Source organism: Bdellovibrio bacteriovorus (assembly GCF_041888015.1).
Taxonomy (GTDB): Bacteria; Bdellovibrionota; Bdellovibrionia; order Bdellovibrionales; family Bdellovibrionaceae; genus Bdellovibrio.
Map to the genome: position 1 here is coordinate 1,079,040 of NZ_CP168968.1, position 115,343 is coordinate 1,194,382.

The following is a 115,343-nucleotide window of genomic DNA, read 5'->3' on the forward strand; positions in this document are numbered from 1 at the left end:
CAAGCAGCGCCGTGAAATTGCGGCGGAAATGCTGAAAAAAGTCGGTATGAACCCATCAATGATGAATCGTTATCCGCATGAGTTTTCCGGTGGGCAACGGCAACGTATCAGCATTGCCCGAGCTTTGATGGTTCGTCCGGACTTTATCGTGTGTGATGAGTCCGTATCTGCGCTGGATGTGTCTATTCAGGCTCAGATTCTGAATTTGCTGTTGGATTTGCAGGATGAAATGAATCTGACATACATTTTTATTTCGCATGATTTGTCAGTGGTGAAGTTTATCTCTGACGAAGTGGCGGTGATGTTCGGAGGCAAGATTGTTGAGCACAACACGGCTCAAAGTATCTATGAAAATCCGCAACACGATTACACTAAAAAGCTGCTGGGAGCGATTCCGAAAGGCATCCCGAAAGAGTTGGTTCTTTAAACTAAAAAGCCGGTTGAAAAACCGGCTTTTTTATTAACGTCGTTTATACCAGCTCCACAGATCTTGGCTGAATTGAACGGGGCTGGGAGATCCTTCATACAGAGATCTGATCTGACGGACGGCAGAGGCCTGCTGGGCTCCTGAAATCTTCAAAATCTTAAGAAGCTCATTCAAGTGCTTTCCTTGACCGACTTTTAAGTCTTTTCCCAAGTTGGTGAAGTTGATTGTGGCAAACTGCTGGGCTTCCAAAGCCTGCTCGCTGACCTCTTCGCTGTTGGTGACGACAGGAGCTGCTTCGGAAGCGGGACCTTTACCAGACATCACTTCGGCGTCACGGGCATGGGTTTCCCAGTTCGGGGCGAAGGTTTCTTCGGCTTGCGGTGAAGGCTCTGTCGGTGTTGAAGCACAACCGGCAAGGGCCATGACGGTGATGGAAAGCAAAACATATTTCAACAAGCAGGTCTCCTTCGCCTTAAGAGCCCGCGGGCTCTGGAGGAAGTGGTATAATGTCAGTTTCCCCGGGAACCTGCGGGAACGTCAACTCTCGCCATTCCTTTTTGGCCTTTTCGATCTTTTCGCGCGAGGATGAAACATAGTTCCAATAGATATAACGCGGCTCTGGGAATGGCTGGCCTCCCAAAACAATGAATTGGGTGTCTTCACTGGCGGTGACCTTCAATGAAGACGCCTGTTCCAGCACCACAAAGTCATCGGGTGGGATTTCTTTGCCGTCAATATCCAGACGGCCTTTGATGATATAAAAAGCCAGCTCCTGATCGCCGGGATCAAACATGAATGTTTCTGATTTGGGAAGTTTTACGTCCATAAAGAACAACGGAGAATAAACATCCACCGGTGATTTTTTGCCGAAAGCCTCGCCCGCAATCAGAGTGACGTTGGCCGTGCCGACGGTGAAGTTCGGAATGCTGGACATCTCGTGATGGGTGAAGCTGGGTTGGCGGTCTTCTTCTGTCAGTGGCAATGCCACCCAGAACTGCAGCAGATGCAGACGATGAGCTTGGCCGTGGATGGCCTCGGGCAGGCGTTCTGAATGAGAAATTCCGATTCCCGCCGTCATCCAGTTGACATCCCCAGGCAGCAGAATCTGCTTGTTGCCCAAGCTGTCATGATGAAGAACCTGACCTTCCAAAAGGTAACTCAATGTGGAGAGTCCAATGTGGGGGTGAGGGCGGACATTGAGTCCATCTCCTGCCACAAAGTCGGTAGCGGGAAAATAATCGAAAAAGATGAAGGGTCCTACCATTCTTTTCTTGGAATAGGGAATCAGGCGATGGACCTGGGGTCCCCCCACTGACACTAGGCGGGGAGGAATCTCCATCAGAATGTGATTTTGCGTAGAACTCATAGTCGGACCCCTTTTCTTCTGTGGATTATCATGTTAGCTTAAACCAATTTACCAATTGAAGAAAAATAATGGGAGTAGCATGAAAACAAAAAAAGAAATCGTCGATAACTGGTTGCCTCGCTACACAGGCGTGCCATTGAATGAATTCGGTCACTATATTTTGCTTACGAACTTCGCTAACTACGTGAAAATGTTTGCCGAGCAGTTTAATGTCCCTGTGCGTGGCATGGATAAACCAATGCAGAGTGCTACGGCTGAAAACATCACGATTCTGAATTTCGGTATGGGAAGCGCCTTGGCGGCAACGTGCATGGACTTGTTGTCAGCTATCAATCCAAAGGCTGTTTTATTCCTGGGCAAGTGCGGCGGTATCAAGAAAAAGAACCAGTTGGGTGATTTTGTTCTGCCGATCGCGGCGATCCGCGGCGAAGGCACCAGTAATGAATATCTTCCGGCGGAAATCCCGGCCCTGCCATCCTTCCGTTTGCAAAAAGCGGTTTCCACAATGATCGCAAAGCACAGCTGTGATTATTGGACGGGCACGGTCTATACGACCAACCGCCGCGTTTGGGAACATGATGAAGCCTTTAAGGACTATCTGACCAAGACTCGTGCGATGGCTGTGGATATGGAAACGGCGACGATCTTCGTGACTGGCTTTGTGAACGAAATCCCTCGTGGAGCTTTGCTGCTTGTGTCTGACAACCCGATGATTCCGGATGGTGTTAAGACAGAAGAAAGTGATAAAAAGGTCACTGCCAACTTTGTAGAGAAGCATTTAGCCATCGGCATTGATTCTCTGCGCGAGCTGCGTGATTCTGGCGAGTCCGTAAAACACATGCGCTGGGATTGATTTCAGACAGTTTTACCCATCTTCCATTCCAAACCCCATTGCGCTCGACTAGGTTCAAAGACTTAAGGAGGCTGCCATGGGGAAGTGGATTCTGATTTTTCTGACCATCACAAGTCTTTTTGCCACGACCAGTGTGCAGGCACAGCAGGATCTGCCGTTGCCATTGCCAGATGAACCTTATCCTGGGGAGCCGAATCCCAATCCGACACCACCTCCCAAGCCTCCACCTCGGCAAGAGATTCCTTATTCGTTGGGCGGCGGAGACACCGGACGGTTTCGCACTCGTACGTTTGATTTTTTCCCACGCAGTGATTTGAACCGGATTGTGCGGGTGCGCTTGGTGGGAACTCGCAACAATATTGAAATCAAAGAAGTGACTATTCAGTACGCGGACTATTCCGGAGAACGCCCAGAGTTTCGCCTGCCGGGAGAGCTGAAGTCCGGCGGGATTCGGGAAACGGCGTTGGATGGGCGGCCGATCTATCGTATTCAGGTTAAGGCTGCCAACTCACATTTCTGGAAAAAGCCGGGAGGCTTTCGGGTGGACGTGATTGCGGTGAGGTAAAAAAAAGATGCCCAAATTTTCAGCATGAAAAATGGACATGAAAATGCAAAAACCTCTCGATTTAGCGGGTGGATTCTTGCGAAATTCACCTTTTTTCACGCAATTAACATATTGTGTCATCTTGAAAGTTGCGATATAACTGGGCCCACTTTAAATCACCTAGACGTTTTAATGCACTATTGGGGAGGCTCGTTTTGATCAATCCAGGCACTAACATGCACGCCGACGAAATCGACACAGATTTGGATTCTGACCTAGACAACGAAAAAGAGGTGAAGAAATCGGCCTTCGACGTAGATGTCGATGAAGAACAGGAAACCGCTCTATTGGCGAGCCTGTCTGACAACCTTCTGATGGAAGGTGAAGAAGATGACCTGAATTTGGATGAAGTAGAAAACATCCTTGAACTTCCAGACGTAGGTTTCCCGAAGTTCACACTAGCTAAGAATAAAGCTCGTTTCTTGAGAATGGTGAGCTGGTACCGCGGTAAAGAAGAGTGGATCGAAGTAGCTCCTCTTTCTGGCGTAACAAAGCTTTTCAAAACTCAAACGAAAGAACTGGAAGGCATCCGTTCTTCCAAGTTGGATTATGAAATGGAACTTGAGACAGGAACTTTGACTCCTTCTCAAAGATCTTACCGCCGCGATGAACTTAAAATGTGTAAAGTTCAGGAAAAAATGGCAGTTCACTTGATCTCCAAGCTTCAAGTGAAGATCAAATCCGGCCGCAGATAGTATTCATAATAAAATTTGAACCACTAAAAACCCGTCTCTTCAAAAAGACGGGTTTTTTTATTTTACAGAGGCAGACTGATGCCGACGAAGCCGTCGAATTCGGTGGCCTTGCTATTGGAGGGACCTGAAAGGCCCAAGGCCCGCACTTCTGCCTTTAAGCTCAGATCCGGGCGCCATTGATATTCGCCGCCCACAGCCAGGCCAAATCCTCCATACGAGGACTGGGTGGACTGGAATTGCCGCTGGTGAAAAGACAAAGAAAAATAGGGACGCCACAGAGGACTGATTCTGACGGAAGTGTCGGCATTACGAAACTCCGTGGTCTGAGTGGTGGTCACCGGGAAATAAGAAAGTCCCAGATCCGGCCCGTACCCTAAATCGCCACCGAAAGTTTCAGTGGCATTCAGTGAATACCCCAGCCCCAGCTCCAGAGACGAAGACAGAGGATAGCGATAGGCCACCAGATAGCTGCCGATACCAGACATGCTGCCCGAGCCATTGTCGGTACTGGCGTTGATGGTAAAGCCACCAAACATCAGATCCAGCTTCCCATCGGCCAGGCATGGGGATGTGCCCAGAAGCAGGCTGAAAGTTATAAGGGTGATTTGGATTGTTCTCATGCAGCCTGTTCCTGGTCGTTTGCTGTTATGACTTCAACGGCCGCTGGCAAAGTCTTCATCGAATGAGCCACGCGTTCTCTGGCGTCGCCGATGCGTTGAGCTGATGGCATCTGGGTGTCAAAGTGCTTAAGCAGTTCAAAATAGCGAATGCGCTGGCGATCTGAAAAACGGCTTTCCACTTTTTTGCGCTCAATGCGGGAAACATTGAACATCGCCAAGGCCCATTCCTCCACTTTGATTCTTGGAACCAGAATGTCCATCTGCGAGTCCGTCAACTCAAACACAGGGTAGAAAGCCGGACGCATTTCTGTCAGGTTCAGATTGCCCGATGCTTGATAGATCTCTTTTTCAATCTGGGGATCGACGATCTTCAGATAACTTAAAAGATCCTTCTGGTTTTTGTAGCATTCCAGCATCTGCACATTTTGCAGGGGAGCCAGTTCCAAAGCGCGCTGGCAAAGAGCCTGAATGCGTTCAGACTTCAGTGGCGCTGGGGTGTGGGACGGGTCTAAAAGAACGCCCCAAGCCCCTGGATAAACCTCACGAGCCACCTGCAAAGATAAAGAGCGTGGCAGGTGAGCCAGGATCGAGAACGCCTCAGTGCGTGGAAGACCTTTAAAGAATTCGGTGCGACGAGTATCCAGGCGCCAGATCATGATCAGCAGGTTCTGCCATTCCTTCTGCAGCTCGTTGCGGGTAATGCGCAGGCATTTGTTCAGAATTTCAATGCAATGACTGTCGACTTCGCCCGGTTCGCTCAAGGCACGCAGCCAAGTATCACCGAAAGAAAGACTGAAAACCTGCTGACGGCAATCAAATGGGAACTCAACCAGGAAAGCTCCGAAAGAGGCCGGGTACTCTTCGGCAAAGTTTTGCAGCAGCATCATATCTTCCAGATTTGGGAAGGACGGATTGTCCTTCAGAATCTGAATGCCCGCGTGCAGTGTTTCTCGGGTTTTGATCGGATCGTTGAAACGAATATCTCCATTTCTATAAGTGCTCGAAGATTTTTCAGGCATATCGATAGCCGGCATCGGCATATTTTGTCCAGCAGGGGCGGCAGAGGCATTCTTGCCCGCTTCCCGGAAGCCTTCTTGCAATGATCCTGAAAGACGCTTGGCTCCGAACCACGTCGCGCCCCAGATGCCTGCCATAATCAAGAGCAAGGCGACCAGGCCCATCGGCAGCCAGATATTGAACAGAGTCTGGTTGTCTTCAAGACGGCTCCATTGACGGCGTTGAATTTCGACCGTGTCGCGGGCTTCCACCAGACTCAGGTTTTTTGCCAGGGCGGATTTCAGTTCACCCACTTCATCTTCAGAAAGAGTGTTGGGAACCGAGACGTTGACGATCGTCTTTTTTACGCGGGTTAATAAAGCCGCGTTGGAAAGATTCGGATCATCCCATTCATCAAGAATTTCTTCGTCGCGCAGGTCATAGTAGGGCAGTTTGTCCGAAGTCTTTTTCTGCACATCCCGCAACAAGGGGTCAATGGCCACGGTCACGATAAATGGGTGCTGAGGGAAGCGTCCTTTAAGAAGATTCAAAGCCTCCTGCGACAGGGACTTTTCCAACTCCACAACCCGCGGATGCTTGTAATTCTGCGCCAGAGCCAGGGAACAACCCAGCACCAAGGAAACAAGGATCAGCATCTTGCTGAGAATAGAACGATTCATAAAACCTCCGGTTGGATAACTAAAACAATTTTGCGGGCCAGATCCAGCGTTGAAGCGGGGGCTCTGATATCCGAGCTGATTTTTGCCAGTTCTTCTGCGGTGACGGTCAGCTCGCCGTAGCCACCCACTTGAATGCGCTCAAGTGGAATTCCTGAACCCTGAAGAATACGCATCGTCGAGATAGAGCGCAGAGCGCTGAGTTCAAGATTGTCTTTGAAACGATGATTTTTTCGAGGATCGATTTTTTTATGATCCGTGAAGGCTCGAATACCGACCTTGTACTGACCTGCATAGGGCAGATAGGTCTTGATGAAATCCTGCAGGACCGTGCGACCGGCCGCCGTCATTTCGATCTTTCCTGAATCAAAAAACGAGATTCCCGGAAATTCCACCAAAATATGATTGCCCTGATCATAGGCCACACTGTGGTCCTCCTGACCTTGCAGGTGTTTCAATAAAGCCATCCGCACGCCGTTACGATATTCGGTCTCTTGTTCATTGGGGTTGATAGAGAAAAACACGATAAAAAAGGTCAAGAGCAGAGTGACCATGTCTCCATAGCTGATGGCCCAGGTGCCTTCGCTATCCACTTCCACTTCGTCAGTGCGTCTCATTACGTCTCCAATCCTGCAGAGTTCAAGTGCAGCTGTTGCTCTTCCGGAGCATAGGAGTTCAATGTTTCCTGAGCTTCCAGCAGCGAGGTGTTCTGAGCCATCAGCATCAGTGTCTGAACCGCCATGTGCCCAAGGTCTTCTTCATCCGAAGCTTTCTTTTGAATCAGTTCACCGGCAGGATTCAGAACCAGGTTGGCCAGAACCAGGCCATACATGGTGGCAACCAGAGCCAACGCCATTTCAAAGGCAGTTTGTTTTCCGGAAAGTCCTTTTGAAACGCCATTCATGACATTCACCAGTCCCAGAACTGTTCCCATCAGACCGAATGCCGGAGGATATTTCGCCAAACTGCGCAGAGAGTTTGCGACCTTCTTTTGGCGGCGACCATACTGATGCACGCGTTCCTCAAGAATTTTTTGCAGTCGTTCTGTCGGAACTCCCAAGGAAAGTAGTTCCACGCCATCCAGAAGAATACGGCGGTGCAGTTGTCCTTCTGTCGCGGTAGGCACCTGGCCTTTCATGGTGGCCAGGCAATCTTCCAGAGCTGACTGATAGCTGGGGCCTGTTTTTTTCCACAGCTTTTGCAGAGCCAGTTTCAAATCTTTGCGAAGGTCCCAGGGCAGGGTCATCATGCCCACGGACAAAGTGCCGCCCAGAACCATCAGCAGGGCTACGATGTCCAGATACGAATTGACGTTCTGTTTAAGATACATGATGGCCGTGGTGAAAAAGCCGACCGCCACCAGGATGGAAAGGGGGAAGATACTCATAAGTCACCTCCGGATTGGTACTGACTCAGGCGTTGGATCATATTGCGTGTTTCGATATTTTTAGGATTGAGATTCGCGGCCCTTTTGTAAGAGTCCAGCGCCTGTGTCAGATCCTTCTTTAGGTAGAACACATTTCCCAATAGTTCGTGGAACGTCGCCACGTCAGGGTACTGGACGACCATCAGCTGCAGTGTTTGCTCTGCGCGGTCCAGATCTCTGTTGCGGATTTGCTGTTGGATCGAAGCCACGTTGCTGGCGACGTGATCCAGACGGTCTTCCGTCTTTTTACTGTTTTCGCGTAAAGAGACCGAGATCTGAGTGTCCTGCGGAAGTTTGGCCGCCGGGATCACAAAATTTTCGGACAGATAGCCGTCTTTGGAAAGTGTGATCTGAAAAGCATTGCGCGAAGGTGGCAGTTTGTTGGCATCCACATTAAGCGGTGTCGTACCAATCTTGGTCAGAGTGCCTTCCGAGGACTTGAAGTACACATCCGCGCCTCCCGGCTCGGATTGGACGTGCAGGCCCGGGGATGCGCATCCGCTCAAACAAAGGAGCAGGGGGATGGCTGCGATGATTGTTCCCAAATTTTCGAGTCTCATTGTAAACACTCCTTGATTACCACCATTTTTTTACTTTTCTGATCACTTTGCCGTCGCGCTCACCGATGTACAGATTTCCTTCACTGTCGAAGGTCAGGCCGTAAGGGGTGAACAACGAAGCTTTGATTTTTTTAATGCCGGAACTGGAGTCGATGCCCAAGCCTTCGTGCTCGGTCATCAACTGGCTGCCGGCGCGCACAGCAGAGCTGTCCGCGCCGATGACGATTTCTTTGGCGCCGTCGGATCTTTTTACGCAAGTGACGCGATGGAACCCGACTTGTCCATCCGGATTTTCGGCCACGGTCAATGCCAGCGGGTTCGTGGTAGTGGTGTTTGTAGCATAAAGGGTGTTCATCCCTGATCCGCTGGTGTAGCAGATCATATCTTTGCTGGGATCAACGGGATCTGCATAGACCGTCAAGCCGATGGCGTATCCGTCATTGATGGTGATGATTCTTTTGACTTCGTTAGAGAGGGCGCTGACCCCGGCCACTTCAACATCGCTGCCAGACAGATTGATATACTTGATCTCGCTGGTTGTTTTGTTGGACTGGTCGATCACCAGCATATTGGTGGGGTGTCTTGGATCTTTGACGATGGAAAGCGGGTATTCGAAGCGGGCCGCTGCCAGGGCGCCTTCTGCATTCCCCGCAGTGCCGCACAGGCCGGCAACCGCATTCAAAGTTCCAGTCGAGTCCACCTTCATGATGCAGTGGCGGCGGAACTGAGTGAAGTAAATCGTGTCATCCTGGGTTGTGGTCATCGAGAACGGTTCCATGCGGGCAGCGCTGGCGGCGGTGCCATTGGCGGACTCGGTGCCACAACCTAAGGCGTAGTTCCCGGCGATCAAACCCACTTTGCCGTTGTCCACCGGGCTGCCATAGAAAGTGCCCGAGGGACTGTTTTGATTATATAGATAGAAGCCACAGGATCTGTTGCCGGCGGGGACCCAGTGGCGATCCAGGACCAGAAGATTGTCGGCAATAAGTGCCAGACCGCGCAGTCCGTGCAGCAGAACCTCATGGGCATTTTGCATGTTAGTGTATGTGCCATATCCCATGCCCAGAACTGTGTCGAGCAGGCCCGTGCTCAGATCCAGCTTGCGCACACGGTTGTTCTCGGTCGTTTTTCCATCGGGTTGGAAATGCGTCGGCATATTAAGGCCGGCCTCGGTCGTGTCGGCGATCAACAGGCTGTTGTCACTGGTTCTGAACAGAAGATCCGAAATGAAATTCAGACGGGCTTTCGGGGCATCCACGGCGGGTGAATCGGGAGAAGAGTTGGATTTGGGATCCGTGATCGTAAAAAGGGTGCCGATATTTCCGTCGTCGTTGCCAATATCCAGTGTGCGCAGGCGATTGTTTGAAAAGTCGACCATGATCAGTGAATTATTATCAATGGTGATGCCGTAGGGATTAAAGACGGTGTTGGTGTTGGCTGGTTTGGTGTTTCCGTTATAATTACCGATACCGGTTCCCCAGATTGTCAGCGACAGGTAGGCTGCCACGGCCACGCCGCCGAAAGTTTTTGTAGTACTGCGCACGTTGGAATAGATTACCCGATGGGCATCGGTGGAGGTGACGAAGAACCCTTCCAGAACGCCACCGACCTCGTGAATCGCAAGGCCTCGGGGATAGAAGTAGCGGACAAAGTTTGGGACTTGCGCGCCTGTGGCGGGGCCGGAGCAAGTGCTTTGGCCAAAGACACTGAGAACCTGATTCTGTGCCAGGACCTGGGTGCCGGAGCCCGCTGCGTTCGGCAGAGTGATGCCACCGGCACTGTTCAGGTTGATGGCGCGAACAAAGCAATGACTTCCATTGGATTGAGTGAAGTAAAGATTGCGCAGACTGTCCATGGCCAACGCCCACGGTGTATGAACTTGACCTGTCCCGGCCGCCAGCGTGGTTCCGTTTGTGGTAGCAGCTGTGGACTGGTTGGATCCGTTCAGGCGTCCCACCAGAATGCGCGCTGTCCAGGTCGCAGGATTGGAGTTGGTGATATTGACTTCTTTGATGGCATGAGTGCTTGAACAGGTCACATACATACGTTTGGCGGTAGTGTCGAAGACCATTTCGACGGGGCCGCCACAGACATGGTTTGTGGCCAGTTCGTTGTCGGTATTGCAGTTGGTGAATCCGGCAGCGCACTGCAAGTTGGTTTCGTTGCCAAAGACACGCAGGCCCTGACCAGTGCTGTCGATGCGAACGATGCGGTGATTTCCCCGGTCGGCAATGTACAGAGCATTGCCGGTGTTATCGTAGTACATACCTTGGGGGGAACTGAGCTTATAAAGATTGTATGTGTAAGAAGGGTTGCTGTCCACAGAGCGTCCACTGGCTCCGTTACCGATCAGCATTTTGATTTCCCCAGGCTGCAGGGTTTTGCCCAAAACTGACTGGGTTTTGTTGGACCTGTTATAGTACCAGACAGCGTGATTGGAAGAGTCCGAGAAGAAGAAGTTGTTCACAACCGTCAGTCCGTCACTGTTCAGAACTTTGTGAATCAGACTGTAGTTGATGCGCAGTTTGTAAGGTTCAGTCAGAGCATTGATAATACCGTCGTTGTTTGTGTCGGTCATGATACCTGGAGCACCGACCAGCGTGCAAATTTGCCCGGCCTGTAACTGATTGCAGGCGTCACTAAAGTGATTGAACTGAACATTCCAGGTGTTGGTATTGGAAAACTCAAAGTCAGTGGCACGATCTTCACGCGCCCGTACCGAGATGGTATGGCTTCCCACCAAAGACGGATTCGGATTGAAGATCAACTGATGTGGACTTGCATTGTTGATACTCAGATAGCTGGGAAGGCCACTGAAAGGTGGTTCATAGGTGGCGCCATCAACGATCCAGATATAGCGAAGCGCATCCGAGTTTTCATCAGTGCTGTTCACAGAGAACGTCATGTTGGGTGTGTCATAGTTGCGTGCTAGTGAAGTGGAAGAAGGGGCTGGGCCGAAAAGAACCGGCGCTTTATTCAGCAGCACTTGCACGCTGAAGCTGGACTCAGCTCCGGTGCCATCTGAAACTTTGGCGGTCAGAGTGTAAGGCCCCAGGCCCGGCAAGGGGTCCAGAGTTGAAGCATACAAAGTCAAAGATGTGCTGACTTCACCAGGGAGAGGTGTGCCCTCCAGTTCCCAACTGTAAGAGATCGGCGGAACGCCGGTGACGTCGAGCATGTTGAAAATCTTGGAGCCTGAGGACGGAATGATCACATAAGGGCTGGTGTTCGGAGAGACGCCGCCGATATTGGCCACGCCGGAATTGATGATGGAAACGGTCCAGGCCGGGGAGATACTTGTTGAGTCATGTCCATCACTGACTTCAACACTGATGGTGGCGGTGCCGGAAAGTGTGCAGTTTGGAACGAAGTCCACGGTGGCCCCAACGCCTGTGGAGTTTTGATTTATGAAGAAGGTCGTGCCTGCGATGCCGTTGACCTTCCAAGTGTAGGTTCGTGCATCGTTGTCAGTATCCGCTGTGGAAACCGACAGGGCCAGGCTTCCAGAGCCGCAGGTGACAGAGGCACCAGTGGCAGCGGGACTTCGGGCTGTGATTACTGGAGGCGTATTCTTATGAATAATAAAGCTGTGACTGTCCGTGGTTTTTCCATTGGTGACAGAAACGGAAAGGGTATGGTCTCCGGGCAGCAGACTTGCTCCTGATAATATATGGAATGAATTGGTAGAACTCAGTGCTGTGCCGTTTAAAGTCCACGTGTATGTCAAATTGCTTCCGGCTTTGGGATCTACTGTGACCGCAAAGGTGGTTTCGCTTGTTGAGTTCATGATAACTGGAGAGTCGGTGGGAGTCAGAGCTGTGATCTCCACCGCCCCGGTCTGTTGAGGGCCTACGTCCAAGAGATCGCTGAACTTGCTGCCTCCGCCACCGGTGCAGGCGGTGAGAAATCCGATAGCAAGAAGGATCAGGATTCGAGCTGTTTTCAAATATGTGTAAAGAAAATTTGATCTCATATTAAGAAGATCGGCCCTAAGATGTGTCATCTTGAGAGAGTAACACGAGATTATTCACATATTTAGGTACTTTGGTCTTGAGATTTGCAAACGTTTAATCAAAATTGAAATGTCTTAGTATATATGGGTGATCAGTTTTGTGAGGAACCTGTCAGGAAATGTCGAGGAAGCATCGCCCAAGGTCCACATGTCACTACAGTCTCAGTGAAAAATAGTTTACCCTTGGACTGCTCAACCTATGAAGTCAACGTATGAAAGGAACAGCCCATGGCAAAAAAGAATGGCAGCACTGTAGGAATTAATATTGGCATCAACGAAAAGGACAGAAAGAAAATCGCTGATGGTTTGTCTCGTTTGTTGGCGGACTCTTACACTCTTTACCTTAAAACTCACAACTTCCACTGGAATGTCACAGGGCCTCAATTCCAAACTTTGCATGTGATGTTCGAAGGTCAATACACAGAGCTCGCAACAGCGGTGGATCTGATCGCAGAACGTATTCGTTCTTTGGGTGTGGCTGCACCGGGTACGTACAAAGAATTCGCAAAGCTGACCAGCATTGCAGAACCAGTGGGTGTTCCATCAGCAAATGAAATGATCGAACAACTTGTGGAAGGGCAGGAGGCCGTGGTTCGCACCGCTCGCTCGATCTTCCCGCTGGTTGAAAAAGCCGGTGATGAAGTCAGCGCGGATCTGCTGACCCAAAGAATGCAACTTCACGAAAAAACAGCGTGGATGCTGCGCAGTTTGCTGGAATAGTCAGAAGAAGACAGTCTATGTCGTCAAAAGCCTCCGAATACGGGGGCTTTTTTATTTGTGCAGTTGTTGTTCCAGCAGCTTGCGATAGGCATCGTGATTTTTCTTCAGCGCCTTTTCTATCCTTTGAAAAGTCTTTTCCTCAATGTTCTTGCTAAAGGCGATATGCAGATTCAGGTTTGAGTTCGGGACGATAAAGAGCTGGAACTCCTTTTCGGCCTTGATTTTGTGTAGGATGTATTCCCCGTTGGAAGCCGTGGGGATGAAGATTCCATCCAGTCGTTTATAGCGCAGCTTTTGAATATTGCGCTCGATCACATCTTCTCCGCTTAGCGCTTCAATCTTGATTCCCTGCCGAATCAGTTCATGAGGAGTGAAGGAGTCCTTAGAGTGGCCCAAAGTCAGACCTTTGAAGTCTTTTAAAGACTTGGCTTTTACCAGCGGGGAGTCACTGCGAACGATGATCGCCGAGGATGTTGTGAAAAGGGCCGTGTCAGAAAAACGCAGGAACTTTTCCCGCTCAGGAGAGCGTGCCAGAAACAGGGCCACATCTGTTTTGCCATGCTGCAGGTCCTGCAGTACTCGGGCAAATGGAGTGGCTATCCATTGCAGCTTCACGCCGGGAGTGTGATTCAGATAAGTTTGATAAAAGGTGATGCCTGGCCCCTGAGGCTTGCCGTTTTGTACAAAGATGTGCGGTGGAAAGTCATAGACGCTTATGCGCAGAGTTTCAGCGGAAGCGCCCAGTCCTTTTAAAACAGTTATCAGAAGAATAAGAAGTGCTTTGTTCAAGATATATCCCGGTTTGGTGGCGGTCACTATACCAAACACAATGAAGTAGAGGTATCGAAAACCCAAAGGAATTGGGGACAAGTGTGGTTTAAGCAGGACTCTAAAAAGGCACTTTAAATCAAAAAGGCGGTCAAGAGGCATTTTGGGGACCTTCAAAAGTCCAGTGTTTTTGCCTGTTTAAAGTGTCTCAAAAAATATTTGCAACTGGCCCTAAATTCTCAGCGTGATACGCCGATAGGTACAAAGTGAGTCAAATAAGCTTTGATAATGTTTCAAAAGGGGAGGACTAAATGTCACGCACAGTTATGATCGTGGTGAGCGATAACCAGGAAACCATCGAGAACACAAAGAAGTACTGGGAGAATCACGATGTGACAGTTCAAGCGTATTCATCTGCACAGTTCAGAGAAGGCCTTGATAATGCATTTTTCAGACAACAACTGGTAGCGGGTGTTCCGGCTTTGGCTTCTGGCACAAGCCCGATCAATTCTGACGTGGGTGGCGGTAACGTTATTCAGTTCCCAACGCCAACGGCAACAGCAACAAGCGTGCAAAAAATGGAAGAGCTTGAAGCTCAAGCTATCGAAAACGCGATTGTTCAATACAAAGGCAACCTGACTGAAGCTGCAAAAGCTTTGGGCATCGGTCGTGCGACTTTGTATCGTAAAGTAAAGCAATACCACATTGATCCTTCTGCAGCTCGCAAGAAGAAAGTGGCTGCTTAGTCTCCTTTTGAATTGAAAAACGAAGACCGAGTGATAAAACACTCGGTCTTTGCTTTTACAGGACTAAGATGACCCGTATTTTTTTCGCTATCCTACTTGCACTTGGTTGTGCTTACGCTGCTTATCATTTCACTCTGCAAAAGGGTTTTGTAAACCCATATCCGGCATTCTGCGATCTGGTGTCGCAAAAAATATTTCTGGATGATGCCAAAATCAAAAATTGGAAGAAGACCTGCCAGCGTCGCAGTCGTCTGGTGACTCCATATTCACAAAAAAAACTTATCATCAAGGATATGAACAACGTGCTGGCACTTCTGAAGGTGTCGCATCTGGAAGTTTATGATTCCAAAGAGGTTGCCAGCATCTGGCGCGGGGAAAGTCTGGAAACCGGCATTGAAAGCCAGTTTGTGGACGGCGAGCTGGTGATTTTCAAAGTCCATCCGAACTCGCCGGCGGAAGATTTGGGATTGCGTCGCGGGGATATCATTCAAACTATTAATGCGGAACAACCCAACCCTTGGGAAGCTCAAGCCCAGCAGGGCTCTTATCTGATTCTTCGCAAAGATCAGGAGTTTTCCGTGAAAATCAAACCGCGGGCGATTATTCGTTCGGAGGAAATGACTTTGCAGACAAGGTCTGCTGGGCACGGAGTTCTGAAGGTGCCGTCTTTCCGGGCCGCTTTCTTTGCAGATGAAAAACTGCAGAAAATTGAGGCTGATTTGCTGCCACTGAAAAGAGTTGTGGTGGATTTGCGAGGCAATGCCGGTGGAAACTTTGTTGCGGGATTGCGATTCCTTTCTCTGTTCCTGTGCAAATCCGAACTGGTGGGCAGCCTTGAACGTCCCCGAGCCGCGGTCAAAAGCTCAGCGGAATTTCCAAATGACCTGAACGATCAGGCTCAACTGGCGATTCTGGACACGCACAGCGAGGTGCTTTTAAAAACCTATGCGCAGAAAAGCTGCTACAACGGCGAAGTACGGGTGTTGGTGGACGGGAAAAGCTCGTCCGTGGCCGAAATGGTTGCGCAGGCTTTGAAAGAATTTAAAAAAGCTCCGCTGTTGGGAAGCCCCAGCCGGGGACAACTTCTGGTCGGGGTGTGGTATCCGTTGGATGACGTTGCGCCCGGGGTTCAGATTTCCATCCCCGAGGCGGTGTACCTGAGTCAGAAGAAATATCGCATCGAGGGACAAGGGGTTGAATTGGACCGGGTTCTTTATTACCACCTGCCGGAAATGCAGGCGGGGATTGATTCCTGGGAGAAAAAGGCCCTCGACTAGACCCTCGGGATTTGGATTTTTATGTGTCAGGATGAGATGATCAGAACGATACGTCTAACATCTTTTGTACGTCTGTTCAGGCCTTGTTCAGCTAGAATGAATAAGTGCGGTTTTTAAACGGCATGCCCTTCGCATTGAAAGTCATTGAGACTCGAACTGTCGTGACTTCTGAGGGGTGAAATAATGAGGAACGCAAACGTGATCGAATTTCCAAAAGCACAATCTGTAAGAAAAAGATTGCAGGATAAAGCTCAAGAACAAAAAGCAGTTCTTGTTCTTTCCATTGCCTCCGTTTTGATTATGACAGTTTTCCTGAATCAGTGGCTGGTGCGCGGCCCGGATCAGGGTGTGGCGGCTGCGGGTAATCGCGGTGTCGCAAGTTTTGAACCTTCTACTTTTGCCAAAGACGTTAAATGGGAACATGACCTTGCCAAGCGTATGGCGCGTGAGAAGTCCACAGCAGCGGCGAGTCTTGCGGAAGCTCCGACATTGCGTGATGAGCTGGTGTTTGGTTTCCTGGAAGGCAAATACGGCATGAAAACTGTGGAAGGCCGTATTGAAAGTCTGGAATTCATCGACGCTCAAGCCGGTGAACACCCGATGCAGATCGCAGATAAAGCCGAGTTTCTGAAAAAGTATTCCGATGCCTTTGGCGTGCAGTTCGCAGAAGTCAGTCTGGCGCAGAACTCCTCTGGCGAGCAGGTCTATAGTCTGATTGATTCCTCGAAGGAAATCGTCGGCAAAGCCCAGTTCGTGACAGACGATCAGGGCCGGGTCCAGGCGATCAATTTCGCGCACTAATCTCTTTAGTGTTTCCTGTTTCAAGCCGATACGATCCTTATGGTATTTCCAGATTTATCGGCTCCTGAAGTGAAGCCTCATTATCCAAAATCCAGTTCGGTGCCTGTCGCTTTCGTGGCGGACAGATTTGTTGCGCTGATACTGGATTTTTTAATTTTCTCGCCCATCATCAGTTTGTTGATAGCCGGCTTGGTTCGTCAGACCAAAACCTTCTTTATGCTGGATATGCAATCCGCAGAAGGGGTTATTGCCGCAACACTGGTGGTCGGTTGCATTGTGTTTCTGGTCACTTTCCTGCAATCCATCTTTCTGTATTTCTGGCAGGCAACACCGGGGCAGTTGTTCCTGCAATTGCGGGTGATTTCCTATCCGATTTATCAGCCGCGTTTGACTTATGCTCAGTGTTTGATTCGCTCGGTTTGCTGGAGCTTTGGTTTCCTGCTGTTGGCGATTCCGTTTTTGGAGATTCTGAGCCATCCGTTCCGCCGGGCCTTCCCGGACCGCGCTGCGGATACCTTGGTGATCACATTGAAGAAAGAGCATGACGACGGACCGATGCCGATTGAATCCCGGTTTATTTCTTCCTGGATGCGTATGAGCTTCTTGTTCCTGGCTCTGTTTGGTGTGCTGGGCTTCATGAAGGCCTATCACGGTCTGTATACCGGAGCTTACAAGGCCACTGCTGGCAAAAGTGTGGTGACGGTCTGCAAGGAAGTCAAAGGCAGTGAAGGCTTGGATGGAACGGCTCGTTTGGATATGGCTCTGTCCTTGTTCCTTTTAAATGAAATTTCCGGCGAGTGTTTGGAGAAAGAAGCGGAAGTGGCCCTGTGGGGTGATCCGGTGAATTCTCAGCCCTTGGCTTATCTGGCAAAATATTTGTTGGCAGACGGCAAGGCTCAGGAAGATTATTTTGCCAAGATCTGCGAAGATTCGTCTTCGGCAACATGTGCGCTGGCTCGCTATATGGCGGAAGATGGTGATAAAGAAGATCTGGAGATGGCAGATTCCGGTTTGCTAGTGACTCAGTTCCTGAAGTCCGAAGATATGTTTGCCGCTCAGGATTACGTGGGAAGTCTGAAGGCCATTTCGCAAATGCAAAAGCATCCCGTATTAAAGACGGCTTTGGAAAAACGTTATGTGCGCTCTGTGTGGGCTCTGCGTGATACCGAATTCACTCCACAAAAGGGTCGTGCGCCGGCCAGTGTTGATCCTGACGCCTGGATTGATGATTTCAAAGAGCGGTACGAGGTTCCATGATCATCCCATGTCCTGAAGACTTTAAAGATTACTCCCGCTATCCGTTGACGATCACGTTGGCGGTGTTGAATGTCTTTATCTTTATTTTGATCTTCAGCGGGGCAAGCTCCAGTCTGACATCGTCGCCCGTGCTGCAAAAAGACGGTTTGATTCTGACCGGTCGCCTGTATTATCAGTATTTGCAAACTCTGCCAGCGGACGAACTCTATAACAAGCCCCAGTGGGTCTTACAGATGGGTTCCCTGAATGCCGAACACATGGGCCTTCTGGGGGCTTATGCTCTCAGGGATTCCCGTTTTTTAGAAAAAGGCGAGTCCTTGGCCTATCGGGGAGACCAGGTTCAAGTCGCCTCGTGGCGCAAGGATATCTCTGAGTTTCGCAAGAAATATCAGGAGCAGTTGTTGTATCGTTTCGGTTTGAGTGCCGGAGCGAAGGGACCGCTGTCCTGGTTTACTTATCAGTTTTCTCATTCCAACTGGATACACTTGCTTTCCAACTTAAGTTTTTTGGTGTTGATCGGTGCCGCTGTTGAAGTGATGGCGGGAAGTCAGATGTTGTTAATTGTCTATCTGCTGGGGGGCTGTGCTGGAGGTTTGGGCTTTTTGCTTTCAGATCTGCATGGGACTGTTCCGATGGTGGGGGCAAGTGCCTCGATCAGTGCGTTGCTGGCGTTTTATTGTTTAGCTGAAATGCGAGCGCGAGTTCGTTTTCTTTACTTTGCCTCACCCATGCCCGGGCACTACGGCGCGATTTTTTTGCCGACGTTGCTAATTATTCCTCTGTTCCTGGTGGTCGATATAGCGAATCTTTGGTCGACCCCGGAGGGGATTGGCGGGGGCGTGGCTTACGCTGCCCATATTGGCGGCAGCGTGCTTGGAGCCGTCTTCGGCATGGCCTATCGCGGGCGATCGATTCAGACCGCTTCTCAAAATTGATATTGTAAATTCTATATACCCGTTGACAGGATCCTTACCGTTGGGACATGTTACTGCTCAGAGGCTGTAGATCACCCCCAAACCGAATGGTGGACCTGAATGAAGCAAGTGTTGCTCATTAAGTCAGTGATTGTTTTCACATTGTTATCTTTTGTTGGTGTTGCGAATGCAGCGCCGTATTCTCAACTGGTTCCCTATTACGGGGAAGAGTTCTATCGCGATCTGAAAGCGGGAACTTCCGGTGAAACACTTCAAAACCGAATTAAAACTGTGATGCGCAATTACCATGTGATGGTGAAGGGCTCTTACGATCAGATCGTGAAGGCTTGCCAGCAAGGACAAGGTCGTTGCTATACGCACACGGCGATTGGTTATAATGCGGCAAGAGTTTTCCTGATGGGGAACTACTACCTTGTCAAAGAGGGCAATCAGTACGCAGTTCGCGATGTTTACTGCAATATGGAACGCGGGCCTGAGGATTTCAAAAGCTCTCAGCCTTCTCCGGGCAAGATTCCTAATAATACGGTGATCAATGTTGAGCACACCTGGCCACAAAGCAAGTTCACACGCCGTTTCCCGGATGATGTTCAGAAGTCTGACTTGCACCATTTGTTCCCGACGGACTCCCAACTTAATGCGATTCGTGGAAATCATCCGTTCGGTGAAGTTTCCAAAGATCTGATGGATTTGAAATGTCCGGATTCACGTTTTGGTATCGGGACATCCGGATCTGACGAAGTCTTTGAACCACCACAAAATCACCGAGGTAATGTGGCTCGTGCCTTGTTCTACTTCTCTTTGCGCTATGATCTTCCTATTGATCCGCAACAAGAACAGGTTCTGCGTAAATGGAATCAAGAAGACCCTGTGGATGAAGACGAGATGAAACGTAATGTCGAGATCTTCAAAGTTCAGGGGAATAGAAATCCGTTCGTAGACTTCCCAGAACTAGCAGATAGATTGAGTGACTTCTAAGAACTAAATAAGAGTTGATAAGACCTAAAAGCCAGCGCAACGCTGGCTTTTTTCGTTTTCAGAGCAGCCTCAGGGGGCTTTTGCTTAAGATCTTTGCATAACGGGGTGGATTTTTTGGGGCCGGGGCATAATTCTTAAAAAATCTGTAATAAGTCTCTTGCAATCGTGTTTTTGTTATGCTGCAATCAATTTTACGGGAGGGGTGATACCAAGGAAGGTCTCGGGGAGCATGATGTTCTCACCTCTATTTTAATTTAATTAAGAAAGGCCACTGGAAACAGTGGCCTTTTTCTTTTTCTAGAACCGGGCTTCTTTCACCTGGTGAAGATGCATATTGTAACTAAACTCAAGGTCCCGGCAGTAAAGACGGTCGTCCGTTGAGAGTGCGCAATACAGCTGATTGTCTGCGGAGGACTTGATTGATTTGAATGAAACACCGGCCGGTGAGATGACTCGTGGAGCATCCTTAAACAGCCCGTCGTCCCAGATGTGCACCTGTCCGCCGGTGGTCACGGCAACGACCGTGTACGCAGTCACCGTAAAGTCTTTGTAAGAGGCACCGCCGTTCACAGCAAAGGGGACAAGGCTGTTGTGTGTGGCTGTTCCTCCCCAGCAGTCCAAGGTGGTTCCGCGCAGAGCACAGGTGATATTGTCGTTCATATCAAGCTTCGAATAGCTGTGGCCTCCGGTAACGGCAGTTCCAGACGACAGAGTCGTGCTGTTGTTGCCGAGTCTTCCATTGGAGTTGTTGCCCCAGCAGCGCAGTTGACCTGAGGTTTCGAGGATGCCGCATACGCGGGTTCCTGCAACTTTGAAGTCTGTATAACGGTAGGCAGAATCCACTGAGATCGGAGTCGCGCTGTTCGGCGAGCCTCTCATGATGGCACTGGAGCCCCAGCAGTAGATCTCATTACTGAGACTTAGAGCGCAGGTCGCATCCAGATTCTGACTGTCCAGGACCGGGCGGAATTTAACTGCAGGCAGAATATTCTTCGGTTGTCTGGTGATGGTGTTCGGACAGACGAGTGATCCGGCGGCATAGCCCCAGCCCTTCAAATTACCGTCGGCATCGACGCCCGTTGCGCAGTAGGTATTTTCAGTCAGACCCTTCAGAACCGTGCCAGTCAGAAGTGTGAAATCCTGATTGTAGTCTGTTGAAGTTCCGTCGCCAAGGTGACCAAAGAAGTTATTCCGCGCACAGTAGGTGGAGGTTGGAGACGAAATGCACGACATGGCGCCTTTTTTGGCGATGATATTTCCGCCAGTGAAGCTGACAAACGGCTGAATCACACGCGGATTTCTTCTTGGGGTCGCACTGTTGTAGTAAGTGCTGCAGACGGCAGCCCCGTCATTGCGGATAGTACAGTAAGAGTTCTGGTTGACGCTATAGTCGGTGTATTGACCGGAGTCCATCAAAGCCAGCTTATCCAGGGTCCCTTTCACTGCCGTTCGGTAGTTGATATCGTCACCGAAGCAGTAAGGCAAATCGTCGTCGGCCAGGCCGCAGATGGATCCTTCGTTAGCTTCAACGGTTTTCCAGTTCAGATTCGTAGGAAGCAGGGTAGGAGTGGCGTAAAGCTTTCTGGTTTGGGTGGCTGCCCAGCCACCGGTGATTTCTTTGCCCCAGCATTTCAATTTGTAGTCATCCGTTATGGCACAAGCTTTGGTGTTAGAACCGCTGATTCGAATATACTTGGTGGTGCCATCAATAATCGCTGGTGTTACAGTGGCCGTATTTGTGCCATTGCCGACCTGATAGTAGTCATTACGTCCCCAGCAGCGCAGTTGCTGGCTGATCAGTGTGATGCCACAGACATAGGTGTATGCCGCTACGTCGCTGTATTTTGTGCCACTGTCTACCAAGGTCAGTACGCTGAAGCTTGGTGTCGCATTGTTGGCGATGGTTTTGTATGTATTTTCCCCATAGCAGTAAAGATCATCTGTCAAAGAAATGGCGCAAGTGGTGCCGTGAGAAGGGGCTACTTTTTTGAATTTAATGACGCCATCATCAATATACTTGGTGGTAAATGAACTGTCCATGGACCAGCATCTGACACGGTCATCAGAGGTGATGCCACAGCCGATGTATTGCCTCATCGCAATGGATTTGTATTTGATGCCGGGATCATGGTTGCTTGTGTTTATGACGCCGCTGACTCCGCAATACATGTCATTTTGGTCACTTAAAGCACAGAAATGATTCCGGTTGCCGACAACTTGAGTGAAATTGACGGCAGGAAGATAAGTGATGATACCGGCAGGGGTGGGGGTCTGCTGTCCCCAACAGCGCAGCCGTCCGTCTTCGGTGACAGCGCAGGTAACTGAAGGATTCGTATCGCTGCCATTCGTAAAGCTGATGACTTTTTGAGCGCTGCGCACTGGATCGCGCAACATATAGTGTTTGGTGTGATTTTCACCGACAAAGTAATCAGCTTTATTGGTGTGAGTGAGATATACGCCCAGTGTGCTGTCTTTAGTCACTGGATTCGTAAGACTGTCGAAAGTGATCTGCACAGTTGTCTGGCCGGCCGGAACCTCAATATACCCGGGATATAGATTGTGGTCGATCATGTAAATGGCATCACCGGATGTCTGGAAATACACCCGGACACTGGAAGGTGAAGACTCTGAAAGTGTGACATTCAAAACCACTCCGGTTTGCCCGTCGGACACCACCTGGCTTGGGGTGCTTAAAGAGACATATTTCAGACTGGCTTTCTGCCAGGAGTGGGTGGTTGCCACAGACAGATCCTGCCAAAGTCCATTCAGTCCGCTTTTGCCGATGACACAGAGAGTGACTGAAGTGCCGGCCGCATATGCGGATTGATCGACAGTGACGCCCAGATCGATGCTTTGTTCTGCAGAGTAACCCGAGGCCGATGAACAGGAAATTCCCGGACCGAATTTATATCTGTATGAACTGATTCCAATGCCTGAAATGCTCATAGGCAGATTTAGCTCTGAACTGATGGCCGCAGGAAATCCTTTGACGACGGCTACTGGGGGGGCGGTGCTCAAAATCACCTGGAATGAGAAGCTATCCTGATTGATGCTTTGATAAACCAGGTTTCCGGCGACAGTAATCAGATCACCATCATTGCCGCTGACGGTTTGTACAGAAGACCATTCGCCGTTGGTGCACGTGAGGGCGGCGGCATTTGGAGATGTGATGTTGACTGTACTGCCATTAGGGGCGCAAGTTCCGGACAGCGTGAAGGTCAGACCAACATATCCGTTGGCGGCGTGAGAAGTCGGGGTCACATGTCTGCTGAGTGTGTAGTTTCTGGTCGTGGAGGCTTCAGTGTTGCCGGCGACAATCAGCTCTGCGGTGACATTGATCGTGGTATTGTTGGGAGTGCCGCCTAGGTTGAACGACCGGGTCCATTGATTTTGTGCTGTGCAGGTTGTTTCGCCGGTGAAAGTTCCCGTGATGCGAACTGTTGCTCCGGCCTCGGAGCAGGTTCCGGCCAGGTCCAGAGACGAGGTTAATTCATTGGAATTCGCCGGGGCAGTGATGGCCAGTGTCGGCGCAGAATAAGAGATGGTTTTGTTGGTACATTCGGATTCGTTTCCGAAAATATCACGGAAACGGCCATAGAGTCTGATTGTGCCCGGGCCGGTGGTCGCTGAGACAAATTGGTTTTGGGCGGCCATTGTTTTCCAGGTCCCGCCAGCAGTGCATGACGAGTCCTCGGTCAGATAGTATTCTTTAAGGTAAGAAGGAAGGTCAAAAGTCACACGCAGGTATTTGGAGCTTGTTTGAAGGGCTCCTTCATTGATGATAATTTCCTGATGGATAGATTTTTTTGGCATCCAGTAGAAAACGAATCCGGTGCCGGTATTCTGTCCATCTGAACTGAAGTTGAAGGTGAAAGGGCCGGGTTGGGTGGTCGCCAGCGTAACCAGTCCCGTGGGGACATCTGAACCAGATGCGGAATAGAGGACTTGGGAGTTCTGGCGAACAGAGAAGATGTCCTTGTCCGCCTCCGTCGACAGTGGAGATGCCAGTATGATGTCCATTGGCAGAGTGGTGTTTACAGCAAAGTTACAGTTCTCATTGTTGGCATAACCCGGATTTTGACCTTGCAAAGAGCTGCCTATCATTCCGAACGGTGCGCTGGATGAACCAGAAGTACAGATATTAAATATGGTGGTAAGATCAATCAGCGGAATGCTGTCTGTGAAACACTGGCTGACAAGCCCCGTAGCTGTGCGGAACTTGGCAGAAACTGTGTAGAGGTTTGGTGTGGTCGAAGGCAGATTCCAGTTGTGGGTACCCGTGGTGCGGGGCTGCCAGTTGTCGGCTCCAGTACAGGTGTCATTGTTGTAGAGAGAATACTCTGCAAATAGCTGTGGAATATAGAATCGCAATGTCACAGCCTGAGCCATCGCCAGCTTCAATTGCATAGGGTTTATCAGAATGCCCATAGCGCCGGAATAGACTTCCACTTTTTTAACAGCAGACAGATTCCCTGCAGTGTCTTTAGCCTGCAAGAACAGATATGACTTCCCATCCGGGAAGGTCATATTGCTTTTCAGATTTGTGTAAGGCTCTGCTGCAAACGTGAATAGATCCGTCGCGGAAACGAAGGATCGGAATGTACATTTATCATTCAGATTCTGACAGTCCCAGCTGATGAATCCCTTATCGTTCAAAATGACATCCGGCATACTCAGTAGCTGTGGCGGGGAGGTGTCCTTGTTTAAAGTGACGGTTTCAGACTTAACTTTTTTGGAAGCGTCGGCCAGCTCGACTTGCTCAACGACCAAAGAGACTTCACCGTCCCCCAGGTCGTGAACATCCAAAACATATTGCCAGATTCCAGAAGAAGGGCAATCCATTTGGTCGCGCTCGACCGAGTTCAGCTTGAAAGTAATCGGTCCTTCTTCTTTGTCGCACTGGCCTTCCAGATTCAGAGTTGCTGAATTCAGATCTACATAATTGTCTTCGATGTTTGTGATGAGTTTGAAGTTCTCTTTGGTCAGAGCTTCGATCATCGTGTCCAAAGTACATCCGCTCAGTAAGACTGAGAATAGTACTGGGGTGTAGGAAGAAAAGATTCTTCTCAGATATGTTATTAACGTACCGAGGTGGCCCATATGATAATTTATCGGAGTAAAAACGTTATTTTATGAATTTTCTACTAAAGATCTGTTCGGCTTTTTTACGCGAAATCTCATTTTTGAGAAACAGACCCAAAGAGTGAATCATCGTGAGACACTTCAAAGATCCTGTAAATTAAAATTGATTTAAGGGAGGCTGGGCTCCGGCCGAACTGGTATACATGAAAAAGTTTATGATGCGCGAAAACTGGATCGTACCATTGCATCCATAAAACTGACACCTGTGGCAGAGTCGGTTGTAACAAAATTCAACACAGATAGTTTTTGTGGTTTTTCAGACTGGGCGGCTGGGGTCGCAAAGGAAATCGCAGGTCAGACTTGTGATTCTCAGGTCATGCCCAGTGTGAATACGAAGTACTATGACATCTATATCATCTGGCCGTTCAGTATAAATGATCCCTATTTCCCGATCACTCAAGGAGACTTGAATTTCGGCAGCAGAGATTCCGGAAAAGATGGTTCCACCGAGGTGTTGAGGCCGAAGGCGGTGACCAATCCAAACTTCAAGCGGCTCTCCTACTAAAAACCTACAAATAAAAAAGCCCTTGGCGGAAACCAAGGGCTTTGTGATTTATCAGATTGAAGTCTGCTAAAAACTATTCTTCTGCTGGAGCAAAGCCGCGACGAAGAGTGTTCTCAGTCACGCACGCAGGCTCCATGTATTGTTTCAAGTAATCAGGACCACCAGTTTTAGAACCAATACCAGACATTTTGAAGCCGCCGAATGGATGACGATCCACCATCGCGCCCGTGATACCACGATTCACGTAAAGGTTTCCGACTTCGAGTTCCTCTTTCACGCGAGCGATGTTCGCCGGGCTTCTAGAGAACATACCACCAGTCAAAGCGTACTCGGTGCTGTTGGCAATATCCAACGCCTGATCCAGATTTTTCGCACGGATCACCGCCACAACGGGGCCGAAGATTTCAGCTTGAGCCAGCTTCGCATCACCTGGAACATCACCAAAGATTGTCGGCGGCGCAAAGAATCCACCGCCTGGAGCAGAGCCCTTGAACAGCAGTTTATGATTCTTTTCAGCGTCAGCAATTGTGCCCAGAATACGGTCGTAAGCTTCTTTGTCGACAACCGGCCCCATGTAGGCTTTTGGATTGTCAGCAGGGTGGATCTCGATGGATTTCGCTGTTTCAACCAGACGGTCCACGAAACGGTCGTAAACTTCATCAAGCACGATCACACGGCTGGCAGCAGAACATTTCTGACCGCTGAAACCAAATGCAGAATAGATCACACCGTCAACTGCTTCATCCAGATCCGCATCGTTGTCGATGATCACGGCGTTTTTGCCGCCCATTTCAATGATACAACGTTTTACGTGTTGCTGGCCTGGTTGAACCACAGCTGCACGGTTCATGATGTGCAGACCCACAGCTTTGGAACCTGTGAAGGCGATCGTTGTCGTGTACTTGTGGTTCACGATGTATTCGCCGACTTCTTCACCGTAACCCGGCAGGAAGTTGATCACGCCTTGTGGGAATCCGGCTTCCTGGATCATTTTCATCAAGCCCCAGGCAACCACTGTGGACTGCTCTGCAGGTTTCATCACGACGGTGTTGCCTGCAACAGCCGCCGCAGTCACCATGCCGGCCAGAATCGCCAGAGGGAAGTTCCAAGGAGCAATCACCACCGTCACACCGCGGGATTTGTAGATATAGTGAGACAGCTCACCCGGCAATCCACCCACGCGCAGTGGTTTTTGCAGCTCGCGCATGTGACGGGCATAGTAACGGCAGAAGTCGATCGCTTCACCGATATCGCCGTCAGCTTCCGCCCATGGTTTACCGACTTCAAGCACTTGCGTGGCAATCAGTTTGAAGCGGTCACGGGTCATGATGTCAGCAAGCTTGTCCACCAAAGCAGCACGTTGTTCGCAGGGAACATTCTTCCAGGTTTTGTAAGCAGTTTGCGCTGCTTGCATGGCCTGTTCCGCTTGCTCGGTGCTAGCCATCTGGATCTTACCCACGATCTGATCGGACTGGGATGGATTCACACGGTCAAAGACTTTGCCGGATTGAAGTTCTTTGTTGTTGATCACGATGTTCACGTTCACTGGCAAAGAGGCTTTCGCATCAGCCAGTGCTTTTTGCATTTTTTCGCGATCGGCCTTCACTGCGAAATCCAACAGCGGTTCGTTATAGAACTTGCCAGGTTTTTTCGGAATAACCGGAGACGTCGGAGTCAATCCTTGCGCCGGATCTTTCAAAAGTTCCGCCATGGATTTGTTGTCGGCGAACTTGCCACGCAGCCAGGATTCGTTGGATGTGTTTTCCAGAAGACGGCGCACCAGGTACGCCATACCCGGGATCAGTTCACCCACCGGAGCGTATTCACGCATGCGATAGCCCATGTCCACGATGGTTTTCTTGATGGGTTCTGCCATTCCGTAAAGCATTTGGAATTCCAAAGCCTCTTTCGGGATGTTCAGCTTTTCTGCGTAAAGCATGCACGCTGCCAAAGTTCTGACGTTGTGAGAAGCAAAAGCAGGGCGGATGTATTTGATATTTTCAAGCAAGTACTTCGCGCACACTTCGTAGTTCGCGTCAGACTCTGCTTTGTTGGTGTAAACTGGAACTGGCCAGCCACGTTGTTCCGCTTCGATTGTTTCGTAATCCCAGTAAGCACCCTTAACCAGGCGAACCCAGAACGGAGTGCCACGTTTTTGTGCGAACTCTGTCAGGGATTTGACGTCTTCGAAGGAATCGCGCAGGTAAGCCTGGATCACGATACCGAAGAATTTATAATTTTTGAATTCCGGTTCGTTGATCAGTTCTGTGAACACTTCCAGTGTCAGGTGTTTGACAGAGTATTGCTCCATATCCAGATTCACGAACACGCCTTTTTCCATACCCAGACGGAACACAGGGCGCAGACGGTCCTTCAGGATTTTCTTGGATTCATCCCAGGCGGCATCTTTGATCTGGGAATAAAGGGCTGTCATTTTCACAGACACGTTCACTTTCGGCAAAGCGCCTTCGTGATCGCGATCGATCTGGGGAACTTCGTCCCACTTCTCAGCGTCTTTCGCCAACCAAGTGATCAGCTCCATGTACTTGCTGCTGTAGTCTTGCGCTTCTTTTTCAGACAAAGTCGCTTCACCCAAAATATCGACGGTGAAGGTCATTTTGTTTTTGCGTGCTTTTTTCAGAACAGGCAGAGCTTCATCCGGGCTTTCGCCAGTGATGAACATTTTTGCCATACCCATGACGTTCTTTTTGATCGCTCCGGCCATCAAGCCCGGTGCCAAAGAACCCAAGCCCAGTCCCACGTTGAACACCGGAGGAAGTGATCCGCCGTCTTCAGAGAAGTATTCTTTCAAGTGGCGCGCAACTTCGTCCCCAGAGTTGATGGAAGGAAGCACGTCCACGAAGCGGAACATATTGGTTTTGAATTTTTCATTTTTCATACTCCATTCCATGATGGAGCCATACCAGAAATCTTTGGAGAAAATGGAAGCCTTTGATTGGCTTTCCATGCGTTTAAGGATCTCTTCGCCACGGGAGACAATTTGCGACTGAATGTCGTTCATATGCTTTTACCTCTATAGAAGGGCCGCATATTCTCCCTGAGAAATCAAAAATTCAAGCGATTAGTGTTCCGTGAAGGCGCCCGGGAACGCCTGCTTGACGCGAATGGCTAGCGAACGTTCCAGGTGTGTTTTATTTTACCTACAATTTCGGCTTCCAAAACGTCGCCACGGCGAATAGGACCGACTCCGGCAGGGGTTCCGGTCAGCAGCAGGTCGCCGGGGGTCACCGGGAAGTGCAGACGGACGAAATCAATCAGCTTTTCATAGCCAAAAATCATCTGGGCCGTGTTGCCTTTTTGGCGGACTTCGCCGTTGATTCTTAGAATTATTTCAAGATTCTTCAAGTCTTCCAGATCGCTGACGGCAAAGAACCCGGAAAGAGGGCAGGATTCCTTGAAGCTTTTCGCCAAAGTCCAAGGGTGACCTTTGGATTTAAGCTGATTTTGTTTGTTTCTTTCGGTCAGATCTAAAGCGATGCAGGCTTCATCAATTTGCAAATTTTCATCAAATTGCAATGCCAGCTCCACCTCGTGATGGATTTCCGTTGCCCACTCGGGAAGATGAATTTCTTTTGCAGCCAGGGTTGCCGAGCTTCCAGCTTTCAAAAACAGCATGGGTTCTGTGGGAACCTCGTTGCCCAGTTCTTTAGCGTGATCGGCATAGTTGCGGCCTACGGCCCAGATATTCTGAATCATAGTTGGATCCTTTTTAGCTCGATAAACTCGAAAACTCCGTCGGTATTGACATGGAAGCCCACGTGCTGGGCCGGGCTCCAGTGGGAAAACTCGGAATCCGAAAGATCTTTGTCAGCCGGTGCCACCGCCATGGCTTCAACCACCCAGTCATAGTGAGAGCACATGAAAATCACGGCCTCTTTTTGAGTCGCGGCATTTTCCAGGGTTTTGCTGATGCGATGGCGGAACTCGGTCACCGTTTCGTCGGATTTTTGTTCCAGCAGGGCATCTTGAATCACGAGGGGAAGTCCGAAATGCTGCGACAGGGGGCGAAAGGTGCTATGCGTGCGCTTTTTAGGGGAAACCCAAAGCTCGGTAGGGCGAGGCAGTTCCTCTTTAAGCACCTTGTCGAGTAATTTGGAAGCTTGAGCATGTCCCTCGGCGGTCAGATCCGGATCTCCGGAAAAATCCATGGCTTTCTGGGCGTGTCTAAAGACGTAGATCTTCATGGGCAAGGGCTCTCTTCACTTGAAAAAATGGGACTGCTTTGTTAGGTTTCATTTTCCACAAAGTCCGGGAGTTTGTCATGAGTAAAGAACGGGTTCATCGCTTCGTATCCAAAGATCTGACTTTGCGTATTGCCGCAGTCAATGCCACTGAGGTCGTTCAACATATGCAAAGCCTGCAAAACACGTATCCTTTGCCAACAGTGGCTGTGGGACGCGGCATGGTTGGTGCTCTTTTAATGGCGGCGCAGTTAAAAGATGATCAGGTGGTGGGTTTGCTTTTCCGTGGTAACGGTCCTTTGGGAAGTATTTATGCAGAAGCATCTTACAACGGTCATGTGCGTGGTTACACGGCCAACCCACAATATCAGCCAGAAAATTATGACAATGGCTTGAGTTTGAAAGAAGCCATGGGGATCGGACTTCTGAGTGTTGCCCGACATCAGCCATTCCAAAAGCAGCCATTCCAGGGAACTGTTGAGCTTGTTAGTGGTGAAATCGGGGACGATATTGCTCATTATCTGCATCAGTCCCACCAGATTCGTTCATTGGTTTCGTTGGGTGTTTATTTGGATGCTGATGGTAAAGTGCAAGCGGCCGGTGGTGTGCTGATCGAAGTCATGCCGGGTGTTGATGAAGCGATGGTTGAAAAAATCCAGCAGAACTACGACGACAAGAAACCAAATATTTCAAAAATGCTGATGGGTGGCGCGTCTGCCGAAGACCTGATCAAGCCCTTCCTTGATGGCATTGCCTATGAAGAGCTGGAACACGAGCATCCGGTGGAATACTTCTGCCCATGCACCAAAGATCGTGTGATGCGTGCGTTGGAACTTCTTACCAATGAGGATCTGGAAGACATGATCCAGAAACAGGAACCGGTGCACGTGACTTGTCAGGTGTGCGGTCGTCCTTATGACGTTTCAATTCCTGAAGTGAAGGCTTTGCAAGAGAAGTTGTACAAAAGCTCTCTTCACTAGAAGTAAGAGTCACCCCAATCGATCAAAGTGGAGTTGATCCAACCCACTTTTTCCGAAGCGGTGACGCGACGGCCCTTGCTGATATAGTCGAGGGCTTCTTTGCGCATCTCCATCGCTGTTTTACCGTGCAGAATCAAAACACCACTTTCCGTATCATGGATAAAGCTGCGTCGATTCATATTCACACTGCTGATGAAGCTCAACTTTTTATCAATCACCAGAATCTTGGCATGCATGATAGAGTTATTCTGAGTCCATTCATAGATTTCGACATCTTTTAAATGTCGATTGATACCCTGTTTGTTCACGTCTTCCGCGATTTTTGGAGTTCCATCACCAGCCAGATGAATACGGGTGATGATTTTAACCTTCACACCTCTTTGTACGGCACGATCCAGAGCCGCACTGATGGCGACGGAAGGGCGGAAGTAAGGTGTCGTCAGCAGAAGCTCGCTTTGCGCGGAATCAAACATGTCGATATAGAATTTCTCCAGCTGATAGCCGTCAAAGTAAGGCATGGACGTGATATGGCGAACCACCGGTGTTGAGTCAGGCAGGGCACGCAGTCGGGACACCTGATCGAACGACGCTTCTTTGGGCACGTTCAGGTTGGTGGATCGATAGCGCTGGGATTCGGGGTCACGCATCCAGAAAGCCAGCATCTGAGCCATCACGGACTTGACGAAGGAATATCCACGAATCTCGATTTCAAAGTCATCGTAATAGATGTAGTCCTCTTCGCCATCGCCGTAATTTTTCAGGAATTTATATGCTTTATAGAAAGGTGTATCGCTGAAAATATACGAATCGCGAATATTGCGGCCCCCAGTGATCAGGAAATTTGCTTTCGGGTCCGAGGACGAGTGGCCAATGATCAATTTGGTGTGGTTCACACGGTGGAATTTATCCAGCCAGCCACCATTGTTCTGATTAGACAAAGTGTACTTGTAGTATTGCACTTTGATATTGGGAAGTCCTTGTTGCAGGCGTTCCAAAATTGCCTTGTCCTTGCGGGTCATGGTCACTTCAGGAACCAGAATGCGAATCTGGGTTCCTTGTTGGCCATGATAACGAAGGGCACTGGACATGACCATGCCATAGAAGTCCGCAGAAAAATTCAAGGACGAAACCCAGATAACATCAAACTTCGGAGCTTTCGAGAAATCCAGTTCGGCCATCGGATTTTTATTATTAAAGTCTTTGCGTTTTAGTGGGGACCCCGTCAATGCCAGAATCTTTTGATTCATGGACGTATAGGGATCACGCAGGTTCACCAGTTTGTCGAAAGTCTGCGGGCAAGTGGTGTAGTTAAAGTCCTGAGTCCAGAAAAAAGCAGAGGGATCTTTGCCGAAATTTCCCTCGGGACGAGCACAGATATCGATATGATTGGTCAGCTTGATCCACTCATTGGTGGCGCGACCAATGTCGACCAATTGCAAGCCATTGGACCACGTTTTGGATTTGTCAGGATCGCGGAAGTAGAACTTGCAGTAATTCACAACTGGGGAGAACTTCACACGCACGCGCTGGCCGTTCTCCTGATTGTAGTACCAATTGAACTCATAGACCCGACTGCGGGTTTCGCCTGAAAAGATCCATTTCCCCGGGTGAATGATGTCTGCATCACACTCCAGGCGGGCTTTAAGAAATTTTTTCTGACTGTCCTGCCGGTCATGAGGAAAGAGCGTGGTCACAGGCAGATCATTTTCAAAACGCAGGGTGTAGCTTTGATAGAAATTGTGCTCAATCGGGAAAGAGCCTTGCGGCATACCCAGTTTGAAGTCATCCATGGATTTGATGGTGATGACTTCCTCTTTGTCGAAGAGGCGAGGGCGGAAGGAGGCTGCAAACCAAGGGCCGATACCAGACCATTCACGCAGGAAAAGTTTTGAGGATAGCTGGTTTATCTCCTGACTTCTTTCGGTCAGCAAAGACTCAACGTGACCCCAGTCTTTGTCGTTGGGGCTCAGCTTACGATCAAACTTGGCATTGGGTTGGCCTTTTTGGAAAAGTTCCTGATTGTATTCCCAGTCCTTGTTCCAATAGTGGGAAAGCTCGATATCAATTTCCTGAATTCGATTGGCCCGTTCGTCATCGTACATGACAGAGCTTGGGGCCCGCTGCGGCCCCGTACATGCGGAGAATAGACTGACGGCGGCAACAAGGCCTCCCACCCATAGCAATTTCATACATACTAAAACGGTTCAGGACGTTGAAAAGTTAACGATTTTACCTGATAAAAATCAAAAAAGTAATGAGGACCACAGACGTCTCTTGTCAACTTCCTAGACACCTTGGGGCGGCTCAGGGGCCCCGGCAGACTGGTTCATGGTTTGCTTGATCTTCAGGTATGGAACATACAAAAGTGTCGTCTCAAAATGGGATATCGGGAAAGCTGCTTACGGTCTTTGTGCTGGTAAGTCTAGCCGTGGCTGTTTTGAGTTTTACTTTTGAAGTGCAAAGAGCACGCAGCTCGGTCGAACAATATGTTGGTATCTGGGAAGATGATATTGCCCGCGCAAAGTTGTTTCAAGGTGATCCCAGCCTGCAAAATAAAATTCTGAATCAATTGAAGGAAGTCCACACCGCTGTTGTGAAAAGTGAAGTGCAGAAACCGGAATCCCTGCAGTGTCTGTTCTCGACCCAGGTGCCGATTACTTTGAATTCTCTGCCTGCGGGAAATATAGCTGTTTGTTTCGGAACTTCAGAGTTGGCGCTCAAGGCGGTGACTTCGCCCTTGTTTATGCTGGGCTTGGTGTTGGGCTTGATGTTCCTTGGCTGGTCCTATCGTCGGGAATTCATGGCGCGCTTGCATGAACAAAAGCTCGAGGCGGAACTGGCGCTTTCCAAAGAAATCTCTGAGATCTCCCGTCAGGTGGCTCACGATATCCGTGGCCCGTTAATGGCTTTGACGACTTTAAGTCAGTTGTCTCACGAAATGAGCACCGAAAAAAAAGAACTGTTTGATCATGCGGTTTCCCGAATCAAGGGGATTGCTGAGGATCTGCTTAGTCGCAGTCGTAAGTCGCAGTCCAATATAGTGAGTTCGGTGACTGCTCAGCAGGATCTTACGACGCTTCTTGAGGCCTTGTTAAAAGAGTACCGTTTCTCAAATCCTCAGGTCAGTTTCACCTGGCATAAGCATGTTCATTCTCCGATGGTCAACGTGACTCTGGATTCCGTTAAATTGCAACGGGTGGTAAGTAATCTGTTGAATAATTCTTTGGAAGCTTTGCCAGAACAAGAGGCGTCTATCAATATGACCCTGATGGAGCGTCAGGATCACTGGTTGTTGCAAATCATGGATAATGGCTGTGGTATTCCTGAAGAAGTCCTGCCTCAATTGACTCAGGAAGGTGTCAGTTACGGCAAGGAAAAAGGCAATGGCCTGGGTTTGTATGATGCCAAGAAAGCTTTGGCGGCCGTGGGTGGTGACTTGCAGATCCGTTCCCGCGTGGGTGTCGGCACTCAGGTTGTTCTTAGTATTCCGAAACCTTCTCAATCTGAACTTGACCCTGATCTGGGGGCTGCTCATTCTTAATCCATGTACAAAACGTGGAAATATCTGGCTGTAAAAAATGAACAGGAACTTAAAGATTCAATGCGCCTGCAGAAGTTGGCGCTCCATCGAGGCACCCCGGGTTGGCTTTTGATCGGGGTGTTTTCATTATGTGCGCTGGCCAGTATTTTGATTTGTGGCTTTTTTATTTTTCTAGTGCAAAGAGATGAAATGCATTGGTGGGCCGGCTACGGATCGGCTTTGATGATGTTACTTATGGCGGCGGCCTTTGTCTTTGCCGCCCGGGTTTTTCATCGGGTGCGCGAGACAGACATCTTGCGAAACTTCCTGCTGCATCCGCAGGAGTATGTTTTTACCAAAGGAATACTGAAAGAGTTTTCTTATGTGGCAGGTGACAATCGCAAGATGTCCCGCTATCACGTTCAAGGAGAAGCGCAAGGGCCGGGGGGAGAGTCTTTGTTCGTCAGTGAGTTCTTTGATTCTTATATCTGGCCATTTACCACCCAGGAACAGGATCGCCAGATTCGCAAAGGGGATGATTGGTATGACCTGAAGGGCAAACGAGCGACGTTGCCGATTTCGGCGTACTTCTTGTATCCCCGCAAAAACCCTCAGGTGGCGATTCTTGTGGGGATTGATCATGATCTTATTTCTGAGGCTCTTAAGCGCAGCAAAATGAAAATGTAGATTATTTATTGATCCAGTTCAATGCCCAGGACATTTTCGATGGTTTTTTCGTAGATGTCTTTTTTGTGAACTTTGCCGGGGACGACTTCTTTGCGACGAACAGTTCCGGCAGATTCAGGAAAGGCAACGAACAGATCTTTTTCTTTACCTTCGGTGACGAGATCAAATTTGAACTCCAGCCCTTTGCAGGAGGCCAGCAAAGACACGGGGCCAGTGAAGGTTTTAGTTGGTGTGATTTGCAGTTCACTGATGTTCAGGGTTGTGATTTTGATTTTCAGGTCAGACTCTCGCGGGTTTTCGATATTTTCGATCGCACAGGGGAAAGTCAGCAGCGTCGGACTTTGCGAGCCGACACGCACAAGAGCCGTAAATTCAGGCGCGGTGGGAGCCGAGGATAACTGCATACTGCTGACCACCAGGCCCCACGGGTTTTCCAGTGTGCGTTCGGTGTTGCTCAGGCGGATCTGTGTTTTTATGTACAGGTCGTTCTTTTGCGCATTTTCGGTGATACGCAAATGAAGTTCTGCCTGATAAGAGCCATCAGGGACCTGTTTTAAGCTAAGCAGACGGCCTGCCTGAGACAGATTTTTTTGCTGGATCTTTTCCCGCAAGCGGCTGACTTCACGGATGCGTTCTTCACTGAGCTTGGGGGACATCAAGAAAGCCAGTGAAGTTTGGGACTGCCAGAAATTATTGGAATCGTAGTTGAAATAGCGTTCCAGATACTGGCGCAGGAAAGTCATCCTTTCCATTTCACCCAACTGGACATTTTGCAGGGATTCTTTTCCGGCATCCATGGTGATCGCGACAACACGGGGATTGTTTTTAAGCTGCCAGTACAAGTACGTGACGCTTCCAGCCCAGACAAGACTTGCCGCCAGCAGGATAACCAGAACGCGCGTTTTCATTATTCAGCCTTGTCCAAAGGAAGAATTTCGATCATCTGATCGCGGTGGTATTTCTTATTCGGGCCTTCATCCACCCACTGATCAATTTTGTAAAGTTTGATTTTGGCTTTGCCGCTTTGGAAATATTTTTTGTCGGCTTTGCCAGTGGTTTCTTTCAGCAAGGTCGCCGGACCATTCTGGAAGAAGTCCAGTTGGGCTTTCATTTTTTCCGTTTCCAGGCGCATGACTTCCATATCTTTTTCATCGCTGAAATAGAAATTGGCGGCCACAGCAGAAATCACACCGATAATACCACCCCAATACATGGCATGAAGTTCGGCACGTTCATCTTCCGGAGCTGTTGCTGCACCAATGGCCGCCCCGACACCGATACCGATGCCCGTCGTTGCAAGACGACTTTTTTGGTTGGTGGCACACGCCGAAAGCAAGAAGCAGATTCCAAGAAGTAAAGACATTGATTTCATATAATCAATGCTAAGTTTAAAATCGGCCTCAGGCAAATGCTACTTCATGAGATGTTGGTAAAGGGGCAGGTACATGTCCTCAGCCGGAGGAATTTCCAGATCCGCCCGTTGAGGTCGGGCATTGAAACTGACCGGAGCATTGTGGATTATAGCTAAAGGGCATCTTTCGGCCGCTTCACCCATCATCAAGACCGCTGCGGTGGCCAGACTGTCTGCCAGATTGATCTTGGTCATCTTCAGTTCACGTCCAAAGATATCTTTTTCACCGATCATATTGCGAACCGGATCAAATCCAGCAAAAGACAGGGCCGCTCCGACAACACCATGGCGCAGAGGACTGGTGTGAGAGTCCGTAACAATAACACCCAGATTCTTTAATCCCAGCTTCGCGCAAAGATCCTGGCGCAATTTTTCAGCGGAGGCATAGGGGTCCTGGGGGTACAGGATGTAGTCGCCGTTTTCAGAGTTAGACTCGTCAATACCGGCGGCGGGCAGCAGCAGGCCATGTTTGATGGTGAGGCTGACGCCATGGCCGATCTCGCCCAGATAGTGATCCGCCTCGCGACGGATCAGCGTTTTTTTATCAATACTGTCGAGAGCCACCAGGCGGTTTTCGGCAAGGCTGACGATTTTGGAAGTAATGGCAAGAAGAGCGCCTTCCTGCCATTGGGACTTGGGCACGTGAGCCACAACGAAGTCTGCCAGATTGCCACCTTGATGGAAGACCGCAGTTTGAATCGGAGAGATCATCAGGGCTGGCGTCATACTACTGAGCACCCAGACGTTGAATGATAGCATCGGTGAAGGACACCGTTGTACCGCGACCACCCAGATCACCTGTGCGGGCATTTACATCGGACAAGGCTGCGATCAGGGCCTTCATGATGGCGTCGGCTTTGCCATTTTCACCAACGTGCTGAAGCATCATCACTGCTGACTGCAACAACGCGGTTGGATTGGCTTTGTTTTGACCTGCGATATCCGGAGCAGAGCCGTGAACCGCTTCGAAGATGGCGTGGTTCGCACCAATGTTGGCGCCTGGAACAATGCCTAAGCCACCGACAAGTCCTGCGCAGATGTCAGAAAGAATATCGCCATACAGGTTTTCAGTGACGATCACATCGAATTGCTGAGGCTTCATAACCAGTTGCATGCAGGCATTGTCCACGATCACATCTTTGGTGGTGATCTCTGGGTACTGCCAGCCGACTTCCTGTGCGACTTTCAAGAACAAGCCATCGGACAATTTCATAATATTGGCTTTGTGAACGATAGCCATGCGAGACTTACCAGTTTTTTGAGCCAGATCATAAGCATAACGAGCAATACGTTCAGAACCTTTGCGAGTGATACGTTTGATGCTTTCAGCAGTGTCTGCATCGACCATGCGCTCGATACCCGCATAAAGATCTTCGGTGTTTTCACGCACGATAGTCAGATCCACATCGGGGCATACACATTGAACGCCCGGCAGGGAACGAACCGGACGGACGTTGGCATATAAATCAAACTTCTGTCTCATCGTCACGTTGATGGATTTGTGACCGCCGCCAATCGGAGTTGTGGTGGGGCCTTTGATGGCCAGTTTATTTTTATTGATGGAATCGATAGTGGTCTGTGGCAAAAGTTCGCCCACAGAATTCAGGGCGATTTCACCGGCTTGATGCTCTTCATATTCAAACGGAGCATGCACATGTTTCAGAACGCGAACGACCTGAGTCATAATCTCAGGACCGATGCCATCACCGGGGATTACTGTCAGCTTCATCATTATTTCGGCCTTTCGTTGAAGGGCCTTGTCTTATCAAAAATGCGGACTGTTTCCAAGTGTCACAGCATCGCGCGCGAACTGGCAGGAGGAGCTTTTTTAGGCTCCCTACCAGGGAAGGCAGGATGTGGGGTAGGTTGTGTGGGCCGCGAAGGATTCCCCGAGTGGGGTGGGGCCCGATTGTCTCATTTCGAGACTTGCCTAAGTACTAAAGCAAGGCGCGGGCCAGACCTTTTGGGGTCCTTTTGCACCACACTTTGCGGCGAAGGGGTGTGCAAAGGTTGGACAGGTAAAAGGGCATATAAAATCAGGTAGTTATAGAGTTTTTTGGGGGATGTCTGTAAAACTGACGGGTTTTTCTGGCCAATGCTCATTTTACGAGTGCTGGGTACAGGGGTATAAAAAAACCTGTGAAAACAAGAGCTTGAAGTGTGGCGCCGGGATAAATCCGGGTGGCCTCTTCCTTGTATTAGTAACAAGGCAAAGGAGGTCGCTCCATGGTGAAGTGGCTTGGGATCAGTTTGGTCCTTACTGTAGCTCTATTTATTCAAGCCTGTGCGCCGAAGTCGCAAGAAGACTGCGGATTCGTGCAAAATGTCTATGGCGAGCGTATCTCTTGGAAAAGTGATGTCCCCGTCACCATGTACCTTCATGAATCAGTGCCTGACTCTATGATTCCGGCAATCCGCAGTGCTGCTGCCACGTGGGCTCGTACCGCGGGACGCGACATCATTAAAATCGTTGAACACCCTCGTGAAATCGGTCCCCTGACTCCGCATAAAGATGGTCGAAATGTGATCTATTTCATGAATACCTGGGAAACGAACCGGGCTTCAGAGCAGGGGCGAACCAGTGTTTATTGGATTGGTGATCTGATTAAGGAAGCTGATATTCGCCTGAATGGTGCTGACTTTAGTTTCTATTGGCAGAGTGCTGGCCGTTTGACGACGGCGACAAAGCCAGATCGTACCTCTGCCCGCGAAGTGAATATAGAGGCCTTGGTGCTTCATGAAATGGGACATGTTCTGGGGCTGAAACACAAAGACAATGATGGATCTGTGATGGCGACGTATCTCTCCAGCGGGGATGATCGCGTGAATTTAGCTGGAACGGACTCCACGTCCTTGCAATGCGAATACTAGCAAGCCGTGTAAAATGTCCATGTAAGTTTATTTAAGTTGTTGGAAGTGAAAAAAGCTAACTAGACTTTGATTTCGCGCCTGAAAAAACGGGTGAAGGAGAATGCAATGAGAGTGATCAATTTGGAAAATGCACAAGTAGAAACAACTGCTGCAGAGTCTTTTGAGCCCTCTTTTTCTCCAGTGACTCACAAGTCCTACCATGAACTGGCAGACACTCCCGTTGTTGAGAGCGATGCCTTGGCGCAATTGCACACTAATCTCGAGATGCTTCAAGATTTGCAGTCACGTCTTGCTTTTGTGATGCGTGAAGTTCGCTATTTGATGAAGGCCTAAGGCCGCATTCTTCAGTTTTTACTCAATTTCTTCCATCCTAGGTGGAAAAGATACTTTTGGCATACTTATGTATGATGACAGTTTATTCTTATTCCGATCTAATCTCGCATATGAAGCGGCAATTTGGGGAATATCAGAAGTACTTCCAGAGTCATTTCGACCAATGGGGTCTTACTAAAACTGAGTGTGAAGTTGGAAGTTTGATTCTCTCCGGCATAAGTCTTCGTGAAATCGCGGATCTCCGCGGCACTTCCGAAACCACCACAAGACAGCAGGCTTTGAGCTTATATAAGAAAGCCAGTGTGGAAGGGCGTCATGAATTGGCGGCTTACTTCCTGGAAAACCTGCTGATCGCAGCTCAAGGGAGCTCTAAGCCTTCCGCTCAAAGCGGCTCGTAAGCCCTTTAGGGATATGATAGACGACCCAATCGCCATCGCGTTCGCGGGTCATGCCTTCGGTGATCACCGGCTTATCAAAAGTAAACTCTTCGCGGAATGTCTGGAAGTTGGAGCTGCTGACAGTTTTGCTGTCCTCTTCCACCTTATCTTTGAATGAGCGTTGTCCGGAAATGGTGGCGCGATCTTTCTGGATCGTGACTTTCACGGCGTCTTTTTCGTGTTCAGGAACAAAGGCTTTTAAAATATAAAAATCGGGGTTCTCGCGCAGATAGCTGCCGCGGTCTTCGACCTTATAAAATGGATCAGCTTCCTTGTCAGAATACTTGGTGGCTGCTTTGACAAAGTCTTTGCGTGTCTCTGCCAACTCGCGGACATAGCGTTTCTTTTGAATGCTGGCCGCCTCACGATTGGCTTCTTCGGTCTTTTGATAGTTGCTTTGGAAGCGGTCGTGCTGATTGCCGAGTTCGTTTTCGTAAGCCTGCTTCTGATGCGTCAGGCGGTCAGAGTACTGAGTGTTCAGTCGTTCTTCACGGGATTCCCATTGCTTTTGCTGCTGATCATAGCGCTTGGCAAAGTCGTTATTCTGGCGCTCCAGCTTTTTATCCTGCTGTTCGTGTTCGTGAACAATTTCGCCTTCACCGCGGGCCCGCAGCTCCGTGTATTCTTTTTCGTTGCGTGTGCGCAGGCGTTCTTGATTGACCTTGCCACGTTCGACTTCCCCTTGAAGGCGGGTGTCGTTCAACTGACGTTGGTGTTCCAGGCGTTTGCCACTGAACTCATTGATCTGGGCGATGTCTTTGTTGTACTTGGCTTTGGCTCCGCGAAGGTCTTCTTCGCTTTTTGCCCGAACATAGTCGATGCGATCGGTGGCATCTTGTTCAATGCGGGCCACTTGATCTTTGGAGTCCTGCTTGGCTTGGGCTAGTTGAGACGTTCTTTTTTCTCGGGTGGTGGAAAGCTTCTGATTGTAGTCGTCCTGCAACGCACGTGTTTTGGAATTGTATTTATCAGTTAACTGCTGACGATCCTGGTGGGCATCTTCGGCAGCGACTTGTTGACGTTTGCGGATGTGATTGATGGCGGCTTCATTTTGTTCCTGCAGGCCGGCTTTTTTGTCATGATAGTAATCTTTAAGCTCGGCCAGCTCGGCTTCGTTTTCTTTAACGAGCTGCTTTTTTTTACGTGCGTGGTCGGTTTGAACCTCGTTCAAATCCGCTTGCAGGGCTTTTCTCGTGGAATTGTCAATTGACGACATATTCCTTAAGTGTATCAAAAAGGGACGGGACTATTAAGATGCCGGGGAGTCCTCGCTCGGAATCTGGCCTTTGGGGTTGGGGCAGTGAGGTTTGAAATCATCGGTGCGCCCGTAGCAGCGCCAGGTATCAATGTAAGTGACGTCTTCATCGGGGGCCACCGTGTGATAATAGCGATATTGGACGTGATCCAAGGTGCTTTCCACCAGACGATAGTCCTGAGTTGTCGGCGGTGTCCCGGGAGTTGGGGCTTCCGCCGCAGCAGGAGCTCTTTTGCTGATCTTCAAAAGAAAGACACGGTACTCAGCCTTTCCCAAGCTGGGCAGCAGAACAAAAAAGAAAGCCGATAAGAAAACCCGATATTTCACAAGTTCTCCTATCGGCTTTGCGGTGGGAACCCAAAAGGTGCCTGGTTGTTTTTTCTGGCTATAGCGCATTAATTCCATTTGACGCGGGCTCGCCAGAAAAAACAACCAGGCACCTCTCTTCCTTTTCAGGATAGCATTGTCGGGGATGGGCGCAGCAAAATTGTCGATTGATGTCGAATTAGGACTCTAAGCTTTAGACAGAATTTTGAAATTACAAGGTGGATGCGCTAAAGCTCGCTTGAACTGCTCAAGCTTTAGACGAAAAAAAGAACTTCGAAAGGTACGGACTTACTTATGGTAGCGCAGAAGCGTTAAACGCACGGCTGCTACCATAAGTAAGTCCGTACCTTTTAGTGGCTGTGTTCGTGGTTTGCGCGAACCGTGTTTTCCACGATGTGGAAGTAGGCGCGCACTAGCATCTGATAAGACTCTGTATCGAGAGCTTGAAGATAGGCCATTTTCTCGAAGTATGTCTTCTTCGCAATCAGCGCTGTCATGACGTCTTGGACCATCTTCATCTTCTCAAAGCTGTAGAAGTCTTTGTCGTCGCTCACTTCCTTGAGCACCTTTGCGATGGATTGATTGTCAAAAAGAACATGAACACCCATGGCTGAATGAGACAGCAACGCTTCCATTCTTTCCAAACTTGTTTCTTCTAGATTGACCAAGAGAGCCTCCTGCTGACCTCTTAAGTCCGATGTTGAGGAATAAAACCCCGTGTTGCAAGACCAAAAAACGAACTATGACAGGGTTGGTCGAAAGTGTCCTTTTTCTAGTTGTTGGAAAAAGGGATTCTCTCGATAATAACAAATGAAGGATACGAATACACATGGCGAAGACAAAGACCCGGGCAAAGAAGAAAACAACAACCACCTCCTCCTCCGAAAAAGAGTACATCATCGTGGACGAGGCGGCAGGGCTCATTTTTGAAACTGAAGAGGACCTGTTCGGATATTTCCGGGAAGCCATCGATAAGCTTGAAGAAGAGTATTCCTCGCTTCGTTCAGCGGATGATTTCACTGACGAAGATCAAATTACCCGTGAAAATTACCTGGAGCCCACTTTGGATGAGCCAGATGAAGTCTGGATGGATGACAAAACCTTCGAGGATTTTGTGATCTATCACTTTATCCGTGGTTATGAGCAGGGTGATGAGGCCTTCAAATACGTGGCTGTTGCCTATGTTTCCACCGAAGATGAGTATCCGACATTTGTGTTCATTCACTTCCCATCACGTGACAGCCGGGTTTGGCAGAACTATCAGCGCGGTGAAATGGTGTATGACAAAAACTTCGAACAGGTTTCCGGGGCGTCGGTTGAGGGCGATGCGATGGGCGAAGGAGATCCTTTGGCCGTGGGGCTTTATCAGGCCATGCTGAAAGTGCGTGGGGACAAAGATATTCCTCAGGAAAAATTCCAGGACTATGCCGACTTGCGCGAAGAAACCATCGAAAATGCTGACGAGATCTGGAGAAAGAACGATCTGGACGGAAACATCCTGGTCAGCTTTATCCGTGAATTCCCGGATCATGAAACCACGAAAGATTTAACCTACATTGCCGTGACTCAGGAAGATGAAGAGTCCAACGTGCATTCACTGTTGTTCTCATTCCCGACCACGGACAAGACGTTGGCGGATCGGTACAGGCAGGGGGAAAACCTGCAGGCCGAAGAAGTCAGTCAGGAATCTGCACACTGATCGGCAAAACAAAAAAACCACTCTGGGGGCAGAGTGGTTTTTTTGTTTTTAGGGGGTTCTTTTTTTTTAGAAGCAGAAGTTGTTGGCCATGGACTGGTATTGGGAGGTTGAGAATTGGCCGGCGCTGCTTTTGAATGGGTGCAGAGCTTGTAGGACACCTGCGCGAGTTGCGCCGTTGTCGTTAGCGTAATCTGCTGGGTTAGCTGCGAACAGTGGCAACAGAGCGTCCATGGAGTTGATGGCTTTGTTTGTGGAAGCGTCGTAGTTCGCCACTTTCAACACATCGTATTCACCGTTTTGATCTTTAAGATCTACCAGGATGTTCACGTTGTTGAAGAAGTTTTGTGGATCTGTGTAGCCCATGCTGGAAGCCACGTTCACTACTTCACTCCATTTCAAAGTTGTCTTCCAACCTGTCAGGTATTGACCTGTGGATGGATTCATCAAAGCAAAGTTCAATGCGGAAGAATCCAGATTTGTGTAACCAGATGGATTTGCCAACCATTTCCACAAAGAGATGTAGGAACCGCCGGATTTGAAAGATTCAGGCAAAGCAGTCAGGCGAAGGTAAACATATTCCATACGAACATATTTGGAAGAATCCACAAAGACTTTCAATTTGCCAGTAAGGCCATTGGCAGAACCTTGGTTGCAATAAGCCAGAGCTTTAGAATTAGCGCTTCCGATATCTTGAACCGGTGTACGGCTGGAAGAGTCTGTGGAACCAGCAACTTGGTTGCTAGAACCGCAAGCTGTCAAAAGAGACAGTGCACCGAGTGTTAGAAGAGTTGTGAAGATTTGTTTCGCATTTTTCATAAAGCCCCCTGTTACCAACCTATAAAGCAAGCCCGGTGCCATAGATCAGACTGAGACAAATTAAAAAACTCTGTGAATTCAGTGGTTTGGAAAAATTGCGCTTCTCAGCGTGATACGTTCCCAAGGTGAAACGTCAAACTTCTACAGAGGTGCCGTGCAACGCGTGTCACTTTGCGCACTGGTTTTTCAGAATGAGACACCGCAGGCTCGTTTCATCCAAAATTGGAAACGCTTCCAGAGTCCGATCTCCACAGAAAATGCGAGGTTGTTCCGATAAAAACACTATGGAACGTTTGGATCGATCTCTTATTTTACCGGCGCTGTTGGTATGTTTGTCCTATCTCTCGGTATCCTGTTCAATGGATGCGGAAGTTTTTAAGGGCTTGAATAAGGAAGCTACAGAGGCTCTTCCCAGTTTATCTCAAAATGTAATTTTGGAGGCAGCAAGTCCGCTGCAAACAAATGCGAGCCCCCTTGTCGTGCGAGCACGCTTTGGCGCCGACGTTACGGGCTTGGATCTTTCTATGTTCATTTTAGAGAATGCAAGTCTGCAGATTGTCGATAGCGAACTTGTCGGAAAAGAACGCCGTTATAGACTGGAGTTGATTCCGGATCATGATGGAGTGGTTTCGCTTCATTTCGCAAAAAATGAACTGGGTCTGAATGGAGAAGGTGGCACAAAGCTATTTGAAGACTCGAACACTTTGATCTTCAATGTGGATTCAGAGGGGCCGCAACTGCAAATTTCCAACCCGTCTCCGATGTCCGCGATCACCGGTTCCAGCTTTACCTGGACCCTGACATACAGTGATTTTTCTGAGGTGTCCTTGCAGGCCTCTGATATCAGCTTGCAGCGAACGGGCACGGTGGCTAATTGTTCAGTGTCTATATCCACAGTCAGTGCCAGTGTTCGCACAGTGACGGTAAGCAGTTGTACTGGTTCAGGGACTGTGCGCCTGCAAGTGGCTGATGGAACGGCACGGGATGCTGTTGGGAATTTGGCGGCAGGGAGCCTTTCCAATGGCGCAACTTTGACACCGACTCTGTCCACGACGCCGAACCTGATGAAATCGGTTCTTTCTGGAGGCAGTGCCAGTGTTGCTGAAATCGGTGTGTCAAGTGGTGGCGGTGGCGTCTACAATGGGTCACTCAATGCGCCTTGTACTTACTCCTGGTCGGCCAGCGGGACACTTTGTGATGATGATACGTACAGTGATTTTGTGTCAGACGTGATCTGGGGAAATAGCTACGACAGAACGGGATCGACGTGGAGCACTTACGGAGACCCCACAACCGTGGGTTATCTTATTGTGGATTTGGGCGCTGCTCGAACCATCGGGTCCTTCTCCGTGTTTCAGATGTTCTCTGACGGTAAAGTGACACATGTTCAAATCTTCGCGCACTCAAGCACGGCAGATCCATATCCAGCTCAGGCAGACGGAGCTTGGACCGAACTGACAGCCGGGATGACTCAGGTCGGAGCGCAAACCCTCGTTGATGATCGGGTCACTGATCCGCTCAGAGTCAATCTTGTGACGCCTGTTTCAACTCGCTATCTGAAAATTCATGCAAAGAATGATGGCTCGCTCGGTAATCCCAGCTATATAGAAATTCGTTCCGTCAAAGCCTTTGCACCTTAGTCTGCATCCCGGGTAAAGGTGGGGCCGTAAGAACCCAAGTGTTCGCGGTGCCACCAGTGACCGGAGGTTCTGAATTCTTTTAGACTGGTGAAACGGTATTCATATCTTTCAAATCTCAAATAGTGTGGGGCTGATCCTTTGAAGGGATCTTTCCTTAGCAATCCCAGCACGTCCGGTGACTGTTCGAAGATGCGTGTTGCCACATTTTGCAGCCAAAGATTTTCGTTGAAACCTTCCAAGGCGGCAAACCACATCTGCCAATCCAGTCGTGGCTGATGGGGGGCTACGATGGTGGGGAACTTTTTAAGGTCGCCCGGTTTGTGGGGGAATTCATAGTCCTGCCAGTGATGTCCGTCGTTGCTTCCTTGTAAAATAATTTCGGGCCGGGTTTTTGTCATCACCGCAAAAAGGCCATAGGGATTGTTAATACGGAATGGATAGAGCAATCGCATATAGGGTAGCATAAAATTTAGCTTCGTACTTTTTTCCCATAATGTTTTCGCAATCCAGAACAATGAAGGTGGTATCAGAATCAGCGCGGGAATGACTGCGATGTAGGTAGGGATCGTTGTGTGTTCAACCCAGTTGATGGTAAAACCCCATGACGAATCCGGTAGGACCGCCAGGCACAACCCCAATGTCAGTAAATTAAAGAAACCATAGTTACCAGTCAGAATAATTAACACCTGAAGGAAGACTAAAAAGCCCACGGCAAAAATCTGAGTTTTCCCGGGGATCAACATTAAAAAAGGCATCCCCAGTTCGATAGCGAACATGATGGCGGCGCTCAGCTTTTGGAAAAAGATCGGAAGCTTGTGAACAAAGTACGCCAGCGGAGTTGGCAGAGGCTGAGTCCAATAGTGATAGGTCAACGCCGTCAGATTCTTCCAACTGGCATCTTTGTGGGTTAGTTTCACAACGCCGGACAGGAACATCAGTTTAAAGAGAAGAAAGATCACAAGCCCCAGAAGAATCGGGTGCAGGCTGTGGGTCCCCAGCGGAAGCCATTCCCATTTCCAAGGGGCGAAGAATAATCCCAGGAAACCGAACTCTAGCAGCAGGCTGTCCCATTGATAGCTTAGAAAAATCTGGCCACAACTGACAAAGGAAAGATAACAGATAAAGCAGATCATAAACATGATGCTTTGGCTAAACCCTAAGAAGGCCAAAGACGAGGCCGTCATGCCCACGAAACAAAAAAGTTTCAATGTCAGATCACCCGAAGAAAACCAGAAAAGACTGGGCACGTGATAAAAGCGATCCGCCTTAAGTTCTTTATCCAGAATGTTCAGCAGGTGATCAATGGAAAGAATGCCTTGAGTTCCGAAAAGTCCGAGGACTTGAGGCAGCAAAGACAGAAAAGCAATGAAGTACGAGAGCGCCAGCGTCTTGGATACAATCCAACTTGAAATGTTGTAGTCCTCAATTAACATAAACGGCCCTTCCGCTGTTGATTTCCGGCAGGTCGTCTGAAAAAGAATACCAAACCGAACATCCTCTCTTTTAGCCTTAGCTGGGTGCGATTTCTTTAACTATAACCCAGGAGAATCTATGAAAGCATTTGTTCTATCTCTCTTTGCAGCCCTGACGTTGTCAAGTGCCAGCGTATTTGCAGCAGAAGAAGTTTTTGATCTTCAATCGGTACCAGGCCCCTTTGTGGTGGAACCGATTTTCGAAGCAGAACGTCTGAGCTGCCCGGCAGAGACCACACCTATTGCCAAATACTGCTGGAACACAGGCAAGGGTTGCTTTGTGAAGTGCGGGGTGGTTTGCCATCCGAAACGGGAGGTCCCGCCAACAGTTCCAGAGCCTCACTTTGAGCATTAAAAAAGAAAAAAGCCCCCGGTGTTATCGGGGGCTTTTGTTTTTAGGATTCGCCAATTTCGACCCAAGTGATTCCGTCACCCCCCCCCCTCAGGGGAGCCCGCTTTCCACTTCTTCACATAAATAGAACGAGACAAATAGGTGCGCACAGCACGCTTTAAGGCCTCAGTTCCGTGACCATGAATGACTTTAATACGATCTTCCCGTGCTTGAGCGGCCTTATCCAGTGCCAGCTCTAATTCCTGCAAAGCATCCTCGACCGTTCTGCCACGCAGATCCAGCGTGCGATCATCGTCAGCCAAAGCCACCGTGATGTTGGAACTTTGACGAACCAACTGCGATGTCGGATTGGCAGGTTTGCCCGGAGCTTTCAGCACCGTCCAAGGAATTTGCAAACGAACAGAGCCAGAAAGGATCAGCACTTCACCTTTGGAGTTCGGTGTGCTTTGCACGATGCCATCCTGATTCAGGCTAGGCACATAGATTTTCGATCCTGGTGGGAACTTCTTGCCAAACTCTTCCGCTGTTTCCGGAGCGCCAGGCTGGGTGATCGGTTTTGCTTTTACGATTTCTGGAAGCTTGTATTTGATTTCCTGCAATGCAGAGTGACGTTTGAAGGTCTCATCAGCCTTGGCGTGCGCAATGGCTTCTTCCACTTTACGCTCGGCTTTTTTCAAAGTGCGTTGCAGCCATTCATCTTTGTCTTTGTTGAATTGCTCTAGCATGCCTTCATACTTGCGTTTCATCTCGGTCGCTTTTTTGGTTTCCTTGCGCAAATGATCCTGCAAAAGCGAGATATCAGCTTTCAACTGTTCAATTTGTTCAAGACCTTCCAAGCGGGCGCGAGTGGCTGGTGCCAATACATCCATAGCACGTTGTACGATAGTTTGTGCCACCCCCACACGTTTGGCCGTCTGAATGGCCATAGAATCCCCGGGAATACCCGCGAGGAACTGATAAGTTGGGCGACCTGTTTTTGGATCGTATTCCATACTGCCGTTTAGAACGCGGCTTTCATCGTCCCAGCCAGCTTTTAATGGCCCCAAGTGGGAAGTGATCACACCAAAGACATCATTTGTTGAATAAGCTTCGATGAAGGCGCGGCCTAGCGCACTTCCTTCTTCTGGATCCGTAGATCCGCAGATTTCATCAATCAAAATCAGATTGTCACGGCCTTTGACGGAAGCGGCTTTGCCTAAAATTTTTAAGTGAGCGGCAAAGGTGCTGAGTTCTTCATCCACGCTCTGCGCATCCCCGATGCCGATCAAAACATTTTTGAAGAACGGAATCTTGGACGTTTCGCTGGCACAGATCGGCAGACCACAGCGAGCCATTTGGGCGGCAAGACCGATGGATTTCAAAAGCACCGTTTTACCGCCAGCATTGGGGCCGCTTAGAAGCAAAATACTTTTTTGCCCTTCCAGCAGAACCGTATTGGCAATGACGGTCTTGCCGGTCAGTTGCAGCAACGGATGGCGCACTTCGATCAATTCCATGCTGTCAGTGGAAAACTCGATCGGGTGGGCGTTGACCATGTTGGCAAACTGGGCCTGCGCAAAGCGAAGGTCTGCATCCTTCATCAGAACCTGAGAGCTTTCAATATCCAGACATTTCGAGGACAGATAATGAGACAGCTCGGTCAGAAGTCTTTCGATCTCGTCTTCAATCTCCACCTCGATCTGGCGCAAGCGGTTGTTGGACGGGATGACTTTTTCTGGCTCAATGAAAACGGTTTGCTTTGTTTGCGAAGATCCGTGAATCACCCCCGGCAGGTGGTGCTGCATTCCACTGCGCACCGGAAGAACCCAGCGGCCCTCACGGGTGGTAACGTATTTGTCCTGCAAAACATTTTCCATCTGGTGATCACGCACCAGACGATCCAGCGTGCTTTGCACTTCACGCGCTAGACGTTCTTTTTCGCGGAAAAGACGGAACAGGGTTTCACTGGCGTCAGAGCGAATGTCACCGCTGGGGGTGAGGATCTGATCGATCGCTGAAATCGGTTCTTCGGCTTTCATCAGACTGCCGTGAATGCGCTGAGCCCAGTCGTTTTGCACCGGGTGCAGAGCTTCCTTCAGCGCCAGGGCTTCCAAGCAGAAGCTGCGGACGTCTTTCATCTCCAGTGTTTTTAGAACCGCACGTTTTTTCAGGCGGGAAATCCACGTCGAGTACAAATCCAAACTTGTCATGAACGGGCGAACACCCTGATTCAAAACTTCAGTGGCATGGCTGATTTCCTGAAAGCTTTCATAAGCTTCTTCCCGGGATTTCAGCGGGCCGGTTTGCATGACGGCTTCACGCCCCATATCGCTGGTAGCGTGAGTTTTAATTTTTTCTAGAATCTCTATCCAATCAAGAACGACGAGATCTTGCATTGATGGCTCCTCGGACAATAATGGCTCCCAAGATCAGGATAAGTACGATCCAGTCCCAATGACCCCATTGGACATAGAACGTGACGGGAGCATTTTTTAAATACTTTATCACAAACTGACCGCTCCATTCCTGATGAAGCGGGGATTTCTGTAGAACGTCACCATTGGCAAGAATGGCGGTGCTGATTCCAGTGTTGGTGGAACGAACCAGAGGACGGCGCACTTCAATGGCCCGGGCCAGTGTCATATATAAGTGCTGTTGAGGCTCAAAGGTTTTTCCGAACCAAGAATCGTTGGTCACATTCACCAAGATGTCAGCACCTTTTGCAGACAGTCCACGGGTGAAGTTCGGGTAAAGACCTTCATAGCAAATCTGCCCACCCCATTTGATCGTTCCTTCCGGTCGGTCCCAGGTCATGACTTCGGGGCCCTGGCCGCGGCCAAAGTTGGAAACAAACGGCAGCAGTTTCAGCAGAAATGGGAACTGCTCGCTCAGGGGCAGATATTCCCCGAAGGCCAAAAGCTCGGTTTTGCGATACGGCTTATCCAGATTGTTTCCAAGGTGATCGACCAGGAAAAGGGCGTTGTAAGTGGACGTGTCCTTTTTCTCATCCGTTTTGGGATCTTTAGAGTAAGCCCCGGTGATGAGTGGGACTTTCAGTGGAGTCAGCCCGGAAATCAGAATCTGGGTGTTCTTGCGATCCAGGAGGTGTTGATCCAGATAGTCCGGAAAGGCGGTTTCGGGCCAAATCAGGATGTCGGTCTGCGGGAATGTTTGCAAAGCATTGAAAGACAAATCCAGGAACTTGCGGGTGATGACTTCCTGATATCCTCGCCCTTGTTCAGCATAGATCTTTTCCAGATTGCCGATGTTGGCTTGGACAACGGTAGCCCGGACTTCACCGTCAAACTTGTTCCATTGCTGGCCATGCCAGTAGCCCAAAGCAATCAGCGCGGCAAAGGTCATTGCCAGTACGGAAAGTTGAGTCAGGGCTTTCTTGATGTAGTTTTGCTTCAGCCAGATGTAACCCATCCAAGCATTGAACAGCAGTGCGATTGCAGACAGACCGTGGAATCCAATCAGATCGGCAAGATGATACCCCGGCATCTTGGACCAAATGAAAGTGTATCCTAAATGCCACTCAAAGATGACGGGCCACACGCGCTCCAAAAGCGCATGCAGCAAGGCAATCACGAACAGGCTTTGTCCGCCGCTGAGGGAAAAGCGCAGTCGCAGCCATGTTCCCGCCGCAACAGCGACCGGAATATACAGGTGCATAAACGCACAAAAAAGCAGCAATGCCAGATAGGACACCGCCCACGGCATTTGTCCGAACTCGTGCGCGGTGTAAGCGATCCAGTGAAAACCGATCAAGGTCAGAACGAACTGTGTAACCCATCCGGCCCAAAAAGATTTCTTAACAGAACTGCTTTCTTCAGTCGCAGAAAGCCAAAGGGGAGTGTAGCAAAAGATCAGTGCCCACGGAGGAAAGGGGATGTAACTTGTGCCGACGAGAATTCCAGAGAGAATCGCCCAACGAAAATCGTAGGCTTTATGCTTGAAAAATTGAAACCATCTCTTCATCATGGTATTAGTAACATAAAGAATGAGTGAGTCCACGTGAAATTGAAAATCAGATGCCCATCATGCGCGAAATTGTACGAAGTTGAGAGTGACGATATCCAGTCGGAAACCCCTCTATTTCAGTGCATTTCCTGCGAAAGCCGATTCAGTTTCGAGTATCCTCCTCAGGACCCTTTGAATGTGATGTGCTTTAAGGTTTCTTTGGAACCGGAGGCGACCACCGAAGAGATTTCGAGCGAGTCCGTGCCTCCAATGATGGAAAAGAGCGAGCAGATTCTTGCTGCTGAGCGACACGTCGGGATGGCGGCCGAGCCAGGGACTCACGAAATGAAGTCCTGTCCTAAGTGTGGGGCTTTGAATGGCCGTCGCGCGAAGGAATGTTACTCTTGCCACGTGATTTTCGAAAAGTTGGAGGGCCTGCCGAAGGACCCATCTTTGAAAGCTCAACCCAGTTTGGTTCGTAAATGGAAAAATCTGGTTGAGAACTTCGAAAACGAAGATTTGCACGACGAGTTTATTCGTTCCTGCCATCAGTTGGATGCATTGCGTTTTGCGGTGTTGAAGTACGAGGATTTGAAGACAGCACAAGGGGGCGACCCTAAGTGTGACGAAATGATCGCGCGAATCAATTCCTTGATGATGGTGGGCTTGTCGCAAAAGCCAGCGGGTGAAGCGGTAAAGCCAAAGTGGAACAAGTATCTTTACTGGGGACCTTTTGGTCTCAGTGCTTTCCTGATTCTGTTGGGAATGATCAATCTGGGGCACCGCAATTTGATCGGCGTCGGTGTGGCGCTGGCATGTATGACGGCGGGCTTGATTGTGATGATCAAAGGCAAGATCTCTGCCTCCGACTTCCTAGATTAAAACCGTTGAAAAAGGCCCATCTGACTTCGTTGGCGGGCCTTTCTCGTCACTTCGACGTGCTATGAGCACGCCTCCGTTACGAGAAAAACCCTCCGCCTTGCATCTGAACCTTTTTGAACGGTTTTTTCTAAAGGCTAATTAAAGGCAATAGTTGTTTTCGTTGAAGTAGCGGCTGCACATTGATGAGCCGTTTTGGCAATCAGAAGAGATATTAGACCAGTAAGAGCCAGTTCTGGAGCAGGTTTTGGTGCCGCCATCTTTGACCTCAGAGATGAACTCGCCTGAAGCGGTCACTTTGTCATTCAGTGTGATTTTGTATCTGACAACGTTTTTGCCCGGATCTAGCAAAGGTTTTTGCAGCAATGTCGCGATCCACAGATTGATGGATTTCTTGCTTTGTCCTTTGGTGCTGTCATAGGCAACAGTTTTGGTTCTTTGTGAGCCATCCTGGTGTAGGGCCGTCAGTGTGACAGAATCACCTTTTGCTCCCGCTGGGCCGACGAAGTAGTCGTATTCACCAGAGGTCAAAATTTCCTCACGGCAAATGAAAGAGCCAGAAGTTGGGCCCCCTGGAGAATTGGATTGGCAGTGAACGATGATACGTCCTTGTGCCAGAACTGCGGTTTTTTGATTTCCGTTTTTGAATCCGACTTCGGCCTGAGCATTCAGAGCCAGCAAACATATGAAAATAGAGAGTACCGATTTCATAAAAGATCCCCTTCCTTGTAAACAAAGTCTTGCACTACTGGACTTGGATTACAAGGTGGGAGAGGCTTTTAAGGGATAGGACAGAGTTTTTCTTTCTGACAGTGAATGATCTGGTCACGAAGCTGGGTCATCTCATCCAGATTGTGTTCAAGCTCATAGTCAAATCCGACAGCTTTGCCGCCGCGCTGGGAAACTGAGATGAACTGCGTCACATACTGGAACTGTTCATAGGCATATTTTTCACCTGTGGAGGTGTTGATAAACTCCAGCGGCTGGCCAGATCCCAGATGAGTCAGGAATCTTTTGCGCTGTTGTTTGGCTTTTGTCAGACCGTTTTTGAGGTTGGAATAGCACTTAACCTCTCCAACCATAGCCACCTTCTGTGTGTTCTTATCCAGAAGAACCATGTCTAGTTCACCAACAGTGCGGCCTTTTAAGTTGTAAGCAACGCCAACGATAACTTCATACTGAGGTGCGGGATACTGATCAGAGAATTCAGCGCGGGCGACCTCTTCACAGACAGCGCCCGGATCGCGATAGTGGCGAGCTTGATTGCGGATTTTGTCAAAGCTGGTTGCCAGGTCTGCCAAAGCAGAAGTTGAAAACAATAATACCAAGAATGAAGACAGAATTTTTGTCATGAGCAAAGTCCCCCGAGCGGATGGGAGCCAATGTGCCACAGGCAGGCTGGGTTTTCTAGGCAAGGAAATCTGTCGGGGAAAAAGGAAAGGGCTGTCGAGATTCTAGACAGCCCTTAAAGGTCGTTTGCAATGTGGGAATCTATCAGAAGCCTTCGTTTTCCTGTTTTGTACCGAGTTTGCTTGGGCGAGCTTTTGCGCCCATGGCATCAATCAAAGACTTACCGAACTGGCTCATCTCGGTGGCGGTGGCATCCAGGCCTTCTTCGGCAGCCCGGGCGCGTCTGTCGTTCGGGTCACCACTGAAGCTTTTCATGTTTTGTGTATTTACGGCGATCACACCGGAAGCGCCCACGCCCTGATCCAGAATCGTCAAAGCCTTATAAAGGTTCAACTGGCGGGATGTTCTGGTTTTTGAAGCCAACTGAGTTTGTGCATCCCCAGTTGCCAGAATGTACTTTTTCACATCCTCGGCCTGGAAGGACTGCTTATGAGCCATCACCAATGCGGCGGCCCCAGTCACAAAGGCCGTGGCTTGGGAAGTTCCGGTCATATAACCATAGGAATTCCCTGGAAGGCAGGACAGGATGTTTTGACCCGGGGCTGCGATATCCACAGTTTCAACGCCATAGTTGGAAGAAGCCAACACTTGGGTTGCAGGGTCAATCGCAGTCACAGAGATAATATTTTTAAGTTTGTAGTCAGCCGGGTAGTAGTGATGTTGGTCTGAGTTGGATCTTTCATTCCCTGCGGCGGCGACAAACAAAATACCTTTCTTTTCAGCTTCGGCAATGGCGTCGTGCTCTTCCTGAGAGAACTCTGTGCCTCCACCGGAATAGTTGATGATGTTAGCACCCATTTTCACAGCATAGCGAATGGAAGCCACCGTGTTTTTGAGATTGTCTGTGCCGGGGACTTTTGGATCATAGTACTTCAAAATCATCAGACTGACTTCTGGAGCGATCCCGGTGATGCCCTTGCCGTTTCCAGCTTCAGCACCAATGATACCGGCGATATGGGTTCCGTGTCCGTGATTGTCATCCAGCTTTGGATTGTTGGCAACAAAGTTCCAGCCATAGACGTCATCGACAAAACCATTGCCGTCGTCATCAATACCATTGGTGGCCTTGTCGCGGCCCTTGGAATCAAGGCCCGTTTCGCCCGGATTACGCCACAGATTTCCAGCCAAGTCTTCGTGTTTGATATCAATGCCTGTATCGATAACGGCGATCACAATATCACGACTGCCTTTGGTCACTGACCAGGCACGGGCAGCGTCGGACTTCTTTAAACCCCAAGCCTGGCTGATTGCCGGATCATTGAACAGGGCACTAGGCTCATCCACGACTTTGTCTGTTTGAGATGTGATGAAGGATTTTTCCAGCGCACGCAGACTGCTGTCTTTTTTGCTGGAGCTTTGTGTGCGGGAAGGGGAGCTTTCTTGTGTGGAGTAAAGGTAAATCCCCAACCCACCAAAGAAAGCCAAACCGACACAACTAGCTGCGATAACCACTTTGCGAGAAAACATGAAGTATTCCCCTTTCTCCACAAGAACTTATCGGCAAATAGTCGAGCAGCATGAGACGAAAAGGGGGAATGTTCGGGGGGGAGTGTCTCACCATGAGACAGTAGGTGCACGGTAGGGGTGGAACAGTAAGAGTCAGTTTCATTCTAAAGTCCAGAGGCCCTTGGCCGAAGAGAAGAACATGAAAACGTTTAGAACAGCTCTTATTTTAAGTGTCATGTTTCTGGCAGCCTGTAACAGATGCTTTCTGCGATCGTTAGAGTTTTTGAATAGGACGATGAATGTTTAATAAGGATATTGGAAGCGGCTTTTCTATCAGAGAGGTTAATGCTTCAGAGATGCATGCTTGCTTAGCGGAAAACTTTGCTTCTGTTTTTTCAAACAGATTGGAAACCGAAGTTGTAGCGTCTGGCCGTGATAAGGAAATGGAAAAGTTGGCAGCCCGTCGAAAGGGTGAGCAAAGATTTACTTTGCGTCTGGGGATTTTCTATCAGAATCGAATGATCGGTTGGCACTATGGACATGCAACAGATGCTGAGACTTACTATATGCAGAACTCAGCGGTTTTGCCGGAGTTCCGAGGAAAAGGGCTTTACAACGAGTTGCTTCGTTGTGTGTTGGAGAAAGTAAAAAACGAGCAGTTTCAGGTTGTGACCAGTATGCACCATCCTAACAATCCTGGGGTTTTGATCCCCAAGTTGAAAGAAGGATTTGTAATTACGGGGATGCATTTTCACGAACGCTTTCGTTCCCTGGTGGAACTTAGGTATATTATTGATCTGGAACGTAGGAAGAAATTCCACCGTACTCTGGGGTTGGATCTCTAAAATAAAAAAGCCTAAATCGGATTATGATTCCCCACAACTTTCAAAGAGGTTGTGGGCTTTTTATTGAACTTTCTTATGTCTGAATGCCATACAGCTAACGTAGCGGCGAAGCTTTGCGGCATTTTTAAATGTAATAATTTTTTTCTTGCTGGGTGTTTGCGTGTTGCAGACTTTGGCTGTGTTTGATGACTTTCCTATGTTCGCTTCCGTGCGTAATTTGGATACCAACATCTTACAATGGCCTTCTAATCCAGAATATGGGCCTGCTATGAACCTATTCTGATTGCGCTTTGCCTTCTGAAAAACCGCAAAAATCCCCTTTCAAAAGCCGTGATAGTATACCTTCAAGTTAAGGAGAAGGCCTATGTCACTGCAAAATATTTCCAATGATGAACTTATCAAGCGAATGGAAAAACTGGTTCGTGGTGAAAGAAAAATCACACACTTGGTACTTTTGCATATCCTTGAAATCGAAGAACGAAAGATTTTTGCAGAGCTGGGTTTTGATAGCATGTACTCTTATTTGACTCAAAAGCTGGGATATTCTGAATCTGCAGCATACCGTCGTTTGCAATCGGCAAGACTTCTGAAGAAAGTCCCCACCTTGGCAGAAAAGATAGAGGATGGCCGCCTGAATTTATCGCAACTGACCCAGGTGCAAAAATGTCTTAAACAGCAGTCCCAGAAGACCGGAACAGAGTTTTCTACCCATCAGACATTGCAGGTTCTGGAGCAGATTGAAAATAAAAACAACTTTGCGACCGAGCAGGTTTTAGCCGTGGCGTTTGATTTATCGATTCAAATTCGGGAATCTTTGAAACCTCAAAAGGACGAGTCTGTCAGGATAGAGTTAACTTTATCCAAAGAACAATTTACAGAACTTGAACAAGCTCAAAGCCTGTTGTCACATATTTGTCCTGAAGGAACTTGGGCCGACGTGATCGGGTATCTGGCGCAAAACTTCAACAAGAGAAAACTTCAGGGTAAAATGCCAACGACCAAAGCACCTCGGATTGCTACCAGCTCCAAATGTTTTGAATCTCAGCGCGATAAGCCCCCAGCATTTAATTCGACAATAACGCAAAGCTTCGCCGCTACGGAACTAAAATACTTCCCAAAGCGTCCACGGAAGTACATTTCTGTAAATACCCGCAGAGAATTATTAAAGAAAGCTAGTAATTGCTGTGAATATCAAAACCCCACGACGGGGCAAAGATGTCAGTCCAGATATCAGCTTCAAGTGGAGCATATTCAGCCATGGGCCTTGGGTGGTAGCAATCATATCAGCAACTTAAAAACACTTTGTCGCACGCATAATAATCTCAGTGCTCGAAGAAGTGACCTTCAAAAGTGAAGGTAATATGCTTACTTAATAAAAAACCCACAACCTCTTTGAAAGTTGTGGGTAATAGTAAGTCTAGGTGGCTCTCTGTTTTGGGCTATCTTTGCAGTTTTAGCAATTCTTCCGGGAAGCGAGAGCCTTGCCCTTGATGAAGCAGTCTCTGGTAAAAGACGTAGTTTCGCATCGTCAGCTTGATATAGGCGCGGGTTTCCTCATACGGAACTTCCTCGATAAATTCCACAGAGTCATCACGGAAGCGGGTCTTTAGCCAGCCGCGGATGGCACTGTCATTGGCGTTGTATCCGGACACAGCAAGGATGTACTGGTTGTTATACTTGCGCATCAGGTTTTTCAGCTCAAAGGCTCCGAGAGGCACATTGATTTCCGGCTTAAACAAATCCCCAGCTTCGCTGTAAGGCAGGTTGTTCTGCTTGGCCAGTTGCTTTGCCACACTTGGCAGAAGCTGCATCAAACCGAAGGCGTCAGCAGGGCTGCGTGCTTCCGGGTTGAAGGCGGATTCTTGACGGATGATCGAGAAAATAAACTCCTGAGGAACACCGCTTTTTTGTGAGGCGCCGGCAATGATGTCGCCATAAGCCTGTGGGAATAGTAAGTCCGGATGATCGTTCAGCAGGCGGTCTTTGACTTCCGGTTGCAGAGCGCCAATGGCCGAGAAGAGAGGCAGATACAAACCGGAGCGAGCGTAGCCAGAAGAAACGGCCAGCCAGGTTTTTTCCTCTGTGACATTGCGCTTTTTCAGGTCATCCACGGCGATATTCAGGATTTTTTCCGCAAAAGACTTTTCATTCACGGCAATCAGCCATTCAGCAGTCAGACGAGTTGAAACATCCAGTTCGCTGATCGAGAATAAACTCAAACCCTGCAGTTCATTCAGATCTACGCTCAAGGGAGGGAACTCCCACCCCAAATCGCGATAGGCCATCACGCCATAGTATCCCAGCGGATCTTCTTTGCTCAAGCTCTGCAGTTCTGCTTGAGCTTCAGATTCAAGGTTCAGTTTTTTCAATGTTCTTGCCAGCCAGAAACGAGCACGGGCTTTGTCAGAAGGGTCTTTGACAAGGTCCTTCATCTGCTCAAGGCTGGTGCGGGCTTCCGCCCATTTGCCAAGTTTGAAATAGTTCCAGGACTTCAACCACGAGATCTTATCGCGCAGACCGGTGAAGCTGACAGGTTGTTGATAGCTGGCTTCAAAGTATTCCAGAGCTTTGCTGAAGTTGCCTTTCTCCTCGTCGATGCGTCCGAGGATAAAGAAAACTTCATCCATTGGATAGACACCGCGTAGGCGGCGATGAGTTTCGTTCAGCACCTGCACCGCACGGGAAGTTTGATCTTCGGTCCAAAGAGTCTTGGCAAACAGAACCTGAGAATCATGGAAGCGGGCCACGGTACGGCGGTCTTTTTTATTTTTTTGCAGTTGATCCTTGGCCCAGTTCACAACATCGGCGGTCGCATTGATGTATTCATTGCGGCGTTGGGCGACTTTGTAAGTCTGTCGGATATTTTTAAGTGCTTGGAACTGTTCGTCCGCGGTCGCTTCCTTGGTGCTCAGAATTTTTTTGTAGGTTTTTAGAGCGCTATCGAAATCGCGGTGAAAGCGATAATCAGATGCCACGGAGCTGAGTTCTTTATATGTCGGCAGTGGGTTTAAACGAGGAGAGTTTTTGTAAAGCTGGGATTGAATACTCTGAGCTTCCTCTTTCAGATTCAACTTCTGGGCAACAGTAAGAGCTTTAAGGTAGTAGTCCTCTTTGTTCTTTTTATTGCTTTCACTGCGGGCCTTTTCAACATAGGCCGTCAGGTCATCCTGAAGATCGGGAGTTTGTAAGGCCTCCTTCAGGTTGATGTCGATGGAAAGATCGCGATACCAAGGCGCTACGCTTGCAGGAAGATCCGCGAGTTTCTTGTCGGCCGGGCAGGACTCGTAAGCTCTGAGCAGTGCCAAATCATGAAGCGGGAACTCCATAGTGGCAGAAAGCTGACTGAAACCTTCACAAGCTAAAGCGGGATTTTTTTCTTTGTGGGCCATGGAAACCATATAGGTCTTCCACCAAAGGATGTTGTTTTCCTTGGAGCCCACTTCAAGCTTTTCAAGATCTGAAATAGGAGCAGATCTCCACTTCGCCATAAAGACCGGTAGCGGAGGCGTCAGGCGCTTGTCGATACGTGTGTCAAAACGCGAGGTGGTCGCGCAACCTAGAATGACTGTGAAAAAAGAAAGGGCGAGAACTATACGAGGCATAACACAAAGGTTATGCCCATTTTTAAGAAGAAACAACCCCGAGGGCGGAAAGCCGTTCTAAAGTTGGCCTTCCGCTGCGAGTTGTCTTAAACGCGTCCGCGTTGCAAAGCTTCGATACGAACTTCCAAAGGTGGGTGAGTCATGAACAATTTGGCGATTCCACCTTTGTCGCGGTTGGAGATCATCAAAGTTGCAGTTGCACCTTCTTCTGGCGGAATTGGCAATTCATACACAGAACGCAGTTTTTGCAAAGCTGCGACCATGTTTTCGCGAGAAGAATACTTCGCGCCACCAGCGTCCGCACGGAACTCACGTTTGCGGGAGTAGTAATTCACCACAATAGAGCCCAGCATTGTGAAGGCAATATCACCCAAGATTGTGACGGCGAAGCGTACGATCTCGCGGAATTTTTCATCCACGTTGGATGCCACAAGGTTTGCCAGGATACGAGAGAAGAACATGGCAAAAGCATTCACGATACCTTGGATCAAGGTCATGGTTACCATGTCACCGTTAGCGATGTGCGCTACTTCGTGGGCCAGAACGCCTTCAACTTCTTTTTCATTCATTCTTTGCAGAAGACCTGTGGAAACCGCCACCAAGGAATTGGATTTTGACGGACCTGTTGCGAAAGCATTGATGTCCACGGATTCGTAGATACCAACCTCAGGCATTTTAGGAAGTTGAGCACGGCGAGCCAGCTCGTGAACTTTTGTTGCTAAAGCGCGAAGCTCTGGGTTGGCGTTGTTAGGATCAATGACTTTTACGCCATGGAACATCTTCGCCATCCATTTGGACATGAACAGGGAAATGAAGGCCCCACCCATACCCCAAACAGCACAGAACGCCATCAAGAACGGAATGTAAGAGTTAAGTCCTGCCAGGCCCAGGAAGCGGCTGACGATAGACCAAACGATTCCGATCGTTACGATCACCAGAACGTTTGTAAGAATAAAAAGACCAATACGTTTCAAAAATGCCATTTATGCACTCCTTCTAGAGTCACCATTAATAATGATAACTCTAAAAGGAATGTCAATGCCATCACGTTGTGACAGGCTGCTTTTGATTTTTTTGACCCGCCCCGTTGGGGGTGGTGCTAAAATGGAACTTGAGTATATCTTTTTCCAGTTCCACATTGACACGCCCACCGTCGACCAGGCGTCCAAAAAGAAGTTCGTCGACCAGAGCTTTTTTCAGATGTTCATCCACACAGCGAGCCAAAGGACGCGCTCCGTAAACTTTGTCGTAGCCTTTTTTCATTAGCCACTTAATTACATCTTGAGAAACATTCAGTTCCACTTTCTTTTCCAGCAAGGTCATCTTCAGCTCATCCACAAATTTCTGAGTAATGCGGATAACCATGTCTTCTGTCAGATCGCGGAAGGAGACCACGGCATCAAGACGGTTGATGAATTCTGGAGAGAAAGCTTTCTTGATCGCATCCAAAGAAAGAGAACTGCGGTTTTCATCAATCATTCCAATCGTGCCGCGCGAAGTTTCCAGAGCGCCCGCATTGGAGGTCATAACCAGAACCACATTCTTAAAATCAGCCACGCGTCCGTTGCTGTCGGTCAGTCTTCCCGCATCCATTACCTGTAACAGAATATTTGTGATGTCGGGGTGAGCTTTTTCGATCTCATCCAGCAGCAGAACACAGTACGGATTCTTCGTGACCGCTTCTGTCAGTAAACCACCTTCTTCGTAACCGACATATCCCGGAGGAGCCCCCACCATACGAGCCACGGCATGTTTTTCCATGTACTCACTCATATCAAAGCGCTCGAAGTGAACGCCCATGATGGTGGCAAGTTGGCGGCAGACTTCAGTTTTACCAACACCTGTCGGTCCGGTGAAGAGGAAGCTCCCGATAGGTTTGTTAGGGCGACCCAAGCCGCTGCGAGCAAACTTAATGTTGGCCACTAAGCGATCAATGGCTTCGTCCTGTCCGAAGATCAGAGCTTTTAGTTTCTTATCCAGATCACGCAACTGCGTTTTTTCGCTGGAAGAAATATTGGCAATCGGAAGACCTGTCATCTTGGCAATGACTTCTTCGATCTCTGGAGTATCAATCTTAATATCTTCCGCATTTTCATATTTCAGTCGGAAGTAGGCTCCAGCCTCGTCCAAAACGTCGATCGCTTTGTCGGGCAGAAGTTTTCCGTGGATATGTTTTTGCGAAAGATCCACGGCAGCCTGCAAGGCTTCATCCGAGAACTGCACTTGATGGAATTCTTCGTAAGATTTGCGCAAGCCTTTGAGGATTTTCACGCAGTCTTCTTTGCTTGGCTCGTGGATGTCGATCTTTTGGAAGCGACGATTCAAGGCGCGGTCTTTTTCAAAGTACTGGCGGTATTCGCTGTGAGTGGTGGAGCCAATGCAGCTGATATCACCATTTGCCAAGGCAGGTTTTAGCAGATTGGAGGCATCCATGGACCCACCGCTGGTAGCGCCGGCTCCGACGATGGTGTGAATTTCGTCAATGAACAAAATCGCATTGGGATGCTTTTCGATCTCTTTTACGACGGCTTTTAGGCGTCCTTCGAAATCTCCGCGGAATTTGGTCCCGGCCAGCAAGCCCCCCAAATCCAGAGAGTAAATCACCGCATTTTTCAGTTTTTCCGGCACCTGATTGTTGACGATTTTTTGTGCAAGCCCCTCGGCGATAGCCGTTTTGCCCACACCGGGTTCACCGATCAGCAGCGGATTGTTCTTCGTGCGACGGCAAAGAACCTGAATGGTTCTTTCAATCACATCCTCGCGTCCAATCAATGGATCTAACTTTCCTTGTTTGGCGCGTTCGTTCAGATTGATGCAGAAACTTTCCAGTGGAGACCCACGTATTTCCTCGCTGCCGTCACCTTGATAGTCTGCGGGGCGGGGAGTGGAAGCGGGTGGGACTTCGTGATCGCGCCCATCTTTTGTGATCCCATGGGAAATAAAGTTGATGATGTCAAACTGGGTCAGTCCCTGGCGAGCTAAAGCAAAAGCAGCGTGAGAGTCTTGTTCATAGAACAAAGAAACCAGCAAGCTGCCCTCAGAGATCTGATTGCGACCAGCACTTTTCATCTGAATGGCCGCACGCTGAATCAGGCGATGGCAGGCCAAGGTAAATTCCGGGGTCCATGATTCAAATCCACCATAAGAGCTGAGCTGTTCATCAGTGATTTGCGGTATTCCTGTTTTCAGGTGATCGCGCAGATCTTGTTTTAGTTTTTGGACATTGACGGCGCAGGCCTCCAGAATTTCGACCATGACTGGAGATTCAGTGAGAATCAGAAGGATATGCTCCAACGTCACGAATTCGTGGCGATTGCGCTTGGCGAGTTCAGTGGCTTCAGCGAGCTTGCGCTCGAGTTCACGGCTCATCATGCTTCCTCCTCCAGTGTGCTCTTGAGCGGGTACTGATTCAGTTGGGCGAATTGGTTGACCTGCATCACCTTCATTTCGGCGATTTCCAGACTGAAAACTCCCGCGATTCCTGCACCCTTCTTATGAACATCTAACATTATTTCAGTGGCTTGCTCTTCTGTTTTTGCAAAAAAACGACGCAATACAAGGACAACGAAGTCCATCGGGGTGTAGTCGTCGTTCAGAAGAATCACCTTGTACATCTTCGGTGTGTCTAGTTTTGGGACGAGCTGAACACCAGCTTCCCCCTCTGTAGAGGAAAACGGATAGTTGCTGTTGTTATCTTTTTTATTGTTACCCATAAGCTTTATTCTACCTTATGACTCAATTTGAGCACTCTTTCAGCTTTGACAAGTCTAGCGGGGTCACAAAAGCTGGTTATTGGTCCTGCCTCAGAGGGGAATTGGGTGGTCCCTTACGAAATAAACATGAAACAAATTATGCAGTCATATTCGAGACAGGACCTTGCAATACAAGATCACATTTGACACACTTATGTGGGTAAACAGAAAAAAAGAACCATGGAGGTCTTTAAATGTTTTCATCTAGAAAATCTCAAAGCGGTTTCTCGCTTGTTGAGTTGATGGTCGTTGTTGCGATCATTGGTGTTTTGGCGTCGATCGCGGTTCCAAATATTAGTAAGTATCTTGCCAAGGCACGCCAGTCAGAGGCCAAAACAAATCTTGCTTCTCTATATACGTCGGAAAAGGCCTTTTATGCTGAGTATACTGCGTACCATACTCAATTTGGAGCTGTCGGATATTCTCCTGAAGGCAAGCTAAGATATAAAATTGGCTTTGCTGGGGCTGGTACACCTGATGCCGGGGTTGCAAATGGTTATACAACAGTTCCAAGCGGAATAGGCACGAGTCGTGATTCCTTTGCGTATTGTGGTGTCGCTGTTGGAATGCCAAACGGCTGCATGATGTTGAATGGTGCTACGAATTTGACTCCTAATCAGGCTTTGCCAGCAACTAGTCTTAGTGGTACTGCGTTTGTTGCAGGTGCCGCGGCTATCATCCATACGAATGGTGTAGTTGACCAGTGGACTATGGACCAAAATAAAAGTATCACAAATACAAATCCTGCAATCAGATAGTGTTGTGAATGTTACGGCTAATTTTTTTAGTCTTTTGAGAAATGGAGCTTCGGCGGTTGCCGGAGCTCTTTCTTTTTTTCTGCTCGTCTTATCGATCTCTTATGTTCCAAGTGAGCATCAAAAATCACGAGATTTGATTGCGCCTCCGCCCAGTATTGAAAGAATGTCTTTTGGGTATTCTGAAATAGTTGCTGATGTCTTGTGGGTTCGTACGATCCAGGATTTTGACTACTGTAGCCAGCCTATCGCAAAAGGCGTCTGCGAAGGAAAGTCGTGGTTGTTCCAGATGCTGGATTCTATAACCAACCTGTCTCCCAATTTTAGAATCCCTTATGCTGCCGGAGCATTAGCTTTGACTGTTCTGATTACTGATGTCGACGGGGCCACAAAAATTTTTGATAAAGGTGTTAAGGCCTTCCCTAATGATTGGCCCATTCTCTACCGCGCCGCCTATCACTATATGTATGAAGTGAAAGACAATAAACGTGCGGCAGAACTGCTGATTCAGGCCGGACAAAAAGGTGCTCCCCAGTGGGTATTCACCCTTGCGGGTCGCTTGTATTCTGATGCAGGTAATTTAGAACTGGCAGAATCCGTCCTCCAAGACATGATCAATACCAAGCAAGATCCGGCCCTTATCAAACGTCTTCAGGACAAAATCCAGTCGCTGAAAAAGTAGTCGCCTTTTGTTTGATTCTTAAACAAACATTTGGCTAGTTTATTTCTTGGAAGGTTAAGAGATATTGTAAGTTGTTCTGATAAAAACAATAATTTGTTTTTATCAGAAGGGCTTTTCATGGGAGTGCTTTTCATCTTTTCATTTCTATTAATCGTTTTCTCAGGTCCTGCATTTGCGCAAACCTGCGAAGAGACTAGAGCACAGCAACTTAGTGCCTATACCCAAGATTGTGGTCCATCAGCTTGCGAATACTATCCATATGAGACTCTATGTCGAAGCTTTAAGCCTTTGATTGTAAAGGCAATTCAGCATAGCAATGGAATCGACACTGGTTTGCATCTGACATGTGCATATACAGAGACCTTAGACAAATTTTATCCCGATTCTCCTCCAATGCATTTTTCCACCGACGTGGAGTCATTTCTTGGAATCGCTTACGATTGCCAGAAAAGACAGGTTTACCCACAATCTGCCGGTAGGGGCGTCGGAACAGGATCGGGGGCGGGTGCTGGGGGGCCTCCAGGGGGATGTTCAGTTGCTGGGTCGATTGTCTATGTTGAAGATGGAGTGCTGACGGAGGAGGTTGCGTTGGTAGGGGGACAATCTCTAATCTATCACTCCGGCTTTCAAAGTGGAAAGGTTAGCGATTTTAAGTTGGAACTGGTGCTTTCTGGTAACACTGTTCGTGACTACATCACATCATTTTCGATTGAAAATAGACGGAATGGAGTGCTTGTCGATAGTGCATCTTTCTCAAACACAAGTCCCAATCAAAGTTATATTTACAATTGGGATGGTTTGGATTCATTGAGTGTAAACAAAGCTCTTTCTGCTGCTTTTGAAATAAAGTTTACAGAAGTTTCACCGTCTGGAAGTTTTGCGGCTACTCTTCAGAAAACGCTAAGTCATTTGGATGCACACTCTTTTGGCTTAGGTGGGTGGCTACCGAAATCATTGAGAATATATGATCCGGGAGCGAAGTATTTATTTGTCCCTATGGGAGGGGCTACTGCCGTGGAGGCGAAAACGTATGGTGTGGGGCAATTGTATATTGCAGATGCAGATGGAAAAGAAGTTTATATTTTTGATGCGACTGGGCGGCATCTCTATACCAAAACAGGTCTGACTGGTACCAATACGTATGCTTTTAATTATGACTCTTTGGGAAGATTGACGTCCATTGATGAGCCATTTGGCAAAACAACGTATTTCAATCGCAATTTTTCTGGTCAGCTGGTTTCGATAACATCCCCGAATGGTCAGAGCACTCTTGTAAGCCTAGATACAAATGGCTATATCAGCTCATTGATTAATCCTAACAGCGAGACCTATTCCATGACCTATTATGGAGCTGGTGGTCTGATGCATACTTTTCAAAAGCCTAATGGGGAGGTGAGCACCTTTGAATATGATAGCAATGGTTTGGTAGTTAAGGATACTCATTCGGGCGGTTACTTCTTCGAGTTGGTGCGGAATCTGAATCCTAGCTATACCTTTGACGTCAATATCGTGACGTCTGAGGGGAGATCCTCTCAAGTGCTTGCCACGAGATCCGATGCAGGTCATTTTTCTAGAACCTCAACGTCTTCATCGGGAGTGGTTGGTTCTGTTTCCTATTCGGAGTCCGGGGGGTATAGTCGTAACGACACACTTTACGGTGTCAATCGATCAGTCTCGTCCGTGGACGACCAGCGTTTTGGAGAGATGGTAAAGTTTCCTCAAGTTATTAGTTCATCCTTTAATGGTGGGGGCTATAGATCTTTGGATGTTGCCCAAAATGTCACGTTATCGGATCCAGCCGATCCCTTCTCCATTACCTCCTGGCAGGAAACCCGACAGCTTTCTGGTGAAAACACCAAGCTAACGACCGTCTTTGATCCCCTTGCCAAAAAGTTTACCGCAACGACTTTTCTTGGGAAGGTCTCTGAATGGACAATTGATAACTACGAGCGCACGATTTCAACCAAGCAAGGCAATTTAGAACAAGTAAACTTGGGCTATACGAATGAGCACCTTACTTCAGTGACTCAAGGAACTCGAGTGACGTCACTGGCTTATAATAGCTTGGGGTTGTTGGAAACAATCACGAACCCACTAAGTGAGGCCACATCTTATGTGTATGACTCTGCGAACAGAGTGGCTTCCAAAGTATTGCCTGACAGCCGTGTTGTTGGGTTCTCCTATGATGGAGTGGGGAACTTAACGGGAGTCACGCCTCCAGGTCGCCCTCTTCATAGCTTTTCTTTAAATGGGCATGGGTTGGTAGGGGCTTATGTGCCTCCGGCATTAACTGGAGTGTCGGTTGTTAATACAACTTATTTCTACAATCTGGACAAGCAAATGACTGCAGTTGTTCGTCCGGATGGTGGTTTCATTAATTATAATTATAATGCGACGACGGGGGTTCTGGAAAACTACGAAACTCCAGAGGGATTCTATACTCAGTACATGGACACGGTCGTGGGGCTGCCGAACCATATGGAAACTCCGGCCGGAGTTTCCACGCAAATTGGCTATATGGCGAGAAGTCCGGTATCTTTCACAAACAGTGTGGCCGGAAATTCTGCTGGAAGTTATGCGCCTACCTTTGGCACATCGAACCGAATGGAATCCGATACCGTGACCGGACCGACGGGCACGACATCAGCGATCTCCTATCTATATAATGATGACGAGGATCTGAAAAAAGCAGGTGACGTTAATATCTCGTACAACGTACCGAATGGTCAGTTGACGGGAACTTCAATGGGGTCTGGCTCTACGGGCTTTACTGATGCCTACACTTATAACACGTTCGGCGAGGTTACTGGCTATCAAGCCAAAAGAGGCACGGCTGTTATCTATGATCTTACTTTAAGTCGTGATGGCATGGGACGTATCAACGGCAAGACGCAGATTATGAACTCTGTCACGGATGACTATGACTATACTTTCGATAGTACGGGCCGGTTGACACAGGTTCAAAAGAATTCGGTTGTTAGCGTAAACTACAGCTATGATTCCAACAGCAATAGAACTGGAGGTAGCGTTGGCTCGCAACCGACAACAGCGACTTACGATGATCAAGATCGGCTGCTGACTTACAACACGTATTCATTCACTTATAATGCGAATGGGGATCTGCAATCAAAAACCAATAGTGTCACCAGTGCGACGACTCAATACAGTTATGACGTCTTCGGTAATTTGCGACAAGTGACTTTGCCGACGGGGACTGTGATCGACTATGAAGTTGATGCTTTGAATAGACGTATCGGTAAAAGGGTCAATGGCGTTTTGCAAAAACGTTGGATCTATATGGATCAGTATCGTATCGCTGCTGAAGCAAATGGCGCAGGTGCAATAACAAAGCGCTTTGTCTATGGATCTAAAACGAATATTCCCGATTATATGATCGCTTCCGGAGTGAAATACAGGATCATTTCAGATCACCTCGGCTCACCGCGGTTGGTAGTCAAGCAATCCGACGGTACAGTAATCCAAAGAATGGACCACGATGAGTTCGGTAGAGTTATTACGGATACAAATCCGGGATATTTACCTTTTGGATTTGCAGGCGGACTATATGACCATCAAACAAGTCTGGTAAGATTCGGCGCAAGGGATTATGATCCTGAAGTAGGACGCTGGACTTCTAAAGATCCGATTAGATTTGAAGGTGAGGATACGAATCTATTTGGATATGTCTTGAATGACCCGGTTAATTGGGTGGATACTGAGGGATTAAAGCCTAGCAGTGGTGCCGTTACGGCGAATCCTACATGGCCTGCTGGTGGTGGTATTGCGGTCGGAGTTGCTATCGAAGTATGTTCTCCGAAGCCAGCAAAAAAGAAGGAAAATTGTCAAAAGGTTTTTGACGATACCCTTTCTAGTTGCCTTGCTAAGGGAGATAAACCCGCAAAATGTGTAAGTGAGGCGGGAACAGCATATCGGGCCTGTGTTGAAAGAGCCAATGCAAATTGAGGTGAGGTCCTTTGAGGAAGATATATTTTGATAAAGCGATTTTATGGCAAGGACCAGAAACTATATCTTTCTCGCCAGGATTACCCTCCCTGTCTAGGAGGTCGAACCCACTCCTCGTGGGCAGTCAGTTGATTGTCAGTAGCTTTAAATCCAAGGCGATTTTTTCTCTGGATAAACAGAACGGAAGGATGCTTTGGAAATATGAGCTTGCCGAATATGGGGGGTATTCCCCGAGTGCAGATGAACAACGGGTTTATGCGAGTACTGCCAGTCGAGTAATCTGCTTAGAAATAGGTACTGGTAAGAAGATTTGGTCGTATGAACCTTATAAACGTAGGCAGGCGTCCTTTTATTCGGATGCGATTCTTGCTGGGGACAGAATTCTGATCTCAGATAGATATGGCTACTTGCATTGTCTGCATGCGAAGACCGGTAAGATAATCTGGAAGAGTTTTCTTAGCACGAAAGGGCCTTTCGCACTTAATGCGACTGTAACTATAGCGAAGGATAAGGTGTATGTCATTTCAACGGGAGGAGAGCTTAGCTGTGTTGATATTGCCAATGGCAAGCCACTTTGGGTGATTTATCTGGATGAAGGTGGAATACGGCCTCCAATTGTGCAGGAGAAAAAGATCTATCTACAAGGAAGTAGGGGATTATTCATTGTAGATATGCAGGACCTTTTGAGAGTGAAGAAAGTCTCCTTTGAAGAAATTATGGATATTTGTATTAGCGGAGATGTTGTTTATGCGTTGGAGCGTCGCCGTAGGCAGGAAAGTTCTTCGGAAGTTTATAGAATTCTATCTGTGGAACCTAATAACAAGGTAAGTTTGGTGGTGAGCACAAAGTACAATATGTCCGATTTCGCTCATGTTGATGATGGGGAACATATTGCTATTCTTGGTGCTGATAGAATTTCTTTTCTTAATGTCGTTACCAGAAAGATAGATATGCAGGTGATCGATGGAGTATTTAGCTCGATGCCTTTTGTCGATAGAAATTATATCTATACCGTCGGCATGATGAACGAGGCTATTTGTTTGCAAATCCCAAGTAGTGATTCGAGTGAAGCAGCGGCAGAAAGATATTGAGCTTTGTGGTCAAATCTCGCCGGAGTACCCCAAATATGGAAAATGTATGGAACGGGCAATGCAGAGGTATATTAAATGCTTAACTGGAAATTAGAGGGGGGCAAGTGAAGCTCTTTCAGACGGTGTTTGAAAAGATGCCAGTAATATATCTCTATTCTTGTCAGGAGGAGGGCTATGGAGGTTCGTCCTTAGATAGAGCTCCTTTTGATGATTTGCCAGAGATATGTAAAAAAATGTTAGGACCTTTATTTGAGGGGTTTAGTTTGATTTTGTGGGACCGCATTGGCAATACGGATTCTGAAAGAAAGACCGCAGTATATGATGTTGCTGACGATATCTTAGATGGGGTTCAGGATCAGCGGATTGCCCTGGTAGATTTAGTGGTCACAAAGGACTTAGTAAGTAGTGATGACTTGATATTCGAAGTTGCTACCCTGGAGGGAGAGGATTTAGTTGAGATAGTTGCGGATACGCTTCGAATGACATTGTCTTTGAAGATTCGGGCTGAGAATGGCTCGGCGGGCGACAGATTTTTTAGTCAGTTTGAGTGTGATCGATTTGTTCCCTTCCGGCTGAAAGTAAATGAAAGAGTTTTTTCATATGGACCCGTAGTGGGCGTCCCGGAAGAGCATCTTAGTCTACAGGTTTTTCGCATGCTTACGCCGATGTTATCAGGGATACTCAAGTCCAATAATGTTGAATAGCTGGTGTGGTGTGATCAATGCGCGCCACCGCGAGGCCGGAAAACTTAGAGCTGGCTAGGCGTCTTCAGGATAAAATCGAATCCATGAGGAAAAATCACTAAACCACCGCGGCAAAAGCATGATTCCGGTCATATGTTTTTGCCTTTAGTTCTGGCAATTTGTCCCTTGGATTGGCTCAAGTATCCATTACCAAAGGATTTTCAATGCAGCACCCGTACCCCCAAGGCTTTCGCAAAAGAAGAACGCTGAATTGGTTAACTTTGGGTTTGATGTACAGCGCCTATTATATCGCCCGTTACAATTTCAGGGCGGCAACCCCTTTTTTGGTTGAAGAGTTCCAGTTTACGAAGTCAGACATCTCAGCCCTGTGGGCGGCTTTTAGTTTTGCCTACGGGACAGGTCAGTTGATTAACGGCCTGTTTACAGACCGAATCGGCGGGAAGAATGCCATGCTGATCGGGGGCGTTGGTACTGTTATCGTCAACTTGATCTGTGGGTTCAGCCCGATTGTTTCATCCTTTACCACATTCAGCAGTATCCTGTTGTTGAACGGCTACTTCCAGTCCTGGGGTGCTCCCGGAATGATTAAAATCAATGCTGCCTGGTTCAAACGCTCTGAACGCGGTGTCTTCGCTGGGGTTTTTGGTTTTATGGTGCAGTTAGGCCAGATTGTTTCGGCCCATCTGTCGCCCTTTTTGCTGGCGGGATTTGCGATTGGAGCTTTCGTGGTAGCGGAAAACAGCTGGCAGTGGCTGTTCCGCGTTCCGCCTCTTGTCGTGGGAATCATGATGATCCTTACAGCTCTTCTGGTAAAAGAATCGCCAGAGCTTGCGGGTTACGACCCCGAAGTCATCGTGGATGAGGTGGACGACACCAACGGAGTCAGAGTCCCGTTGAAAGAAAGCTTCAAGACCATCTTCAATCATCCATTGATCTGGTTTTATGCCATGGCCTATGCCTGTACCGGGGCCGCTCGCCACAGCGTGGATCAGTTGGCGACTTTGTTCTTTGTGGAAAAATTGGCCGTCGATCCAAAAGGCGATGGCACACTAAAGTGGATCTTCACCCTGATGCCGTTTGTGGGAGTCCTGGGCTCGTTCGGCGCAGGCTGGGTTTCCGATAAAATGTTTTCCGGTCATCGCGGTCCGGTGGCCTCAAAGCTCTACTTCTCGGCAGCAGGGGTTATGATTATTGGCGCTGTTCTGATGCACTGGTTTTCAGGGTCTCTTGTGCTGAGTGGTTTTATTCTGCTCATGATTGCTTTGCCGGTGAATGCCACTCACTCGATCATCGGTTCTGCCGCCCCTATGGACATTGGTGGCAAGAAGATGGCGGGCTTTGCCGCGGGCGTGATTGATTCTTTCCAGTACTATGGAGCCGCGATCGCCATGCCTTTTGTCGGCAGTATGATTGACTGGTATGGCTGGGATGCGTGGTTGCCATCGATGGCGATTTTCTGCGGCTTTGGCGGGTTGGCGATGGTTAAGCTTTCTGCTGTCAAAACTAAACTTAGAAAGTTGGGCTTGAAAACCACCGGCTAGGACGACTTGCCTGGGAGGTGGGGGCACCCCACCTTAACTTTGGCAAGTTTTTGGTCCAATATGTGCCAGCGAATATATGACAGTTTTTTATGAGCTCTACAAAGCCTTCTTAAAAACCGCCTTTTCAATAGCGGAAAGTCGACTTTCAATGGAAGGCTTGCTCATGGCATCGCGCAGATACTTATTCAGCAAGGTTTGATACGGCAAGTGCTGTTTGTCGGCCTCCGCTTGAAGCCATAGAAAAATATCAGCGTCGATTCTTACGCTGGTTTGAACTTTAGCTTCCTTGGGATTCAGTGCAGCCTTTTTTCTTACTTTGCCTTTTGAAAAATCATATTCTTTCTTCATAAACTTTAGCCTCGTTTTTGGTCGCTTTGCGCGCCGATATAATTCTTATTTCATCTTCGTCTCTGTAGGCATAGACCACAGTGAGCAGCCGCGTGCGAATTGAGAATCCGATCACGATAAATCTTTGCTCATTGTGTCTTAAATCCTCAAGCTCAATGGTGTCGGTGGCAAAAAGAACGGTGGAAGCTTCGTCAAAGGAAATGCCATGTTTTTTGAGGTTCGTTGCCGCTTTTCTTTCATCCCATCGAACGACTACGCCTACATTGTAATACATTGTATTTTTTATTTCAAGGGAGTTTAGGGGCCCCAGATTGCGGGGATAGGATTTGCGCTTATTTTGCACTTCAAGCCTCATTGGAAGGATTTGAAGGCGGACTTGCAAAAAAGCGTTTAGCCAAACAAGGGATCTCGGTGGGCTAGAGAAGTTGATGAGGGCGCCCTGCGGACACCCCTCTAGACGCCCCGCGCACCCGAAAATTCCACTGTCAGCCCGCGAGGAGACGGCACAGGCCGTTGCTCGCAAGTTCCGCAGCCGCAGGCGAGGACTGTCCGAAGCGGGCAGCGGCCTGTGCCGTCTCCTCGCGGGCGTGTCGCAGAAGAATTTTCGAGGAAGCCTTGACGGGCGTGGTTTTGACACCCTATTTTGTCATATTCATCACGAAAAATAGCGCACAACGTTAGGTTCCATAAACTATGGCTGGCAAAAGAGATTACTACGAAATTCTGGGCGTCGAAAAAGGCGCGGATCAGGACACAATCAAAAAAGCTTATCGCAAGCTGGCGATGCAATTCCATCCGGATAAGAACCCCGGCAATAAAGAAGCCGAAGAAAAGTTCAAGGAAGCTGCCGGAGCTTACGAAGTTTTGAGCGACACTCAAAAACGTGCGCAGTACGACCGCTTTGGCCATGACGCTTTCACTCGTGGAGGTGGCGGTGGGGCCGGAGGCTTCACGGACGTTGAAGACATCTTCTCTCACTTCGGCGATATTTTCGGGGACTTCTTTGGCGGCGGCATGGGCGGTCAGCAAAGACAGCGCCGCAACCGCAATGAGCCTCGTCGTGGTTCGGATCTGCGCTACGTTGCAGAGATCACCCTGAAGGACGTCATCACCGGTCTTGAAAAAGAAATCGAATTCGACACCGACAAAAACTGCGAAGAGTGCAAAGGCACTGGAGCTGAAAAAGGCTCTCAAGTCAGCACCTGCGGCACTTGCGGTGGGTCTGGCCAGGTTGTGCGTCAGCAGGGCTTCTTCGCTATGGCCTCGACTTGCCCGACCTGTCATGGGCAGGGCACGGTCATCAAAAATCCGTGCAAGCCGTGTAAAGGTAAAGGCCGTGTGGCCGAACACCGCAAAATCCGCCTGAACATCCCGGCAGGGGTGGACACGGGGACACGCTTGCGTGTGGCGACCGAAGGTGAGGGTGGTTACATGGGAGGTCCCCCGGGGGATCTGTACGTTGAAATCCGCGTAAAACCACACAACCACTTCGAACGTCGCGGGGATGATCTGGTGGGCGAACTTTCTGTGCCGTATGTGCAAATGCTTCTGGGTGCAGAAATCGAAGTCCCAACTGTCACGGGCAAAGCCAAGCTGGAAGTGCCAAAGGGCACTCACAATGGCGACAATGTGAAGCTGGTGGGTGAAGGTTTGCCTTCTTTAAGAGGCAATCGCCGTGGAGATATTTACTTCCATGTTGAAGTGCAGTTCCCCGAAAAATTACATAAAGACGAAGAGAAACTTTTGCGAGAAATTGCAAAGGCAAGGGGTCTGAATGTGACCTCTGAAGGTGGCTTCTTCAGCAAGAAGAAATAAGGTCCCGCAAAAAATTGCGGCCCCGGCGCAGAAGGGTTACGCCAGGGCCTAGAGGGGCTTGTATTTGTTTTGTTTTAAGAGAGGAGCGAGGTCACATCATGCCCAGAAGCAACTCTTTTAGCGAGTTAAAACCCTGTAAGATATTGAAATTATTCATTAAATAATTGTCATAAAAAAGTGAGCCCGCCGCCTTGACGAACTCAAAGGCGGACCCACATTAGAAATGTCTGAATTGGATAGTATTTTTAGCTGGTTGAGCAGATTCTCAGGCAGCTGTTTTAAGGAGATAAGGTATGGGTAAAATTATTGGTATCGACTTAGGAACGACGAACTCGTGCGTCGCGATTATGGAGGGCGGTGAGCCTAAAGTTCTCGTGAACGAAGAGGGCGCTCGTACCACTCCTTCCGTTGTCGCATACACCAAAGATGGTGACCGTTTGGTGGGTCAAATTGCCAAACGTCAGGCTGTGACGAATCCGGAGAACACAATCTATTCTGCGAAACGTTTCATCGGTCGCAGATTTGAAGAGATTCAAGAAGAAATCAAACTTGTTCCTTACACTGTGGTTGCTAAAGGCAATGACTGTGCTTTCAAGGTTCAGGGTAAAAACGTTTCTCCGGAAGAAATTGGTGCGGCAGTTTTGGCTAAACTTAAAAAAGTCGCAGAAGACTATTTGGGTGAGCCGGTAACAGAAGCGGTTGTAACCGTTCCTGCTTATTTCAACGATGCGCAAAGACAGGCGACAAAAGACTCTGGTCGTATCGCCGGTTTGGAAATCAAACGTATCATCAATGAGCCGACAGCGGCGGCATTGGCCTACGGTTTGGATAAGAAAAAAGACGAAAAAATCGTTATCTATGACTTCGGTGGTGGTACGTTCGACGTTTCCATTCTTGAAGTGGGTGACGGTGTTGTCGAAGTTCGTGCAACCAACGGTGACACACACCTGGGTGGTGACAACTTCGATACAGTGATCTTGGAATGGTTGATCTCTGAATTCAAAAAAGATCAAGCTATCGATCTTAAGAATGACAAAATGGCGTTGCAACGTCTGAAAGAAGCTGCAGAAAAAGCGAAGATCGAGCTTTCTTCCGCTCAGGAAACCGAGATCAATCTTCCGTTCATCACAGCCGATCAGTCTGGTCCTAAACACTTGCAGACAAAATTGTCTCGCGCGAAGTTTGATCAGATGACAGAAGACCTTGTAAGACGTTCTATGGAACCTTGTAAGAAAGCTTTGGCGGACTCTGGTCTGAAAGCTTCTGAAATCGACGAAGTTGTCTTGGTCGGTGGTTCCACTCGTATTCCGGCGATCCAAAAAGCTGTTAAAGACTTCTTCGGTAAAGAACCTAACCGTTCTGTGAATCCGGATGAAGTTGTGGCAGTGGGTGCTGCGGTTCAAGGGGGCGTTCTTGCTGGTGACGTGAAAGACGTTCTTCTGTTGGACGTAACTCCACTAAGCCTTGGTATCGAGACTTTGGGTGGCGTGATGACGACATTGATCGAAAGAAACACGGCGATTCCTACCAAGAAATCCCAGGTGTTCTCGACAGCAGCCGACAATCAGCCAGCAGTTGACATCCACGTTCTTCAAGGTGAGCGTAAAATGGCTGGCGACAATAAAACATTGGGTCGCTTCGAGTTGGTAGGTATTCCACCAGCTCCGCGTGGAGTGCCTCAAGTAGAGGTGACATTCGATATCGACGCCAATGGTATCTTGCACGTATATGCGAAAGACATGTCTTCTGGTAAGACTCAGCAGATCAAGATCACGGCACAGTCGGGTCTTTCTGAAGAAGAGATCAAACGCGCAGTGAACGATGCTGAAGGCCACGCGGAAGAAGATAAACGTAAAGCAGAAGCTGCAACGCAAAGAAACAATCTGGATAACTTGGTTTACCAGACTGAAAAATTGATCAAAGATTCCGGTGCTCAGTTGCCGGAAGCTGAAGTCAAATCTGCGAATGAAGCTCTTGCTGACGCGAAAAAGATCCTTGAAAACAAATCCGCTTCTGGCGATGAGTTGAAAGGTGCTTTCGAAAGACTTCAAAACCTGACGCACAAACTGACTTCTGATCTTTACAAGAAGCAAGGTGCGCAACCAGGTGCTGAAGGTCAACAAGCGGACCAAGCAGAAGGTGACGCCTCTGCCAACAAAGGCGGCGACGATGTGATCGACGCTGACTACAAAGACGTCAACTAATTGCTGAATTCCTGAACGAGTTCCAAAAGCCGGGCTGATATTTCAGCCCGGCTTTTTTTATGCCTTCTTGCGGGTTTTGTGATCTAATGCGCTTATGGAATTCAAGGATCTTTTCGTTCAGGCTAAAGGAAAGAAATTCAAACGTGGTGACATTATCTACCGCGCTGGTGAAACACCCCGGAATATCTATTTCGTTGAATCCGGTCTGGTCGGGCTGGGACTTTGGGGTGAATCTGGCAAAGATCATCTGGTGCGACTTTTCCGCGAAGGCCAGATTTTCGGCCATCGCAGCTTGTTTGCCAATGAAACTTATCATGCCACGGCGACGGTGATTGATGAGGCAGAAGTCCGTATCATGAACAAGGCCGAAATACGCGAACAGATGAAGGGCAACTGTGATCTGGCGGAAAAGCTTCTGGAAACTCTGGCCAAAGAACTTCGTCAGGCCGAAGCAAAGCAGTTGGTACTCAGTGAAAAGGATGCTCCTGCGCGTATTGCCGAGGCCGTGGTTTACTTAAAAGAGCTGCATCCGGATTATGATTGGACTCGTCAGGAAATTGCGGATTTTTGTGGTACTACGACGCCAACCGTGATTCGCACTTTGGCCAGATTTGTGGAAGACGGCCTTTTAGAGCAAAAAGGCCGTGAGATTATTATTCTGGATAAAGAGCGTCTGTTATCTCAAGGGTAGTTTGAGATAGCGAGTACCGTTATTTTCAGGTTGTGGCAGATGTCCTGCACGAATGTTGACCTGGATGCTAGGAAGTAGCAATTTCGGGGCTGCCAAGGTCTTGTCCCGCTCAGTGCGGAACTTGATAAATTCTTCTTTGCTGGTGTGGCCCTTTAATTGAATATTCTGTGTTTTTTGTTCTGCTACGGTCGTTTGATACTGCAAGGCACGCCCATTGGGCTGATAGTCATGGCCGACAAAAATACGAACTTTTTCTGGCAACACATAGATGCGATTCATGACCGAGTCATACAAGTTTTCCGCACTTCCGGCAGGGAAGTCGCAGCGACCCGTGCCCGAATCAGGCATAAAGATGGCATCCCCGGTAAACAGAGCATCTTCAATCAAATAGGAAGCGCAAGCAGGCGTGTGGCCTGGGGTGAAGATAGTTTTGATTTTTAAAGATCCTGCTTGAAGCTCTTGCCCATCTTTCAGCAACAAATCAAAGTCCTGCCCATTGGTGTGCAGATCTTCCAGATTGAAGACGCCTTTGAAAACTTTTTGAACCTCGGTGATACGCTCGCCAATCGCAACTTTGATATCAGGGAAAAAATTTTTAAAAAGCTGTGAGCTGGACAGATGATCCGCATGGGCATGAGTTTCCATCACATAGTGGGGGCGCAAATTATTTTCTTTTAGATAGGCCACCACCGGGTCCATGGACTTAGTCGCCATCTTGCCAGAGGCCGGATCATAGTCCCAAACCGGATCAATCACTACCGCATCCTGAGTGTTTTTATCAAACACCACGTAGGTCAATGTGGATGTGGCAGGGTCGAAGAAGTGTTGTATTTGCAGGTTCATTAAGGTCCTCCTGGTCTGAGATCCGAAGTTAGTTTCAGCTTAATACACTTCCCTCGGACTGGTTATGCTCGTGGACATATAAAAAAGACTCTTCTTTATGTCCGTGGGCATAACCCCCAGATGGAGGATAACTGTAGCTTAAGGTCAAGTGAAGTCAAATAAGCGAGGACTGCTATGCGTGAAATCACCTGCGAACAAGTGAAGGATCTCAAAGACCAATACCGCCTGATTGATGTGCGGACACCTGAAGAATATGTCGGGGAGCTTGGCCACATTCCGGGGACAGAGCTGAAAACCTTGGGACCGGAGTTGATGGAGTTTTTAAAGAATCTGAACCTTGAGGAAAAGGTTGTCTTTGTCTGTCGTAGCGGAGCGAGATCGGGTCAAACCACCTTGCTTTCGGAAGAGTTGGGTTTTACTCAAACGTATAACATGATTGGCGGCATGCTGAGATGGAATCAGCTTGGATATGAAATTCATAAAGGAGACAGCAAATGATGAACAGTATTTTGATGGCCTTGGCCGGTGGCGCCCTGATCGGTTTGGCGGCCTCGTTGATGCTGGTGTTTAACGGTCGGGTGACCGGAATCAGTGGCATCGTTAACGGTGTGCTGGGTGGGATTTCTAAAGATGGATTCTGGCGCGTGACCTTTCTTGCAGGGTTGCTGGTGGGCGGAGCTGTGATGGGTGTTATGCATCCGGAGCTTTTTGAAAACACCACCGGACGTTCCATGGGCATGGTGGTTCTGGCCGGTCTTATTGTCGGCTTTGGAACAGTGATGGGCAGTGGTTGTACCAGTGGGCACGGTGTTTGCGGACTGGCGCGTTTTTCAATTCGCTCTTTGTTGGCGACAGTGACCTTCATGATCGTCGGTATATTGACGGCGACGGCGCTTAAATACTGGATGGGGGTTTAAGATGGACAATAAGAATCTTCAACAGGCGATGATGGCCTTTGTGGCAGGGTTGGTTTTTGCAGTGGGGTTGGGAGTTTCGGGAATGACTCAACCACAAAAGGTGATCGGCTTCTTGCAACTGGGCACGGGCTGGGACCCTTCTTTGATGTTCGTGATGATCGGTGCGATTCCGGTGCACATGATCAGTTATCGCTGGATGCGTGGTCGCCCCAGTCCACTGTTTGATACCCGATGGCATGTGCCGCAATCCAAAGAAATTACAATGCCGTTGTTAGTAGGATCTGGATTGTTTGGTCTGGGTTGGGGGCTGGGTGGTTTTTGTCCGGGGCCGGGGTTGGCTTCATTGGGCGCAGGTCAAACGGCGGCCTTCTATTTTGTTCCAGCGATGCTGGTCGGAATGGTGCTGTATCATCTGTATACACGGGCTTTTAACAAGTAAGAGGTAGAAGATGGAATTGTTAGGATATTTAGGGTCGGCTGTGATTGGAATTTCGCTGGGCCTTCTGGGTGGTGGCGGCTCAATCCTGGCAGTTCCGTTGTTTGTGTATTTCTTTTCTTTGCCTCCGTCCCAGGCGACCAGCTATTCACTTTTCGTTGTCGGACTTTCCAGTTTGATTGGCTCTGTGAAAAGCTACCGTCAGGGGTTGGTGGATATTAAAGCTGGTGCCCTTTTCGCGGTGCCATCCTTTGTGGGTGTCCTGGGTGTAAGACGCTGGATCCTGCCGCGGATTCCCGCTCAGTGGGTGTGGGGCACGATCACTTTTGATAAGGAAGTTGTAATTCTGACGGCCTTTGCCCTCGTGATGCTGCTGGCAGCTTTGGCAATGTTGATGCCGACAAAGAAAGCGGAAAAAAATTCGGGAGCTTTGGGGTTTGCAACAAAGGCCCTTGGGGTTGGTGCCGTGACAGGATTTGTTGGCGCTGGCGGAGGCTTCTTGATTGTTCCGGCATTGGTAAAGATGTCGGGCCTGGGAATGCGTGTGGCCGTGGGGACCTCATTGGGTGTCATTGCGGCCAATTCGCTTTTGGGTTTTTTCGGCGATATCGTCGGGGGAGCCGTTTTGGATTACATGCTATTGCTGAAAACTTCAGTGCTTGCCATGGCAGGAATATTCCTGGGATCTTATTGGGGACAACACACCCCCGAAGCGAAACTGAAACCAGCTTTTGGAGTTTTCGTGCTCGTATTAGGATGTATGATTATTTTCCAGCAGGCATTTAATTAGAAGGAACATTGTATGAAATTTCTAGTAGGTCTTTTCGCATTATTTATTTCACCAGCGGCAACCCAAGTTGTTTATGCTGACACGGCGAGCTTTGTTATTTTGGATGTGCGTACGCAGGAAGAGTTTTCCGAAAAACACGTGGCCGGTGCTGTGAATATTGATGTTTTAAAGGCGGATTTTAAGGAGAAAGTGGCAAAGCTGGATCGCAATAAAACCTATAAGCTCTATTGTCGCAGTGGTAATAGATCAGGAAAAGCCTTGCTGTTGATGAAGGAGATGGGTTTTAAAGATCTGGAAAACCTAGGCAGTCTTCAGCAGGCTGCGAAGACCTTGAATAAGGGGTACGAAGAAAAAGTGCGTCATGACAATTGAACGCGTTACGCGGGCTCACTTTCATTCAGCAGAAGAATAATTGACCTCTGGCGCTGTTGAATTACGATTAAATCCATGTGAGGTGAGTATGCACAAAGATCTTTATCCCGTAGATGCCGAAGTGGCAAAAAAGGCCCTGATCAACGAAGCCAAATACAAAGAAATGTATGAGCATTCGATCAACGACAACGAGGCATTCTGGGCAGAACAAGCCGAGCGTTTGGACTGGATCAAAAAGTGGGATAAGGTCAAGGACGTCAGTTTTAAAAAGCCTGTCCATATCAAGTGGTATCAGGGCGGTAAGTTGAATGTTTCCGCCAACTGCATTGATCGTCATTTGAAAACACGCGGGGATAAAGTGGCTCTGTTATGGGAGCCTGACAATCCTGCAACACCAGCACGTAAAATTACCTACAAGGAACTTCACCGTGAAGTGTGTCGCTTTGCCAATGTCCTGAAAAAAATGGGCGTTAAAAAAGGCGATGTCGTGACTATCTACATGCCGATGATTCCAGAAACAGCGATGGCGATGTTGGCTTGCACGCGTATTGGAGCTGTTCACTCCGTGGTCTTTGCTGGCTTTTCTCCGGACTCTATTTCCGATCGCATCTTGGATGGTGAAAGCAAGTTTGTGATCACCGGGGATGCGGGCTATCGCGGAAGCAAGTTGATTGCTTTGAAAGAAAACATCGACAAGGCTTTGGTGAAAGCTCCGGATGTGAAAAACGTACTGGTGGTAAAATACGCTGGAAATGGCGTGGATATGAAGCCGGGCCGAGATCTGTGGTATCACGAAGAGGTTCAGACAGTCAGTGATCAGTGTGAACCGGAAGCTATGGACGCTGAAGACCCTATGTTTATTTTGTACACCTCCGGCTCTACTGGAAAGCCTAAGGGTGTGATGCATACAACGGGTGGGTATCTGGTTTATGCCAGCGTGACTCATCAGTATGTTTTTGATTATCACGAGGATGATATTTACTGGTGTTCCGCGGACGTCGGCTGGGTTACGGGGCACAGCTATATTGTGTATGGACCGCTAGCTAACGGAGCCACAACATTATTCTTCGAAGGTGTTCCAAACTACCCAACGCCGTCCCGTTTCTGGGAAGTGGTGGATAAGCACAAGGTCACGATTTTCTATACATCACCAACAGCTATTCGCTCTTTGATGCGTGAAGGGGATTCGCACGTGAAGTCCACGTCACGCAAGACCTTGCGTCTGCTGGGTTCTGTGGGCGAGCCGATCAATCCCGAGGCTTGGGCGTGGTATCACGATGTTGTCGGGGAAGGCCGCTGTCCAGTTGTGGACACCTGGTGGCAGACAGAGACGGGAGGTATCTTGATTTCTCCTCTGCCTGGAGCGATTGCGCAGAAGCCAGGTTCGGCAACAAAGCCATTCTTCGGTATTCAGCCAAAACTTTTGACGAACGAAGGTCAAGAAATCCAGGGTGCTGGTGAAGGTGTTTTGGTGATTGCGGATTCTTGGCCGGGCCAAATGCGCACGGTGTATCGCAATCATGAACGTTTTGAAGATACGTATTTCTCGAACTATCCGGGATATTACTTCACAGGCGATGGCTGTCGTCGGGATGAAGACGGATATTATTGGATCACGGGCCGAGTGGATGACGTGATCAATGTCTCTGGGCACAGGCTTGGTACGGCCGAGATTGAGTCGGCTCTGGTTGCTCACTCCAAAGTGGCGGAAGCTGCTGTGGTGGGGTATCCGCATGATATCAAAGGGCAGGGGATCTATGCTTTTGTGACTTTGCGTTCCGGAGAGACTCCGAGTGAGGATTTACGCAAAGACCTGATTCAAACTGTGCGTAAGGAGATCGGCCCGATTGCGACTCCGGATCTGATTCAGTGGGCGCCTCGTCTGCCTAAAACCCGTTCTGGCAAGATTATGCGACGTATTTTGCGCAAGATTGCTGAAAACCATCCGGATCAACTAGGTGATATTACAACGCTTTCTGAGCCAGGGGTGGTTCAAGAACTGGTGGACAACCGTATGAATCGGTGATAGCTTGCGCGTCATGAATACACGAATGATGACATTGATTTTGATGATTCTTGGCGCGGCTTTCAGTCGTTTGATTCCTCACCCTTGGAACTTCACCGCGATTGGTGCGATGGCTTTGTTTGGTGGGGCTTATTTCCCATCCAAGAAACAGTCTTTGTTGATCCCATTGGCGGCATTGCTTTTGAGCGATCTGGTTTTGGGCTTCCACAACACAATGGTTTTTGTTTATCTGGCATTTGCTCTTGTCGTTGTTCTGGGTTGGACTTTGCGTGAACAAAAAAGTGCTGCGAAGATCGCGGGTCTGTCTTTGGTGACAAGCTCCTTGTTCTTCCTGATCTCCAACTTTGGTGTTTGGGTGATGGGCACGATGTATGCGCCAACTCCGGCGGGTTTGTTCCAGTGTCTTGTGGCGGGAATTCCGTTCTTCGACAATCAAATCTATGCTGATTTGTTCTTCTCTGGTTTGTTGTTCGGTTCCTACGAAGCTGTTAAAAAGTGGGCTCCGGACTTTCTTGGCCAAGCGGCCGTAAAATAATTCTGAAATCTTGAAGGGGCCATGAAGCTGGGTCTGCATCGCCCTGTTCTGGGTGGAAAAGTGAATTTCCCGTTGTGTCTGGCCCCCATGGTGGGGCTGACCCATGTGGCTTTGCGTGAGGTCATGCGGGAATATCTTCCCCTGGATGCCTACACGATTTGGCCCACGGAAATGTTGAACTCTCGCCGTGTTCCTGGCGAAAATCTTGAAAAAACTCCTGAAACTATGCGCAGTCCAAGCGAAAACGGCCTGGTGCCGCAGATCCTTGGCAACGAAGAAGGTCCTATCGCCGATACTGTCAAACGACTGGTAGAGTGGGGGGCCGAAGCCATTGATATCAACATGGGCTGTCCCGTGCAAAAAGCGCTTAAGCACAACTACGGTGTGGCCTTGATGGGAGATCCCGCTTACGCCGCTGAAGTCGTGCGTATGACTGTCAAAAATTCCACAGTGCCTGTCAGTGTGAAATTGCGTGCGGTGGGAAGTACTAAAGAGTTCGACGAACTTTTGACATTTGTTTCCGGTTTAAGAAATTCTGGCGCAGCGTGGGTGTGTTTGCATCCGCGAACAGCCGCACAAAAACGCCGTGGCAGTGCGGACTGGGAACAGATCAAACAACTTCATCGCGCGGTGGATTTCCCAGTCATCGGAAATGGTGACGTGCAGACGGTGGAAGATGCCATCCTGATGTTACAGGAAACAGGCTGTGACATGGCGATGGCCGGTCGCGGATTGGCGGCCCGTCCTTGGATGCTGTGGCAACTGGGGGAAGAGCTGGGCTTTGCAGCTCCCGCGGGGAGAGAGGGTCAGAAAGCCCCGCGCACTTCGGAAGAAGAAGGTGCAGAGTACGGTCGTGTACTGCTAAAGCTGATCGAGCGCAGTCGTCATTATTTTGGCGAGGATCTGGCGATGAGAAAAGTGCGCTTCTATGTGCGCACAACCAGCGTGTGGTTACCTTTTGGTAATTTCCTGGTCGGAGTCTGCGCCAAAGCGCGCACGACAGACGAAATGCTGGAAGGTGTGCAGAAGTTCTTCGAAGGCCCCGTAGAAATGAGCCTTCGCACTGAACTCCGCCAATAGACTATTTTAGCAAAGGCATCAATTTGCCTTCTTCGTCTAAAGCTTTCAGATCTGTATAGCCGCCGATCAATTTGCCATCGATCATGATGATAGGCACAGTTCTCCAGCCAGTTTCGTTTTTGATTCTGTCAATTTCTTCAGGCTTGTCCGTCAAATCCACGATATCATGAGCAATGCCTTTATCGTTTAGGAAGTTGATTGCGCGATCGCAGTAAGGACAAGGGTTTTTCTTGTAGATTAATACTTTTGCCATGATTCATTTTGACATTGTCTTCGAGGGCAGACAAGTTCAACTAGCTATGGACTGTTTATTGTGTCACACACCTCATGTTGCGCCTTTCAAAGTGGATAAAAAGCCTGCCCACAGCTATTTTCATTGCGCAGAGTGTGATTTGATATTTATGGAGCCCTCCGAAAGGTTGGGGCCTCAGGCAGAAAAACAGCGCTACGATCTTCACGAAAACGCCCACAGTGCCGGACATCGAGATTTCTTCCTGCCACTGGTGCAGGGATTAGAGGAACATTTTAAATCAGCCGGGCTGACGCCATCGCAGCTGACGTCTTTGGATTTCGGTTGCGGTCCTGCGCCGGTTCTTTCTGGCTTGCTATCCGAGCGTGGTTTTAAAACGCACAACTATGATTTGTACTATCACCCGAATCAGGATGAACTTCGTCGCACCTATCACATGGTGACAAGCACCGAGGTGTGGGAGCATCTCTACAATCCTCGTCAGGAGATCGAACGAATCTTACGTCTTCTGAAGCCCGGGGGACTTTTGGGAGTGATGACTTCCGCCCACCGTGGAGAAGCGGCCTTTCATGACTGGCATTATCGCCGGGATACGACACATGTTGTATTTTTCTCAGAGCGAAGCATGGAATGGTTCGCCAAAACCTATAAGTTGCAGATAGTAAAAATGCGAAGTCCTTACTGGATTTTTCAGAAATTGTTTTAGCCTTAACGGGTGATACAAAAGCTGCCGACTCAAAATGAGATTTTTTTGATCGGCTTTTGACTGCGACTGCATATTCCGAAAAGAAGTAAAAGGAATATGCATTGGTCAGTCGTGTTTTAGCGTTTATTTTTGTAACGTTTTTGTTCGGGCCTGCACAGGCCTCGATGGATGTAATCTTACTTTCTCAGTGCTCTGTAAAGGGCGAGTGTAGCGATCAGCAGAAAAAATACCGTCAACAAGTAGAGTGGAACTGCCAGCTTGAGGTGAAAGCGCAGAACTGTGAACAGTTGGCCAAGCAGCATCCGACCTGGGCTCCACTCATGCGTAAATGCAGTTTCAAGGAGCAGTGCCAAGAGCAGATGGACATGGGGCGCGAACAAGCGCAAGCCTGTCTGCGGGGATACAAAAATGCGATGATTGATTTAGGCGTGTCCTTGAAGGATATGTCGGCATCTCTGGCGGGATTTGTTGAAAACAGTTGGGAGTCGTTCAAGAAAAACCAACGGGAACGGGCGGCCTTCCTGAAAGAGTGCGACAAGTCCATTGCCTGCAAGCGTGATCTGGTGAAAGACGACCATCGCTATCAGGGTTTCACCGATGAAAAGCTGGCGAAGATGCCGGCTGTATTTCTTTATACTCAAGCTGAAGATATGAAAGCCCATATGGCCTCGTTGGAGCGCATGCGCCCCAAACCCTATGTGCCGATTGCTGAACGGGTTCGGGATGAAGTTCAGCTGACCAAAGAGCAGGCATCCAAGCTGCAAAGTTTGATGAGCATCGCCGGTGAAAAAATCAAAGAACAGTATCAGCGTTACTCTTGTTACAATGCCGTGGCTCAGGAAGAACTGAAATGTTATGGGATCGGGACTGTTATCGATCCTACTTTGGTGGCCGGATACTTCGTTAAGGGAGCCCGGGTTGCTGTGGCCGCAAGCCGTCTGACCAAGGCAGAACGTGAAGTTCATGCGGTGGCAGCCGTTGCCGCAACAGGAAGTAAGGTCACTCGAGCGGAGCTGACCGGAAAGTATCTTAGTTATTCCCCGACCACTGTGGCTCAGAATGAAAAATGGATCGGGCTGGCTGAAAAAGGGACGAACTCCAAGATCACGTTCTTGGATATTGAAAACAGCCAGATGAAGCATTTGAATGACACGTTGAAGGACAAAAATCTTGTTACGGGTCTGACCAATTACCATAAAGAGATCCTGTTCAAAAAAATCGAAAAGTTGGAAGCCGCCAATCCCGGTCTGGTGATTGATAAGTACTCAGACTTTAAGTCGTCGCGGTTTGCGTTTTCGGGAAAAGTGCCTACGAATCTGGATGATCAACTGAAGAAAGTTTTTGCAGAGGCCAATAGCGAGTACACGACGAAGCTGCGGGACTCCGGAGTTTTAAAAACTGGAGACAAAGCCGAGACTTGGTTCCGCGGGGGGACGGGTTCGTCGGCAGATCAAGCTAATATTGCCGCCCGATACTCACGTCAGACCAATACCAACGATTTGCAAAGCTTTAAAAATGGCAGCGTGCAGTCCTCTTTGAAGGGAAGTTTGAAGTCCTTGGAAACTCAGCGCACACAATTGCGCTCTGAAGTAGCAAGGACCTCCATGGTTCAGGGTGATACCTTCCATCAGGATGTTTATGACATTGTTCGTAAAGGTGGCGGTAATACCGAGCAGATCAAAGCAGGGTTGAAAAATCGCTTTGGTCTTTCCCAGCTTTCCACCGGCACAGTTCAGAAGATGGAAAAGTACGTAAAGTCGGTGGATGAGTTTTCCCCGGGCATTCATGTCAGCAAACGTGAGATAGCTCATTTGAACAAGGCCGAAAGTGGCGGGTTGTCGGCAGATGTGATTGGTCTTGGATCAGCCAATTTAAAAGAAACGGCCGAAGCGTTGGCCAGTTCCAAGAACTTGACCGGAGCTTTGGAAAACGTGCGTAAGGGTGAAAAAGCGGTTACCAAGAAATTCGATGCACAGAAAAAATATTTCCAGAATGTCTTGAAGGACTCGGTAGAGCCCGGGAAATTGAAGACCGTTTGTTCTGGAGATGACTGTATCGCCGTGGCAACAAAGCCTCTGACCGAGACTGAAAAGAAAAAGATTCTGAAAAATCTGATGTCGAATGACGAAATGGGAAGTTCATTCCGCATGGCCTTTATTCCTGACGGAGTGAAGGTGGCCGAAGCCCGCAATGCTTTGGCCAACCACGGAGAGTCTGTGGAAAAGATCCTGCGCCAGACCTTGAGCACCAGCATGGAGCCACGCCGTCTGAAGGGATTGGTGTTCGGGGTGGATATGAAAACGAAAGAACTCAACAAAGGCAATGTCCAGTTGCTGATCGGTGAGGCGCAAAACCTAAACCTCACCAGCGGTGAGCGCGCGCTCATCAAAAAGAAATTCGAAGAAGCGATAAAACGCTTCAACGACGATGCCCGCGCCAAGGGCGCTAGCTCCTCTTACCAAGCCATTCCTTAAACGGAGCAGATGGATTCTAGTTTGGATTTAAACTCGGACGGTTTTTTGAGGACTTTGATTTCGTCAAAGACCTGTTTGGCTTCTGGGTTTTTCAAAGACAGGGCTTTCAGCCATTGCTTTGTGCGGGAGACCGCAAAGTAGTCATTGATATACAAGGTGCTGGAGTCAAAGAATTGGGGTAGCAGCGGACGTGCGCGCTCCCAATTCATTTCCTCGACGGGTTCTTGTTGCAGGCTTTGTTTGATCTGGCGGAAGATGAACGGGTTTGACATCACCCCACGTCCGATCATGTAGTCTTCGCATTGAGTGACTTCCACGCAGCGATTGAAATCGGCAATATTCCAAATTTCACCATTGGCGATAAGTTTGATCTTGGTCTTTTCTTTGATCTTCGGAATCCAGTCCCAGTACGCCGGTGGCTTGTAGCCATCTGTTTTGGTGCGGCAGTGAACCGTCAACCAAGTGGCATTGGCTTCTTCGATAGCTTGGGCGATTTCCAGACATTTGGTCGGATCGTCAAAACCCAGACGGATTTTGGCGGTGACGGGAACCTCTGCAGGGACGGCCTGGCGAACTGTTTTGACGATGTCAAAAACCCGATCACAGGATTTCAAAAGACTGGCACCACCATCATGACGATTGACGGTTTTAGCAGGGCAGCCAAAGTTCAGATCCACACCCAATGCGCCCAGTTTGACAGCGCGCTGGGCATTGAGAGCCAAGGGTTCGGCCTGGCCGCCAAGAAGTTGGACAAAGACCGGAGTGCCCCAACGGGTGCGTGATCCAGTTTTCAATTCAGGGCAGTTTTTAAAGAAGACGCTTTCCGGGTGCAGGCGATCGGTCACGCGCAGGAACTCAGTGACACATTGATCAATGCCACCAATCCGGGTCAGCGTATCACGCATCACCCAGTCCACCACACCTTCCATCGGAGCCAAAAACAACTTCATCTGTGCCTTAAATCTAAAAGGGGTGGGCTAAACGCCACCCATTTTCTTCACGATATCGAAGTGTTTTTTATCAACAGGCTGAATGGAAAGGCGAGAACCTTTTTGCAGAACTAGCATTTCGGAAAGCTTTTCATTGTCACGCAGGTCCTGCAGGCTGACGAAGTCTTTAAAGTGTGCCACGTATTCGACCTGAACGCAGTACCAGATGGGCTTTTCCTTGGTGGCTTTCGGGTCAAAGTATTCGGACTTTTTATCAAATTGTTCCTGATCAGGTTCTGCGGCCTTGGAAACACGAGCCAACCCCGCAACTCCGGGAGGTGTCGCATTGGAGTGATAGAACAAAACCGCATCACCCACTTGCATGTCTTTCATCATGAAATTGCGCGCCTGATAGTTACGCACGCCATTCCACCACGTGGTTTTATCTTTTTTAAGTTGATCCAAAGAAAAAACGTCAGGCTCTGACTTCATCAACCAGTGCTTCATTTGGTTTTTTCCCCTTTGATCTTGCCGGACTTAAAGAACCATTCTCCGGCTTGTTTGCGGAAGGTGCTGACCTCGTGATGGATGAACTCTTCGTCATCGATGCTGTAAAAGGCCTTAAATTCAACCGTGCCTTTGGTGCCTTTTTCTTCGGCGCTCACGATTTCCAGCTTCAGGAACTTGGCACGCTCAGCCCATTCTTTGTTGGCGTCATCGTCGATCAGATCCAAAGTCTGAGGATCTGTCGTATCGCGAAGATACTGCATTTGATTTTTCGCAAAAGCCGCGTAGCGGGAACGCATCAGCGCTTCCGCAGTCGGAGCCAAAGCCTCGCCAGAATGATAAACACCACAGCACACAGAATAATTTTTGTCAGAACCACAAGGACATTTCATAGCCCGCGAAGCTATCAGATTTTACCCGGTCGAGGTACGCAGGAACTTTGGCTAAGGCGCCGCGTCGGGAGGGGTTTTTGCCAGCCCTGTGGCATACCCAAGTCCCGGCGTGCCTGCTATCGTCTGGGGTGAGGTGAATTATGACAAAATGGGCACTTATTACCGGAGCGACTTCAGGGATTGGCTGGGCCACAGCTCATGCATTGGCGGCACAAGGGTTTGATATCCTGGCAACCGGTCGCCGCTATGAAAAACTGCAGGAACTGCAAAAGGACCTCAAGGCTTCATTTCCGCAAGTGCAGGTGAAGATCTCCAGCTTTGATGTTTCCGATCGCTTCGAGGTCAGTGAATTCATGAAAGCCCATGCGGCCGATCTTCCGCAGGTTGAAATTCTGGTGAACAACGCGGGCCTGGCTTGCGGTGTGGAAAAGATGCAAGACGCCTCTTTGGATGACTGGGAAACCATGATCGACACCAACGTCAAAGGGTTGCTGTTCATGACCCGCGGAGTGGTGGAACACATGGTGAAAAAGAGCTCCGGCCATATTATAAATTTAGGCTCGGTGGCGGGGCGGTGGACCTATCCGGGCGGGGGAGTGTACTGCGCGACGAAGTTTGCGGTGCGTGCCCTTTCCGAGGGGCTGCGTATGGATTTATTGGGTACGAAGATTCGTGTCACCAACATCGAGCCCGGCATGGTCAATACCGAATTCTCTGTGGTTCGTTTGAAAGATCAGGCCAAAGCCGACAAGGTCTATGAAGGCATGACGCCTTTGATGGCTCAGGATATTGCAGAAACCATCGCGTGGTGCGCGGCTCGTCCGGCTCACGTGAACATTCAGGAACTTGTGATTTATCCCACCGATCAGGCCCACGTCGGCCAGGTCGCTCGCAAAGGAGTTTAGAGATGGCAGACAGTGGATTTCGAATTGAAAAAGACACTATGGGTGATGTGCAGGTTCCCGCAGACAAGTTCTGGGGCGCACAAACTCAAAGATCCACTCAGAATTTCCGCATTGGCGGGGATCGCTTCCCGCGGGAAATGATCCGGGCCTTGGGGATCTTGAAGAAGTCCGCTGCTTTGACCAATCAAAAATTGGGAATCCTGGATACAAAAAAAGCCGACCTGATCGTGAAGGCAGCAGATGAAGTAATTCAGGGGAAACTGGATGCTCACTTCCCTTTGGTGGTGTGGCAGACAGGGTCGGGCACTCAGACCAATATGAACGCCAACGAAGTCATCGCCAATCGCGCGATGGACATGATGGGTGTGAAACTTCCCAGCAAGGAAGTTCATCCCAATGATGACGTTAACAAAGGTCAATCTTCGAATGACACCTTCCCGACGGCCATGCACATCGCGGTGGGCGAGCAGATACATCATCGTTTGCTGCCGATGTTGGACAAGCTTCATAAAGCGCTGGAACACAAACAAAAAGAATTCCAAAGCATCGTAAAAATCGGTCGCACGCATCTGATGGATGCAACGCCGTTGACTCTGGGGCAGGAGTTTTCAGGCTATGCCACTCAGTTGAAACACACCATCCAACGAGTGAAGAACACTCTGCCACATTTGTACGAGCTCGCTTTGGGCGGTACGGCTGTGGGCACCGGGCTTAACACACATCCGAAGTTTGCGGTGGATGCGGCGAAAGAAATTGCCAAAGAAACAGGGCTTCCTTATGTCTCGGCGGAAAATAAATTTGAAGCTTTGGCTGCTCATGATGCTTTGGTGGAAGTCAGCGGAGCTCTGAATTCGGCAGCGGTGTCTTTGATGAAGGTTGCTAACGACATTCGTCTTTTGGGCTCAGGACCTCGCTGTGGCATTGGAGAGTTGCATTTGCCTGAAAACGAACCGGGTAGTTCTATTATGCCGGGGAAGGTCAATCCGACTCAAAGTGAAGCCATGACAATGGTCTGTGCGCAGGTGATGGGAAATCACGTGGCCGTCAGTATTGGTGGGGCGACCGGGCACTTTGAGCTGAATGTGTTTAAGCCCTTGATTGTGTTCAACGTGCTTAATTCTATTCGCTTGCTGGCGGATGCCTGTGAATCATTCACAGATCACTGTGTTTCAGGAATCGAAGCCAACCATAAACAAATTCAGAAGCACCTCGAGCAGTCTTTGATGCTGGTAACGGCACTGAATCCTCACATTGGCTATGACAATTCCGCCAAGATTGCCAAAACTGCCCATAAAAACGGCACAACACTGCGCGAAGAAGCCATCAATCTTGGACTCCTCACTGGCGAAGAATTCGATAACATAGTAAAACCAGAAGACATGCTTGGCGGCAGCCGGCAGAGCTGAAGCGCCGGTGGCGCGCAAGCTGGAGCAGTAACAGAACTTGGAGAGATATGAACCCACTATTGGCTAAAGCGGACTGGATTAATCAGGATGACATCAGACCCTACGTCTTTGTGCGTCCCGAAAACCAGATTGCTCAACCGGGGTCGGTACATCGCCTGAACTGGTTTACTCAGGCACCTGTCATCAAAAATCCTCTGGACGTTAAAGAGCTCGCTTTCGCCGACAGAATCTATTCTTTGGAAGAACGTGCTTTCGGCCCATCCAATATGGCCATGCCGCGTTGGGTTTTTTATGACTGCGCGGTGATGCCAGGGTTTGTGGCGGGCTTTGCGGCTCGACCTTCTGCACTTTCCAAAGCGGCTCGTGAAGCCTTGGACCCTAAAAAATTCCCAGCGTCCCAGTCGCCGATTAAAACTTCCGGCGTCTTGAAAGAAGTGGAATCCCTGGACGACATGGATTGGATTCCGCTATCACTTTTCATTATCATTCCGACGATGCACAAGGGTGAGTGGGTGGCCCATAACCTCTGTTCTGTGAACTCTCTTTTGCCGAAGGAAGAACAGTTTTATGGTCTAGGTTTCCTGTCCAAGGCCTTCGGGCTTTGGTACGCAAACGTGGAGCAATGCTCCGGAATGACCCAGTGGGGAAGTCCGGCTTTGAAGCTGCACTCGCATTATGGCCATTTAGAAGTAATTGGGGCTTACGCTCCGGTGCATTCTCATGCTAAAACTATTACTTACCGTGTACAGGTAAACACTCAATGCTGGGAAAAGTTCTTCAATAAGGAACCGGACCTGGCGTTCTTGGAAAACTACGGACCGACTGGCACGTTCATCGATCCGAAGAGTGAAGAGAGCATGTTGGGCTTCCAGCAGCGCATTGAGCGTACAGAAGGGCCGTTCTATCTCAGTGCGGGAGAGATCGCCCAGAAGAAGCTTGATGAGCAGTTGATGATTTACAGTTTGAAACAACAATACTAGATAGGAAGAAACAATGTCGATGAATACTCTGCCACCCGTCGCGAAATCCTTTTTTGCGTTCTGTAAAAAATGTGATGCTGATAGATACCACGTTGTTTTGGCGCACACTTCAGCGACTTCCGCGAAAATCAAATGCGAAATCTGTGGTTCGCAAAAGACGTATTCTCTTCCTAAAGCTCAAACAAAAACTGGCAAGCCTTTGACTGGTGCTGCGGCGAAAAAACGTGAACAGACAATGAGTTCACGCAAATCCAGCCACCGCAACGAATACGAAATGCTGATGGCTAATGATAAAGCAGAGACTGCAACTTACAATATGAAGGGCAAGTTCGAAAAGAACACGAAGCTTCAACATCCTAAGTTCGGCATGGGTTTCATCAAGGATGCATTGACTGATAAAATTGAAGTTGTGTTTGAAGACGAAGTTCGTACTTTGATCCACAACCGTCAGTAGTTTTTGAAAGAATAAAAATTAATGGATTGGTTTAAGGGGCTCAACCCCGAACAACAAAAGGCCGTGAAGCACAACTTCGGGCCTTTGTTAATTTTGGCGGGGGCCGGTTCAGGCAAAACTACAGTTCTGGTTTCCAGAACCGGGCGTTTGATTTCCGAGCGTGTAGCACAGGCTCAGGAAATCTGCGTGCTTACTTTTACCAACAAAGCCGCGCGTGAACTTAAACATCGCGTGGGGGCCAAGCTGGGCAGTTCTGGTGCCGGGATGTGGGCGGGAACTTTCCACTCTTTCGGATTGCAGATTTTGCGCCGGTTTCACAAACATGCGGGTCTTTCTCCGTATTTCGGCATTGTCGATCAAAGTGACTGCAATGCCATCGTCAAAGACCTGATCAAAGACATCAAAAACTCGGGCAAAGACAAATTCGATGCCGATAAGATTCTGAACATGATCAATGACCGTCGCACGGGCATGGCCCCGCAGACGGAGGCCTTTGATGAATACCACGAGATGGTTGAAGTTCTGACTCCGAAATTCACCAAGCGCCTGGAACATCTGGGTGTGGTGGATTTTGAAGGTCTTTTGATTAAACCCATCACCTTGTTTAAAGAAAATCCTGAAATCCTGGAAAAAGTGCAGGGCATGTTCACGCAAGTGATGGTCGATGAGTTCCAGGATACTAATCGTCTGCAGATGGACCTGATCGCACAGATCGTGAAAAGCCATAACAACATCGCGGTGGTGGGGGACGACGACCAGTCGATTTACGGCTGGCGTGGGGCGGAAGTGAAGAACATCCTGAACTTCCCGCAGGAATTCACACCGTGTGAAGTGATCAAGCTTGAACGCAACTATCGTTCTTCCGCCGAAATTCTGGCGGTGGCGAATGCTGCGATTTCCAAGAATAAAAACCGTCACGGCAAGATTCTGCGTCCGCAGGTGGCCGAAGATACGGGGCAGTTACCTGAATTGTTTATTTTGGATCGTGAAGAGGACGAATGTGAATTCGTTGTCACAGAAATTCTGAATTTTCAAAGACAGGGTTATTCCTACAAGGACATGGCCGTGCTTTATCGTTCCAACACCCAAGGGGGCTTGATTGAGTCCTCGTTGCGTCGTGCGAACGTGCCTTATCATATTTCAGGGGGCACTTCGATCTTTGACCGTCGAGAGATCAAAGATCTGATGGCCTATCTGAAGCAGGCTTTGGCTCCGAATGAAGTGTCCCTTCGTCGTATCATCAATGTGCCTTCGCGCGGAATTGGTGACACTTCCATCGAGAAATTGAGCGAATTTGCACTGAAGAAACGGATCAACTTTGTCGATGCCTGCCGTTTCTGGCAGGAAGCCGGTGTGCAGGATAAAGCCGGCGCCGCTATCGACGATTTGATGATGTTCATTGAAAATCTTCCGAAAAACATTCTCGATTTCCAGGTGGGTTCATCGCCGGGTGCGAAGATGGTTCAGATTTTCCAGGACATTGGTTACCGCGAATACGTTTACGGAACGGCCGCGGATCCAACCAGTGCAGAGAAAAAATGGATGGTCGTAGAGATTCTGGGCCGCATTTTGGATTCTTTCCTGGGGCGTCGCTCTTATGACGTTGAAAACATCAAGTCTTTCGTAGATTGCATGCTTTTGCGTGATGATCTGTCTGAAGAGGAACTGGAAAACAAAGTTCAACTGATGACCCTGCATGCCTCCAAGGGGCTGGAGTTCCCGGTAGTGATTTTGGCAGGGTTGGAGGAAGACCTTCTTCCGCACAAGAACTTGGGATCCGATATAGATGAAGAACGTCGTTTGTTCTATGTGGGTGTGACCCGGGCCAAAAAGCGTCTGGTGATGTCACGCTGTCAGCAGCGCAAGAAAAACGGGGCGGTTCGCCCGGTGGCACCTTCTCGCTTCTTGTTGGAGCTTCCCAAAGAGCTTTACACTGAATTCCCTCTGGGCGCGCGCCCGGTTGTGGGGCAGGAACGTGAGGATCTTGTTGCGAGCTTCCTGTCAAAGCTTGATAGCAAGCTGGGGAATGGCAAGAAGTAGGGGATTTCACTTGGGATCCGAATCTATTTCAATTTGAAGTCTGAGCATGCATCGCGTTCATATTTATTTGCTAAGGTACCTCATGGAATTGCCGATCAAAAATCTGTAAAGATTTGAGAGGATTCCATGAAGCGTCCAGTGCCAACACTATCAGAAAGCCCCTTCGGGTTTGATGAGTTCTTTTTTTCAACTACAGACAAACGAGGTGTCATTCGCTCTGGCAACGACGTTTTCGTGCGTGTCAGTGTTTACCCCAAAGAATCCATGTTGGGGGCTCCGCACAGTTTGATCCGCCATCCAGATATGCCACGTGCAGTTTTTAAAGAGTTCTGGAGTTTTTTGAATCAAGGCAAACCAGTCGGTGCCTATGTTAAGAATCTGGCGGGCAATGGCAGTTACTATTGGGTCTATGCCTTCGCCTTTCCCATTGGAGACGGGTTTTTATCAGTCCGCTTTAAACCCTCGTCTGAAATATTCTTGGCTGCTCAGGGCCTCTATCGGGAGGTTCTGGCCTTTGAACAGCAAGATCACAGTTTGGAAGAATCACATCAGTACTTGCTTGCTAAAGTGCGTGAAGCGGGCTTCCTTGACTATGAGAACTTTATGCTCAAGGCAGTGCTCGAGGAACTTAAGGCTCGAGCTGCGCAGGCGCAGGATTCTGATTCGAGATCCGAGGCCAGGGAGACTGGCAAGATTACCGCTGTAACGAAGTCAGCCACGCGTAAGCTGAATGAGGTTTTTGAAAAGCTGCGAGACTTCCAAGGGGCCAATCAGACTCTGGAAGACGCCATGAAAAATCTGGATCAGGGCTTCCAACAGTTGAAGTTTATTTCTATTAATATGAAAATTGCGGCGGCCAAGTTCGGTGATATGGCGGCCAGTCTTGGGGTTGTTTCCCATGAGTTTTCTATTTTGTCCGGGACCATCGAAAAACATCTCAGCGGTCTGTCGGGGTTTGTTCAAGAATTGTCCGGTGTGACTCAGAAGTGTGTGCTGCGTGCCGCGGCTTTGAATGTGCAGATGCTGATGGTGGACTTCTTTGTCCGCGAGTCCATCGCAAAGTTAGAGTTCTCAGAGAATGCGTTTGATGAAATGCTGCAGAATCAGAAGGCCTTTTCTGATCTGTTTGCTCAATATTGTCGGAATCTCGAGCAAGAGTTTTCGGAGCTTAAAAAAAGCATCTCTGCGATCGGATCTGAGATGCATGATGTAGCCAAGTTTGTGACGGGGCTGGAGGTAGTTCGTCAAATGGGGGCCATCGAGTCCGCCCGAACCACAGAAATAAAAAACAGCTTCACGCACTATCTGGCCGCAATGGAGGAATTCATTCAGTTGCTTCGCGGCAGTACCGGCGAGATTGGCCGGGGAGTGGCGTCGTTAGCATCGAACTCCGAGTTCATTGTTTCATCAATTCGCAATATTTCAGGGAATGTGGATGAGATATTTGCTCACGCTTCCTCGCTGGAGATTCAAAAGGCCAGCTAATTGCCGCGGATCAGTTTTGAAAACTCCTGTGGTAACGGGGCTGCAAAGTTCAATGTAGCCCCTTCAAAAACAATCGACAATTTTGCAGCATGCAGGAACATACGGGAAGTTTGATAGATTCCCGCCATGCGTTCGTTGTACTTCGGCTCGCCATATCTGGAGTCGCCCAGAATGGCATGTTTGGCCAGGGCCGTGTGTTTGCGAATCTGGTGCTGGCGCCCGGTCAACAGACGGACTTCAGCCAGCGAGAAATATTGATTGGCTTCCGTGATGCGATACTGGGTTTGCGCTGGAACGCGGTCTTTGCTCATGCCTTGGGGATTTTTTCTTCCTTCGGCTTTGTCGCTTAAGGGTTGATTCCACTCCAGCCAGTCTGAGCTTATCGGCAGGCTTCCGCGCAAAACGGCATAATAAATCTTTTCGGTCTGATGGCTTTGAAATTGCTCGGCCATTTTCGCCGCTGTCGATACATCTTTGGCGACCAACAGAACCCCACTGGTTTCTTTGTCCAGACGGTGAACCAGATGCAATTTGTCCAAGGGCATGTCTAGTTGGCGATGCAGAAGGTGCAGAACATCGTTGGCTTCATTGTGAACAGAAACGCCTGCGGGCTTATCAATTGCGATCCACTTCGGACTTTGTGCCAATACAGGCAGATTCACGGGAGCTCCTTCAGAACAGCTGGGACGTCTTGTGACGAAATCTTTTCCAGTCTAACGGGGGGTGTGATTCTTGGCAATAGAGGGGCCGCAAAGTGGTGCAGGGCCGGGGGGCTTTGGCAAAATGGAGTGGTGAGGTAGCCTATGAATCCCAGTATTGGCGAGTTTCTAGAGTTTTTAGACAAGGAAGATGACACAGACTATGGTGATTTCAAGCGCGAAGTGGATCTTCATTTGGTTCATATGGCCGAGGCCTTGCGGCCTCTAAGTGCTGAGCAACGCTTGCAAATTCAACGTATGCGAGAACAATTGCTCTGGTCCTATAAGTTCGACATTGAAGAGATGCGCTCCCTTTTGCGCTATGAGGTCCAGCATTTGGAAGGCGCGCCCGAGCTGTAATGAAGGGCAAAGTTGGTGCGCTGCGTGTTTCCAAGGCAAAAACTCGCTTGTAGGCTTGAAGGACTGACGGAGGTCTTTCATGTCCACTTTGGCGCAACAAGAGTTTTGCATCACTCTCAGCGATTTAGCCTCCTTCATGGAGTTGGCTCCCAATCAGGTGAAAGCCAAGGCTGAAGTGGTTCTGCAAAAGAAATTAAAATCCCCGTGGCTGCTTCCTGAAGAGGTGCGCGCCCTGCTTCTGGCAGAAGGCTATAAGTATCCCCAAAAAGTTATTTCTATTCAGATGCTAAAAGGCGGGGTGGCCAAGACCACTTCTGTTTTGAATATGGGCTTGCGTGCGGCCATGTATGGGGCCCGAGTTTTGTTCATTGATCTGGATCAGCAGGCGAATTTGAGTTTTGCCCTGGGTGTGGAAGATGAAAGTCTGCCGGTCTGGGTGGATGTGGTCGAAAAGAAAAAGAACATCGAAGAATGTGTCCGCTTTGTCGAACCTCATGTGGATCTGATCCCCTCCAGCCTGAACAACTCAGTGTTGGATCGCGTGCTGTTGAATTCCAACCGCAATTGGGCGCAGGCGGTGAAGGCGCCATTGGAAAAGATCAAACACCGCTATGACTTGATTCTGATCGATACGGCTCCGGCTTTAAGTGCCACTAACACGGCTGTGACTGTGGCATCGGACGAAGTGATTTTGCCAGTGAACCCGGATAAGTTTGCGTTTCTGGGATTGCAAAAGAACTTGAGTGAGCTGGAAGACATTAAGGCAGACTTCGGTCTTGGGTTTAAGAAGAAAGTTCTCTTTACCAAGTTTGATGGTCGTGAGAACTTCAGTCATGAGCTTTTGCAAAAGTGTATTGAGTCTTTTGAAGACTCGCTGATGAAGGGGTATATTCGTACTTCTTCAGAGGTGAAAAACACCGTGCGTTCGGGAAAAAGCCTTTTTGCCGGGAAGTCTCCGGTGAAGTCAGATTATGATTTTGTGACCCGCGAAATGCTGGGTTTTGTTTAAAAGGAAGTGCCATGCCAGAGATCAAAGATTACGACGGAAAAAAGAAGCACCAACACTCCAAAAAACGCCGTCCTCACCACGAGGCGCAAACAGAAGAGATCATGGCTGACGCTGCGGAAATACAAGCCGAAGCGGAGGTGACTATGGACGAGGCTCAAGAGATCAACACTGAAGCGCAAAACGAAGGTGTGAAGGCTCAGGAAACCGTTCTGGAAGCTAAAGATATGATTTCTGAAGGGGCGCCGATCTTTGAGGAAGAAACTCAAAGCTATTCAAATACGGAAGAAGCGCAAAAGATTCATCTGGATTTCTATGGCAGTGAGATGATTCGTCAAAAAGCTCCTAAAGTGATGGAATTGGCTGACTCTGTGGCTGATGAATGGGTGAAAGACGGACAATTCGAAGGTCTTCCGGTTGGAAATCCATTGGCCCAAGTTGCGGCAGCAAAGGCTTTACGCAAAGCCAAAGACGTGGAAAAGAAGCTGGAAGAAAAAGGCGTCTTTGCTATGGCTAAAATGGGCATTGATCTGATTAAGTCCAAAATCGACAAAAGAAATCACTAATGTCCTCTAGAGAGCAAAGAATCCGAGAGATCTTAACCCAGTCCCTGGCTCCCTTGGAGCTAGGGGTGGAAAATGAAAGCCACATGCATTCGGTCCCGCCGAACAGCGAGACGCACTTTAAGGTGCTGGTGGTTTCTGAGGCCTTTGATGGCAAATCCCGCATTGACCGCCAAAGGCTGGTGAATGACCTTTTGAAGTCTGAACTTCAATCCGGTCTGCACGCCCTTACCCAGAAAGCCCTGACTCCAAAAGAATGGGAAGCTCAAAAAGACACGCTGAACTTTGTCAGTCCTGAATGTTTGGGTGGCAGTAAGCACGATCGTCGTTGACTCTTGAGGGGGTTCACCTTTGGTGGATTGACTGGGGTGGATTCGTTCACGGGGTTATGGAGACGGTCAGAGTTGGAAACAACAATCTGTGGCGCAAGGCCCGCGACTAATCGTTAAATTCGTTCAGTTTTGATTTAAGCTCACCCAGCAGGCGTTTGACTTCGTGCAGCTGCTCTTCGTCAGGGGAGACTTTATTGGTCATCTCTTCAGTCAGCGTTTCCCACGTATTCAAAGCCTGTTTGAGGTCTGAATTCAGATTCCCAAACAAGGACTTCTTGGACACGGTTTCTTTCTTCTCGGAGGAAGGCGCCGGTTCCTGGGGTTGATTTTGTTGCTGCTCTAAGATGTCGCCACTCATTAAATGCTAGTTTCTATCCGTTGTTTTCAGCTTTTTGCTTACTTTTTATACCGGAAACCCGGTTTTCTATCAGAAGCGCGTCCTGCGCAGGGGTCGATAGTGTGATAAATGGAACTCCATTTGACAAGCGTTTTTGGGCTGGTAGATTACTTCGCGTAAAGTAAATCCAGTGCCGAATACGGTCTTTTTAGGAGTGTGACATCATGTCTCAAGAGATTATCTACACAATGAAGGGCGTAAGTAAAGTATATCCTCCACAAAGATATGTGCTGAAGGATATTTATCTTTCTTACTTCTATGGAGCTAAGATTGGCGTTTTGGGTCTGAATGGTTCTGGTAAATCCACTTTGCTGAGAATTATGGCAGGCGTGGACAAAGACTTCCTGGGTGAAGCTTTCCCTTCTAAAACAATGAAAGTCGGTTACTTCGAACAAGAACCGCACTTGGATGAAACGCTGTCTGTGAAAGAAAACATCTTTGCAGGTATGGGCGAGCTTCCAAAAGTGATGAAAGAATACAACGCCATCAATGACAAGTTCAGCGATCCGGATCTGGATCCCGATGAAATGAACAAGTTGATCGAAAAGCAGGGTGTGCTTCAGGAAAAGCTGGAGGCCTTGGGTGCTTGGGACGTCGATCAAAAAATCGAAATCGTAATGGACGCTCTTCGCTGTCCAGATGGTGATCTGCCGGTGACAAACCTTTCCGGAGGTGAAAAACGCCGTGTGGCTTTGGCCCGTTTGATCATGTCTGAGCCTGATATTTTATTGCTGGATGAGCCGACGAATCACTTGGATGCCGAATCTGTGGCTTGGTTGGAACAATACCTTTCCAAGTTCCCGGGAACTGTTATCGCGGTAACGCATGACCGTTACTTCTTGGACAATGTGGCTGGCTGGATTCTGGAGTTGGATCGCGGTGAAGGTATTCCTTGGAAAGGGAACTACACAAGCTGGTTGGAACAAAAAGACAAACGTCAGGCAAATGAAGCCAAAGATCAGGTTAGAAAAGCGCGTACTTTGGAGCGCGAGTTGGATTGGATCCGTCAAGGGGCAAAAGCTCGTCAGGCGAAATCCAAGGCTCGTATTTCCAATTACGAAAACCTGTTGAAAGAAGCATCTCCAGAGAAAATCCAAGAGATGTCCATCTACATTCCACCAGGACCTCGTTTGGGTGACATCGTCGTTGAAGCTCAAGGCATCACCAAAGCTTACGACCACAAAGTTCTTTTGGATGATGTGAGCTTCACAATTCCAAAAGGTGCGATCGTGGGCGTGATTGGTCCGAACGGTGTGGGTAAATCCACTTTGTTCCGTATGATTACGGGTAAAGAGCAGCCAGATTCTGGTTCTTTCAAAGTTGGTGAAACAGTAAAGATCGCCTATGTTGACCAGACCCGTGAAACTCTGGATCCAAACAAATCCATCTATGAAGAACTTTCCGGTGGCGCTGATGTGATTCAGTTGGGCACGCGTGAAATCAATGCTCGTCAGTATGTTTCATGGTTCAACTTCTCGGGTTCTGACCAGCAAAAGAAAGTGGGTCAGTTGTCCGGTGGTGAAAGAAACCGCGTGAACATGGCGAAGATCCTGAAGCAAGGTGCGAACTTGTTGCTTCTGGATGAGCCGACGAATGACCTTGATGTGAACACCATGCGTGCATTGGAAGAAGCACTGCTTGAATTCGGTGGATCCGCGGTTGTGATTTCGCACGATCGTTGGTTCTTGGATCGCGTGTGTACACACATCATGGCGTTTGAGGGTGATTCTAAGATTGAGTTCTACCCTGGAAACTTCACCGAATACGAAGAAGACCGTAAACGCCGCCTTGGCGAAAATGCAGGTCCAAAACGTATTCGCTTCAAAATGGTGTAAGACCTGATGAAAAATCAGTGGGTAAGGGCAGGGTTATTCCTGCTCTTTCTTTTTGTTGCCTCCAAACTTGTGCCACCACATCCGGTGGACCCCTGGGGGTTGTTCCGTCCGCAGAAGATTCTATTTATGTTCTTTGCTCTTTCTGCTTTGCAAGTGATGGGCGAAGTTCTGTCGCTGTGGGTGGGACCTAAAGCGGGAATCGTCATGACCGGATTTTTGGGTGGTTTGCTTTCAAGCACTGCCACGACAGTGACCTTGGCGAAGGAAAGTCACGAGGCTAACGGTTCTCAGACACTGCGAATGGCGGCCTTGCAAAGTGCTATTCTGGCCATGTTAATTCAAGCTGCAGTGCTGATCAGTGCTGGTGGTTTAGAAGCCTTTCAGTTGGTGGGGCTGCATTTCGTCATTCTTGGACTGATCACCGTGGCGTTGATCGCTTTGCTGTGGAGACGAAAATCCCGGCCCCATCCGGCGATGGTTGGGGCGAACGAAATTTTGGATGTAAAATCATCCTTGAAGCTGACAGTTTTCATCGTACTGATTTTGGCGGCCTCCAAACTTGTTCAAGAGTGGGCCGGAGGTCAGGGGTTGATGCTTCTGACTTTTGTCATTTCGTTGTTTGAAGTGCATGGTTCTTTGATTTCCACTTCGCAGCTTCTGGCGGCAGGGAAAATTGATGGCCCTCAGTATGAGCGTCTGGTTGAAACGTCCTTATTGGCAAGCTACGTTTCAAAATTTGCATTGATAGCGATGATTTCAAATGCGGGCTTCCGTAAAAGAGCCCTGATGACGCTAGCCCCGGCGATGTTGTTTTTGCTATTGCATTTGCTGGGGTGGATTCACCTTCGTTAGCGTAAGCCGATCATTGACCTACGCCCATCCATTTGACTGAAAAGTTTGAAGTGTTGTGAATCAGAGTTGAGGCACTGCAGTTTGTGCCATCGAAGGCTCCGAATATACCCACATAGACTCTGAAGCTGGTTGGGGTTGCGGCGTAGATAGAAGTGGTCCCGGCAGAGAGCCAGTGGCTGCCCCCGGCATTGAGAGTCGGGAAGTAATTAAAGATGGAGCTAAAGCCGCAAGCGGTCGTGGAAATGTCTTTGTAGGCGCCACAGACCGGGACCCCGTTGGGGTTCATAGCATAGAAGACCCAGCCTCCAGCGGTGGACTCTCCAACACAGGCTCGCAGAGAATTCCCTGAGGTGTCCTTGACGGCGCCAAACATTTTTCCCATCACAGTCACATCGCCATTGGCACCAATGTTCATGCTCTCTTGACGAGTGGTAGAGCCGTTCGGCGTTGTGGAAATACTAATAGCAGTTCCCTTGGCCGTCGCCGTGTGAGTTTCCGTTGCTCTAAAGCTGATGTTCGCATGAGGTGGCCAAATGTTGTTTGAAGGCGTAGGAGTCTCTGACCTATAGGCTATACCAGCAACTTCACTTCCGGTCGTAGGGTAGGTGGTGGACCGCTGCACAATAAAAGGACTCCCTCCATCCATGGTTAGATCTGCATCTGTGGAGTTGAGGTGAATCGTGGAAAGGGGATCCGTAGTGCCGACTCCCAGGTTGCCCTGACTCGTGATACGCATTTTTTCAGTGTCGGCTCCTGCTGCGGCCGTGTAGAAGCGCAAGTTCCCATTCACGGCAATATTAAAGTCGGTTTCAGCCGAAGCAATAATGCGCGAACCGTAGTCATGAGTCGTACCATTCCAGCCGCGGAAGGCAATGACCCCTATGTTGTCGTTGGCCAGAACCGGGTTGCGCGTGGTTGTGTTGCCACGAGCACGTGCCAAATTGATCTGCGGCAAAGCGGTTTCAGCGTTGGTGCCTTCGATGAACAAGTCATCGCCATAATCTGTGCCATCCCCCACGATATGCAGTCGGCGGGTGGGGGAGGTGGTGTTAAGACCAATGTACCCTTCAGGACTTAAACGCATGCGTTCGGCATAGCTCGAAGATGCGGTTTGCACTCCAAAGACGAGATTCGGAGTGTATCCGGTGGAATTTGAAACAGCACCCATATAGGCGTTTTGTGTGGTGCCGCCGGTGTTGTTCACAGACATTCCATACAAAGACATCGAGCTGTTAAGGTTGTTTGTGTTTTGATTGAAATGACTGGTGAACGAGTTGATCGGAGTGGCCGATCCTCCGGTTGGAGTGTAGGGCGAGTTATTATTGAAGTACGCCAGCATCCTGCCGGACTCAATGCCGCTGGCCGTAGGTACGCGCAGTTTGGAGAAGCTCCATTCGCCCAAGGTCATGCCGCCAGCAGTAAGGCCGATAGTGCCAGCACCAGAGCGATAGATTCCCAGAGTGGTTTCTGCTGAAAAAGTCAGTGATGGGGCCGCGCTGGTTCCTGTTGCCAGCTTCAGCGGTGCTGTCATACTCACAGTGCCATCAGACTTGAAATCGCCATAATTGGGCAGCAGGGCTGACGGAACTTTGCCAGTGCCATCGAGCTCTACCAAATTGCCGGCCGAGGTTCCGAAGTTTTTTGTGGCTGCCGTGCCGAGCCCGGAAACCTGGGTGTTGGCAATGGCGATGTCCGCGCAAGTGAAGGTGTCAGTGATGGCGCTCCAATTCAGGGTTTTATTCGCCGTTGAACATGAAGCTGGCATTTGGGTGTTCCCAGTGACGGTCGAGCGCAATTCGCCAAAGCCAAGGTATTGAACATTCCATTTGCTGGAGTCATAAATCAGCACTTGCCCGACGGAGGGAGTGGTGCTTCCCACTGACACACCTTGGATCTTTTCGACTTTGGAATTGCTAAGCCCTGCGGTGGATGTGACATCTCCGGCCAGATTTGGAAGATCCGTGGCTGTGACGTTGGCGCCACTGGAGATCAACCCTTTGGAATTCACAGTCACTTTGCTGTAGGTTCCGGCGGCCACGCCAGAGTCATTCAGTGAAATCACCGGAGCCGTTCCCCCGGAGCTGGCCAGGGGAGCAGATGCGGTGACGCCCGTGACCGTGCCTCCGCTAGAGGTGACCGTGGTCCACGAAAGTTGGCCGGCACCGTTGGTGGTCAACAGTTGACCGGTACTGCCGTCAGAGGTGGGAAGTTCATAACTGGTATTTTGCGACAGTGTTGGGGCTTTTAGCTCCACATAGTTGGTGCCCGAATAAACGCGCAACCCACTGGAGGTTTGGATCAGCCCACTGGTATTGATAGCGGTGGTGCCGCCGATGGTTCCTGAGGTGATGGCATTTCCCGAAACTTTGCCTGCGGTGGTGATGGTTGCAAGCTTGCTGTTGGCGATGGCCGCCCCAGCGGCAATATCCGCGTCGACGATGGTGCCATCGGCAATTTTCGCAGAGGTCACCACATCATCATTTAAGGTGACTGTTGCGGTCGGTGCTCCCGTAGCAGTGACGTCTCCGTTAAGGCCCGTCAGGGCTCCCGAAGTTCCTTGGTCATCAGCAGGGGCCCATTTTGCCCCGTCGTATTTCAGCACTTTGCCAGAACCGATTCCGGTCATGTCGACTGCAACACCCTTGATGCGGTCAACACTGGTGGTGGCTTGAGTGCCAGAGACATCGCCGGAAAGATTTCCCGTAAAACCGGCGGCGCTGCCAGTAATATTACCGCTGACATTGGTGCCTGTGACCACCGGAGCTGTGCATTCGAAGGTTCCTGCAGGGGCAATATGACGCAGATACTGACCTGTCGAGCAGAAAGGAACAGAAGTTTTGAAGACAAAGTCGCTGGCGACATTTGTTCCCAAGCGTTGGGCGCTTTGTGCCACCTGAGCACGTCCGGCATAGGGAACGGAACGAATTTCGTTGTCAGGGGTAATCAGTTTCCAGCCAGTGCCGTCATGGAATTGCACGCGCAAGATGCGATTGTCATCGGCTACCGGAACGTAGCTTCCGCCGCCTTCACAGGGCAGGGTGGCTCCATTGTCAAAGCTATCGAGCAGTTTGAAGCCTGCCGCTGACGGATAGTTCTTCGTGCCGGTCCCAATGGGAACGTCAAAAACCCCGCCAGAGTTTCGCATGTCGATGGCGCTGGAAGTTTCACGATAAAGGGCGCAGGTTCCCGTCGGATTCATGACAGTGAATTCGAAGCGAACTCCGTTGACCTCTAAAGCATCCCCTTGGGAGTTTTTGATCCGGCCCTGATAGGTCAGGGAACCTGGGGTCGCAAAGGTCAATAGTGGCAAAAGAAATGCCATGAATGCAAAGACGTTCCGTATTTTCATAAAGAACTTATCGGTATTTTGTGAGCCGAAAAACAGTACTAATTTGCAATGTGAGGTCTGAAGTGTGTTGTTTTGAGACGGACTAAATGGCGGTTTTGGCCAGGGGAAGTTTGAGGATGACGTGGGTCCCGCTTTGAGCGGAGGAGCTGGTTTCTTCACTGGAGAAAACCTCGATAGTGCCATCCATCATTTGCAGATACTCACGCACCAGAGGCATCCCATAGCCAGTGCCTTTTTCCCCTTGAGTCCCTGGGCGCGTGGTCTGTGAATTTAGGTTGAAGATATTGGCCAGGATCTCTTTGGGAATGCCAATGCCATAGTCACGGATTTCAATGACCACTTCAGTTTCGGTCGGGTAGGCGCAAAGGTCGATACGCTCTCCCGGATGAGAGAATTTGATAGCGTTATTGATCAGGTTGGACAGGACGACATTGCTCAAGATGGTCTTTTCCCCGTGAATGGGCATGCGGTCGCGGGAGATATCCAGTTGCAGTTTGATGCCTTTTTGCTGGGCCGTGGCGACGGTGTTTTCGTAAACCTCGTTCAGCACCATGGTGAGATTCAGAGGCTTCAAGGGCATGACGGCCTTGCCATCCTTGACGGACTTTAGGTGTCGAACCTGCGCCAGAAGATTGACGATATCGTCGACGGCGCGTTCAATCTTGTCCAGCTCCAAAGAGCTCAGGCTGTGTTCTTCGCGGTCCTCTTTAGCTTTAACCAGGTTGTAGGTCATTGTTGAAAGTGTATTGGCAATATCGTGAATCAGGACTCGGAGCAGGTTTTCGATGTCGAGGTTCTTTTCCTCAAGGTTCTTCATCAGACTTTTTTCGCCACGTATATAGTAGTGGGTATTGAAGCCGGAGAAGAGCAGGAAGAGGATGATATTAAAGAGTTTCTCCTGACCATAGTTGCCGTATTGGGCAATAATATTGGGGCCAAAGCCACTGGCACGTGCATACCAGAAGAAGATCAGGACCATCGTAACTATGGCATAACCTAAGACGGCTCCAGGGACTCCGACAAGGATTCCGCAGATCAGTGGGATGGCCGTTAACCAGAAGATCCCGGGCGCATCAATACCTCCCGAGAGGTAGAGGAAGTATGAGACGATGACGACGGCCATGACGCATAATATAGATGCAGAGACCAGATAGTTATTGCTGAACCTCAGGCTTAAGGGAGGGATCAGGAGCAGGGTGATCCAGGTCGGAATAAGGATAGGGTTGTATTTGCTGACACCATATTGATAGTTGAACTTCAATAGATAGACCAGGGTCACAGCCAGCCCTAAGAAGTAGATGACTTTAAAATAAGTCAGACGCTTCTTGTATGCGTCTTCGGATGTGAAACTGAGATCCCGCATGCTGTTTTTTCCTGGTTGCTTCCATTATGCAATATCGGCGTAGAAACTAAAGGCGTAAGGAAATTTCAACAATGTAATCTTGTTTAGTGTATCAAAGGGATACAAGAGGGCGCAGGCAGTTGTAGTGCTCTTTCAGGGTCATGAACTGCTGGGAGTTGCCACCATGATCCGGGTGCAGAACCAGCGCCGCCTGACGGAAGGCCTTTTTCAATTCGTTCGCAGTAAAACCTTCGGACAGATCCATGATCCAGTTTTTCAGGAATTCAAAAGCTTCTTTCTGGGAGGGGGAAAAGCTATGTGCCTTGCGCTGAGGGCGTACGGTCGGACGTGGATAGTGTCCACGCGGAGAGTTGAATTCGTGCTTGCCGATCCTGCCCATCAGGTACGCCAAGTGAGAAGGGTCGGCATTAAGCAGGCTTTCTTCGGAGGCGTTCACGAAGGTTTCGGAACCCATTTTCTCTCTGAGAATTTGCTTAAAGCTTGCCTGAAAACTCATGCAATTCTTATCGGTATGTAAGGGAAACAGCTCAGTCCAGAAGGTGTTTCCCCTGCGAAAAACGGACTTTTTCAGAGGGGGAGGGGGGCTTTCTCTAGGGGAAAAAGGTATTTCCCGAGGGGAAAAGGGGGTGAAGTCGGGTCTTTTCCGCTCTCCGAGCGCAAAAAAAATGATTTCCCCTGCATTTTCTTTTGGACAAACGACTCGACTTAGATACACACTAAGTTCATTCGGATAAACAAGACTAAAAACCTAACGGAGGAATTTCGAATGGCAAAAGCAAAAGCTACTAAAAAAGCTACAACTAAGAAAGCAGCTCCTAAAAAAGCAGCAGCAAAAAAAGCAGCTCCTAAAGCAGCTAAAAAAGCCGCTCCTAAAGCAGCAGCTAAAAAAGCAGCTCCTAAAAAAGCAGCAGCTCCTAAAAAAGCTAAAACTGCTCGTAAACCAAACGCAGCTTTCATGAAAGCGTTGACTCCATCTGCAGCTTTGGCAGCAGTTGTTGGCGCTTCTCCACTTCCACGTACTGAAGTTGTTAAAAAACTTTGGGCTTACATCAAGAAGAACAATCTTCAAGATGCTAAGAACAGAAGAAACATCAATGCTGACGCTAAATTGAAAGAAGTTTTCGGCGGCAAAACTCAAGTTTCTATGTTCGACATGACTAAATTGGTTTCTAAGCACCTTAAATAGGTCTTAGACTCAAATTGAGTTGAACACTAAAAACCCAGGGCTCAAATCCTGGGTTTTTTCGTTTTTTCACGACGAAGATACAGAGTAAACACCTATAGGCTCCCTTCAGAGATTGGTCTGTTCAAGGGTGGGGGGCTTGTGCTATACCATCCCCTATGGGAATTAAGCCGCTTTCTTTGGAAGAAATCAAAAAGATGACTGTTGCCTGCCGTATTGCAGCCGACACTCTGACCTACCTCGACAAATACATCAAAATTGGAATGACCACGAACGAGATCGACCAGCTTTGCTTCGATTTTATGGCCACTAAGGGGGCCAAGTCGGCTTGCTTAGGTTACCACGGCTACCCTAAGTACACTTGTACTTCCATCAATGAGGTGGTCTGTCATGGCGTCCCTGATGACAAAACAATCCTGAAAGATGGCGATATCATCAACGTGGATGTGACGGCTTGGATTGATGGTTTCTTCGGAGACACCTCCAAAATGTACATGATCGGCAATGTGTCTGACGAAGCCAAAGATCTGGTGGAAGCAGCCCGCATGGCCCGCGACGTGGGTATCGAAGCCATTCGTCCCAATGGTTATACCGGTGACATCGGCTTTGAAACGAACAAGCTTGTGACTCGCAAAGGTTATGTGGCCGTGAAAGAGATCGGCGGCCACGGGGTGGGACGCAAGTTCCACGAAGAGCCCTTCGTTCCTTCCTATGGCAAAAAAGGCAAGGGCGAGCGCCTGGTGCCATTCCATTGTATCACCGTCGAACCGATGGTGAATCAGGGGACCGACGAGATCATCGAGTTCGATATCCCGGGCTCCAGCATCAAGTATTACAATACCGCAGATGGTCTATTATCAGCACAATTTGAACATACTGTGCTTGTGACAGATACTGGGTACGAAATTTTAACTCTGCCTTAGTAGGCAGAGCTGGAGTGCCGCTAGGCACGCAGGCTGAAGCAGAATTAAATTATATAACAAAAAACCTAAGACAAGGACTTCAATCAATGTCATTGACTACGACGAACGGAAAAACCGCTATGAAGAAAAATGCGAAAATGAAAGCTCCTACAGCTACAAAAGCTGCTGCAAAAACTCCGGCTGTTGACTACAGAGTCAGCAAAGAAGCGATGGAAAACCCAGAGGTTTTCGCAAAGCTTGCTAAATGGGGTCGTGAAGAGATCAAGATTGCTGAAACAGAAATGCCTGGTTTGATGGCTCTTCGTAAAGAGTACAAAAAACAGCAACCTTTGAAAGGCGCGCGGATTGCGGGCTGCCTTCACATGACAATTCAAACAGCGGTTCTGATCGAAACGCTTGTAGAGCTGGGTGCGGAAATCCGTTGGTCTTCTTGCAACATCTTCTCTACTCAAGACCACGCAGCCGTTGCAATCGCAGCAGCGGGCATCCCAGTATTTGCTTGGAAAGGTTTGACTGAGCAAGAGTTCAACTGGTGTATCGAGCAGACTATCGTTGGCTGGGGCAAAGACGGCTACAACATGATCCTGGATGACGGTGGCGATTTGACGAACATGATGCACGAGCCACGTTTCGCAAAAGAGATGAAGAAAATCATCGGTATCTCTGAAGAGACAACAACAGGCGTTCACAATCTTGAAGTTATGTTGAAAAAAGGCAAATTGAAAGTTCCTGCGATCAACATCAATGACTCTGTAACTAAATCTAAATTCGACAACTTGTACGGCTGCCGTGAATCTTTGGCAGACGGTATCAAGCGTGCCACTGACGTTATGGTTGCTGGTAAGATCTGCGTTGTTGCTGGTTACGGCGATGTGGGTAAAGGTTCCGCGCATTCTTTGCGTGGTCTGGGCGCCCGCGTTCTTGTGACTGAAATCGATCCAATCTGCGCGCTTCAAGCGGCAATGGAAGGTTTCGAAGTGACGACTATGGAAGATGCAGCTCCATTGGGTGACATCTTCGTAACAGCGACTGGCTGCTGCGATATCATCACTGACAAGCATTTCATGAAAATGAAAAACAACGCGATCGTGTGCAACATCGGTCACTTCGATATCGAAATCGACATGGCTTGGTTGAACAAGAATTCAAAAATCCGTGAAGTAAAACCACAAGTGGACATCCACACTTTGAAAAACGGCAAACAAGTCATCATCCTGGCTAAAGGCCGTTTGGTGAACTTGGGCTGTGCAACTGGTCACCCAAGCTTCGTAATGTCCAATTCCTTCACGAACCAAGTATTGGCGCAAATGGAATTGTTCAACAACCGCGACAAGTACCAAGAGATCGCAGTTTACCGTTTGCCTAAGCACTTGGACGAAAAAGTGGCGGCATTGCACTTGGATAAACTGGGTGTGAAGTTGACTAAGTTGACTGGCAAGCAAGCTAAATACTTGCACATGAGCCCGCAGGGTCCATTCAAACCAGAACACTATCGCTACTAATCACCCGCTTGGCGGGCAAAGCCTAGGACTTAAAATTTTCAAACAGTCCTCGCGCGAAGGGAGCCTATCGTGGCTCCCTTTTTTTATTTTCTTTAGTCTTCCGATTACCAGTGCTGTTCGCTCATGCGCTGTGGAACTCAATTTTAAGTCCTAGGCTCTGCCCGCCAAGCTGGCACTTGTGCTTCTTGTGAAGCTTTGGGGTTTGAGTTTTTTGCTGATGGTGTTTCGTGGTGAGGAGGCCTATGGATGTACGTAGTTGAAGACGTCGCTGACCCCATGAATAATTGGAGCAAAGTCGGTACAACGGAAGGATTTTAGGATTGTCACCAGGACAAGACGTGATAGGTTTTTCAGGGTAAGGAGAACTTATGAAGAGTCTTGTGCTGGTTTTCGCGTTGTTGTTTTCACTTGGTTCCTGGGCACGTCTTTCTGACGGCAAAGTTTCTTTTGCAGTATCAGGTGGAAAGATCCTGGGAACGGTTCAAAAAGGATTTCACTTCAATAAAGAAGCTCCAGCCAGCTTCACGATGAAAGGGGCCGAGATTGCTCCGCTGGTGAAAGAAGAGCATCAGTTGGTCTTTGCTTTACCAGCTAAAGAGCGTGAAGCATTTGAATTGGGTTTCTACGTTTGCGACGACAAAAAGACGGTGTGTGAAGAGCACAAGATGTCTTACGTTGTTGACGGCGGGAAGTTAAAACCTGCCAAAGAAGTTGTTAAAGAGGCCGCTGCCAAAGCCGCTGTGGTGCCGGTAAAATCTTCGGTGAAGCTTGAAAAGAACCATCATGGTTTTATTTTGAACGATCTGGAAGCTGCCAAGGCTTTGGCGCTTAAATCCAAGAAGAACTTGCTGGTGGACTATGGGGCCCCTTGGTGCCCGGCGTGTGTGCGTTTGGAAACCGAGGTGTTCGGTACTCAAAAATTCAAATCGGCAACCAAGGATCTGATTCTGGTCGCCCTGAACGCCGACATGAGTGTGAACAAGGCTTTCGGAAAACAGTATGATATTAAAGCCATTCCAACCGTATTGATTTTAAAACCAGACGGCTCTGAGCTGTATCGTTCTTTGGATTTCGTTCCAGCAGATGAATTTGCCAAAAGAATCCTGACCGCGAAAAAGAATCTGAAGTCTAACACCGAGCTTGAGAAGTTGGCCGCTGCCGGTGACAAGGCAGCCATGCTGGTTTTGGCCGAGCAAGCTAGTAATGCCTTGGATTACGAGAAAGCTGTGAAGTGGTATGTGGCAGCTGGTGCAGATTCGGATCGTTACGCGATGGCTGAAATGGGTTTGTGGGCTGATAAGGCCGAGTCCGACAAGAAAGAAACCGAATACTTTGCTGTTCTTAAAAAGTGGTCTGAAGCCAAGCCAAAAAGTTTCACGGCGGTGACGGCGGCGAACGATTGGGGCGGTTACCTTACTAGAAATAAAAAAGAGCTTCCTGCGGATCTGAAGGAAAAGCTGACAGCAAATATGGATTTCCTGAAAAAACTGGCGTCATCCAAAGTTGAGACCGTCAAATGGGTGGCGGCTTGGGAGGTCAGCGCCATGGCTCCGGCGGAAAGAGCCGAAGTTTTGACGATGTGGAAGACGGCGGCAGATCTTTTGAAAAACAAAGAAGAAGCTGCTCTGGCAACAGACGAACTGAAAAAAGAAATGTCTGTCATGAAGCTTTCAGAAAAACGTCCGGGCGAAGTGATGGCCGTACTTTCCTACTTCCGCACGGCAGAAATGCCAGTTGAAGAAGAGTCCTGGTTGCTGAAGCTTCTCAAAGAAGATGCAGCCAGCTATGTGCCTTATATGAAACTTGCCAACTACTATGTTCGCCAAAAGGCCTTCGACAAGGCCTTGCCTCAGGCAGAAAAAGCCGTGGCCCTGGGCGCGGATATGCGTTTGTACAATCTGAAAACTTTGGCAGAAATTCATAAAGAGCTAAAACAAAAAGACGAAGCCAAAAAGGCCATCGAAGTAGCTCTGGCCGATCCCGAAATTAAAACCGACCGCTACAAAAACCTTCTAAAATCTTTGGAAGAAATGAAGAAGAACCTCTAAAAGGTGCCTGCCGGGCCCGCCTCGGGGGGCTCTCGGTTCTTCTGGCTACAGCGTATCTATTTTAGAGTGAACGAAGCTTTCCCCAAGCTTTTGCCGTTCACAAATATCTCAAGAACGTGGGCTCCGGGATAAAGGACCCGCGTTGTTACGGGGCGGAAGGAATGCTTCTTGGTGAAGTCCATCCGCTCTTTCGCCTTTAAATCCTTGTTTGAAAGTTTGAACACTTTGGCAGAATGACTGCCATTGGATTTTTTGTAGTGAATCGCATAGTCGACCACCACGGTGGCATTCTGAGTGCTGGATAGAGCAAAGCTCATCTCCAGATGGCCACCTGTTTTAACGGTTTGTGGAGCCAGCTTCAGATCATGCAGTTTTACCACAGCCTCGGTGTGATAGCCTAAAAGTTGCAAAGCTTTGGGGTTTCCGGCCTTCACTTGGGTGCGCAGGGCATGACGAGTGATCCAGTCAATCTTGTCTTTGTGTTCTTTCGGACAGTCTTTCAGCCAGCGTTTCAAAGTTTTGATCACCAGTTCAGGGTGATCCTTGGTGATGTCGTTCAGGTGATTGGCGACGGATTTTCTCACATACAGTGAGTCGTCATATTTCAGTTCTTCCAAAAGCTCCAGGGCCGGGCGCGGATCTTTGATAAAGCTTCGCAGCAACTCACCCCACGGCAGGCGGGGCCTGGTACCTTCTGAAACCCAGCGGCGCACATGTTCACTGGGATCTTGGCTCCACAGCATCAGCTGTTTTAGCGTTCGTTCCTGATTGTGAATGATAAAAGGTCTGACGGCGAATTCGGCGGTAAATTTTTGTGTCAGCGTGTGCAGGGCATTCATGGATGCTTCAAAATGCTCCAGGCCATAGCGCTGCACAAATTCAGTGAAGGCCCAAAGATCAAAACCTTTTAAGGGATCAACGCCGGACTTGGGTTGGCGCGCGGCCTTTAAAAGAATCTTTAAGGCCTTGGGATACTCGGACGGAAGGTGAGTCTTCAGGAAATCACAGATCAAGCGCATGCGCGGCTTCATCTCAAGCTTTGGAAGTTCGTGACTGACTTGGATAAAGCCTTTGGAATCAAAGCTGGGATAGTGCTGCTGAATGTGGGCAGCCATGCGGCGAACCAACGCCTCATTAATCCAGTTTTTAAATGCGGATTCATTTTCGGTGGATTTTTTCTGAGGCATGGGTCGCAGAGTTCTTTCTAGAATTTCAGATTGTCACAATAGTGGCGCAGTTCCTGGATGCTTTCGCGGATGTCTTCCAGGGCGCGGTGCTTGTTGGACTTCTGATAGACGTACTTGAATTTGTTATTGATGATCACCTTCCAGGAGGACACATCCACCATACGGTAGTGCAGACGGGCGGCCAGTTCTGGCATGTACTTGTTGATGAACAGGCGATCTTGCATGATCGAGTTCCCGGCAAGGACAGGGCGCTCATTAGGATCTGGGAAGAACTTCTTCACCATGTCCATCAGCTTGGCTTCTACTTGATCCGGCTCCATGCCAAATGGCACCTTTGCGGTCAGGCCGGATTTCTTGTGGTGCTCAGTATTCCAAGCATCCATGTTGTCCAAAAATTTTTGCGGTTGTTTGACCACGGTTTCAAAAGTGGCCAGTTCTTTGAAGTTCAGATCCGTGACGACAGCCGCCACTTCGATGATCACTTCCTTCTCGACATCAAGACCGGTCATCTCCATGTCGATCCAAAAGAGCTTATTCATGAGAGTATCCTATTCTAGAGCCACTAGATTCTTGATGGCTCGGCTGCTCTCATTATGAGGGATCGGGGGCCGGGGAGACAAGACCTTTAGGCCTTCTGTTGCTCCATACCAGCTTTCAGGGCGCGCTCAACCGTTGTGATCAGGGAGTTTTCGTCCCAAGGTTTGTCGATAAAGGCATAGACTCCCAAGCGTTGAGCTTCAAGGACCATGTCTTTTTGGCCGTAACCGGTATGGATGATGAACGGGATATTCTGGCCGTTTTCGCGCATCCATTTCAGCACGTCCAAGCCGGACTTTTTAGGCATTTTTTCGTCAGACAAAACAGCGTCGAATTGGTGGGATCTCAAAAGGTCGATACCTTCGATGCCGTTGTTGGCGCGATGGATTTCAGAGGCACTATCCTCAAGCAAAGCCGAGAGGACTTCCAGAAGCTCAGATTCGTCGTCGATGATAAGCAGGCGACCCTTTATGGGTGCGGATGAGTTCGTAAGCATGTCCCCATTATGACAAAAAAAAGGGCCGGGGTCATGGTTCTAGAGTGCAAAGACCAGTCAATTTTTTTTGATCATACCCCCCTGTTTAGGAGGCATGATCAGATGAGGACAGGACCTTATTTGCTTTTTGTAGAGTTGGTGATCTTGTATT

The 115,343-nt window shown here is 48.9% G+C and carries 107 protein-coding genes (2 of these 107 cut by a window edge); 59 read left to right on the top strand and 48 right to left on the bottom strand.

Going from position 1 to position 115,343, the window contains the following annotated elements:
• On the top strand, positions 1-427 hold the 3' portion of the coding sequence (locus ACES2G_RS05280; protein WP_374001489.1) for an ABC transporter ATP-binding protein. The gene continues 1,280 nt to the left of window position 1, outside the view; 427 of the gene's 1,707 nt are visible here — the last part of the coding sequence; its start codon lies beyond the left edge, outside the window; its stop codon occupies positions 425-427.
• 33 nt (positions 428-460) lie between these two features.
• Here the strand turns inward: ACES2G_RS05280 and ACES2G_RS05285 are convergent, their stop codons facing one another.
• Positions 461-883: a hypothetical protein gene (locus ACES2G_RS05285; RefSeq protein ID WP_374001490.1), complete on the bottom strand. Its 423-nt coding sequence runs from the start codon at positions 881-883 to the stop codon at positions 461-463.
• A 16-nt stretch (positions 884-899) separates the two neighbouring features.
• Positions 900-1,793 carry a pirin family protein gene (locus tag ACES2G_RS05290; RefSeq protein WP_347356471.1) on the bottom strand — a complete coding sequence of 298 codons (894 nt, stop codon included), beginning with the start codon at positions 1,791-1,793 and terminating at the stop codon, positions 900-902.
• A 79-nt stretch (positions 1,794-1,872) separates the two neighbouring features.
• Here ACES2G_RS05290 and ACES2G_RS05295 point away from each other — a divergent pair, with 79 nt between their 5' ends.
• The 3 genes from ACES2G_RS05295 to ACES2G_RS05305 all read left to right on the top strand — a co-directional run bounded on the left by ACES2G_RS05295 (position 1,873) and on the right by ACES2G_RS05305 (position 3,945).
• Positions 1,873-2,646 (top strand): AMP nucleosidase, encoded by a 774-nt coding sequence (locus tag ACES2G_RS05295; RefSeq protein ID WP_347356469.1) that lies wholly within the window; start codon positions 1,873-1,875, stop codon positions 2,644-2,646.
• A 76-nt stretch (positions 2,647-2,722) separates the two neighbouring features.
• Complete coding sequence (locus ACES2G_RS05300) at positions 2,723-3,211, top strand: hypothetical protein (protein WP_347356468.1); 489 nt, start codon at positions 2,723-2,725, stop codon at positions 3,209-3,211.
• A gap of 194 nt (positions 3,212-3,405) precedes the next feature.
• Positions 3,406-3,945 carry a hypothetical protein gene (locus ACES2G_RS05305; RefSeq protein ID WP_347356466.1) on the top strand — a complete coding sequence of 180 codons (540 nt, stop codon included), beginning with the start codon at positions 3,406-3,408 and terminating at the stop codon, positions 3,943-3,945.
• A 62-nt stretch (positions 3,946-4,007) separates the two neighbouring features.
• Here ACES2G_RS05305 and ACES2G_RS05310 read toward each other — a convergent pair whose 3' ends face one another.
• Genes ACES2G_RS05310 through ACES2G_RS05335 form a run of 6 tightly spaced genes read right to left on the bottom strand, consistent with a single transcriptional unit; the run spans position 4,008 to position 12,197 of the window.
• Complete coding sequence (locus tag ACES2G_RS05310; RefSeq protein ID WP_374001491.1) at positions 4,008-4,565, bottom strand: hypothetical protein; 558 nt, start codon at positions 4,563-4,565, stop codon at positions 4,008-4,010.
• Positions 4,562-6,241: a hypothetical protein gene (locus tag ACES2G_RS05315; RefSeq protein ID WP_374001492.1), complete on the bottom strand. Its 1,680-nt coding sequence runs from the start codon at positions 6,239-6,241 to the stop codon at positions 4,562-4,564. Before ACES2G_RS05315 ends, ACES2G_RS05310 begins: the two co-directional genes overlap by 4 nt.
• Positions 6,238-6,855 carry a flagellar motor protein MotB gene (locus ACES2G_RS05320; protein ID WP_347356461.1) on the bottom strand — a complete coding sequence of 206 codons (618 nt, stop codon included), beginning with the start codon at positions 6,853-6,855 and terminating at the stop codon, positions 6,238-6,240. Before ACES2G_RS05320 ends, ACES2G_RS05315 begins: the two co-directional genes overlap by 4 nt.
• Positions 6,855-7,625: a motility protein A gene (locus ACES2G_RS05325; RefSeq protein WP_374001493.1), complete on the bottom strand. Its 771-nt coding sequence runs from the start codon at positions 7,623-7,625 to the stop codon at positions 6,855-6,857. The genes ACES2G_RS05320 and ACES2G_RS05325 overlap by 1 nt, the downstream gene beginning before the upstream one ends.
• The gene (locus ACES2G_RS05330) at positions 7,622-8,224 is read right to left on the bottom strand and encodes a hypothetical protein (protein WP_374001494.1); all 603 of its coding nucleotides are present in this window, start codon (positions 8,222-8,224) and stop codon (positions 7,622-7,624) included. The genes ACES2G_RS05325 and ACES2G_RS05330 overlap by 4 nt, the downstream gene beginning before the upstream one ends.
• Positions 8,225-8,240: 16 nt before the next feature.
• Positions 8,241-12,197: a hypothetical protein gene (locus tag ACES2G_RS05335; protein WP_374001495.1), complete on the bottom strand. Its 3,957-nt coding sequence runs from the start codon at positions 12,195-12,197 to the stop codon at positions 8,241-8,243.
• Positions 12,198-12,464: 267 nt separating this feature from the next.
• Here ACES2G_RS05335 and ACES2G_RS05340 point away from each other — a divergent pair, with 267 nt between their 5' ends.
• Positions 12,465-12,956: a Dps family protein gene (locus ACES2G_RS05340; protein ID WP_374001496.1), complete on the top strand. Its 492-nt coding sequence runs from the start codon at positions 12,465-12,467 to the stop codon at positions 12,954-12,956.
• Between the two features lie 51 nt (positions 12,957-13,007).
• On the opposite strand, the gene ACES2G_RS05345 is transcribed toward ACES2G_RS05340, so the two are convergent.
• Complete coding sequence (locus ACES2G_RS05345; RefSeq protein WP_374001497.1) at positions 13,008-13,745, bottom strand: substrate-binding periplasmic protein; 738 nt, start codon at positions 13,743-13,745, stop codon at positions 13,008-13,010.
• Positions 13,746-14,035: 290 nt separating this feature from the next.
• On the opposite strand from ACES2G_RS05345, the gene ACES2G_RS05350 reads away from it, so the two are divergent.
• The 6 genes from ACES2G_RS05350 (at position 14,036) to ACES2G_RS05375 (ending at position 19,715) form a co-directional block, all read left to right on the top strand.
• The gene (locus ACES2G_RS05350; protein ID WP_262553912.1) at positions 14,036-14,470 is read left to right on the top strand and encodes a helix-turn-helix domain-containing protein; all 435 of its coding nucleotides are present in this window, start codon (positions 14,036-14,038) and stop codon (positions 14,468-14,470) included.
• 68 nt (positions 14,471-14,538) lie between these two features.
• Positions 14,539-15,747, top strand: a complete 1,209-nt coding sequence (locus tag ACES2G_RS05355; RefSeq protein WP_347356453.1) for a S41 family peptidase — start codon at positions 14,539-14,541, stop codon at positions 15,745-15,747.
• A gap of 183 nt (positions 15,748-15,930) precedes the next feature.
• Positions 15,931-16,548: a hypothetical protein gene (locus ACES2G_RS05360; protein WP_374001498.1), complete on the top strand. Its 618-nt coding sequence runs from the start codon at positions 15,931-15,933 to the stop codon at positions 16,546-16,548.
• Between the two features lie 39 nt (positions 16,549-16,587).
• Positions 16,588-17,805, top strand: coding sequence for an RDD family protein (locus tag ACES2G_RS05365; protein ID WP_374001499.1), 1,218 nt, complete (start codon positions 16,588-16,590; stop codon positions 17,803-17,805).
• On the top strand, positions 17,802-18,740 hold the full coding sequence (locus tag ACES2G_RS05370; RefSeq protein ID WP_374001500.1) for a rhomboid family intramembrane serine protease: 939 nt from the start codon (positions 17,802-17,804) through the stop codon (positions 18,738-18,740). The genes ACES2G_RS05365 and ACES2G_RS05370 overlap by 4 nt, the downstream gene beginning before the upstream one ends.
• A gap of 99 nt (positions 18,741-18,839) precedes the next feature.
• Positions 18,840-19,715 (top strand): endonuclease I family protein, encoded by an 876-nt coding sequence (locus ACES2G_RS05375; RefSeq protein ID WP_374001501.1) that lies wholly within the window; start codon positions 18,840-18,842, stop codon positions 19,713-19,715.
• A gap of 297 nt (positions 19,716-20,012) precedes the next feature.
• Here ACES2G_RS05375 and ACES2G_RS05380 read toward each other — a convergent pair whose 3' ends face one another.
• Positions 20,013-24,713: an RCC1 domain-containing protein gene (locus ACES2G_RS05380; RefSeq protein ID WP_374001886.1), complete on the bottom strand. Its 4,701-nt coding sequence runs from the start codon at positions 24,711-24,713 to the stop codon at positions 20,013-20,015.
• A 349-nt stretch (positions 24,714-25,062) separates the two neighbouring features.
• Here ACES2G_RS05380 and ACES2G_RS05385 point away from each other — a divergent pair, with 349 nt between their 5' ends.
• Positions 25,063-25,362 carry a hypothetical protein gene (locus ACES2G_RS05385; RefSeq protein WP_374001502.1) on the top strand — a complete coding sequence of 100 codons (300 nt, stop codon included), beginning with the start codon at positions 25,063-25,065 and terminating at the stop codon, positions 25,360-25,362.
• A gap of 73 nt (positions 25,363-25,435) precedes the next feature.
• On the opposite strand, the gene pruA is transcribed toward ACES2G_RS05385, so the two are convergent.
• From pruA to ACES2G_RS05400, 3 genes are all read right to left on the bottom strand, one after another.
• Positions 25,436-28,384 (bottom strand): L-glutamate gamma-semialdehyde dehydrogenase, encoded by a 2,949-nt coding sequence (pruA, locus tag ACES2G_RS05390; RefSeq protein WP_374001503.1) that lies wholly within the window; start codon positions 28,382-28,384, stop codon positions 25,436-25,438.
• A 107-nt stretch (positions 28,385-28,491) separates the two neighbouring features.
• Positions 28,492-29,079 (bottom strand): fumarylacetoacetate hydrolase family protein, encoded by a 588-nt coding sequence (locus ACES2G_RS05395; protein WP_347358130.1) that lies wholly within the window; start codon positions 29,077-29,079, stop codon positions 28,492-28,494.
• Complete coding sequence (locus tag ACES2G_RS05400; RefSeq protein ID WP_347358129.1) at positions 29,076-29,567, bottom strand: phosphoglycerate mutase family protein; 492 nt, start codon at positions 29,565-29,567, stop codon at positions 29,076-29,078. The genes ACES2G_RS05395 and ACES2G_RS05400 overlap by 4 nt, the downstream gene beginning before the upstream one ends.
• A 77-nt stretch (positions 29,568-29,644) precedes the next feature.
• Here ACES2G_RS05400 and ACES2G_RS05405 point away from each other — a divergent pair, with 77 nt between their 5' ends.
• Entirely contained in the window at positions 29,645-30,544 is a 900-nt protein-coding gene (locus ACES2G_RS05405) for an Hsp33 family molecular chaperone HslO (protein WP_347358128.1), read from the top strand.
• Here ACES2G_RS05405 and ACES2G_RS05410 read toward each other — a convergent pair.
• The gene (locus ACES2G_RS05410) at positions 30,541-32,733 is read right to left on the bottom strand and encodes a phosphatidylserine/phosphatidylglycerophosphate/cardiolipin synthase family protein (protein ID WP_374001504.1); all 2,193 of its coding nucleotides are present in this window, start codon (positions 32,731-32,733) and stop codon (positions 30,541-30,543) included. The two genes, ACES2G_RS05405 and ACES2G_RS05410, sit on opposite strands and share 4 nt — an antisense overlap.
• Before the next feature lie 161 nt (positions 32,734-32,894).
• On the opposite strand from ACES2G_RS05410, the gene ACES2G_RS05415 reads away from it, so the two are divergent.
• Both ACES2G_RS05415 and ACES2G_RS05420 read left to right on the top strand, forming a co-directional pair.
• A complete protein-coding gene (locus tag ACES2G_RS05415; RefSeq protein WP_374001505.1) occupies positions 32,895-34,085 on the top strand; it encodes a sensor histidine kinase in 1,191 nt (396 codons plus the stop codon).
• A 189-nt stretch (positions 34,086-34,274) separates the two neighbouring features.
• Entirely contained in the window at positions 34,275-34,751 is a 477-nt protein-coding gene (locus ACES2G_RS05420) for a hypothetical protein (protein ID WP_374001506.1), read from the top strand.
• Between the two features lie 5 nt (positions 34,752-34,756).
• Here the strand turns inward: ACES2G_RS05420 and ACES2G_RS05425 are convergent, their stop codons facing one another.
• Genes ACES2G_RS05425 through ACES2G_RS05440 form a run of 4 tightly spaced genes read right to left on the bottom strand, consistent with a single transcriptional unit; the run spans position 34,757 to position 37,897 of the window.
• A complete protein-coding gene (locus tag ACES2G_RS05425) occupies positions 34,757-35,659 on the bottom strand; it encodes a hypothetical protein (protein ID WP_347358124.1) in 903 nt (300 codons plus the stop codon).
• Complete coding sequence (locus tag ACES2G_RS05430; RefSeq protein ID WP_374001507.1) at positions 35,659-36,114, bottom strand: hypothetical protein; 456 nt, start codon at positions 36,112-36,114, stop codon at positions 35,659-35,661. Before ACES2G_RS05430 ends, ACES2G_RS05425 begins: the two co-directional genes overlap by 1 nt.
• Before the next feature lie 48 nt (positions 36,115-36,162).
• Positions 36,163-36,888, bottom strand: a complete 726-nt coding sequence (locus tag ACES2G_RS05435) for a coenzyme F420-0:L-glutamate ligase (RefSeq protein WP_347358122.1) — start codon at positions 36,886-36,888, stop codon at positions 36,163-36,165.
• 1 nt (position 36,889) lies between these two features.
• Complete coding sequence (locus ACES2G_RS05440; protein ID WP_374001887.1) at positions 36,890-37,897, bottom strand: isocitrate/isopropylmalate dehydrogenase family protein; 1,008 nt, start codon at positions 37,895-37,897, stop codon at positions 36,890-36,892.
• A gap of 491 nt (positions 37,898-38,388) precedes the next feature.
• Here ACES2G_RS05440 and ACES2G_RS05445 point away from each other — a divergent pair, with 491 nt between their 5' ends.
• The 3 genes from ACES2G_RS05445 (at position 38,389) to ACES2G_RS05455 (ending at position 39,764) form a co-directional block, all read left to right on the top strand.
• Complete coding sequence (locus ACES2G_RS05445) at positions 38,389-39,033, top strand: matrixin family metalloprotease (RefSeq protein ID WP_374001508.1); 645 nt, start codon at positions 38,389-38,391, stop codon at positions 39,031-39,033.
• A gap of 105 nt (positions 39,034-39,138) precedes the next feature.
• Positions 39,139-39,366 carry a hypothetical protein gene (locus ACES2G_RS05450; protein WP_347358120.1) on the top strand — a complete coding sequence of 76 codons (228 nt, stop codon included), beginning with the start codon at positions 39,139-39,141 and terminating at the stop codon, positions 39,364-39,366.
• Positions 39,367-39,476: 110 nt separating this feature from the next.
• Positions 39,477-39,764, top strand: a complete 288-nt coding sequence (locus ACES2G_RS05455) for a helix-turn-helix transcriptional regulator (RefSeq protein ID WP_374001509.1) — start codon at positions 39,477-39,479, stop codon at positions 39,762-39,764.
• Here the strand turns inward: ACES2G_RS05455 and ACES2G_RS05460 are convergent.
• The 3 genes from ACES2G_RS05460 to ACES2G_RS05470 form a co-directional block, all read right to left on the bottom strand.
• Positions 39,736-41,019 (bottom strand): hypothetical protein, encoded by a 1,284-nt coding sequence (locus tag ACES2G_RS05460; protein WP_374001510.1) that lies wholly within the window; start codon positions 41,017-41,019, stop codon positions 39,736-39,738. The two genes, ACES2G_RS05455 and ACES2G_RS05460, sit on opposite strands and share 29 nt — an antisense overlap.
• Before the next feature lie 33 nt (positions 41,020-41,052).
• A complete protein-coding gene (locus tag ACES2G_RS05465; protein WP_374001511.1) occupies positions 41,053-41,385 on the bottom strand; it encodes a hypothetical protein in 333 nt (110 codons plus the stop codon).
• A 350-nt stretch (positions 41,386-41,735) separates the two neighbouring features.
• The gene (locus ACES2G_RS05470; RefSeq protein ID WP_374001512.1) at positions 41,736-42,053 is read right to left on the bottom strand and encodes a hypothetical protein; all 318 of its coding nucleotides are present in this window, start codon (positions 42,051-42,053) and stop codon (positions 41,736-41,738) included.
• A 161-nt stretch (positions 42,054-42,214) separates the two neighbouring features.
• On the opposite strand from ACES2G_RS05470, the gene ACES2G_RS05475 reads away from it, so the two are divergent.
• The gene (locus tag ACES2G_RS05475) at positions 42,215-43,084 is read left to right on the top strand and encodes a PBECR2 nuclease fold domain-containing protein (RefSeq protein ID WP_374001513.1); all 870 of its coding nucleotides are present in this window, start codon (positions 42,215-42,217) and stop codon (positions 43,082-43,084) included.
• Between the two features lie 66 nt (positions 43,085-43,150).
• Here the strand turns inward: ACES2G_RS05475 and ACES2G_RS05480 are convergent, their stop codons facing one another.
• Positions 43,151-43,900, bottom strand: coding sequence for a hypothetical protein (locus tag ACES2G_RS05480; protein ID WP_374001514.1), 750 nt, complete (start codon positions 43,898-43,900; stop codon positions 43,151-43,153).
• A 524-nt stretch (positions 43,901-44,424) separates the two neighbouring features.
• Here ACES2G_RS05480 and ACES2G_RS05485 point away from each other — a divergent pair.
• Positions 44,425-45,540, top strand: a complete 1,116-nt coding sequence (locus ACES2G_RS05485) for a hypothetical protein (RefSeq protein WP_374001515.1) — start codon at positions 44,425-44,427, stop codon at positions 45,538-45,540.
• Here ACES2G_RS05485 and ACES2G_RS05490 read toward each other — a convergent pair.
• Positions 45,537-46,973: a lipase maturation factor family protein gene (locus tag ACES2G_RS05490; protein WP_374001516.1), complete on the bottom strand. Its 1,437-nt coding sequence runs from the start codon at positions 46,971-46,973 to the stop codon at positions 45,537-45,539. The genes ACES2G_RS05485 and ACES2G_RS05490 overlap by 4 nt on opposite strands.
• A gap of 118 nt (positions 46,974-47,091) precedes the next feature.
• On the opposite strand from ACES2G_RS05490, the gene ACES2G_RS05495 reads away from it, so the two are divergent.
• On the top strand, positions 47,092-47,367 hold the full coding sequence (locus ACES2G_RS05495) for a hypothetical protein (RefSeq protein WP_347358112.1): 276 nt from the start codon (positions 47,092-47,094) through the stop codon (positions 47,365-47,367).
• A 74-nt stretch (positions 47,368-47,441) separates the two neighbouring features.
• Here ACES2G_RS05495 and ACES2G_RS05500 read toward each other — a convergent pair whose 3' ends face one another.
• The gene (locus tag ACES2G_RS05500; protein WP_374001517.1) at positions 47,442-49,739 is read right to left on the bottom strand and encodes a Smr/MutS family protein; all 2,298 of its coding nucleotides are present in this window, start codon (positions 49,737-49,739) and stop codon (positions 47,442-47,444) included.
• Positions 49,717-51,327 (bottom strand): apolipoprotein N-acyltransferase, encoded by a 1,611-nt coding sequence (gene lnt / locus ACES2G_RS05505; RefSeq protein ID WP_374001518.1) that lies wholly within the window; start codon positions 51,325-51,327, stop codon positions 49,717-49,719. Before lnt ends, ACES2G_RS05500 begins: the two co-directional genes overlap by 23 nt.
• A 33-nt stretch (positions 51,328-51,360) precedes the next feature.
• Between lnt and ACES2G_RS05510 the strand changes: the two genes are divergently transcribed.
• Positions 51,361-52,188 (top strand): hypothetical protein, encoded by an 828-nt coding sequence (locus tag ACES2G_RS05510; protein ID WP_374001519.1) that lies wholly within the window; start codon positions 51,361-51,363, stop codon positions 52,186-52,188.
• A 138-nt stretch (positions 52,189-52,326) separates the two neighbouring features.
• Here ACES2G_RS05510 and ACES2G_RS05515 read toward each other — a convergent pair whose 3' ends face one another.
• From ACES2G_RS05515 to ACES2G_RS05525, 3 genes are all read right to left on the bottom strand, one after another.
• Positions 52,327-52,896: a hypothetical protein gene (locus tag ACES2G_RS05515; protein ID WP_374001520.1), complete on the bottom strand. Its 570-nt coding sequence runs from the start codon at positions 52,894-52,896 to the stop codon at positions 52,327-52,329.
• 68 nt (positions 52,897-52,964) lie between these two features.
• The gene (locus tag ACES2G_RS05520; protein WP_347358107.1) at positions 52,965-53,537 is read right to left on the bottom strand and encodes a hypothetical protein; all 573 of its coding nucleotides are present in this window, start codon (positions 53,535-53,537) and stop codon (positions 52,965-52,967) included.
• Between the two features lie 142 nt (positions 53,538-53,679).
• Complete coding sequence (locus ACES2G_RS05525; protein ID WP_374001521.1) at positions 53,680-55,062, bottom strand: S8 family peptidase; 1,383 nt, start codon at positions 55,060-55,062, stop codon at positions 53,680-53,682.
• 278 nt (positions 55,063-55,340) lie between these two features.
• Between ACES2G_RS05525 and ACES2G_RS05530 the strand changes: the two genes are divergently transcribed.
• The gene (locus ACES2G_RS05530) at positions 55,341-55,886 is read left to right on the top strand and encodes a GNAT family N-acetyltransferase (protein ID WP_347358105.1); all 546 of its coding nucleotides are present in this window, start codon (positions 55,341-55,343) and stop codon (positions 55,884-55,886) included.
• Between the two features lie 364 nt (positions 55,887-56,250).
• On the top strand, positions 56,251-57,240 hold the full coding sequence (locus tag ACES2G_RS05535) for an HNH endonuclease signature motif containing protein (protein WP_347358104.1): 990 nt from the start codon (positions 56,251-56,253) through the stop codon (positions 57,238-57,240).
• Positions 57,241-57,325: 85 nt separating this feature from the next.
• Here the strand turns inward: ACES2G_RS05535 and ACES2G_RS05540 are convergent, their stop codons facing one another.
• The 4 genes from ACES2G_RS05540 to clpS all read right to left on the bottom strand — a co-directional run bounded on the left by ACES2G_RS05540 (position 57,326) and on the right by clpS (position 63,201).
• Complete coding sequence (locus tag ACES2G_RS05540; RefSeq protein ID WP_347358103.1) at positions 57,326-59,488, bottom strand: transglycosylase SLT domain-containing protein; 2,163 nt, start codon at positions 59,486-59,488, stop codon at positions 57,326-57,328.
• Positions 59,489-59,574: 86 nt separating this feature from the next.
• A complete protein-coding gene (gene htpX / locus ACES2G_RS05545; protein ID WP_347358102.1) occupies positions 59,575-60,471 on the bottom strand; it encodes a protease HtpX in 897 nt (298 codons plus the stop codon).
• Between the two features lie 61 nt (positions 60,472-60,532).
• Positions 60,533-62,860 (bottom strand): ATP-dependent Clp protease ATP-binding subunit ClpA, encoded by a 2,328-nt coding sequence (clpA, locus tag ACES2G_RS05550; protein WP_374001522.1) that lies wholly within the window; start codon positions 62,858-62,860, stop codon positions 60,533-60,535.
• Positions 62,857-63,201, bottom strand: coding sequence for an ATP-dependent Clp protease adapter ClpS (gene clpS / locus ACES2G_RS05555; RefSeq protein ID WP_262553862.1), 345 nt, complete (start codon positions 63,199-63,201; stop codon positions 62,857-62,859). The genes clpA and clpS overlap by 4 nt, the downstream gene beginning before the upstream one ends.
• 233 nt (positions 63,202-63,434) lie before the next feature.
• Here clpS and ACES2G_RS05560 point away from each other — a divergent pair, with 233 nt between their 5' ends.
• The 6 genes from ACES2G_RS05560 (at position 63,435) to ACES2G_RS05585 (ending at position 71,976) form a co-directional block, all read left to right on the top strand.
• A complete protein-coding gene (locus ACES2G_RS05560; RefSeq protein ID WP_374001523.1) occupies positions 63,435-63,998 on the top strand; it encodes a type IV pilin protein in 564 nt (187 codons plus the stop codon).
• 4 nt (positions 63,999-64,002) lie between these two features.
• Positions 64,003-64,677, top strand: a complete 675-nt coding sequence (locus ACES2G_RS05565; RefSeq protein WP_347358099.1) for a hypothetical protein — start codon at positions 64,003-64,005, stop codon at positions 64,675-64,677.
• A 30-nt stretch (positions 64,678-64,707) separates the two neighbouring features.
• On the top strand, positions 64,708-68,640 hold the full coding sequence (locus ACES2G_RS05570; RefSeq protein ID WP_347358098.1) for an RHS repeat-associated core domain-containing protein: 3,933 nt from the start codon (positions 64,708-64,710) through the stop codon (positions 68,638-68,640).
• A 116-nt stretch (positions 68,641-68,756) separates the two neighbouring features.
• On the top strand, positions 68,757-69,731 hold the full coding sequence (locus ACES2G_RS05575; RefSeq protein WP_347358097.1) for a PQQ-binding-like beta-propeller repeat protein: 975 nt from the start codon (positions 68,757-68,759) through the stop codon (positions 69,729-69,731).
• Positions 69,732-69,835: 104 nt separating this feature from the next.
• Entirely contained in the window at positions 69,836-70,435 is a 600-nt protein-coding gene (locus ACES2G_RS05580; RefSeq protein ID WP_347358096.1) for a hypothetical protein, read from the top strand.
• A gap of 203 nt (positions 70,436-70,638) precedes the next feature.
• Positions 70,639-71,976 carry an MFS transporter gene (locus tag ACES2G_RS05585; protein WP_347358095.1) on the top strand — a complete coding sequence of 446 codons (1,338 nt, stop codon included), beginning with the start codon at positions 70,639-70,641 and terminating at the stop codon, positions 71,974-71,976.
• Positions 71,977-72,072: 96 nt separating this feature from the next.
• Here the strand turns inward: ACES2G_RS05585 and ACES2G_RS05590 are convergent, their stop codons facing one another.
• Together ACES2G_RS05590 and ACES2G_RS05595 are read right to left on the bottom strand one after the other, a co-directional pair.
• Positions 72,073-72,324, bottom strand: a complete 252-nt coding sequence (locus ACES2G_RS05590; protein WP_347358094.1) for a BrnA antitoxin family protein — start codon at positions 72,322-72,324, stop codon at positions 72,073-72,075.
• Complete coding sequence (locus ACES2G_RS05595) at positions 72,308-72,667, bottom strand: BrnT family toxin (RefSeq protein ID WP_347358093.1); 360 nt, start codon at positions 72,665-72,667, stop codon at positions 72,308-72,310. Before ACES2G_RS05595 ends, ACES2G_RS05590 begins: the two co-directional genes overlap by 17 nt.
• A gap of 350 nt (positions 72,668-73,017) precedes the next feature.
• Here ACES2G_RS05595 and dnaJ point away from each other — a divergent pair, with 350 nt between their 5' ends.
• The 3 genes from dnaJ to ACES2G_RS05610 all read left to right on the top strand — a co-directional run bounded on the left by dnaJ (position 73,018) and on the right by ACES2G_RS05610 (position 77,034).
• Positions 73,018-74,139: a molecular chaperone DnaJ gene (gene dnaJ / locus ACES2G_RS05600; protein ID WP_374001524.1), complete on the top strand. Its 1,122-nt coding sequence runs from the start codon at positions 73,018-73,020 to the stop codon at positions 74,137-74,139.
• A 293-nt stretch (positions 74,140-74,432) separates the two neighbouring features.
• A complete protein-coding gene (gene dnaK, locus ACES2G_RS05605; protein WP_374001525.1) occupies positions 74,433-76,343 on the top strand; it encodes a molecular chaperone DnaK in 1,911 nt (636 codons plus the stop codon).
• 94 nt (positions 76,344-76,437) lie between these two features.
• Positions 76,438-77,034 (top strand): Crp/Fnr family transcriptional regulator, encoded by a 597-nt coding sequence (locus tag ACES2G_RS05610; protein ID WP_347358436.1) that lies wholly within the window; start codon positions 76,438-76,440, stop codon positions 77,032-77,034.
• Here ACES2G_RS05610 and ACES2G_RS05615 read toward each other — a convergent pair.
• The gene (locus tag ACES2G_RS05615) at positions 77,020-77,877 is read right to left on the bottom strand and encodes an MBL fold metallo-hydrolase (RefSeq protein WP_347358435.1); all 858 of its coding nucleotides are present in this window, start codon (positions 77,875-77,877) and stop codon (positions 77,020-77,022) included. The two genes, ACES2G_RS05610 and ACES2G_RS05615, sit on opposite strands and share 15 nt — an antisense overlap.
• Before the next feature lie 174 nt (positions 77,878-78,051).
• On the opposite strand from ACES2G_RS05615, the gene ACES2G_RS05620 reads away from it, so the two are divergent.
• From ACES2G_RS05620 to ACES2G_RS05655, 8 genes are all read left to right on the top strand, one after another.
• Positions 78,052-78,375, top strand: coding sequence for a rhodanese-like domain-containing protein (locus ACES2G_RS05620; RefSeq protein WP_374001526.1), 324 nt, complete (start codon positions 78,052-78,054; stop codon positions 78,373-78,375).
• Positions 78,372-78,794, top strand: coding sequence for a YeeE/YedE family protein (locus ACES2G_RS05625; RefSeq protein ID WP_347358433.1), 423 nt, complete (start codon positions 78,372-78,374; stop codon positions 78,792-78,794). Before ACES2G_RS05620 ends, ACES2G_RS05625 begins: the two co-directional genes overlap by 4 nt.
• 1 nt (position 78,795) lies before the next feature.
• Entirely contained in the window at positions 78,796-79,233 is a 438-nt protein-coding gene (locus tag ACES2G_RS05630; protein ID WP_347358432.1) for a DUF6691 family protein, read from the top strand.
• A 10-nt stretch (positions 79,234-79,243) separates the two neighbouring features.
• A complete protein-coding gene (locus ACES2G_RS05635; protein ID WP_347358431.1) occupies positions 79,244-80,020 on the top strand; it encodes a sulfite exporter TauE/SafE family protein in 777 nt (258 codons plus the stop codon).
• Positions 80,021-80,032: 12 nt separating this feature from the next.
• A complete protein-coding gene (locus ACES2G_RS05640; protein WP_347358430.1) occupies positions 80,033-80,392 on the top strand; it encodes a rhodanese-like domain-containing protein in 360 nt (119 codons plus the stop codon).
• A gap of 88 nt (positions 80,393-80,480) precedes the next feature.
• Complete coding sequence (gene acs, locus ACES2G_RS05645) at positions 80,481-82,418, top strand: acetate--CoA ligase (RefSeq protein ID WP_347358429.1); 1,938 nt, start codon at positions 80,481-80,483, stop codon at positions 82,416-82,418.
• Positions 82,419-82,443: 25 nt separating this feature from the next.
• Entirely contained in the window at positions 82,444-82,953 is a 510-nt protein-coding gene (locus tag ACES2G_RS05650; RefSeq protein ID WP_347358428.1) for a DUF6580 family putative transport protein, read from the top strand.
• A gap of 21 nt (positions 82,954-82,974) precedes the next feature.
• Positions 82,975-84,033, top strand: a complete 1,059-nt coding sequence (locus tag ACES2G_RS05655) for a tRNA dihydrouridine synthase (RefSeq protein ID WP_374001527.1) — start codon at positions 82,975-82,977, stop codon at positions 84,031-84,033.
• Between the two features lies 1 nt (position 84,034).
• On the opposite strand, the gene ACES2G_RS05660 is transcribed toward ACES2G_RS05655, so the two are convergent.
• Positions 84,035-84,286 carry a glutaredoxin gene (locus tag ACES2G_RS05660; protein ID WP_347358426.1) on the bottom strand — a complete coding sequence of 84 codons (252 nt, stop codon included), beginning with the start codon at positions 84,284-84,286 and terminating at the stop codon, positions 84,035-84,037.
• Between the two features lie 148 nt (positions 84,287-84,434).
• On the opposite strand from ACES2G_RS05660, the gene ACES2G_RS05665 reads away from it, so the two are divergent.
• Complete coding sequence (locus tag ACES2G_RS05665) at positions 84,435-84,989, top strand: class I SAM-dependent methyltransferase (RefSeq protein WP_347358425.1); 555 nt, start codon at positions 84,435-84,437, stop codon at positions 84,987-84,989.
• Positions 84,990-85,153: 164 nt separating this feature from the next.
• Positions 85,154-87,463 (top strand): hypothetical protein, encoded by a 2,310-nt coding sequence (locus ACES2G_RS05670; RefSeq protein WP_374001528.1) that lies wholly within the window; start codon positions 85,154-85,156, stop codon positions 87,461-87,463.
• On the opposite strand, the gene ACES2G_RS05675 is transcribed toward ACES2G_RS05670, so the two are convergent.
• Genes ACES2G_RS05675 through ACES2G_RS05685 form a run of 3 tightly spaced genes read right to left on the bottom strand, consistent with a single transcriptional unit; the run spans position 87,460 to position 89,291 of the window.
• Positions 87,460-88,413, bottom strand: coding sequence for a tRNA dihydrouridine synthase (locus tag ACES2G_RS05675; protein WP_374001529.1), 954 nt, complete (start codon positions 88,411-88,413; stop codon positions 87,460-87,462). The genes ACES2G_RS05670 and ACES2G_RS05675 overlap by 4 nt on opposite strands.
• A gap of 27 nt (positions 88,414-88,440) precedes the next feature.
• Complete coding sequence (locus ACES2G_RS05680) at positions 88,441-88,899, bottom strand: EVE domain-containing protein (protein ID WP_347358422.1); 459 nt, start codon at positions 88,897-88,899, stop codon at positions 88,441-88,443.
• Positions 88,896-89,291, bottom strand: coding sequence for a YchJ family metal-binding protein (locus ACES2G_RS05685; protein ID WP_347358421.1), 396 nt, complete (start codon positions 89,289-89,291; stop codon positions 88,896-88,898). The genes ACES2G_RS05680 and ACES2G_RS05685 overlap by 4 nt, the downstream gene beginning before the upstream one ends.
• Before the next feature lie 137 nt (positions 89,292-89,428).
• Between ACES2G_RS05685 and ACES2G_RS05690 the strand changes: the two genes are divergently transcribed.
• The 6 genes from ACES2G_RS05690 (at position 89,429) to ACES2G_RS05715 (ending at position 96,561) form a co-directional block, all read left to right on the top strand.
• On the top strand, positions 89,429-90,196 hold the full coding sequence (locus ACES2G_RS05690) for an SDR family NAD(P)-dependent oxidoreductase (protein ID WP_347358439.1): 768 nt from the start codon (positions 89,429-89,431) through the stop codon (positions 90,194-90,196).
• A 2-nt stretch (positions 90,197-90,198) separates the two neighbouring features.
• Complete coding sequence (gene fumC, locus ACES2G_RS05695; RefSeq protein ID WP_347358420.1) at positions 90,199-91,602, top strand: class II fumarate hydratase; 1,404 nt, start codon at positions 90,199-90,201, stop codon at positions 91,600-91,602.
• 47 nt (positions 91,603-91,649) lie between these two features.
• Positions 91,650-92,582, top strand: a complete 933-nt coding sequence (locus tag ACES2G_RS05700; protein ID WP_347358419.1) for a hypothetical protein — start codon at positions 91,650-91,652, stop codon at positions 92,580-92,582.
• Positions 92,583-92,595: 13 nt separating this feature from the next.
• Positions 92,596-93,036 carry a hypothetical protein gene (locus ACES2G_RS05705; RefSeq protein ID WP_347358418.1) on the top strand — a complete coding sequence of 147 codons (441 nt, stop codon included), beginning with the start codon at positions 92,596-92,598 and terminating at the stop codon, positions 93,034-93,036.
• Between the two features lie 21 nt (positions 93,037-93,057).
• The gene (locus tag ACES2G_RS05710) at positions 93,058-95,076 is read left to right on the top strand and encodes a UvrD-helicase domain-containing protein (protein ID WP_347358417.1); all 2,019 of its coding nucleotides are present in this window, start codon (positions 93,058-93,060) and stop codon (positions 95,074-95,076) included.
• A gap of 126 nt (positions 95,077-95,202) precedes the next feature.
• On the top strand, positions 95,203-96,561 hold the full coding sequence (locus tag ACES2G_RS05715; protein WP_374001530.1) for a PAS domain-containing protein: 1,359 nt from the start codon (positions 95,203-95,205) through the stop codon (positions 96,559-96,561).
• Here the strand turns inward: ACES2G_RS05715 and ACES2G_RS05720 are convergent.
• On the bottom strand, positions 96,558-97,223 hold the full coding sequence (locus tag ACES2G_RS05720) for an RluA family pseudouridine synthase (protein ID WP_374001531.1): 666 nt from the start codon (positions 97,221-97,223) through the stop codon (positions 96,558-96,560). The genes ACES2G_RS05715 and ACES2G_RS05720 overlap by 4 nt on opposite strands.
• 141 nt (positions 97,224-97,364) lie before the next feature.
• Here ACES2G_RS05720 and ACES2G_RS05725 point away from each other — a divergent pair, with 141 nt between their 5' ends.
• The 4 genes from ACES2G_RS05725 (at position 97,365) to ACES2G_RS05740 (ending at position 99,520) form a co-directional block, all read left to right on the top strand.
• Positions 97,365-97,619: a hypothetical protein gene (locus tag ACES2G_RS05725; RefSeq protein WP_347358413.1), complete on the top strand. Its 255-nt coding sequence runs from the start codon at positions 97,365-97,367 to the stop codon at positions 97,617-97,619.
• A 79-nt stretch (positions 97,620-97,698) separates the two neighbouring features.
• Positions 97,699-98,628 (top strand): ParA family protein, encoded by a 930-nt coding sequence (locus tag ACES2G_RS05730; protein ID WP_347358412.1) that lies wholly within the window; start codon positions 97,699-97,701, stop codon positions 98,626-98,628.
• 11 nt (positions 98,629-98,639) lie between these two features.
• The gene (locus ACES2G_RS05735) at positions 98,640-99,191 is read left to right on the top strand and encodes a hypothetical protein (RefSeq protein ID WP_347358411.1); all 552 of its coding nucleotides are present in this window, start codon (positions 98,640-98,642) and stop codon (positions 99,189-99,191) included.
• Entirely contained in the window at positions 99,191-99,520 is a 330-nt protein-coding gene (locus ACES2G_RS05740; RefSeq protein ID WP_347358410.1) for a BolA family protein, read from the top strand. The genes ACES2G_RS05735 and ACES2G_RS05740 overlap by 1 nt, the downstream gene beginning before the upstream one ends.
• Before the next feature lie 106 nt (positions 99,521-99,626).
• Here the strand turns inward: ACES2G_RS05740 and ACES2G_RS05745 are convergent, their stop codons facing one another.
• Entirely contained in the window at positions 99,627-99,878 is a 252-nt protein-coding gene (locus ACES2G_RS05745) for a hypothetical protein (RefSeq protein ID WP_347358409.1), read from the bottom strand.
• A 203-nt stretch (positions 99,879-100,081) separates the two neighbouring features.
• On the opposite strand from ACES2G_RS05745, the gene ettA reads away from it, so the two are divergent.
• Positions 100,082-101,752, top strand: a complete 1,671-nt coding sequence (gene ettA / locus ACES2G_RS05750) for an energy-dependent translational throttle protein EttA (RefSeq protein WP_374001532.1) — start codon at positions 100,082-100,084, stop codon at positions 101,750-101,752.
• Between the two features lie 6 nt (positions 101,753-101,758).
• On the top strand, positions 101,759-102,604 hold the full coding sequence (locus ACES2G_RS05755; protein WP_374001533.1) for a DUF4010 domain-containing protein: 846 nt from the start codon (positions 101,759-101,761) through the stop codon (positions 102,602-102,604).
• 10 nt (positions 102,605-102,614) lie between these two features.
• On the opposite strand, the gene ACES2G_RS05760 is transcribed toward ACES2G_RS05755, so the two are convergent.
• The 3 genes from ACES2G_RS05760 to ACES2G_RS05770 form a co-directional block, all read right to left on the bottom strand.
• A complete protein-coding gene (locus ACES2G_RS05760; protein ID WP_374001534.1) occupies positions 102,615-105,953 on the bottom strand; it encodes a beta strand repeat-containing protein in 3,339 nt (1,112 codons plus the stop codon).
• Between the two features lie 82 nt (positions 105,954-106,035).
• The gene (locus tag ACES2G_RS05765; protein ID WP_374001535.1) at positions 106,036-107,316 is read right to left on the bottom strand and encodes a sensor histidine kinase; all 1,281 of its coding nucleotides are present in this window, start codon (positions 107,314-107,316) and stop codon (positions 106,036-106,038) included.
• A gap of 91 nt (positions 107,317-107,407) precedes the next feature.
• A complete protein-coding gene (locus ACES2G_RS05770) occupies positions 107,408-107,812 on the bottom strand; it encodes a J domain-containing protein (RefSeq protein WP_347358404.1) in 405 nt (134 codons plus the stop codon).
• Between the two features lie 270 nt (positions 107,813-108,082).
• Between ACES2G_RS05770 and ACES2G_RS05775 the strand changes: the two genes are divergently transcribed.
• The 4 genes from ACES2G_RS05775 to ACES2G_RS05790 all read left to right on the top strand — a co-directional run bounded on the left by ACES2G_RS05775 (position 108,083) and on the right by ACES2G_RS05790 (position 112,972).
• Entirely contained in the window at positions 108,083-108,502 is a 420-nt protein-coding gene (locus ACES2G_RS05775; protein WP_374001536.1) for an SWIB/MDM2 domain-containing protein, read from the top strand.
• A 155-nt stretch (positions 108,503-108,657) separates the two neighbouring features.
• Positions 108,658-109,422, top strand: coding sequence for a type I methionyl aminopeptidase (gene map / locus ACES2G_RS05780; protein ID WP_347358402.1), 765 nt, complete (start codon positions 108,658-108,660; stop codon positions 109,420-109,422).
• Between the two features lie 86 nt (positions 109,423-109,508).
• Positions 109,509-110,924, top strand: coding sequence for an adenosylhomocysteinase (ahcY, locus tag ACES2G_RS05785; RefSeq protein ID WP_374001537.1), 1,416 nt, complete (start codon positions 109,509-109,511; stop codon positions 110,922-110,924).
• A 368-nt stretch (positions 110,925-111,292) separates the two neighbouring features.
• The gene (locus tag ACES2G_RS05790; protein WP_374001538.1) at positions 111,293-112,972 is read left to right on the top strand and encodes a thioredoxin family protein; all 1,680 of its coding nucleotides are present in this window, start codon (positions 111,293-111,295) and stop codon (positions 112,970-112,972) included.
• A 56-nt stretch (positions 112,973-113,028) separates the two neighbouring features.
• Here ACES2G_RS05790 and ACES2G_RS05795 read toward each other — a convergent pair whose 3' ends face one another.
• The 4 genes from ACES2G_RS05795 to ACES2G_RS05810 all read right to left on the bottom strand — a co-directional run.
• Positions 113,029-114,159: a DNA alkylation repair protein gene (locus ACES2G_RS05795; RefSeq protein WP_374001539.1), complete on the bottom strand. Its 1,131-nt coding sequence runs from the start codon at positions 114,157-114,159 to the stop codon at positions 113,029-113,031.
• Positions 114,160-114,176: 17 nt separating this feature from the next.
• Positions 114,177-114,698: an oligoribonuclease gene (orn, locus tag ACES2G_RS05800; RefSeq protein ID WP_347356850.1), complete on the bottom strand. Its 522-nt coding sequence runs from the start codon at positions 114,696-114,698 to the stop codon at positions 114,177-114,179.
• Between the two features lie 86 nt (positions 114,699-114,784).
• Positions 114,785-115,192, bottom strand: coding sequence for a response regulator (locus tag ACES2G_RS05805; protein WP_347356852.1), 408 nt, complete (start codon positions 115,190-115,192; stop codon positions 114,785-114,787).
• 116 nt (positions 115,193-115,308) lie between these two features.
• A protein-coding gene (locus tag ACES2G_RS05810) for a heavy metal-associated domain-containing protein (RefSeq protein ID WP_347356853.1) crosses the window boundary here: on the bottom strand, positions 115,309-115,343 show its final stretch. Its footprint extends 241 nt past the window's final position; only the last 35 of its 276 coding nucleotides appear in the window; its start codon lies off the right edge, out of view; it ends in the stop codon at positions 115,309-115,311.

Bases quoted from the DNA above. Each gene is read 5' to 3' on its own strand.
- ACES2G_RS05290 (WP_347356471.1), bottom strand. From the start codon at position 1,793: ATGAGTTCTACGCAAAATCACATTCTGATGGAGATTCCTCCCCGCCTA.
- ACES2G_RS05295 (WP_347356469.1), top strand. From the start codon at position 1,873: ATGAAAACAAAAAAAGAAATCGTCGATAACTGGTTGCCTCGCTACACA.
- ACES2G_RS05300 (WP_347356468.1), top strand. From the start codon at position 2,723: ATGGGGAAGTGGATTCTGATTTTTCTGACCATCACAAGTCTTTTTGCC.
- ACES2G_RS05310 (WP_374001491.1), bottom strand. From the start codon at position 4,565: ATGAGAACAATCCAAATCACCCTTATAACTTTCAGCCTGCTTCTGGGC.
- ACES2G_RS05315 (WP_374001492.1), bottom strand. From the start codon at position 6,241: ATGAATCGTTCTATTCTCAGCAAGATGCTGATCCTTGTTTCCTTGGTG.
- ACES2G_RS05320 (WP_347356461.1), bottom strand. From the start codon at position 6,855: ATGAGACGCACTGACGAAGTGGAAGTGGATAGCGAAGGCACCTGGGCC.
- ACES2G_RS05325 (WP_374001493.1), bottom strand. From the start codon at position 7,625: ATGAGTATCTTCCCCCTTTCCATCCTGGTGGCGGTCGGCTTTTTCACC.
- ACES2G_RS05330 (WP_374001494.1), bottom strand. From the start codon at position 8,224: ATGAGACTCGAAAATTTGGGAACAATCATCGCAGCCATCCCCCTGCTC.
- ACES2G_RS05335 (WP_374001495.1), bottom strand. From the start codon at position 12,197: ATGAGATCAAATTTTCTTTACACATATTTGAAAACAGCTCGAATCCTG.
- ACES2G_RS05340 (WP_374001496.1), top strand. From the start codon at position 12,465: ATGGCAAAAAAGAATGGCAGCACTGTAGGAATTAATATTGGCATCAAC.
- ACES2G_RS05350 (WP_262553912.1), top strand. From the start codon at position 14,036: ATGTCACGCACAGTTATGATCGTGGTGAGCGATAACCAGGAAACCATC.
- ACES2G_RS05355 (WP_347356453.1), top strand. From the start codon at position 14,539: ATGACCCGTATTTTTTTCGCTATCCTACTTGCACTTGGTTGTGCTTAC.
- ACES2G_RS05360 (WP_374001498.1), top strand. From the start codon at position 15,931: ATGAGGAACGCAAACGTGATCGAATTTCCAAAAGCACAATCTGTAAGA.
- ACES2G_RS05365 (WP_374001499.1), top strand. From the start codon at position 16,588: ATGGTATTTCCAGATTTATCGGCTCCTGAAGTGAAGCCTCATTATCCA.
- ACES2G_RS05370 (WP_374001500.1), top strand. From the start codon at position 17,802: ATGATCATCCCATGTCCTGAAGACTTTAAAGATTACTCCCGCTATCCG.
- ACES2G_RS05375 (WP_374001501.1), top strand. From the start codon at position 18,840: ATGAAGCAAGTGTTGCTCATTAAGTCAGTGATTGTTTTCACATTGTTA.
- ACES2G_RS05380 (WP_374001886.1), bottom strand. From the start codon at position 24,713: ATGATCGAAGCTCTGACCAAAGAGAACTTCAAACTCATCACAAACATC.
- pruA (WP_374001503.1), bottom strand. From the start codon at position 28,384: ATGAACGACATTCAGTCGCAAATTGTCTCCCGTGGCGAAGAGATCCTT.
- ACES2G_RS05395 (WP_347358130.1), bottom strand. From the start codon at position 29,079: ATGATTCAGAATATCTGGGCCGTAGGCCGCAACTATGCCGATCACGCT.
- ACES2G_RS05400 (WP_347358129.1), bottom strand. From the start codon at position 29,567: ATGAAGATCTACGTCTTTAGACACGCCCAGAAAGCCATGGATTTTTCC.
- ACES2G_RS05405 (WP_347358128.1), top strand. From the start codon at position 29,645: ATGAGTAAAGAACGGGTTCATCGCTTCGTATCCAAAGATCTGACTTTG.
- ACES2G_RS05410 (WP_374001504.1), bottom strand. From the start codon at position 32,733: ATGAAATTGCTATGGGTGGGAGGCCTTGTTGCCGCCGTCAGTCTATTC.
- ACES2G_RS05415 (WP_374001505.1), top strand. From the start codon at position 32,895: ATGGAACATACAAAAGTGTCGTCTCAAAATGGGATATCGGGAAAGCTG.
- ACES2G_RS05420 (WP_374001506.1), top strand. From the start codon at position 34,275: ATGCATTGGTGGGCCGGCTACGGATCGGCTTTGATGATGTTACTTATG.
- ACES2G_RS05425 (WP_347358124.1), bottom strand. From the start codon at position 35,659: ATGAAAACGCGCGTTCTGGTTATCCTGCTGGCGGCAAGTCTTGTCTGG.
- ACES2G_RS05430 (WP_374001507.1), bottom strand. From the start codon at position 36,114: ATGTCTTTACTTCTTGGAATCTGCTTCTTGCTTTCGGCGTGTGCCACC.
- ACES2G_RS05435 (WP_347358122.1), bottom strand. From the start codon at position 36,888: ATGACGCCAGCCCTGATGATCTCTCCGATTCAAACTGCGGTCTTCCAT.
- ACES2G_RS05445 (WP_374001508.1), top strand. From the start codon at position 38,389: ATGGTGAAGTGGCTTGGGATCAGTTTGGTCCTTACTGTAGCTCTATTT.
- ACES2G_RS05450 (WP_347358120.1), top strand. From the start codon at position 39,139: ATGAGAGTGATCAATTTGGAAAATGCACAAGTAGAAACAACTGCTGCA.
- ACES2G_RS05455 (WP_374001509.1), top strand. From the start codon at position 39,477: ATGAAGCGGCAATTTGGGGAATATCAGAAGTACTTCCAGAGTCATTTC.
- ACES2G_RS05460 (WP_374001510.1), bottom strand. From the start codon at position 41,019: ATGTCGTCAATTGACAATTCCACGAGAAAAGCCCTGCAAGCGGATTTG.
- ACES2G_RS05475 (WP_374001513.1), top strand. From the start codon at position 42,215: ATGGCGAAGACAAAGACCCGGGCAAAGAAGAAAACAACAACCACCTCC.
- ACES2G_RS05480 (WP_374001514.1), bottom strand. From the start codon at position 43,900: ATGAAAAATGCGAAACAAATCTTCACAACTCTTCTAACACTCGGTGCA.
- ACES2G_RS05485 (WP_374001515.1), top strand. From the start codon at position 44,425: ATGTTCATTTTAGAGAATGCAAGTCTGCAGATTGTCGATAGCGAACTT.
- ACES2G_RS05490 (WP_374001516.1), bottom strand. From the start codon at position 46,973: ATGTTAATTGAGGACTACAACATTTCAAGTTGGATTGTATCCAAGACG.
- ACES2G_RS05495 (WP_347358112.1), top strand. From the start codon at position 47,092: ATGAAAGCATTTGTTCTATCTCTCTTTGCAGCCCTGACGTTGTCAAGT.
- ACES2G_RS05500 (WP_374001517.1), bottom strand. From the start codon at position 49,739: ATGCAAGATCTCGTCGTTCTTGATTGGATAGAGATTCTAGAAAAAATT.
- lnt (WP_374001518.1), bottom strand. From the start codon at position 51,327: ATGATGAAGAGATGGTTTCAATTTTTCAAGCATAAAGCCTACGATTTT.
- ACES2G_RS05515 (WP_374001520.1), bottom strand. From the start codon at position 52,896: ATGAAATCGGTACTCTCTATTTTCATATGTTTGCTGGCTCTGAATGCT.
- ACES2G_RS05520 (WP_347358107.1), bottom strand. From the start codon at position 53,537: ATGACAAAAATTCTGTCTTCATTCTTGGTATTATTGTTTTCAACTTCT.
- ACES2G_RS05525 (WP_374001521.1), bottom strand. From the start codon at position 55,062: ATGTTTTCTCGCAAAGTGGTTATCGCAGCTAGTTGTGTCGGTTTGGCT.
- ACES2G_RS05530 (WP_347358105.1), top strand. From the start codon at position 55,341: ATGTTTAATAAGGATATTGGAAGCGGCTTTTCTATCAGAGAGGTTAAT.
- ACES2G_RS05535 (WP_347358104.1), top strand. From the start codon at position 56,251: ATGTCACTGCAAAATATTTCCAATGATGAACTTATCAAGCGAATGGAA.
- ACES2G_RS05540 (WP_347358103.1), bottom strand. From the start codon at position 59,488: ATGCCTCGTATAGTTCTCGCCCTTTCTTTTTTCACAGTCATTCTAGGT.
- htpX (WP_347358102.1), bottom strand. From the start codon at position 60,471: ATGGCATTTTTGAAACGTATTGGTCTTTTTATTCTTACAAACGTTCTG.
- clpA (WP_374001522.1), bottom strand. From the start codon at position 62,860: ATGATGAGCCGTGAACTCGAGCGCAAGCTCGCTGAAGCCACTGAACTC.
- clpS (WP_262553862.1), bottom strand. From the start codon at position 63,201: ATGGGTAACAATAAAAAAGATAACAACAGCAACTATCCGTTTTCCTCT.
- ACES2G_RS05560 (WP_374001523.1), top strand. From the start codon at position 63,435: ATGTTTTCATCTAGAAAATCTCAAAGCGGTTTCTCGCTTGTTGAGTTG.
- ACES2G_RS05585 (WP_347358095.1), top strand. From the start codon at position 70,639: ATGCAGCACCCGTACCCCCAAGGCTTTCGCAAAAGAAGAACGCTGAAT.
- ACES2G_RS05590 (WP_347358094.1), bottom strand. From the start codon at position 72,324: ATGAAGAAAGAATATGATTTTTCAAAAGGCAAAGTAAGAAAAAAGGCT.
- dnaJ (WP_374001524.1), top strand. From the start codon at position 73,018: ATGGCTGGCAAAAGAGATTACTACGAAATTCTGGGCGTCGAAAAAGGC.
- dnaK (WP_374001525.1), top strand. From the start codon at position 74,433: ATGGGTAAAATTATTGGTATCGACTTAGGAACGACGAACTCGTGCGTC.
- ACES2G_RS05610 (WP_347358436.1), top strand. From the start codon at position 76,438: ATGGAATTCAAGGATCTTTTCGTTCAGGCTAAAGGAAAGAAATTCAAA.
- ACES2G_RS05615 (WP_347358435.1), bottom strand. From the start codon at position 77,877: ATGAACCTGCAAATACAACACTTCTTCGACCCTGCCACATCCACATTG.
- ACES2G_RS05620 (WP_374001526.1), top strand. From the start codon at position 78,052: ATGCGTGAAATCACCTGCGAACAAGTGAAGGATCTCAAAGACCAATAC.
- ACES2G_RS05625 (WP_347358433.1), top strand. From the start codon at position 78,372: ATGATGAACAGTATTTTGATGGCCTTGGCCGGTGGCGCCCTGATCGGT.
- ACES2G_RS05630 (WP_347358432.1), top strand. From the start codon at position 78,796: ATGGACAATAAGAATCTTCAACAGGCGATGATGGCCTTTGTGGCAGGG.
- ACES2G_RS05635 (WP_347358431.1), top strand. From the start codon at position 79,244: ATGGAATTGTTAGGATATTTAGGGTCGGCTGTGATTGGAATTTCGCTG.
- ACES2G_RS05640 (WP_347358430.1), top strand. From the start codon at position 80,033: ATGAAATTTCTAGTAGGTCTTTTCGCATTATTTATTTCACCAGCGGCA.
- acs (WP_347358429.1), top strand. From the start codon at position 80,481: ATGCACAAAGATCTTTATCCCGTAGATGCCGAAGTGGCAAAAAAGGCC.
- ACES2G_RS05650 (WP_347358428.1), top strand. From the start codon at position 82,444: ATGATGACATTGATTTTGATGATTCTTGGCGCGGCTTTCAGTCGTTTG.
- ACES2G_RS05655 (WP_374001527.1), top strand. From the start codon at position 82,975: ATGAAGCTGGGTCTGCATCGCCCTGTTCTGGGTGGAAAAGTGAATTTC.
- ACES2G_RS05660 (WP_347358426.1), bottom strand. From the start codon at position 84,286: ATGGCAAAAGTATTAATCTACAAGAAAAACCCTTGTCCTTACTGCGAT.
- ACES2G_RS05665 (WP_347358425.1), top strand. From the start codon at position 84,435: ATGGAGCCCTCCGAAAGGTTGGGGCCTCAGGCAGAAAAACAGCGCTAC.
- ACES2G_RS05670 (WP_374001528.1), top strand. From the start codon at position 85,154: ATGGATGTAATCTTACTTTCTCAGTGCTCTGTAAAGGGCGAGTGTAGC.
- ACES2G_RS05675 (WP_374001529.1), bottom strand. From the start codon at position 88,413: ATGAAGTTGTTTTTGGCTCCGATGGAAGGTGTGGTGGACTGGGTGATG.
- ACES2G_RS05680 (WP_347358422.1), bottom strand. From the start codon at position 88,899: ATGAAGCACTGGTTGATGAAGTCAGAGCCTGACGTTTTTTCTTTGGAT.
- ACES2G_RS05685 (WP_347358421.1), bottom strand. From the start codon at position 89,291: ATGAAATGTCCTTGTGGTTCTGACAAAAATTATTCTGTGTGCTGTGGT.
- fumC (WP_347358420.1), top strand. From the start codon at position 90,199: ATGGCAGACAGTGGATTTCGAATTGAAAAAGACACTATGGGTGATGTG.
- ACES2G_RS05700 (WP_347358419.1), top strand. From the start codon at position 91,650: ATGAACCCACTATTGGCTAAAGCGGACTGGATTAATCAGGATGACATC.
- ACES2G_RS05705 (WP_347358418.1), top strand. From the start codon at position 92,596: ATGTCGATGAATACTCTGCCACCCGTCGCGAAATCCTTTTTTGCGTTC.
- ACES2G_RS05710 (WP_347358417.1), top strand. From the start codon at position 93,058: ATGGATTGGTTTAAGGGGCTCAACCCCGAACAACAAAAGGCCGTGAAG.
- ACES2G_RS05715 (WP_374001530.1), top strand. From the start codon at position 95,203: ATGAAGCGTCCAGTGCCAACACTATCAGAAAGCCCCTTCGGGTTTGAT.
- ACES2G_RS05725 (WP_347358413.1), top strand. From the start codon at position 97,365: ATGAATCCCAGTATTGGCGAGTTTCTAGAGTTTTTAGACAAGGAAGAT.
- ACES2G_RS05730 (WP_347358412.1), top strand. From the start codon at position 97,699: ATGTCCACTTTGGCGCAACAAGAGTTTTGCATCACTCTCAGCGATTTA.
- ACES2G_RS05735 (WP_347358411.1), top strand. From the start codon at position 98,640: ATGCCAGAGATCAAAGATTACGACGGAAAAAAGAAGCACCAACACTCC.
- ACES2G_RS05740 (WP_347358410.1), top strand. From the start codon at position 99,191: ATGTCCTCTAGAGAGCAAAGAATCCGAGAGATCTTAACCCAGTCCCTG.
- ACES2G_RS05745 (WP_347358409.1), bottom strand. From the start codon at position 99,878: ATGAGTGGCGACATCTTAGAGCAGCAACAAAATCAACCCCAGGAACCG.
- ettA (WP_374001532.1), top strand. From the start codon at position 100,082: ATGTCTCAAGAGATTATCTACACAATGAAGGGCGTAAGTAAAGTATAT.
- ACES2G_RS05755 (WP_374001533.1), top strand. From the start codon at position 101,759: ATGAAAAATCAGTGGGTAAGGGCAGGGTTATTCCTGCTCTTTCTTTTT.
- ACES2G_RS05760 (WP_374001534.1), bottom strand. From the start codon at position 105,953: ATGAAAATACGGAACGTCTTTGCATTCATGGCATTTCTTTTGCCACTA.
- ACES2G_RS05765 (WP_374001535.1), bottom strand. From the start codon at position 107,316: ATGCGGGATCTCAGTTTCACATCCGAAGACGCATACAAGAAGCGTCTG.
- ACES2G_RS05770 (WP_347358404.1), bottom strand. From the start codon at position 107,812: ATGAGTTTTCAGGCAAGCTTTAAGCAAATTCTCAGAGAGAAAATGGGT.
- ACES2G_RS05775 (WP_374001536.1), top strand. From the start codon at position 108,083: ATGGCAAAAGCAAAAGCTACTAAAAAAGCTACAACTAAGAAAGCAGCT.
- map (WP_347358402.1), top strand. From the start codon at position 108,658: ATGGGAATTAAGCCGCTTTCTTTGGAAGAAATCAAAAAGATGACTGTT.
- ahcY (WP_374001537.1), top strand. From the start codon at position 109,509: ATGTCATTGACTACGACGAACGGAAAAACCGCTATGAAGAAAAATGCG.
- ACES2G_RS05790 (WP_374001538.1), top strand. From the start codon at position 111,293: ATGAAGAGTCTTGTGCTGGTTTTCGCGTTGTTGTTTTCACTTGGTTCC.
- ACES2G_RS05795 (WP_374001539.1), bottom strand. From the start codon at position 114,159: ATGCCTCAGAAAAAATCCACCGAAAATGAATCCGCATTTAAAAACTGG.
- orn (WP_347356850.1), bottom strand. From the start codon at position 114,698: ATGAATAAGCTCTTTTGGATCGACATGGAGATGACCGGTCTTGATGTC.
- ACES2G_RS05805 (WP_347356852.1), bottom strand. From the start codon at position 115,192: ATGCTTACGAACTCATCCGCACCCATAAAGGGTCGCCTGCTTATCATC.